The sequence below is a fragment of the Roseateles aquatilis genome (genome assembly GCF_002205645.1).
Lineage (GTDB): Bacteria > Pseudomonadota > Gammaproteobacteria > Burkholderiales > Burkholderiaceae_C > Roseateles > Roseateles aquatilis.
The window spans coordinates 1-113,508 of sequence record NZ_NIOF01000011.1 but is presented as its reverse complement, the minus strand read 5'-3'; the positions used below and the strand labels follow the sequence as shown (position 1 = coordinate 113,508).

Annotated in this window: 98 protein-coding genes and 1 tRNA gene (1 of these 99 only partly in view); 49 read left to right on the top strand and 50 right to left on the bottom strand. The window is 70.7% G+C overall.

All coding sequences use genetic code 11. The features are described 5' to 3' along the window. Positions 1-794, bottom strand: partial view of a DMT family transporter gene (locus CDN99_RS20675; protein ID WP_088386797.1) — the 5' portion only. The gene continues 67 nt to the left of window position 1, outside the view; only the first 794 of its 861 coding nucleotides appear in the window; it begins with the start codon at positions 792-794; its stop codon lies beyond the left edge, outside the window. A gap of 322 nt (positions 795-1,116) precedes the next feature. On the opposite strand from CDN99_RS20675, the gene CDN99_RS20670 reads away from it, so the two are divergent. Beyond that, positions 1,117-2,058 (top strand): hypothetical protein, encoded by a 942-nt coding sequence (locus CDN99_RS20670; RefSeq protein ID WP_141100896.1) that lies wholly within the window; start codon positions 1,117-1,119, stop codon positions 2,056-2,058. A gap of 114 nt (positions 2,059-2,172) precedes the next feature. On the opposite strand, the gene lplT is transcribed toward CDN99_RS20670, so the two are convergent. Further along, positions 2,173-3,450 (bottom strand): lysophospholipid transporter LplT, encoded by a 1,278-nt coding sequence (gene lplT / locus CDN99_RS20665; RefSeq protein ID WP_088386795.1) that lies wholly within the window; start codon positions 3,448-3,450, stop codon positions 2,173-2,175. Positions 3,451-3,702: 252 nt separating this feature from the next. Between lplT and alr the strand changes: the two genes are divergently transcribed. The 3 genes from alr (at position 3,703) to CDN99_RS20650 (ending at position 6,151) form a co-directional block, all read left to right on the top strand. After that, positions 3,703-4,815, top strand: a complete 1,113-nt coding sequence (alr, locus tag CDN99_RS20660) for an alanine racemase (RefSeq protein ID WP_088386794.1) — start codon at positions 3,703-3,705, stop codon at positions 4,813-4,815. A gap of 37 nt (positions 4,816-4,852) precedes the next feature. Further along, complete coding sequence (gene arfB / locus CDN99_RS20655; protein ID WP_088386793.1) at positions 4,853-5,260, top strand: alternative ribosome rescue aminoacyl-tRNA hydrolase ArfB; 408 nt, start codon at positions 4,853-4,855, stop codon at positions 5,258-5,260. A 123-nt stretch (positions 5,261-5,383) separates the two neighbouring features. After that, positions 5,384-6,151 (top strand): hypothetical protein, encoded by a 768-nt coding sequence (locus CDN99_RS20650; protein WP_088386792.1) that lies wholly within the window; start codon positions 5,384-5,386, stop codon positions 6,149-6,151. Between the two features lie 13 nt (positions 6,152-6,164). On the opposite strand, the gene CDN99_RS20645 is transcribed toward CDN99_RS20650, so the two are convergent. From CDN99_RS20645 to CDN99_RS20620, 6 genes are all read right to left on the bottom strand, one after another. Next, positions 6,165-6,413 (bottom strand): H-NS histone family protein, encoded by a 249-nt coding sequence (locus CDN99_RS20645; RefSeq protein WP_158218907.1) that lies wholly within the window; start codon positions 6,411-6,413, stop codon positions 6,165-6,167. A gap of 460 nt (positions 6,414-6,873) precedes the next feature. Continuing rightward, complete coding sequence (locus CDN99_RS20640; RefSeq protein WP_088386790.1) at positions 6,874-7,764, bottom strand: phytanoyl-CoA dioxygenase family protein; 891 nt, start codon at positions 7,762-7,764, stop codon at positions 6,874-6,876. Positions 7,765-7,868: 104 nt separating this feature from the next. Continuing rightward, a complete protein-coding gene (locus CDN99_RS20635; protein WP_088386789.1) occupies positions 7,869-9,089 on the bottom strand; it encodes a glycosyltransferase in 1,221 nt (406 codons plus the stop codon). Between the two features lie 20 nt (positions 9,090-9,109). Then, positions 9,110-10,192, bottom strand: a complete 1,083-nt coding sequence (locus CDN99_RS20630; protein WP_088386788.1) for a nucleoside-diphosphate kinase — start codon at positions 10,190-10,192, stop codon at positions 9,110-9,112. A 10-nt stretch (positions 10,193-10,202) separates the two neighbouring features. Next, positions 10,203-10,451, bottom strand: a complete 249-nt coding sequence (locus CDN99_RS20625; protein WP_088386787.1) for a DUF6137 domain-containing protein — start codon at positions 10,449-10,451, stop codon at positions 10,203-10,205. Positions 10,452-10,504: 53 nt separating this feature from the next. After that, entirely contained in the window at positions 10,505-12,109 is a 1,605-nt protein-coding gene (locus CDN99_RS20620; RefSeq protein WP_158218906.1) for a GMC oxidoreductase, read from the bottom strand. A gap of 550 nt (positions 12,110-12,659) precedes the next feature. On the opposite strand from CDN99_RS20620, the gene CDN99_RS20615 reads away from it, so the two are divergent. The 15 genes from CDN99_RS20615 to CDN99_RS20540 all read left to right on the top strand — a co-directional run bounded on the left by CDN99_RS20615 (position 12,660) and on the right by CDN99_RS20540 (position 33,501). Continuing rightward, complete coding sequence (locus tag CDN99_RS20615) at positions 12,660-13,343, top strand: hypothetical protein (RefSeq protein ID WP_088386785.1); 684 nt, start codon at positions 12,660-12,662, stop codon at positions 13,341-13,343. A 142-nt stretch (positions 13,344-13,485) separates the two neighbouring features. Then, positions 13,486-14,664, top strand: a complete 1,179-nt coding sequence (locus CDN99_RS20610; protein ID WP_088386784.1) for a nucleotidyltransferase family protein — start codon at positions 13,486-13,488, stop codon at positions 14,662-14,664. Between the two features lie 130 nt (positions 14,665-14,794). Further along, complete coding sequence (locus CDN99_RS20605) at positions 14,795-18,763, top strand: hypothetical protein (RefSeq protein WP_088386783.1); 3,969 nt, start codon at positions 14,795-14,797, stop codon at positions 18,761-18,763. A 17-nt stretch (positions 18,764-18,780) separates the two neighbouring features. Continuing rightward, entirely contained in the window at positions 18,781-19,935 is a 1,155-nt protein-coding gene (locus tag CDN99_RS20600; protein WP_158218905.1) for an iron-containing alcohol dehydrogenase, read from the top strand. Next, positions 19,923-20,801, top strand: coding sequence for a radical SAM family protein (locus CDN99_RS20595; protein WP_141100895.1), 879 nt, complete (start codon positions 19,923-19,925; stop codon positions 20,799-20,801). The genes CDN99_RS20600 and CDN99_RS20595 overlap by 13 nt, the downstream gene beginning before the upstream one ends. Before the next feature lie 13 nt (positions 20,802-20,814). Beyond that, a complete protein-coding gene (locus CDN99_RS20585; RefSeq protein ID WP_141100894.1) occupies positions 20,815-23,097 on the top strand; it encodes a hypothetical protein in 2,283 nt (760 codons plus the stop codon). Between the two features lie 10 nt (positions 23,098-23,107). Further along, entirely contained in the window at positions 23,108-24,355 is a 1,248-nt protein-coding gene (locus CDN99_RS20580) for an aminotransferase class III-fold pyridoxal phosphate-dependent enzyme (RefSeq protein WP_088386779.1), read from the top strand. A 2-nt stretch (positions 24,356-24,357) separates the two neighbouring features. Next, positions 24,358-25,239 (top strand): PIG-L deacetylase family protein, encoded by an 882-nt coding sequence (locus CDN99_RS20575; RefSeq protein ID WP_158218904.1) that lies wholly within the window; start codon positions 24,358-24,360, stop codon positions 25,237-25,239. Then, complete coding sequence (locus CDN99_RS20570) at positions 25,236-26,378, top strand: glycosyltransferase family protein (RefSeq protein WP_141100893.1); 1,143 nt, start codon at positions 25,236-25,238, stop codon at positions 26,376-26,378. Before CDN99_RS20575 ends, CDN99_RS20570 begins: the two co-directional genes overlap by 4 nt. 15 nt (positions 26,379-26,393) lie before the next feature. Continuing rightward, entirely contained in the window at positions 26,394-27,668 is a 1,275-nt protein-coding gene (locus CDN99_RS20565) for a DegT/DnrJ/EryC1/StrS aminotransferase family protein (RefSeq protein ID WP_088386776.1), read from the top strand. A gap of 18 nt (positions 27,669-27,686) precedes the next feature. Then, positions 27,687-28,406 carry a histidine phosphatase family protein gene (locus CDN99_RS20560; protein WP_238139639.1) on the top strand — a complete coding sequence of 240 codons (720 nt, stop codon included), beginning with the start codon at positions 27,687-27,689 and terminating at the stop codon, positions 28,404-28,406. Positions 28,407-28,554: 148 nt separating this feature from the next. Next, on the top strand, positions 28,555-29,541 hold the full coding sequence (locus CDN99_RS20555; RefSeq protein WP_088386774.1) for an ABC transporter ATP-binding protein: 987 nt from the start codon (positions 28,555-28,557) through the stop codon (positions 29,539-29,541). Beyond that, positions 29,538-30,308 carry an ABC transporter permease gene (locus CDN99_RS20550; RefSeq protein ID WP_088386773.1) on the top strand — a complete coding sequence of 257 codons (771 nt, stop codon included), beginning with the start codon at positions 29,538-29,540 and terminating at the stop codon, positions 30,306-30,308. The genes CDN99_RS20555 and CDN99_RS20550 overlap by 4 nt, the downstream gene beginning before the upstream one ends. 2 nt (positions 30,309-30,310) lie before the next feature. Then, positions 30,311-31,096, top strand: coding sequence for an ABC transporter permease (locus tag CDN99_RS20545; RefSeq protein WP_158218903.1), 786 nt, complete (start codon positions 30,311-30,313; stop codon positions 31,094-31,096). A gap of 68 nt (positions 31,097-31,164) precedes the next feature. Then, a complete protein-coding gene (locus CDN99_RS20540) occupies positions 31,165-33,501 on the top strand; it encodes a carbohydrate binding family 9 domain-containing protein (protein ID WP_088386771.1) in 2,337 nt (778 codons plus the stop codon). On the opposite strand, the gene CDN99_RS20535 is transcribed toward CDN99_RS20540, so the two are convergent. From CDN99_RS20535 to CDN99_RS20525, 3 genes are all read right to left on the bottom strand, one after another. Then, positions 33,498-33,674 (bottom strand): type II toxin-antitoxin system MqsA family antitoxin, encoded by a 177-nt coding sequence (locus tag CDN99_RS20535; protein ID WP_238139627.1) that lies wholly within the window; start codon positions 33,672-33,674, stop codon positions 33,498-33,500. The two genes, CDN99_RS20540 and CDN99_RS20535, sit on opposite strands and share 4 nt — an antisense overlap. Before the next feature lie 192 nt (positions 33,675-33,866). Then, positions 33,867-34,751: a DMT family transporter gene (locus CDN99_RS20530; RefSeq protein WP_141100892.1), complete on the bottom strand. Its 885-nt coding sequence runs from the start codon at positions 34,749-34,751 to the stop codon at positions 33,867-33,869. A gap of 138 nt (positions 34,752-34,889) precedes the next feature. Then, positions 34,890-35,522 carry a LysE family transporter gene (locus CDN99_RS20525; protein ID WP_088386768.1) on the bottom strand — a complete coding sequence of 211 codons (633 nt, stop codon included), beginning with the start codon at positions 35,520-35,522 and terminating at the stop codon, positions 34,890-34,892. 161 nt (positions 35,523-35,683) lie between these two features. On the opposite strand from CDN99_RS20525, the gene CDN99_RS20520 reads away from it, so the two are divergent. From CDN99_RS20520 to CDN99_RS20480, 9 genes are all read left to right on the top strand, one after another. Continuing rightward, positions 35,684-37,150 (top strand): sodium:solute symporter, encoded by a 1,467-nt coding sequence (locus CDN99_RS20520; protein ID WP_088386767.1) that lies wholly within the window; start codon positions 35,684-35,686, stop codon positions 37,148-37,150. A gap of 189 nt (positions 37,151-37,339) precedes the next feature. Next, the gene (radA, locus tag CDN99_RS20515) at positions 37,340-38,698 is read left to right on the top strand and encodes a DNA repair protein RadA (RefSeq protein WP_088386766.1); all 1,359 of its coding nucleotides are present in this window, start codon (positions 37,340-37,342) and stop codon (positions 38,696-38,698) included. A gap of 125 nt (positions 38,699-38,823) precedes the next feature. Beyond that, positions 38,824-39,246 (top strand): antibiotic biosynthesis monooxygenase family protein, encoded by a 423-nt coding sequence (locus CDN99_RS20510; protein ID WP_238139626.1) that lies wholly within the window; start codon positions 38,824-38,826, stop codon positions 39,244-39,246. Between the two features lie 77 nt (positions 39,247-39,323). Then, positions 39,324-39,731 carry a hypothetical protein gene (locus tag CDN99_RS20505; RefSeq protein ID WP_088386765.1) on the top strand — a complete coding sequence of 136 codons (408 nt, stop codon included), beginning with the start codon at positions 39,324-39,326 and terminating at the stop codon, positions 39,729-39,731. 61 nt (positions 39,732-39,792) lie between these two features. Next, entirely contained in the window at positions 39,793-40,716 is a 924-nt protein-coding gene (locus tag CDN99_RS20500; protein WP_088386764.1) for a branched-chain amino acid transaminase, read from the top strand. A 41-nt stretch (positions 40,717-40,757) separates the two neighbouring features. After that, positions 40,758-40,988 carry a zinc-finger domain-containing protein gene (locus CDN99_RS20495; protein ID WP_088386763.1) on the top strand — a complete coding sequence of 77 codons (231 nt, stop codon included), beginning with the start codon at positions 40,758-40,760 and terminating at the stop codon, positions 40,986-40,988. A 55-nt stretch (positions 40,989-41,043) separates the two neighbouring features. Next, positions 41,044-41,505, top strand: coding sequence for a YybH family protein (locus CDN99_RS28925; protein ID WP_088386762.1), 462 nt, complete (start codon positions 41,044-41,046; stop codon positions 41,503-41,505). A gap of 12 nt (positions 41,506-41,517) precedes the next feature. Then, a complete protein-coding gene (locus tag CDN99_RS20485; RefSeq protein WP_088386761.1) occupies positions 41,518-42,582 on the top strand; it encodes a YheT family hydrolase in 1,065 nt (354 codons plus the stop codon). A 52-nt stretch (positions 42,583-42,634) separates the two neighbouring features. Next, positions 42,635-43,183, top strand: a complete 549-nt coding sequence (locus CDN99_RS20480) for a DUF2946 family protein (RefSeq protein ID WP_088386760.1) — start codon at positions 42,635-42,637, stop codon at positions 43,181-43,183. Positions 43,184-43,409: 226 nt separating this feature from the next. On the opposite strand, the gene CDN99_RS20475 is transcribed toward CDN99_RS20480, so the two are convergent. Beyond that, positions 43,410-44,024: a c-type cytochrome gene (locus tag CDN99_RS20475; RefSeq protein WP_088386759.1), complete on the bottom strand. Its 615-nt coding sequence runs from the start codon at positions 44,022-44,024 to the stop codon at positions 43,410-43,412. 307 nt (positions 44,025-44,331) lie between these two features. Here CDN99_RS20475 and CDN99_RS20470 point away from each other — a divergent pair. Next, positions 44,332-44,406: transfer RNA gene (locus CDN99_RS20470), tRNA-Arg, on the top strand. 115 nt (positions 44,407-44,521) lie between these two features. Here the strand turns inward: CDN99_RS20470 and CDN99_RS20465 are convergent. Next, complete coding sequence (locus tag CDN99_RS20465; RefSeq protein ID WP_088386758.1) at positions 44,522-45,412, bottom strand: LysR family transcriptional regulator; 891 nt, start codon at positions 45,410-45,412, stop codon at positions 44,522-44,524. Positions 45,413-45,546: 134 nt separating this feature from the next. On the opposite strand from CDN99_RS20465, the gene CDN99_RS20460 reads away from it, so the two are divergent. The 4 genes from CDN99_RS20460 (at position 45,547) to CDN99_RS20445 (ending at position 49,885) form a co-directional block, all read left to right on the top strand. Then, positions 45,547-46,548, top strand: a complete 1,002-nt coding sequence (locus CDN99_RS20460) for a Bug family tripartite tricarboxylate transporter substrate binding protein (RefSeq protein ID WP_088386757.1) — start codon at positions 45,547-45,549, stop codon at positions 46,546-46,548. Between the two features lie 6 nt (positions 46,549-46,554). Further along, positions 46,555-48,336 carry an IlvD/Edd family dehydratase gene (locus tag CDN99_RS20455; RefSeq protein WP_088386756.1) on the top strand — a complete coding sequence of 594 codons (1,782 nt, stop codon included), beginning with the start codon at positions 46,555-46,557 and terminating at the stop codon, positions 48,334-48,336. A gap of 103 nt (positions 48,337-48,439) precedes the next feature. Further along, positions 48,440-49,417 carry an NAD-dependent epimerase/dehydratase family protein gene (locus tag CDN99_RS20450; RefSeq protein ID WP_088386755.1) on the top strand — a complete coding sequence of 326 codons (978 nt, stop codon included), beginning with the start codon at positions 48,440-48,442 and terminating at the stop codon, positions 49,415-49,417. Positions 49,418-49,513: 96 nt separating this feature from the next. Beyond that, complete coding sequence (locus CDN99_RS20445; RefSeq protein WP_088386754.1) at positions 49,514-49,885, top strand: hypothetical protein; 372 nt, start codon at positions 49,514-49,516, stop codon at positions 49,883-49,885. Positions 49,886-49,908: 23 nt separating this feature from the next. On the opposite strand, the gene CDN99_RS20440 is transcribed toward CDN99_RS20445, so the two are convergent. The 7 genes from CDN99_RS20440 to CDN99_RS20410 all read right to left on the bottom strand — a co-directional run bounded on the left by CDN99_RS20440 (position 49,909) and on the right by CDN99_RS20410 (position 58,931). Next, positions 49,909-51,462: a methyl-accepting chemotaxis protein gene (locus CDN99_RS20440; protein ID WP_088386753.1), complete on the bottom strand. Its 1,554-nt coding sequence runs from the start codon at positions 51,460-51,462 to the stop codon at positions 49,909-49,911. Positions 51,463-51,649: 187 nt separating this feature from the next. After that, entirely contained in the window at positions 51,650-53,830 is a 2,181-nt protein-coding gene (locus tag CDN99_RS20435; RefSeq protein ID WP_088386752.1) for a patatin-like phospholipase family protein, read from the bottom strand. 70 nt (positions 53,831-53,900) lie between these two features. Further along, positions 53,901-54,575, bottom strand: a complete 675-nt coding sequence (locus CDN99_RS20430) for an ABC transporter ATP-binding protein (RefSeq protein ID WP_088386751.1) — start codon at positions 54,573-54,575, stop codon at positions 53,901-53,903. Further along, the gene (modB, locus tag CDN99_RS20425) at positions 54,572-55,240 is read right to left on the bottom strand and encodes a molybdate ABC transporter permease subunit (RefSeq protein WP_088386750.1); all 669 of its coding nucleotides are present in this window, start codon (positions 55,238-55,240) and stop codon (positions 54,572-54,574) included. The genes CDN99_RS20430 and modB overlap by 4 nt, the downstream gene beginning before the upstream one ends. A gap of 37 nt (positions 55,241-55,277) precedes the next feature. Next, positions 55,278-56,030 carry a molybdate ABC transporter substrate-binding protein gene (gene modA, locus CDN99_RS20420; protein ID WP_088386749.1) on the bottom strand — a complete coding sequence of 251 codons (753 nt, stop codon included), beginning with the start codon at positions 56,028-56,030 and terminating at the stop codon, positions 55,278-55,280. A gap of 215 nt (positions 56,031-56,245) precedes the next feature. After that, positions 56,246-56,629 carry a winged helix-turn-helix domain-containing protein gene (locus CDN99_RS20415; RefSeq protein ID WP_238139625.1) on the bottom strand — a complete coding sequence of 128 codons (384 nt, stop codon included), beginning with the start codon at positions 56,627-56,629 and terminating at the stop codon, positions 56,246-56,248. 163 nt (positions 56,630-56,792) lie between these two features. After that, complete coding sequence (locus CDN99_RS20410) at positions 56,793-58,931, bottom strand: sensor domain-containing diguanylate cyclase (RefSeq protein ID WP_088386748.1); 2,139 nt, start codon at positions 58,929-58,931, stop codon at positions 56,793-56,795. A gap of 263 nt (positions 58,932-59,194) precedes the next feature. Here CDN99_RS20410 and CDN99_RS20405 point away from each other — a divergent pair, with 263 nt between their 5' ends. The 4 genes from CDN99_RS20405 to CDN99_RS20390 are packed head-to-tail and all read left to right on the top strand — an operon-like array spanning position 59,195 to position 63,219. Next, entirely contained in the window at positions 59,195-60,580 is a 1,386-nt protein-coding gene (locus tag CDN99_RS20405; RefSeq protein WP_202820305.1) for a circularly permuted type 2 ATP-grasp protein, read from the top strand. Positions 60,581-60,582: 2 nt separating this feature from the next. Continuing rightward, entirely contained in the window at positions 60,583-61,551 is a 969-nt protein-coding gene (locus CDN99_RS20400) for an alpha-E domain-containing protein (RefSeq protein WP_088386906.1), read from the top strand. Positions 61,552-61,563: 12 nt separating this feature from the next. After that, a complete protein-coding gene (locus tag CDN99_RS20395; protein WP_088386746.1) occupies positions 61,564-62,433 on the top strand; it encodes a transglutaminase family protein in 870 nt (289 codons plus the stop codon). A gap of 51 nt (positions 62,434-62,484) precedes the next feature. Next, the gene (locus CDN99_RS20390) at positions 62,485-63,219 is read left to right on the top strand and encodes a proteasome-type protease (protein ID WP_088386745.1); all 735 of its coding nucleotides are present in this window, start codon (positions 62,485-62,487) and stop codon (positions 63,217-63,219) included. A 16-nt stretch (positions 63,220-63,235) separates the two neighbouring features. Here CDN99_RS20390 and CDN99_RS20385 read toward each other — a convergent pair whose 3' ends face one another. The 11 genes from CDN99_RS20385 to CDN99_RS20330 all read right to left on the bottom strand — a co-directional run bounded on the left by CDN99_RS20385 (position 63,236) and on the right by CDN99_RS20330 (position 71,499). After that, positions 63,236-63,700 (bottom strand): YybH family protein, encoded by a 465-nt coding sequence (locus CDN99_RS20385; protein ID WP_238139624.1) that lies wholly within the window; start codon positions 63,698-63,700, stop codon positions 63,236-63,238. Between the two features lie 49 nt (positions 63,701-63,749). After that, the gene (locus tag CDN99_RS20380) at positions 63,750-64,160 is read right to left on the bottom strand and encodes a PIN-like domain-containing protein (protein WP_088386744.1); all 411 of its coding nucleotides are present in this window, start codon (positions 64,158-64,160) and stop codon (positions 63,750-63,752) included. Continuing rightward, positions 64,157-64,864, bottom strand: a complete 708-nt coding sequence (locus CDN99_RS20375) for a DUF433 domain-containing protein (protein WP_141100891.1) — start codon at positions 64,862-64,864, stop codon at positions 64,157-64,159. Before CDN99_RS20375 ends, CDN99_RS20380 begins: the two co-directional genes overlap by 4 nt. Before the next feature lie 202 nt (positions 64,865-65,066). Further along, on the bottom strand, positions 65,067-65,858 hold the full coding sequence (locus CDN99_RS20370; protein ID WP_088386742.1) for an amino acid ABC transporter ATP-binding protein: 792 nt from the start codon (positions 65,856-65,858) through the stop codon (positions 65,067-65,069). Further along, positions 65,842-66,495 (bottom strand): amino acid ABC transporter permease, encoded by a 654-nt coding sequence (locus CDN99_RS20365; RefSeq protein WP_088386741.1) that lies wholly within the window; start codon positions 66,493-66,495, stop codon positions 65,842-65,844. Before CDN99_RS20365 ends, CDN99_RS20370 begins: the two co-directional genes overlap by 17 nt. Then, positions 66,488-67,216 (bottom strand): amino acid ABC transporter permease, encoded by a 729-nt coding sequence (locus CDN99_RS20360; RefSeq protein WP_088386740.1) that lies wholly within the window; start codon positions 67,214-67,216, stop codon positions 66,488-66,490. The genes CDN99_RS20365 and CDN99_RS20360 overlap by 8 nt, the downstream gene beginning before the upstream one ends. A 98-nt stretch (positions 67,217-67,314) precedes the next feature. Beyond that, on the bottom strand, positions 67,315-68,124 hold the full coding sequence (locus CDN99_RS20355; RefSeq protein WP_088386739.1) for a transporter substrate-binding domain-containing protein: 810 nt from the start codon (positions 68,122-68,124) through the stop codon (positions 67,315-67,317). Further along, positions 68,121-68,894, bottom strand: coding sequence for a GntR family transcriptional regulator (locus tag CDN99_RS20350; protein ID WP_088386738.1), 774 nt, complete (start codon positions 68,892-68,894; stop codon positions 68,121-68,123). The genes CDN99_RS20355 and CDN99_RS20350 overlap by 4 nt, the downstream gene beginning before the upstream one ends. A gap of 161 nt (positions 68,895-69,055) precedes the next feature. Then, positions 69,056-69,820, bottom strand: a complete 765-nt coding sequence (locus CDN99_RS20345) for a hypothetical protein (protein WP_141100890.1) — start codon at positions 69,818-69,820, stop codon at positions 69,056-69,058. A 102-nt stretch (positions 69,821-69,922) separates the two neighbouring features. After that, positions 69,923-70,783, bottom strand: a complete 861-nt coding sequence (gene nadC, locus CDN99_RS20335) for a carboxylating nicotinate-nucleotide diphosphorylase (RefSeq protein ID WP_088386735.1) — start codon at positions 70,781-70,783, stop codon at positions 69,923-69,925. A 17-nt stretch (positions 70,784-70,800) separates the two neighbouring features. Beyond that, entirely contained in the window at positions 70,801-71,499 is a 699-nt protein-coding gene (locus CDN99_RS20330; RefSeq protein WP_088386734.1) for a fumarylacetoacetate hydrolase family protein, read from the bottom strand. Positions 71,500-71,742: 243 nt separating this feature from the next. On the opposite strand from CDN99_RS20330, the gene CDN99_RS20325 reads away from it, so the two are divergent. Continuing rightward, positions 71,743-73,077 carry a septal ring lytic transglycosylase RlpA family protein gene (locus tag CDN99_RS20325; RefSeq protein ID WP_088386733.1) on the top strand — a complete coding sequence of 445 codons (1,335 nt, stop codon included), beginning with the start codon at positions 71,743-71,745 and terminating at the stop codon, positions 73,075-73,077. Positions 73,078-73,150: 73 nt separating this feature from the next. Here the strand turns inward: CDN99_RS20325 and CDN99_RS20320 are convergent, their stop codons facing one another. Beyond that, complete coding sequence (locus CDN99_RS20320) at positions 73,151-74,062, bottom strand: SDR family oxidoreductase (protein WP_088386732.1); 912 nt, start codon at positions 74,060-74,062, stop codon at positions 73,151-73,153. Between the two features lie 44 nt (positions 74,063-74,106). Here CDN99_RS20320 and CDN99_RS20315 point away from each other — a divergent pair, with 44 nt between their 5' ends. The 3 genes from CDN99_RS20315 (at position 74,107) to CDN99_RS20305 (ending at position 77,182) form a co-directional block, all read left to right on the top strand. Further along, on the top strand, positions 74,107-75,258 hold the full coding sequence (locus CDN99_RS20315; RefSeq protein ID WP_158218902.1) for a GGDEF domain-containing protein: 1,152 nt from the start codon (positions 74,107-74,109) through the stop codon (positions 75,256-75,258). Next, the gene (locus tag CDN99_RS20310) at positions 75,255-76,442 is read left to right on the top strand and encodes a GGDEF domain-containing protein (RefSeq protein ID WP_088386730.1); all 1,188 of its coding nucleotides are present in this window, start codon (positions 75,255-75,257) and stop codon (positions 76,440-76,442) included. Before CDN99_RS20315 ends, CDN99_RS20310 begins: the two co-directional genes overlap by 4 nt. Before the next feature lie 122 nt (positions 76,443-76,564). Next, positions 76,565-77,182, top strand: coding sequence for a hypothetical protein (locus CDN99_RS20305; RefSeq protein WP_088386729.1), 618 nt, complete (start codon positions 76,565-76,567; stop codon positions 77,180-77,182). Between the two features lie 113 nt (positions 77,183-77,295). On the opposite strand, the gene CDN99_RS20300 is transcribed toward CDN99_RS20305, so the two are convergent. The 6 genes from CDN99_RS20300 to CDN99_RS20275 all read right to left on the bottom strand — a co-directional run bounded on the left by CDN99_RS20300 (position 77,296) and on the right by CDN99_RS20275 (position 85,524). Then, on the bottom strand, positions 77,296-77,622 hold the full coding sequence (locus CDN99_RS20300) for a DUF3325 domain-containing protein (RefSeq protein ID WP_238139637.1): 327 nt from the start codon (positions 77,620-77,622) through the stop codon (positions 77,296-77,298). A 17-nt stretch (positions 77,623-77,639) separates the two neighbouring features. Further along, the gene (locus CDN99_RS20295) at positions 77,640-79,286 is read right to left on the bottom strand and encodes a PepSY-associated TM helix domain-containing protein (RefSeq protein WP_088386727.1); all 1,647 of its coding nucleotides are present in this window, start codon (positions 79,284-79,286) and stop codon (positions 77,640-77,642) included. Beyond that, on the bottom strand, positions 79,277-79,600 hold the full coding sequence (locus CDN99_RS20290; protein ID WP_088386726.1) for a DUF3649 domain-containing protein: 324 nt from the start codon (positions 79,598-79,600) through the stop codon (positions 79,277-79,279). Before CDN99_RS20290 ends, CDN99_RS20295 begins: the two co-directional genes overlap by 10 nt. Positions 79,601-79,602: 2 nt before the next feature. Next, a complete protein-coding gene (locus CDN99_RS20285) occupies positions 79,603-81,843 on the bottom strand; it encodes a TonB-dependent siderophore receptor (RefSeq protein ID WP_088386725.1) in 2,241 nt (746 codons plus the stop codon). 439 nt (positions 81,844-82,282) lie between these two features. Continuing rightward, a complete protein-coding gene (locus CDN99_RS20280; RefSeq protein ID WP_088386724.1) occupies positions 82,283-83,953 on the bottom strand; it encodes a tetratricopeptide repeat-containing diguanylate cyclase in 1,671 nt (556 codons plus the stop codon). 32 nt (positions 83,954-83,985) lie between these two features. Further along, on the bottom strand, positions 83,986-85,524 hold the full coding sequence (locus tag CDN99_RS20275) for a CoA-acylating methylmalonate-semialdehyde dehydrogenase (protein WP_375134455.1): 1,539 nt from the start codon (positions 85,522-85,524) through the stop codon (positions 83,986-83,988). A 101-nt stretch (positions 85,525-85,625) separates the two neighbouring features. Here CDN99_RS20275 and CDN99_RS20270 point away from each other — a divergent pair, with 101 nt between their 5' ends. Next, positions 85,626-86,600, top strand: a complete 975-nt coding sequence (locus tag CDN99_RS20270; RefSeq protein WP_088386722.1) for a LysR family transcriptional regulator — start codon at positions 85,626-85,628, stop codon at positions 86,598-86,600. A 421-nt stretch (positions 86,601-87,021) separates the two neighbouring features. Then, on the top strand, positions 87,022-87,834 hold the full coding sequence (locus CDN99_RS20265) for a YecA/YgfB family protein (RefSeq protein WP_088386721.1): 813 nt from the start codon (positions 87,022-87,024) through the stop codon (positions 87,832-87,834). Between the two features lie 3 nt (positions 87,835-87,837). Here CDN99_RS20265 and CDN99_RS20260 read toward each other — a convergent pair whose 3' ends face one another. The 4 genes from CDN99_RS20260 to CDN99_RS20245 form a co-directional block, all read right to left on the bottom strand. Further along, positions 87,838-90,354 carry a prolyl oligopeptidase family serine peptidase gene (locus CDN99_RS20260; RefSeq protein WP_088386720.1) on the bottom strand — a complete coding sequence of 839 codons (2,517 nt, stop codon included), beginning with the start codon at positions 90,352-90,354 and terminating at the stop codon, positions 87,838-87,840. Positions 90,355-90,517: 163 nt separating this feature from the next. After that, positions 90,518-91,864, bottom strand: coding sequence for an Hsp70 family protein (locus CDN99_RS20255; RefSeq protein ID WP_088386719.1), 1,347 nt, complete (start codon positions 91,862-91,864; stop codon positions 90,518-90,520). Between the two features lie 122 nt (positions 91,865-91,986). After that, the gene (locus CDN99_RS20250) at positions 91,987-93,312 is read right to left on the bottom strand and encodes a D-amino acid dehydrogenase (RefSeq protein ID WP_088386718.1); all 1,326 of its coding nucleotides are present in this window, start codon (positions 93,310-93,312) and stop codon (positions 91,987-91,989) included. Positions 93,313-93,377: 65 nt separating this feature from the next. After that, positions 93,378-93,998 carry a LysE/ArgO family amino acid transporter gene (locus CDN99_RS20245; RefSeq protein ID WP_088386717.1) on the bottom strand — a complete coding sequence of 207 codons (621 nt, stop codon included), beginning with the start codon at positions 93,996-93,998 and terminating at the stop codon, positions 93,378-93,380. 141 nt (positions 93,999-94,139) lie between these two features. Between CDN99_RS20245 and CDN99_RS20240 the strand changes: the two genes are divergently transcribed. Beyond that, on the top strand, positions 94,140-95,078 hold the full coding sequence (locus CDN99_RS20240) for a LysR family transcriptional regulator ArgP (RefSeq protein WP_088386716.1): 939 nt from the start codon (positions 94,140-94,142) through the stop codon (positions 95,076-95,078). A gap of 102 nt (positions 95,079-95,180) precedes the next feature. Here the strand turns inward: CDN99_RS20240 and CDN99_RS20235 are convergent, their stop codons facing one another. Beyond that, positions 95,181-95,408 carry a hypothetical protein gene (locus CDN99_RS20235; protein WP_088386715.1) on the bottom strand — a complete coding sequence of 76 codons (228 nt, stop codon included), beginning with the start codon at positions 95,406-95,408 and terminating at the stop codon, positions 95,181-95,183. A 267-nt stretch (positions 95,409-95,675) separates the two neighbouring features. Here CDN99_RS20235 and CDN99_RS20230 point away from each other — a divergent pair, with 267 nt between their 5' ends. Beyond that, positions 95,676-95,897, top strand: coding sequence for a hypothetical protein (locus tag CDN99_RS20230; protein ID WP_088386714.1), 222 nt, complete (start codon positions 95,676-95,678; stop codon positions 95,895-95,897). Positions 95,898-95,990: 93 nt separating this feature from the next. Here the strand turns inward: CDN99_RS20230 and CDN99_RS20225 are convergent, their stop codons facing one another. After that, the gene (locus tag CDN99_RS20225) at positions 95,991-96,413 is read right to left on the bottom strand and encodes a universal stress protein (RefSeq protein ID WP_088386713.1); all 423 of its coding nucleotides are present in this window, start codon (positions 96,411-96,413) and stop codon (positions 95,991-95,993) included. 119 nt (positions 96,414-96,532) lie between these two features. After that, positions 96,533-97,552, bottom strand: a complete 1,020-nt coding sequence (locus CDN99_RS20220) for an acyltransferase family protein (RefSeq protein WP_088386712.1) — start codon at positions 97,550-97,552, stop codon at positions 96,533-96,535. A gap of 307 nt (positions 97,553-97,859) precedes the next feature. Between CDN99_RS20220 and CDN99_RS20215 the strand changes: the two genes are divergently transcribed. Next, positions 97,860-98,702, top strand: a complete 843-nt coding sequence (locus tag CDN99_RS20215) for a metallophosphoesterase (RefSeq protein WP_088386711.1) — start codon at positions 97,860-97,862, stop codon at positions 98,700-98,702. A 107-nt stretch (positions 98,703-98,809) separates the two neighbouring features. On the opposite strand, the gene CDN99_RS20210 is transcribed toward CDN99_RS20215, so the two are convergent. Next, positions 98,810-99,628 carry a UPF0149 family protein gene (locus tag CDN99_RS20210; RefSeq protein ID WP_088386710.1) on the bottom strand — a complete coding sequence of 273 codons (819 nt, stop codon included), beginning with the start codon at positions 99,626-99,628 and terminating at the stop codon, positions 98,810-98,812. Between the two features lie 50 nt (positions 99,629-99,678). Then, a complete protein-coding gene (locus CDN99_RS20205; protein ID WP_193531738.1) occupies positions 99,679-100,644 on the bottom strand; it encodes a LysR family transcriptional regulator in 966 nt (321 codons plus the stop codon). A 282-nt stretch (positions 100,645-100,926) separates the two neighbouring features. Between CDN99_RS20205 and CDN99_RS20200 the strand changes: the two genes are divergently transcribed. Beyond that, positions 100,927-101,169, top strand: coding sequence for a hypothetical protein (locus CDN99_RS20200; protein WP_088386708.1), 243 nt, complete (start codon positions 100,927-100,929; stop codon positions 101,167-101,169). 237 nt (positions 101,170-101,406) lie between these two features. Here the strand turns inward: CDN99_RS20200 and CDN99_RS20195 are convergent, their stop codons facing one another. From CDN99_RS20195 to CDN99_RS20185, 3 genes are all read right to left on the bottom strand, one after another. Continuing rightward, positions 101,407-103,278, bottom strand: a complete 1,872-nt coding sequence (locus CDN99_RS20195; RefSeq protein WP_088386707.1) for a phosphoenolpyruvate carboxykinase (GTP) — start codon at positions 103,276-103,278, stop codon at positions 101,407-101,409. A 220-nt stretch (positions 103,279-103,498) separates the two neighbouring features. Next, on the bottom strand, positions 103,499-105,910 hold the full coding sequence (locus CDN99_RS20190; protein ID WP_141100889.1) for a sensor histidine kinase: 2,412 nt from the start codon (positions 105,908-105,910) through the stop codon (positions 103,499-103,501). A gap of 104 nt (positions 105,911-106,014) precedes the next feature. Beyond that, a complete protein-coding gene (locus CDN99_RS20185) occupies positions 106,015-106,866 on the bottom strand; it encodes a response regulator transcription factor (RefSeq protein ID WP_158218900.1) in 852 nt (283 codons plus the stop codon). A 235-nt stretch (positions 106,867-107,101) separates the two neighbouring features. Here CDN99_RS20185 and CDN99_RS20180 point away from each other — a divergent pair, with 235 nt between their 5' ends. Together CDN99_RS20180 and CDN99_RS20175 are read left to right on the top strand one after the other, a co-directional pair. Then, positions 107,102-108,835, top strand: coding sequence for a ShlB/FhaC/HecB family hemolysin secretion/activation protein (locus CDN99_RS20180; protein ID WP_202820304.1), 1,734 nt, complete (start codon positions 107,102-107,104; stop codon positions 108,833-108,835). Positions 108,836-108,913: 78 nt separating this feature from the next. Then, a partial coding sequence (locus CDN99_RS20175) for a two-partner secretion domain-containing protein (RefSeq protein WP_088386704.1) occupies positions 108,914-113,508 on the top strand: 4,595 nt, incomplete at its 3' end.

Sequence of the window (113,508 nt, the reverse complement as noted above, 5' to 3'; positions counted from 1 at the left end):
GTGCGGCCGTCCAGCACGCCGCCGCCCAGCAGCAGCGCGGAGACGGCCGCGACCGGGACCTCGGTCAGCATCACCACCGCGGTGACATTGGCCGGCAGGCGCGCCGCCCCGTATTGAAGGGACAGGTTGGAGGCGAAGAACAGCAGCGCCATCCCCGCCAGCGGCAGCAGCCAGACGGCGCCCGGCAGCCAGGGCCACGGCGCCAGGCCGCCGCCGGCCATCGCCAGGGCCGACACGCCGGCCACGCCGACACCGCCGCTGAACATCGCCAGCGCCCGCGCGCCCGGGCTGCGGGCGGCCTCGCGCCGCAGCATGACGTTGTTGAAGGCGAAGGTGATGCCGCCCACCAGCCCGAGCACATCCGGCAGGCTGGACGGCAGCGGCCAGCCGCCGTCCGCCGGGGACAGCACCGCCAGCGCGCCGCCCAGCGCCAGCGCGATGCGCAGCCCGGCGATGGCCGTCAACGGCTCGCCCAGGATCAGCCGCGCCAGCAGCACCGCCCACAGCGGCATCAGATAGAACAGCAGCACGACGCGGACCACGTCCCCCGTCGCCACGCCCCAGTTGAACGCGGTGTTGGTCAGGCCCGCCGCCAGCATCACCAGCCACAGGCCGCGCGAGCGCAGCAGCTCCGCCGCCGCGCCGCGCTGGCTGACCAGCACCACCACCCACGACAGCGTGTACATGATCACCGTCGTCCACAACGGATGCATGCCGGCGGCCTCGAACTGCCTGAACGGCCACCAGGAGAGCCCCCAGATGGTGGCGTTGAACATCAGGGCGAGGATCGGCATGCGGGAGATCGGCGAACGCAAACGAAGGCGGCACGCCAGGCGTTCCGGCCAGGGGACATCGAAGGGAAATCGGGGGCAGGGTCGGGATGACACCGCGGCATTTCGCGCCCGGGTCCGCCGCCTGCCGCCCCAGGGGTGGGGCCAGCGCAACAGTCCTTGTCGCGGGGCTTGGATCCGGCCTGCGGACCAGCCAACAATGCCCAGGGTTTATAGCATGGCGCAAGGACTGACCCTGACCTCCAATCGGGGCGCCGTGCGCCTGTCATGCACGCGGCCTACCCTGTCGCGTGTGTCCGGTCCACCAAACTAGGGAGAGCTTCTCTTGGATCACTTGGCCTGTTTTGCCCCGGAAGATCTGCAGTCCGCCTCCGGGCCCGATCTGCAGAGCTATCACTGGCGCCTGTTGGCCCAGGGGGATTCCTGGTTCTCGACCGCTCAGGCCAAACTCAGCGCCCACGCCAACCTGCTGCAGGAGCTGGTGCTGTCCAAACCCGCCGCGGCGGTGAACTGCGCCGGCCAGCGCGAGAGCCTGGCCAAGGTCGTCGAGCTGGAAGCGGCGCCGGACTTCGTGCGCCTGCTCACCGCGGCCGACGCGCCGGTCTGGGACGGCATCCTGCTGTCCGTCGGCGGCAATGACCTGATCAAGGCCGCGCAGACGCCGGTCCACCTCGACGGCGCGGACATCCCGCTGCACCTGCGCCTGCTGCGCAACCAGACCGAGTGGGGCCCGCCGTCGGCCGGCGTCGGCCGCTATTTCTCGGAGCCCGGCTGGACCACCTACGCCGAGTACCTGCGCGCCAACCTGCGCCACCTGCTGACGCTGCGTGACCAGGGACCGTCGGCGGGCAAGCCGATCTTCATGCACTGCTACGCCGTGCCGATGCCGCGCCCGGCCGGCGCCGCGGACGCGGGCCACGGCCCCTGGCTGTATCCGGCGCTGAAGGCCTACGCGATCCCCGCGGCCGACTGGGCCGCCGTCAGCCGCCTGATGGTGATGCACCTGGCGCAGCTGCTGAAGACGCTGATGGCGGACAAGGAGCAGTTCCCGGGGCTGTTCGTGTTCGACTCGACCGCCGTGCCGCTCGCGGCGGCGACGCCCGGCGCCAGCGGCATCAGCGGCGACTGGCACAACGAGATCCACCTGAACCACAGCGGCTGCCTCAAGATCGGCCGCGCCTGGTCGGAGCACATCGAGCAGGTGCTGACCACCGGCGGCATCGCGGTCGCCGCGCCGCCCGGCGGCAGGGGCCGCGCGCGGCGCTGACCCCGGACCGGATCCGCTCTTCGCCGAGCGGTCCCCGAAACGACGACGGCTCCCTTAGGAGCCGTCCGTCATTGGGCCTTGCGGATCTGGCGGAGCTGCCAGGCGCCGGGCCGGTCAGTGCTTGTCGCTGCGCGCGATCGCCAGCAGGCGGTCGAGCTCCTCGGCATGCTCGCGCTTGTTGTGCGCGTGCCAGCGGCCCACGACCCACATGATGCCCGCCACCAGCAGGCCGAAGATCGTGATCGAGCCGAAGGCCGAGGTGCCGAAGCGCGTCAGCATCGTGTACAGCGCGCCCAGGCCCAGGATGCAGGCCTGCTCGTTGAAGTTCTGCACGGCGATCGAGCGGCCGGCGCCCATCAGGTTGTGGCCGCGGTGCTGCAGCAGCGCGTTCATCGGCACGACCAGGTAGCCGCCGATGCCGCCGAGCAGGATCAGGAAGGGGATCGCCAGCCAGAGCTGGTTGATGAAGTTCAGCACCAGCATCAGCAGGCCCATGCCGATGCCCAGCGGAATGACGCTGGTGGCCTTGTCCAGCCGCACGGCCATCGACGCCACCACCGCGCCGACGGCGGTGCCGATCGCCACCACGCCGGCCAGCGCCGACGCCTGCGTCGTGCCGTAGCCCAGCGCCGCGGCGGCCCAGGCGAAGACGATGTAGCGCATGTTGCCGGACACGCCCCAGAACAGCGTCGTCATGCCCAGCGAGATCTGGCCCAGCTTGTCCTGCCACAGCCGCGAGTTGCAGGCGGCGAACTCGCGCACCAGGTCCGTGGCGTTGTGCGAGATCGGCTGCAGCGGCGAGTCGGTGCGCGGGATGCGCAGGTTGAAGAGCGCGGCAATGCCGTACAGCACCACCATGAAGGCGATGGCCGCCTGCGGCGCGGTGTCGATGCCGGTGTCGATGAACGGCATGTCGAAGGACAGCAGCACCGACGAGGCCCGCTCCCCCAGCAGCTGGCCGCCGAAGACGGCGCCCAGGATGATCGAGGCGATGGTCAGGCCCTCGATCCAGCCATTGGCCTTGACCAGCTGGGACGGCGGCAGCAACTCGGTGAGGATGCCGTACTTGGCCGGCGAATACGCGGCCGCGCCCAGGCCCACGATCGCATAGGCGATCAACGGATGCACCCCCGCCAGCATGCTCAGGCATCCCACCACCTTGATGGTGTTGGAGATGAACATGACCTTGCCCTTGGGTACCGCGTCCGCGAAGGCCCCCACGAACGGCGCGAGCACGACATAGAACAGCGCGAACATCGGGACCAATGCGGCCCGCTGCCACTCGGGCGCACCGCTGGTGCGCAGGAGCTCCACGGCGGCGACGAACAGCGCGTTATCAGCCAGCGAGCTGAAGAACTGCGCTGACATGATGGTGTAGAAGCCTTTTTTCATCGACCCGGCATACCTGGAACTGCGGTGATCACGCTGGGTCCACCGGGGTGGGAAAGGCAGCGCTGCGGCGGGTTTATAGCACGCGCTTGTTTTCGTAACAGCGCTTCACGGTACACCGGCTCTGTGCTATTTCCCACCCATTTCGGAGGGATCCACGAAGCATTCCCGATGCCGCTCCCTCTGCCGCGGCGATGCCACGCCGCGCCCCGGGCCGGTGCGTGCCCCCGTTCATGCCACGGCACAATGCGGCCCATGCCCCGTCCGATCGAAGCCCTGATCCACCAGCCCGCGCTGGCCCACAACATCGCCCGCGCCCGGGCCAGCTCGCCGGACGCGCAGGTGCTGGCGATCGTCAAGGCCAACGCCTACGGCCACGGCATCGAGAACGTCTTCGATGCGCTGCGCGGCGCCGACGGCTTCGGGCTGCTCGACCTGGACGAGGCCCAGCGCCTGCGGGACCTGGGCTGGCGCGGCCCGATCCTGCTGCTGGAAGGCTGCTTCGAGACGCGCGACCTGGAGCTGTGCTCGCGGCTGAAGCTGTGGCACGCGGTGCACCACGAGCAGCAGATCGACTGGCTGGCGATGCACAAGACGCACGAGCCGCACCGCGTCTTCCTGAAGCTCAACAGCGGCATGAACCGGCTGGGCTTCACCCCGAACGCCTTCCGCGGCGCCTGGACGCGGCTGAACGCCCTGCCGCAGGTGGACGAGATCTCGCTGATGACGCATTTCTCTGACGCCGACGGCGCGCGCGGCATCGAGCACCAGACGGCGGTCTTCAAGGAAGCGACGGCCGACCTGCCGGGCGCGCGCTCGCTGAGCAACAGCGCGGCGATCCTGCGCCACAGCAAGGACCCGGCGGTGCGGGCGGACTGGGTCCGCGCGGGAATCATGACCTACGGCAGCGCGCCGGACTATCCGGAGCACGACATCGCCCACTGGGACCTGCGGCCCACGATGACGCTGCGGTCCAAGGTGCTGGCGGTCCAGCACCTGAAGGAAGGCGACAGCGTCGGCTACGGCAGCAGCTTCGTCGCGCAGCGCGCGATGCGCATCGGCACGGTGGCCTGCGGCTACGCGGACGGCTATCCGCGCCATGCCGGCCACGGCACGCCGGTGCTGGTCGCCGGGCAGCGCACGACGACGGTGGGCCGGGTCTCGATGGACATGCTGGCCGTCGACCTGACCGATCTGAAGCAGCTGCCGCTGGACGGCATCGGCGCCGAGGTCACGCTGTGGGGTCAGGGCCCGAAGGGCGCCGTGCTGCCGATCGACGAGGTCGCGCAGTCCGCCGGCACGATCGGCTACGAGCTGATGTGCGCGCTGGCCCGTCGGGTGCCGGTGCACGTCGAGACGCTGGGCTGAGCGCCGCCCCGGTCGGTTTCCCCACGCCCGCGGTGCCATGCATCTGGACTGGACGCCCGCCGATTGGGAACTGGACATGACCGGCATCCGCGCCAGCGGGCCGGGCGGGCAGAACGTCAACAAGGTCAGCAGCGCGGTGCATCTGCGCTTCGACATCCGGCGCTCCACGCTGCCGGCGATCATCAAGGAACGGCTGCTGGCGCTGTCCGACCAGCGCATCACCGCCGACGGCATCGTCGTGATCAAGGCGCAGGAGTCACGCAGCCAGGAGCAGAACCGCGCCGACGCGATCGCCCGCCTGGTGGCGCTGGCGCAGAGCGTGGCGCACACGCCCAAGGCGCGCCGGGCGACCAAGCCCACCCGCGCCTCGCAGAAGCGCCGCCTGGAGGCCAAGACCCAGCGCGGCGACATCAAGGCCGGACGCGGCAAGGTCCGCGGCGAGTGAAGCGACACGCGCGACCGCGGATGAAGCGCCAGGCGGAGCAGCAGGCGAAACGGCCATCACCGCCACGATCGACGCACCGGTCGAGGCGACCGGCCCGACCGGTCGCCACATGAGGGAGCTTGCATGTTCAAGGCGATCCGCATCCTGATCCTGCTCGGGATCCTCGTGACGGCGGCGGGCACGACGCTGATCGGTCGCTGGCAGGCGCAGTCCTGGAAGCGACCGCAGGTCGTGACGCTGTATCCGATCAACGCCGCCGGCGACGCGGCGACCGAGGCCTACCTGCAGCGCCTGGACGAGTCCGACTTCGCCCGCCTCGAGCCCTACTTCCAGGACCAGGCGCGGCGCCATGGCGTGGCCCTGTCCCAGCCGATCCGGATCGTGCTGGGTCGCCGGGTGAGCGCGCTGCCGCCAGCGCCGCCGCGCGACCGCGGCGTGCTTGCGGCGATTTCCTGGAGCCTGCGGATGCGCTGGTGGGCCTGGCGCGAGACACCGCCCAGCTCGCCGGTGCCGGACGTGAAGCTCTTCCTGATGTACCACCCGCCGGATTTCTCCGGCGCGCTGCCGCACTCCATCGGCCTGGAGAAGGGCCGGCTGGGCCTGGCCCATCTCTTCGCCGCGCGCGCGCAGCAGGGCGCCAACGAGGTCGTCATCGCGCACGAGACGCTGCACACCTTCAGCGCGACCGACAAGTACGACCCGGCGACGTTGATGCCGCTGCCGCCCGACGGCTACGCCGAACCGGACCGGGAACCGCTGCTGCCCCAGGCGCGGGCGGAATTGATGGCGGGGCGCATTCCCTTGCGCAACGGGGAGGCGCGGATCCCGGACGGACTCGCGCAGACGGTCATCGGGCCGGCGACGGCCAGGGAGATCGGCTGGGTGAAGTAGGCGTCGCCGGGCGTCAATTGGCGCGCCGACGCGCGGCGCGCTCCACCGTGGGCGTCACCGGGCCAGCCCGGTCCTTCGCCGTGCGGCGCCGCCGCGTGTTGGCGAGCGCCGGCCCGAACAGCTCCTGACGGGTCAGGCCGTAATGGTCGATGGCCTGCCGGATGCTGGCCACCACCTGGGAGACCTCCTTGGCGCGGAGTTGCTCGGCTTGCTTCTGAAGCTTGTCAATCTGCTGGAGCACTTGCTGAAGTGATTTGCTCATGGCGTCGTGGAAATGTGTGTCGGCCGTTGTGTGGGAGGAGGCGTCTTCGAGAACGACTGCCGGATCGCGGCGATCGCCCATTTGTTCGATTGACAGAATTTACATTCATGCAATGTTAACTATCCATGACCAATGGCACTGGGGTTTTTCAAGCCGACTTTCACAGGGTTTTCGACAGTATCTATCACGATCTGAAAACGATCAGAAAACCTCTCCCGCGGGGATTGCCCCCGAGATTCACGACTAGATAGATATTCGCGCACGCGCGAAATAGCATGATGTTTACGGCAGAACAACTGTAAGACCTTTCATATGCCCGGTGGCAGGCGTGCGCAAAGCCACGCCGGGCGCTGAAAGGCGCGCGGCGCGACGAAGCGGGCAGGAGGAACGGGGCCGCCCAAAGCGGCTGATGGCGGCTTTTGCGACGCATCCGCGACCGATCGGCGACCGGCCGTGAAACTCAGCCAAATTCAGCTTCGCGCAGAAAGGACTGCCGGTCCGGATTCATCCGGGAGCGCTGCATCAATTCAGCGCCGAGGATCTTGCCCGGCTCGCCGCGGCCCAATACGGTCAGCGGGTCCTCGAATCCATTGACATACCCCAGCGCGAAGGCGCCGCATTGATAGCCCATGAGGCGCAGCAAATCGTCGGGCAGGGTCCGCGCGATCTCCGGCGGACAGGACAGAAACTGGTTTTCCTCCTGCCGCACCCATCCCACCGCGTAGGTCAGGTTGATCGCCGAGCGGATCCGGTCGGACCGGTTTTCACCGCCGCCGTGATAGACCTTGCCGTCGTACAGCAGGACGGATCCCTTCTCCATCGCCGCCGGCAGGCTCTGGGCGATGTCGAACTCCACGCTGCGACCGGCCCGGTGGCTGCCCGGCACGACGCGGGTGGCGCCCATCTCCTCGGTGTAATCGGTCATCGCCCAGAGGGTGTTGCACTGCACGTGGTAATCCTCCGGGAAGGGGAACATGTCCCACGCCACCTCGTCCTGATGCAGCGTCTGCGCCTTCGCACCGGGGTGGATGGCGATCACCTGCGTGCAATGCACCTGGAAGGTGGTGGCATGGGCCAGGAAGCGGCCGGTGACCTCCAGGATGGTCGGGTGCATGACCAGCTCCCGGGCGGCCGGCGACCGCGCGATCAACGCGCCGGTGCGCTGGGTCCGCTTGCCCAGGATGCTGTCCGGTCCGAACGGGGTCGCGGCCATGTGCGGCGCGAGCTCCGTCGCGATCCGGTCCATGTGGGTGGGCGGCACCAGCCGGTCGATGATGGCGTAGCCGTGCTCGCGCAGGCAGGCGTGTATGTCCTGCGCGGGCGCCGTGTTGGGCAGGTGGATGAGCGACATGGTCGGAAGGTCCTGGCTGGGAAGTCCTGCTTGGGACGTCGTGGTTGAAATCGCCGCGCGGCTCCCGACGGAAACGGCGGCCGGAGATCGGGACGCGGCCGCGCTCAGGCGTGCCCCGCGATGGCGGATCGGTACAGATCCAGGGTCCGGGCACCCATCGCCGCGGGCGTGAAGCGCCCCTCGACATGGGCCCGCAGGCGGTCGGGCGCGGTGTGGTCCGCGTGCGCGCCGGCCAGCACGTCCTTGACGCGGCGGATCAGCGCGGCGGTGTCCTCGGGCGCGACCAGCAGCTCCGGCGTGATGCCGCCCAGCACCTCGCGCAGCCCGCCGACCGCGAAGGCGACCACCGGCGTGCCGGTGGCCAGCGCCTCGATGCTGGCGCCGCCGAACTCCTCGTAGAGCGACGGCATCACGATCAGCTCGCAGGCGGCCATCGCCGCCGGCACCTCGTCGTTGGGAATGAAGCCGGTCACGGTGACGCGGTCCCGCGCGCCGGCCGCCTCCAGCGCCTCCAGCAGCCGGCCGCGCTGCGGGCCGTCGCCGACGACCAGCAGCCGGACGTCCTCGTCCCGCAGCGCGCGCGCCAGCTCGACCAGGTGATGCCAGCCCTTCTCCTTGGCGATCCGGCCGACGAAACCCACGGTCCGCGGGCCGAGCCCATGGCGCGCGCGGAAGGCCGCCACCGCCTCGTCGGCCGGCGGCGCGAAGCGCGCGGTGTCGACGACGTCGGGCACCACCTCGACGCGCCGCGCGTCCTGCCCGAGCACGTCCGCCGTCCGATGCGTCAGCGCCATCACGGCCGACGACTGGGCCACGACCTTGCGCTCCAGCCAGCGGGCCAGGCGGTGCTGCTGCATGTCCAGCCAGGAGTGCGGGCTGTAGACCGCCAGCCGCGAGCAATGCACGGTGACCACCAGCGGCAGGCGCAGCAGGCGCCGCGCCCACCACGCGACCAGCAACGCCGGAATCTGCCCGTCGAAATGCGCGTGGATCAGATCGAAGTCGTGCGAGCGCGAGCGCCGCAGCAGCGCCCCCAGCGTGGCCAGCGCCCAGGACTGGGTCAGGCCGACGAGCCCGCTGAACTCCGAGCGGATGCGGGGCATCGGCACCATCATCCGCTCCACCCACAGCGACGCGTGCAGCGGCCGCAGCCGCGGCAGGCCGGGGAAACCGATGGTCATGACGTGCTGATGCACGCCGGCCTCGGCCAGCCAGACGGCCTGCCGCCAGGTCTGCACCTGCATGCCGCCGACCGAGTCGTAGTCCGCCGGCCAGACCTTGACATCGGGGTGGTGGAAGAACGGGGTCAGTTTCAGGACTTTCATGCGACGGCCACCGGCTGCGATCAGAAGGGAACGGAGGCCGGCGACCCGGCCCCGGCGCGATCCCCGCGCAGGGGCAGGCCGTCGACACCGGCGCGGGACACGCTGAAGCCGCCGCCGGGAACGCGGCCGGCGCTGCCCCCGGACAGGCGCAGCCCGGCCACGCGGCCGAGATCGGCCAGGAGCTCCGTCTCCAGCAGACGCTGCGCCGGCGCGAAGACGTTCAACCCGTCGACGCCCAGCGCGCGTTGCGCCGCCACGAGCGCCATGAGCGGATAGGCCGATACCGCGCGGTCGATGTCCACGTCCGGCGCGCGCAGGTCCCGCGCGTAGCGGGCCAGTTGATCCGCCGGCATCGGCAGCTCGGCCAGCGTGACGGGACGGCCACCGGTCAGCCCGGCGTCGTCTCCGGCGCCCGGCGCCAGCAGCGGCGCCAGGTCCTCGCCGGCATGCGCGTGCAGCAGCAGCGCGAATCGATGCGCACCGTCGCGGCGGCCATGACGCGCCGCGAAGCCGACCCGCAACCGCTCCCACCGCAAGCCCTGCAGCCCGAGCAGCCCCGCCTGGCCCGGCAGCAGCGTGACGGACACCCAATGCAAGTCGGACGATGCGTCGAGCCGCGCCAGCTCGGCCCGCGCCTGCGCCAGCGACGTGCCCGGCGCGAAGCGCAAGTCCAGGTCGGCCGGTCCGCAGTGCCGCTCCGGCGCCAGATCCGGGAAGAAGCGCGCCAGGAACAGGTGGTACTCGGTGCCCTCGTCGGTGCCATGGATCAGGTTGCGGATCTTCTCCGGCGTGCCGAAGCGACGCCGGATCGCCTGCTTGCAGTCGTACAGGCGCGGCGCGCCGCCGACGCCGCGCAGCAGATGCATCGACACCGGCCGCGACGTCAGATGCGCGACGTAGGCCGGCGTCGGATGCAGGAACAGGGCCTCCACATCCGCTGGCGTCAGGTGCACGTCACGGCGGGCCTGCTCGACGAAACCGTCGGCGCGCAGCCGGTCCAGGATGGCGCCGTCCAGTCCGCGCTCGAACGCGTCCGGCTTGAGCATCGCGATGGCCGGCTCCGTCGGCCCGATGGCCTCGGGCGGGGGGACGTCGATTCGCATCGTCTGGTCGTCAGGTCCCGGCGGCGCCGCTCAGGCGCGCATGCAGGTCGCGCGTCAGCTCGTCGATCTCGAAGCTGCGCCGCGGCCCGGCCAGCAGGCCCGAGTCGATGTCCAGCGTGGCCTCCAGCCGGCTGAAGACCTGCTCCCAGTCGCGCGTGTCGAGCGTGACCGTCTCGTGGGCGAGGATTTCCTCGGGCTCCTCGCCGGTGACGTTGCAGACGGTGTGGATGATCAGTTGGCGGAGTTGGTTCGGCGTCATGGTGGGGAGCGAAGGGAACAGGCGTCGCGTGTCGGGCGGTGAACGGATGGCGGTCAGGCGACGGCCGCGCGCGGCGCGCCGTCATCGGCCCGGGCGGTGTCGCCGCGCGCCAGCAGGCGCGAGATCCGCAGCGCGTTGGCCTGGATGGTCAGCGTCGGGTTGAGACCGCCGGGATAGGGCATGTAGCTGCCGTCGACCACGTGGACGTTGTCCAGCGCGTGGACACGGCCGTCGCGGTCCACGACCGAGGTGCGCGGATCGTCGCCGGCCCGGCAGGTACCGTGCAGGTGCGTGCTGCCGAGCGTGAAGTTGGACGCCTCGTGCCGGATCGTCCGCGCGCCCGAGGCCTCCAGCCAGCCCGCCGAGCGGGCCCGCATGTAGGCCAGCCGCGCCTCGTCGCGACGATCGGTGGTGTAGTCGATCATCACGCGCGGCAGTCCCCAGGCGTCGGTGCTGCTGGACAGCCGGATCCGGTTGCGCGGCGACGGGTGGTCGGCCAGGATGGTCTCCACCCGCAGCACCAGCCCCTCGCCCTGCAGCGCCCGCCAGTCGTCGTGCTTGGTCTCGTACATGAGCCCGCCGACGCCGACCGGACAGCGCTCGTCCAGGTAATGGTCCAGCACCGCCACCGTCGAGAACGGCCCGCGGTAGCCGATCGGGTGATCGGCGATGCGCTCCGGATACTCGTCCACCCGGCCCTCGGTGTACTCGCTGAGCTTCATGCACAGGCCTCGGCCGACGACGTCATGCTCGTTGCCCAGCCCGCGCGGCGCGTGGTGCGAGGTGGAGCGCAGCAGCAGCGCCGCCGTCTGGATCGCGTTGCACGCCAGCACCACCCGCCGCGCCCGAATCGAGCGCGTGCGGCCGGTGTCCATGTCCAGGCAGGTCACGGCGTCGACGGCATGGCGCCGCGTCTGCGTCAGCGCCACCGCGCGCACGCCGGTCAGCAGCGTCAGGTTGGGCGCGTCGGCCAGCGGCGCCAGCAGCGCCGTCACCACGTCCCGCTTCGCGCCGCGCGTGCATTGCGCTGAGATGCACAGCGAGCAGTTGTCGCAGAGGGAGCGGTCCACCGCCACCGGCGTCGGCCGGGGCGAGTAGCCCAGCCGCTCGGCGCCCGCCCACAGGTGCTCCGCCGGCAGGCTCAGCGTGCGCGGCACCTGCGTCGCGTCGACGAAGGCGGCGTGGTCGACGCACAGCCGGCGCTCCATCTCGCGGTAGTGCGGCGCCAGGTCCTCCGCCCCGATCGGCCACTTCACCGGCAGGCCGTCGACGTGGATGCGCGCGGACGGGTCGAAATCGAAATCGGTGTAGCGAAACGACGCACCGCCGTAGAACACGCTGCCGCCGCCCAGGTTGCGCGTGCTCCACGGCCAGCCGCGCCCGCTCCAGCCGCGTTCCTCGCTGCCGGCCAGCGCCATCGGCGACGCGGCATCCACGGCGGCGTTCTCCGCGTCGCGACGCAGGCGGGCGCCCTCCTCCAGCACCAGCGTGCGCAGCCCGGCACGCACGAAGGTCTCCGCCGCCACCGCGCCGCTGGCGCCGCTGCCCACCACGACCACGTCGAACGGATCGTCCAGCGCCGCGCCGGCCTCCAGGCCGTGGAGATGGGCGGCGCCCAAGGGCGCCGTCTCGATGAAGGACACAGTGGAAACGTTCATTGTCATTGCTCCGCGCTTTCCGCTCCTCGACACCGCCGTCGATTGAATGGATCCATTCAATCGAATCACGCCATCACTCATTCATTGACTCGCTCGATTGATCGTTGCCAATGAAGTCATTCATTCGCCCGCATTGGATCCTCGTTTCCCGCCCGCTTCATCGTGGGGCGTGGTTGGCGCGCGACGCGACCCCCGAGGTTTCCCCAATCCGGCGGAGCCATTTCGCGCTTGGCACGCCGATTGCCCTCTGGGCGCGCCCGATCGGACGCCTCCGGACGCGGCCCCTCCCCATCCCCCTCCTCGCCCCCCGCGCCGCCCTCTGGGGCGGCCTCTGGGGCGGCCTCTCGCGCCATTCATTCCGAGTGACTTCGATTGCGGAGATCATTCAATCAATTCATTGCGAGTGTCAATGGATTCATTCGACAAGCACTCACCTCCCCCAAGACGGGGGATGCTTGCAATTCGCTCGAAACTGATTAGATTGACCAGCCGCACTCTTGAAGGAGTGCGGATTTCATTGTCTTCAACCTTTGCTTGAGAGGAGAAAGGGATGTTCGATAAGAACTCTTCGCCCTGGTCCGATCCGCACGACGGGGGCACTGCCTTCGGGACCGCGGGGAACCTGGTGGATGTCGACACGGCGACCGAGGAGGCCGCCATCACGGCCGCTTCGTCCTTCCTGGTCGACGTGGACACCGCCACCGAAGCGGAAACGGTCTCGGCGGCCGAGTCGCGCCTGATCGACGTCGACACGGCGACCGAGGAGGCTGTCATCACGGCTGCCTCGGCCTTCCTGGTCGACGTGAGGACGGCCACCGAATCGGAGGCGATCGCCGCCGCGGCACCGCGTCTGATCGATGTCGACACCGCGACCGAGGAAGCCGTCATCACGACCGCCTCCGCGCTGCTGGTGGACGTCGACACCGCCACCGAGACGGAAGCGCTCTCGGCGGCCGCGTCGCGCCTGATCGACGTCGACACGGCCACCGAGGAGGCCGTCATCACGAGCGCCTCGTCGGCGCTGGTCGATGTGGACACCGCGACCGAGACGGAATCGCTGTCGGCCGCCACGGCGTCCGCGGTCGATGTCGCCACGGCCAACGAGGTGGAAATCGCCGCCTCGGCATCCGGTGCCTTCATCCGTGACAACGCCCTCTTCGAGGACGTGTCGCTGACGAACATGGTGCCGCTGCTGCGTCAGCTGTACCGCGACATTCCGACGGCTCGTCCCTGACGGGCGCACCCGGACGGCTTCGGTCGACCGGGTCCGGCGGCCCCGACCTGTGCAACGGTCGGGGCCGCCATTCAGACAGCGCGGCGGCCTGGCCGCTCTCCCGAAGGTGCCCGAAGGCGCCGCAGACAAAGGTTGAAGACGAATGGACACGACGCTGGAGAGGGACGCGAGCGCGGCGACGGAGCCCCGGCACCGCCTCGCGCGCTGGCATGCCGAGCTGTCGGAGACGGCGGCCGAGGCGCGCCCGTCGGACGCGCGCCTGGCCGCCGCGACGCTGGCGCGCACGCATGTGGCGCTGCTGTCGCTGGTGCCGGCGCTGCGCGAGGGCACCCACCTGGGCCCGCTCAAGCCGATGGCGGCCTGGATCCGCGCCGCGCTGATCGACACCAGCGTCGACAGCCTGCACCACCTCGCCGACGGCGACGGCACGCACCCCGCGCAGCGCACCTACCAGCGCATGGCCGAAGCGCAGGCGCGCTGCGCCGCCGAGGTCTCGACCGCGCTGCGCGACCAGGGCATCGTCCCCCTGCTCTTCAAGGGCGTGGAACTGCGGCCCCGCGCCTTCGGCGGTCGCGCCATCTCCAGCAGCACCGACGTCGACCTGCTGGTGCGCCCCGCCGACATCGAGCGCGCGCGCGGCATCCTGCAGGGCCTGGGTTTCGTCCACGCGCGTTATGACCCGGCCGCGGGCCGCCTGGTCGAGGTGCCGCGCGAGAAGACCGAGGCGCACGAGAAGACGCATCGCGAGCTCTACCCGCTGTGCCGCCTGGCGCCGGTCCACCTGGAGCCGGACGAGATCGAGTTCGTGCGCGCCTTCTCGCCGACGCCGCTGTTCGTGCACGACGGACAGGGCCTGCTGATGGAGGTCATCGACCTGCATCGCGGCCTGTTCGTGCGCATGGAGGTGGACTCGCTGTTCGAGCGCGCCGTGCCCAGCCTGCATGCCGGCGCGGTGACCCTGTCCCTGACCGATCACGTCTGGACCACGGCGCTGCGCTTCTACCTTGAGAGCAGCACCGTGCACAACGATCCCAAGCAGCGCGACCTGGCCTACCTGGCGGCGCTGCTGTCGCTGCCCGGCATCGACTGGCCCGCGCTGGTCAAGCTGGTGAGCGCCGCCGACCTGCGGCCGGCGCTGTTCTATTCGCTGCGCCTGCTGTCGCGGCTGCAGATCGCGGCGGTGCCCGCCTGGGTGCTGGACGAGCTGCATGTCAGGCGCGGATCCCATTACATGGACTTCGGCTGCCGCGCGACGCGCATGCTCGGCCTGGTGGAGGGCCTGCCGCCCGAGATCGACCCGCTGGTCCGCCAGTGGCCCTGAACGCCGAGACCTGATTGATGCGCGCGCCTCGGGCCGCGCCTTCCAGACCCGCCACCCGTTCGCCTTCACCCCGATCCTGCCCAGATCCCGTTTCGCGATGCCTTCCTCCGGACAGCCCGACAGAGTTCTCATGCCCTTGCCCCCCGCCTCCCGCCCCGGACCCAAGCTCGAACGGCTGCTGCGCCTGCGCGCCTTGCCGTCGCTGCGCGACCTGGTGCCGCCCGTGCATCCGGTGGACGCGCTCGCGCCCGACGTGGCGGACCTCGACGGCGCGCCGGACGCTGCCGTCGCGGCCTATGCCGCCGCGCTGCGGGCCGGGCAACCGGACCTGGCGCGGTCGGTCCAGGCGACCTGCGGCCCCGCACCATGGATCGTGCGCAGCGCCGGCATCGAGGACCTGGCCGAGCTGCTCAACGCCGGTGGCTACGACAGCCTGATCTGCCTCACGCCCGCGGACCTGCACGCCCGCGTCGCCGAGGTGGCCCTCAGCGGCCTGGGCGAACGGTCGACGCGGCAACGCGCGCTGGCCGGCGACGCCGCGCCCGCGCAGGCCATCCCCTGCTTCGTGCAGCCCTTGCTGCCGATCACCGTCGACGAGCGCGTGCACCGCCACCACGTGCCGCTGATCGACACCGCCGTGCTGGAACGCATGGAGTCGATCTGCACCGAGGTGATGGTGTTGTTCGGCTTCTCCGCGGTCGACTGCGAATGGGGGCTGGAGACCGACCGCGGCTTCGTGTCCGTCACCACGCTGATGCCGCGCGACGTGAGCTCGGCCCATGTGTCGCACACGCTCGGTTTCGGCTTCGCCAGCGCGCAGACGTCCGGCTCGCGGCCGACCGCGCTGGCGCTGCGGCCCGCGGGCACCCCGCTGCGGCTGTGGCGCGGCGAGCAGCTGCTCGCGACCGACGTGCGCCGGCTGCATCTGCTGCAGGCGCGGCCGACGCGGCTGGACCCGGCCCTGCGCACGCGCGAGGCGATCACCGGCGCGAGCCGCGCGCTGCTGACGCGCCAGTACGAGACCGTGCCCGGACGCCTGCTGACGCTGGGTGCGCGCATCCATGGCCGCGCCCTGATCGCGCCGGACCTCGCGACCGCCTGGCGCCATTTCCTGGGCCTGAGCGCCGACGCGCGCGTGGCCGTGGCCCTGGTGCTGGTCGACGAGGGCAATGCCGAGGAGCACGCCGGGTTGATGTTCCGCCAGGAGCGCGTGACCTGCGTCCGCACGGCCACCGCGCGCATCCCCGCCGGCACGGAGGTCGTGGCCTTCGACGGCGGCGTCTGTTTCCTCGGCGACGCGTCGATGGCGCGCGCCGTCGCCACCGAGGCCCGGCGCGAGCTCGTGCTGCCCGATGACTGCGCGCTGCTGTTTCCGCCCGCGGCGCTGTCGCCCGACGGTGCGCTGACGTCTACGGGCGCCGAAACCCTGCGCCAGTTGCAGGCCCTGCCCGTGGCCGCCGACATCGGCGCCCGGTTGCTGGCCCGCAGCACGCAGCCCGCGCGCGACCTGTGGCTCGAGGACGCGGACGGCGCGGTCGAGTCGCCGGCGCTGCTCGCGCGGCGTCTGCGCCGGGCCCGCGCGAGCGGTGCCGGCGGTGCGAACGACACGGGCGGCGCGCCCGATGCGCTGACGCGCTACGCGGCGTCCTATGTCCGCGCGGCCCAACTGGCGAGCGGTGACAAGGACATCGCGTCCATCCTGTCGAACGATGCAACGAGGGGCGCATCCCTGCACCTGTCGAGCCACGCCACGGACGCGCTCCGCGAGCTCGCCCGCCATCGCGACCTGCGCCTGCCGCTGGCGCTGCTGGATTGGCGTACCGCGGCGGCATGGCTGCCCCACGACGTGGCGCAGGGCTTGCTGCTGACCGCCGCCGCCCGCGCCAGCGAACGCGATCACGACACCGCCGCGCTGGTGCTGGGTCTGGCGACCCTGGTCGAGTCGGAGAACCGCCGGCTGCCGATGCACGATCCGGAGGAGGCCGTCGCGCTCGTGCGCGTGCTCGCCGCGGCCTTCGACGCGGGCTTGACCGCGGCCCATTTCGACGCGGTGCGCGCGCTGCGGCTGCCTCTTGACGCCGTGGCCGAACTGGCGACGAGCGTCCAGCGCGATCCCGCGTCGCTGGCGGCGGTGGGCGCCTTCCACGATGCCGTGGCGGCGTTCCGCGGCGTGGCCGGCGGCGGCGACACCGACGCGCTCGCGCAGGCGCTCGCCAGCACCTGGGGCGAGTTGCGCGAGACGCTCGACGGGCTCGGGCTGGCACATCTGGTCGAGCAGTTGCGCGGCACGTTGATCGAGACCTTCGACGCCTCGCTGAAGGCGATCCTGGGGCTCGCCATCGAAGAGGCCGCCGAGCGGCACGACGACGCGGCCTACCGACGCTACCTCGCGGTGATGCGGCACTGGATCGACTTCCTCCAACCGATCGCGGACAACGATCGCGACCGGCTCGTGCTGGACCGCTTCCGTGAGTGGTTGGCCCAGTGGAGCGCCGAGCCGGTGCCCGAGTCCTTCGAGATCGAGGATCGCAACTGGCGCGTCGAGTTCGAGGTCATCGCGGCGCCTCAAGTAGCAGCCGAGGAACACAACGACGAGGACCAGGACGATCCCGCCGAAGACGGCACCGCGGTCGAAGCGGCCGAGCGCTACGAGAACCCGCACGTCCTGCACAACCTGCTGCACCAGTGGTCGCTCGCGGGACTGCGCATGGACACGGCCCGGCTGCCGCGCCGCGTGCGCGCGCTGGAGCAGTTCTGCGCCACCTTCAGCAGCCGCTCGACGAAGGTGCTGCGCTTCGAGCGCGAGCTGCTCGAGATCCAGATCCCGATGGGCACGCACAAGGCGAGTTACGTCTTCGCGCCGCGCCAGATCACGGTCGAGTGGACGGAGCCGCCCGACTGCCCCGGCGACGAGATCGCGCGCATCCTCGCCTATGAGGTCATCCTGGCGCGTCTGCGCGACTGGATGTTCCCGACGCTGACGATCCGTCGCGAGCGCGTGCTGGGCACCTGGACGCTGTTCATCCGGCTGCGCGCCGACAACGCCGACGCGCGGGCCGGGGGCCTCGCGGACGCCGCCGAGGACGGCGGCGGCTGGCGCATCGAGGCGCTGCATCGGTTCGTGGCGGCGACGCGGCTGCTGTTCGATGCCTCCTACGACTTCTCGTATGTCGACAACGACGCCGTCGACGGACTCGCCCAGCGCCTGGACCAGCCGGGATGGCCGGCGATCTTCGAGCACCTGGTGCACTACCGCGCGGTGCTGGAGGACGCGGCGCAGTACGTCGCGCTGCACGCGCTGCCGCTGTCGTCCACCGTCAGCGCGATCGCGCAGAGCGGCGTCGTGCGCGGCATCTTCCGGCGCTGCCTGCGTGGCGGCGCCGCGCGCGGCCTGGCGCTGATCGACGGCCTCGCGCGCTCACTCGACCGGCTCGACGACACCGAGCGCTGGCGCCATCGCTACGAGCACCTGCGGCAAGCCTGCCTCGCGCTGAGCGCGATGTGGCCGCATGAAGCGCTGGCGGCGCTGGAGACCCTGGCGGCGCCCGGCACGCCGGAGACCTCGACTGCGCGAGGAGCCCCCGGGCCGCGTGATGACGCGGTCGCCGCCGATGCGAGCGCCGCGGCACCTCATGTCGGCCACGAGCTGCTGGCCGCCTGCCTGTTCTGCCGCGCCGACCTGCGCGACGAACTCCGGCGCGTCGCGACGGCGCAAGGCCCGGCGTTGTCCGGCCTGCCGGGCCTGATCGTGCGCCACGCGCCGGAGATCGCGCTGGCGGCCTGGGGCCCCGAGGCGCTGGCCGGGCTGCTCGCCGATACCGGCGCGCGCTGGCGGCGCGCCAAGCATTTCGTGCTGGCCCACGCGGCCGATCGCCTCGCGCCCGCCCGGCTCGACGGCCTGCTGCGCGACCTGGAGAGCGTGCCGCTGGGCCTGACGCCGGACGCCGACGCCGCCCTCGACGCGCGTCTGGCGACGCTTGGCCCCCGGCTCCGGTTCACGCTGGCGCGAGGCGTGGACTGGACGGCCCTGGCCGGCGCGGCGGGTGACCGCGATGGCGATCACGAGCAAGACGAGCACGACGACGACGGCGACATCTGACAGGGAGGACGACACCCGTGCGCAAACTGCAACTCCAATTCGAGGGCGACACCTATCCGGTCTGGATCGGTGCGCGCTGCCTGGACGACATCGCCTCCCGGATCGGGGAGCTGAAGGCGTCGAGCCTGCACATCGTCACCGACGAGACGGTCGGCCGGCTGCACGCGAGGACGCTGTTCGAGCGCCTGTCCGCCGATGCCACGGCGCGGCTGTGGACGGTGCGGGACGGCGAGTCCGCCAAGTCCCTGGCCAGCGTCGAGGGCCTGGCGCAGGACATGGTGCGCGCCGGCATCGACAGGCGCAGCGTGATCGTGGCGGTGGGCGGCGGCGTGGTCGGCAATCTGGCCGGGCTGATCGCGGCGCTGCTGTTCCGCGGCATCCGGCTGGTCCATGTGCCCACCACGCTGATCGCGGCGGCGGACTCCGTCGCCTCGCTCAAGCAGGCGGTCAACCTGCCGCAGGGCAAGAACCTGCTGGGCTGCTTCCACGCGCCGACCGCGGTGCTGATCGACTTGTGCCATCTGCAGACGCTGCCCGCCGCGCAGGTGCGATCGGGCATGGCCGAGATCATCAAGAACGCGCTGACCGTGGCGACCGAGAACCTGACGCTGCTGGAGGAAGCCCTGAGCCCCTCGGCCAGCTACTCGGACGCGGACTTCGCGCTGATCGTCGAGGCCGGCCTGCTGGCCAAGCAGAAGATCATGGCCTCCGACCGGCTCGAGCGCCGCCAGGCGGTCGTCTTCGAGTACGGCCACACCGTCGGGCACGCCATCGAGCTGGCCGCCGCGGGCCGGGTGCCGCATGGCGAGGCGGTGGGCCTGGGCATGCTGGTGGCGGCCGAGGTGTCCTTCCGCCTGGGCCGGCTCAACGCGGCCGGACGCGCGCTGCATCACCGCCTGCTGGACCGCAACGGCGCGGTCGCGCGCATGCCCGACGGCGTCACCGTGGACGCCGTCATGGCGCTGCTGCGCATGGACAACAAACGCGGCTACGTGGCGGCCCGGCCGGACCAGGTCGCCATGATCCTGCTCGACGCCCCGGGTGTGCCCGGCGGGCCGTCGGAGCAGCCGCTGACGCTCGTCGACGCCGCGCTGGTGCGGTCCTGCATCGAGGACTGCCTGGTCCGCGACGTCGCCCATCCGAAAGAGGAGGCCAAGCTGTGTCATCTGTGATCGTGCCGTTCTGGGCCTCGAAGCCCCGACCGATCCGGCGCTACCGGAACATCGTCATCAAGGCGCCCTGCAACCTGCGCTGCACCTACTGCGAGGTGAAGAAGGCGCGCATCGACGTCGAGAAAACCATCGCCTCGGTGGGTCGCATCATCGACCGCTTCCGGCCCGCCGACACGCTGCTGCGCGTCGAGGCCGACGGCGAGATCTCGCTCTACCCGCCCATCATCGACTACCTGGCCGAGCGGGCGGTGCGCGACGGCTACCGCATCGAGGTGCTGACCAACGGCACGCGGCTGCCGCAATGCCTGCGCGACGGCCTGCGGTGGGTGATCTCGGTGGACGGGCACACCGCCGCGATGAACAGCAAGCGCGGGCTCAAGCAGGCGCAGATCGACGTGATCCTGGAGCACGCCGCGCGCCTCTCGGCCGACCTGCAATGCGTCTATCACGGCCAGTCGGTCGAGGAGATGAACGGCTTCATCGAGGCGCTCGAGCGTCTGTCCTTCAAGGGCCGGCTGCACCTGCTGCCGCTGCTGGCGCTGGGCGGACGGCCGCTGGAGGTGCACCTGGACTACGCGCAGTTGCGCAAGGCGCCGTTCCTGGAGCGCAAGGAGTACTTCGACCGCTGGGACCACATCGTCAAGCACGGACGCCGCGGCGACTTCGTCTGCGACCAGATCGTCAACGGCTTCAACTACTACGTCTCGGACGACCACATCGAGATGGTCAAGTGCGACTGCTACGCGCCGCCGCCCGGCTACACGGTGAAGGGCCTGCACGACGAGCTGGAGTACGACAACTTCCCCTGCGGCACCTGCCTGTCGCATCAGGAGTTCAACAACCGGCGCCCCTCGATGGACCTGTGATCCGCGCGCGACCATGAGCGACCTCGCCGTCATCCGTCCCGTGTCCGAGCCCGCGCCCGCCGCCGTCCCGCCGACCCCGCCCGCGCCGGCCGCCCTGGTCTCCGGGGCGGCCGCATCCGCGCCGATGCCCGCGTCCACGTCCACGTCCACGTCCACGTCCACGTCCACGGCCGTTGGCGTTGGCGTTGGCGTGGTCCTGATTCATCCGCCGCGCGTGCTGGGTCGGTTGCAGGCTGTCGCGCGCCCGTCGGATGCCAGGGCGCGATACCTCGCCGCGTGCGCGGCGGTGCAATGCTGGGCGGATCTGCTCGACAGCGCGGCGGCGCCGGTGGACGTCGTGACGCCGCTGCTGCGCCGCGCCGAACACGAAGCGGACGAGGCCGCGCGCCTGCTGCTGCACGGCGCGCGACAGGCGCCGCCCCCCCTGGCGACGCGGTCTGGCGCTGGTGCTGGTGCCGACGCGGGCAAAGGCCCAGGTACTGATGCCCGGCCCGTCGGTGCCACGACCGCGGCCATGGCCGGCGTCGCGGCCACGTCGCCCTGGCCGGCGACGCTCACGCTGCACATCACCGACGCGGCGCAGGCCGCGCGCGTGGAGAAAGCCATCTCCGCCCCGATGCCGGAATGCTGCGGCTACGACATCGCCGACCTCGACCTGATCGCGGCCGACGCCGCGCGGCTGGTCGAAGCGATCGGCGCGGACCGGCCGGTGCTCCTGGTGGCGGTGCGGTCGGGCGGCGCCTATTTCGCGCCGCTGTGGCGGGCGGCGCTCGACGACCTCGGCGTGAGCCGGTCGCGCTGGTGCAGCGTGCGTCCGTGGCCGACCCTGTCGGAGAACGAGTCCTCGGCACCCGATGCGCTCCGTGCGCCCGACAGGTTCGGCGCGACCGGAGCGATCGAAACGACCCCAGCGACCGGACTGACCTGCATGCCGGGCATGCCCGACGCGGACGCCTGGCTGCACGGCCAGCCGCGCCCGGTCGTCGTGGTGTTGGACGACCAGCCCGACACCGGCGCGACGATGGCTCGCGTCGCGGCCGGGCTGCGCGCGCCGGACCGCGAGTTGTGGTTCGCGAGTGTCGGCAAGCTCTGGCGCGACGAGGCCGGGCAACGACGGCTGGCGCACGCGGCGCCGGCCTGGATCGGCGGCGGCACGCGGCGGCTGTGGGAGTGCCTGATGCCGCCAGACCATGGCCGTCTGCTGGAGCGCCTGTCGCGGCTGCCGGGCCTGGCCCGTCTGCCGTCAGACGCCGCGCCGCGCTGGCACTGCCCGCGCGACGAGGTGCGTTACGGCGACGCCCGGCCCTGGCTGCCCTGGAACCACCCGGTGGTGCTGACCGGCCGACGGCCGCTCGTGAATCCGCGCAAGACCCCGCTGGCCATCGCCGCCGCGGACCGTCGTCCGCTGCTGCACCTGCGCTTCATCGGCGAGGGCGTCTTCGGCGAGGCGGAGTTCCAGCGCGTCCAGGCCCTGCAACCCGGACGACGCGCGTGGTTCATCGACGGCTACGGCGTCACGGCGGACATCGGCCCGACCACGCCGCTGGCCGAGCGCCTGCGCACCTGCGACGGCGCCACGCGCGCGGCCTTGCTGGACCAGTGCGCCGACCTGCTGTCGGCGCTGATGCGCGACGCCATCGCGGAGACACCATCCGGCGAGCACGGCGCGAGCCACCCGGGCCGCATGAGCGGCGCAGACGGCATGAGCGGCACGAGGGCCGCGGTCCGCATGGCCGGCACCGGCGGCATGCGCGATGACATCGCCGACGCGCCGCCGATGTTCCGGACCGGCGAGGCCCCGCTCGGCATCGAGACCCGTTGGCCCGCCTTCGCCCGCCAGTTGGCGGACCGGGGCCTGAGCCTCCCGGAGACAGGCGAGGCGCTGCACGCCTTCCTCGCCCGGCCGGTGCGGCGCCTCGGCGAGACGGGACTGGCCCTGCGGACCTCGCTGCGGCACGCGTGCGGCGCCTGGCATTGGCAGATCGACGCGCAGGCCCGCGTCCACCGCTTCCAGCTCGAAGCCAACTGGGGCCGCATCAGCTGGCCCGAGCTGGAGGTCGCGGCTTGCCTGCTGGCGCTGCGCCTGAGCGCGGCGGACGGCCGCCGCCTGGCCGCGCGTTGCGGCCTCGCATGGCCCGCGGTGCGCGACACGCTGCCGCTGGCCGCGGCCACGCTGGGCGAAGCCATGCTCCGCGGCACACGCGCCTTCGGCGTGGGCGGCCGGGCGCGCTTCATGGACGACCTTCGCTCGCTGGTCGCGGCGACCGGCGAACTCGCGGAACTTGAAACCCCCTGAGGAGCATCACATGGACAGGCCAACTCACATCGTCACCGGCATCTACACCGCCCGCCCCCGCTTGCGGGCCGTCAGTTCCGAGGGCGCCAAGGTGACGCTCTCGGACGGCAAGTCGTACATCGACTTGATGAACGGCAAGGGCTGCGTCACGCTCGGCCATCACCACCCGGCGGTGGACGAGGCCATGATCCGCCACCTGCAAGGCCGCCACGCCAGCGCCACCTGCTGGAGCGACCGGCACGAGGAACTGGCCGACCGCATCGTCGCGGACCTGGGCCTGCCGGGCGCCCGACTGGCCTTCTTCAGCACTGGCACCGAGGCCTGCCGCGCCGCGGTGCAGGTCGCGCGCGCCGCCACCGGCCGGCGCCTGGTCGTCAGCGCCGGTTATCACGGCTGGGGCCACGATTGGGCCGGCTCCGGCGAGCTGCTGGTGGCCAATCCGGCCGGCGTGATCGATTTCTTCTTCGTGCCGGAACTGCTCGATCAAGTGCTGGAGCAGCATCGCGGCGAGGTCGCGCTGGTCATCCTGTCGCCGGACCACGTCCACCTGCGGCCCGAGACGCTGCAGCGCCTGACGGCGATCACGCGCCGGCACGGCGTGCTGCTGTGCTGCGACGACGTCAAGCAGGGCTACCGCGGCGAGGCGGCCTCGTACTTCCCCAAGGCCGCCGGCGCGCATGCCGACCTGTACACCTTCGCCAAGGGACTGGCCAACGGCCAGCGCCTGTCCTGCCTGGTCGGCCGCGCCGACGTGCTGGCGGCGGCCAAGGAGTTCACCTACACCGCCTACTTCGACACCCTGCCCATCGTGGCCGCGCTGGCGACGCTGGACCACATGACCCGGAACGACGGCTATCGCCGCTTGAGCGCTTGCGGCGCGGCGCTGGCCGCGGGCATGCGCGAGGTCGTCCGCCGCAGCGAGCTGCCGATCGAGATCTACGGCGACGGCCCCATGCTGCAGATCGTCGCCGCCACCGAGGCCATGGACCAGGTCATGTACGCCCATTGCGCCGCCGCCGGCCTGCTGCTGTACGAGGGCGACAACCAGTCGGTCTCGCTGGCGACCGCCGACGTGCTGGACGAGCTGCTGCAGCGTTTCGCGGACGGCCTGGCGGCCACGGCGCGGCAGCTCGGCCCGATCGCGCCCACGGCGGTGAGCCCGCATCGGCGCTTCCAGGCCGCGTTCTGCATGATGGACGGCGCGACCGATGTCGTGCCGGCCGCGGATGCGATCCGGTGGATCCAGGACGAGCTGTGAGCGTGTCCTTCCTGTCCTCGATCGCGAGCCGGCGCGTGCTGCTGCTGTCGCCGCACGCGGACGACGTGGCCTATTCGATCGGCGGCCTCGTGGCGCAGTTGACGCAGCGGGCTCGGCTGGCGCGTTCGGCCCAACGGTCGACGCACCCGGGCCTGATCGATCACACGGGTCAAGCCGAAGGGCCGCGGCCGGCGGGCCTCAGGGGGGACGGAAGCCACGCCGGCAATGCCGACCTGCGCCTGCTGACCGTCTTTGGCCGCAGCGGCTGGGCGCTGCCGCGGTCGCTGCGGCGTGCGGGCGCCGACGCGGTGTCGACGCAGCGCCGACAGGAGGACCAGGCCTATTGCGATCGGCACGGCATCGCCTTCGACCTGCTGCCGGTGCCCGACAGCGCCTTGAGCGGCTATGACGAGGTCCGCGAACTCACGGCCGCGCCCGAGGACGACGCGCGCGCGCCCGACGCCGCGACGCTGATCGGCGCCGTCATCGCCCGTACCGCGCCGCAGGTGGTGCTGGCGCCCTGCGCGCTCGGCGGCCATGTCGACCATCGCATCGTGCGGGACGCGGCATGCGCGCTGGAGGATTCGACCGCCGGCTTCGACCTGCTCTTCTACGAAGACGTTCCCTACAGCGCGACCCTCGGCCTGGCCGACATCGAGCGGCGGTTGATCGCCGACGGCCTGATGCCGGCGGCGACGGTGAGCATCGATGCGGTGCTGGACGCCAAGGTCGACGACATGTGGGCCTATCGCTCGCAGACCAGCGCGCCGACGGTCGCCCAGATGCTGTTGCACGCCGGACGCGTGGCCGGCGATACCGGCGGGTACGCCGAGCGACTGTGGCGCCGCGCGACGCCCGCGCCCGAGGCGGCGCGCACGCCATGACCCGGCGAGACCTGGACTCGAACGCCGGTGCCAGTCCCGGTACCGGCGCGGGCGCGGATGCGGATGCGGGCGAAGGCGCGCGACGCGTCGCGACGGTGCTGTTCGAGCGCTACTCGGACGACTTCGACCTGCGCCACGGCGGCGGCATCGAGCGCGCGCTGTATCAGCTGTCGACGGCGCTGGCCGCGCGCGGCGTCCGCGTGCACTGGTATCGCCGTCAGGACTGCCCCGATGCCCAGGCGCTGGCGCGGCGGGCCGCGGCGCTGTCGGCGGACGCGGTCTTCCCGCTGCCGGACAGCCCGCTGTTCTGGCGCCAGGCCCCATCGACGGACGCCGGCCTGCGGGCGCGTGTCGTGCGGATCTGGCATGACGTGGGCGCGCTCACCCATGGCCGCGGCGTGGTGCTGCCCTGCGACCGGCACCGTGCCGGCGGCGATCCCGCCGCGCCCTGCAGCGCGGCGCACGCGCATCCGGCGCTGTACGCCGCCGACGTCTGCTTCCGCGACGAGCCCTGGACCCGTTGCTTCCCGCGCCGCCAGGTCATCCCGTGGGCGGTCGATCACCTGCCCCGGCTGGACCATCGCGACCGCGACGGCCCCGTGCTGCTGCTGGCCGGCAAGGCGCGGCTGGAGATCGTCACCGCCGCCGTCGACGCCTGCCGCGCGCGCGGCGTGCCGGTGCGCGTGATCTTCAGCGGCTGGACGACGCTGGGCCGGCAGGCCAAGGCCCATTTCGACGATCCAGTGGCGCGCGCCGGCTGCGACGTGGTGCGGGACTACCGGCTCGACGAGGACCATGCGCGCGTCTTCGGCGGCATCAGCGCGGCCTTCGTGCTGAGCCAGTATCACGAGACCTTCAACTTCCTGGCGGCCGAGTGCGTCCACTTCGGCCTGCCCGTGGTGGGGCTGCGCGGCGCGGGCGCGACGGACGGCTTCGCCTCGCTGCTGGTGGACGACGCCGCCGCGCTGCGCGCCGTCATCGCGCAGGACCGCTTCCGCGCGCTGGCGCCCAAGCCGATGGCGCCCTGGGGCTGGGACGACGTCGCCGCCGCCTACCTGGACCTGATCGGTCGCGCGACCCGGGAGGACGGCGCGCCGTGCGACGCCGGGCCACGCGCCCACCCCGTTTCAACCCCCTGAATCCTGGAGGAACACATGGCCGACACCTTGGCGATCCACGGCGGCAACGCCGTCTTCGACGGACCGTGGCCCAACTGGCCGCAGAGCAACGAGGCCACGCGCCGCAACCTGGACGCGGTGCTGGCCAGCCACCGCTGGTCCATCAGCGGGCAGTACCGCGGCGAGGACTCGTGGGAGGAGCGTTTCGGCCGCGCCTTCGCGGCCTACACCGGCGCGCGCTGGTGCGTGCCGGCGTCCACCGGCACCGCCAGCCTGACCATGGCGCTGGAGGCCTGCGGCGTGGGCGCGCACGACGAGGTGATCGTGCCCGGCGTGAGCTGGGTGGCCTCGGCGTCGGCGGTGCTGGGCATCAACGCCATTCCGGTGCTGACCGACGTCGATCCGCGCACCGGCTGCCTCGATCCGGCCCAGGTCGAGCGCGCCCTGACGCCGCGCACGCGCGCCATCACGGTGGTGCACCTCGGATCCGCCGTGGCCGACCTGGACCGGCTGGTCGCCGTCGCGCGCAAACACGACATCCCGTTGATCGAAGACTGCGCCCAGGCCCACGGCGCGCGCTACGACGGCCGGCACGTCGGCCGCTTCGGCGCCGCCGGTGCCTTCTCGATGCAGCACAGCAAACTGCTGACCAGCGGCGAGGGCGGCGCCGTCATCACCGACGACGCCGCGCTGGCGCGCCGCCTGGCGCATCTGCGCGCCGACGGCCGCACCTTCTCCGAGCAACCGCCGGCGCTGGACGAGATGGCGCTGGTCGAGACCGCCGAGATCATGGGCAGCAACTACTGCCTGTCGGAGTTCCATGCCGCGATCCTGATGGGGCAGCTGGAGCCGCTGGACGACCAGTTGGCGCAACGCCGCCGCAATGCCGAGGTGCTGGACGGCCTGCTGTCCGGGCTGGGCTTCGCGCCGCAGCAGACCTCGGCGGGCACGACGGCGCGCGCGCACTACACCTACGTGGTGGGGCTGCCGGAAACACTCGCGCGGGAGGTCGGCGTCGAGCGCTTCGCGGCGGCGCTGGCGGCCGAATTGCATCTGCCCTGCAAGACGATGTACGCCGCGCTGAACCGGAACCGTCTGTATCAGCCGTTCTCGCGCACGCGTTTCGCGCTGGGCAAGGAGTTCACCGACGCGGTCGACCCATCGCGCTTCCACTTGCCGGCGGCCGACGCCTTCTCGCGCGCCAGCCTGGCGCTGCCGCATCGCATGCTGCTGGCGGATGCCGACGCGATGGCCCGCGTCGCGGCGGCCTTCGAGAAGGTCGCGCGGTCCGTCGACGCGCTGCGTGGCTGAAGGAGCAACGGATTGCCCGTGCATCGTTTCGTGCTCGTGCGCCACGCGCAGGCCGACTGCAATCTGCTGGACGACGGCGCGCCGCTGGACGCGTCGCAGGCCGACAGTCCGTTGACCGCGCTCGGCCAACGCCAGGCGGCGGCGCTGGCGGCCGGCCTGCCGGAGGGCTGGTGCGAGGGGCCCGTCTTCTGCAGCCCGATGCGGCGCGCGCTCGACACCGCGACGGCGCTGGCGCGGGCCCGCGGGCTCGCACTGGCCATCGATCCGAGGCTGGTCGAGGTGGCGCCGACGGCGGCCTCGCCGACCGGTCTCACGCAGGGCGATTGGGACGGCTTCCTGACGCGGCGCGTGGCCTTCCCCGATCGAGTCCTGATCCCGGGCGTCGAGTCGCTGACGGCGCAGTTCGAGCGCGTGCGGTCGTTCTTGAGCGAGCTCGGCGAGCGGCGGAGCCCGTCCGGCGGGGCCGATGCGACCAGCGAGGCCGTGCGCCCCGGTGCGACGCGTGCGGCGCACGAGGCTCCGAGCGCCGGCGCGCGCGCGACGACCTTGATCGTCTCTCACGCGACGACGGTGGAACTGGCGTTGCTGGCGCTGCTCGGCCTGGAGCTCGACGCGCTGCGGCGCTTCCGCTTCCGGCTCAGCAACACCGGCGTGCACGTGGTGGAGAGCGAGGGGCTGGGCGCGCCGGCCCGGCTGTTGATGGTGAATGGCCTGGCGCACCTGGGGCGCTGGATTTGACCGCGCCCGAGCGCGGCTCGTCGGGCGACGCGCGATGCCTCACGCGATGCGGGAGGCGCGGGCGGCGCGCAACACGACGACGCACGGAGAACCGAATGACGGAACAAGGAACGGCCGCCGTGTCGCGGCCGGATGGAGGAGCGGCACCATGATCGAGGTCGCCGGGCTGAGCAAGAGTTATTGGGTCCACCGCCGCGAGCAGCATTTCGGCGCGGTGGTCGCGTCGCTGTTCCGCCGCCGGACCGAGGAGGTCGTCGCGCTGCGCGACGTGCATTTCTCCATTCGCGACGGCGAGCGGGTGGGTTTCCTCGGCCCCAACGGCGCGGGCAAGACGACGCTGATGAAGGTGCTGTGCGGCCTGCTGCATCCCAGCGGGGGATCGGCGCGCGTCGACGGTTACGTGCCGTATGAGCGCGCCCCGGACTACCTGCGCCGCATGACCATGGTGATGGGCGGCAAGAGCCAGTTGATCTGGGACCTGCCGCCGGCGGACAGCTTCGAGATGATCCGGGCCGTCTACGGCATCCCGTCCGCGACCTTCCGCGTCACCCTGGGCGAGCTGGTGGACCTGCTGGCGCTGGGTCCGCTGATGCACAAGCCGACCCGGCAGCTGTCGCTGGGCGAGCGCATGCGCTGCGAATTCGCGGCCGCGCTGCTGCATCAGCCCAAGGTGCTGTTCCTGGACGAGCCGACGATCGGCCTGGACGCCGGCATGCAGGCGGCGGTGCGGGACTTCATCCTGGCCTACAACCGCGCCCACGGCGCGACGGTGCTGCTGACCTCGCACTACATGCAGGACGTGGCCGCCATCTGCCCGCGGGTGGTGGTGATCAACCACGGCACGCTGGTCTACGACGGCGACCTGCGGGACTTCGTGCGCACGGTCAAGCCGGAGAAGGTGGTGTCGTTCCGCTGGTCCGGATCGGTCCTGCCCGGACCGCTGCTGGCGGCCTGGGCGCTGCGCCCGACGCCGGACGGCCGGATCGAAGCGCGTGTCGGCAACGAGCGCGTGCCGGAGCTGGTGCGCGCGGTGATGGCCCTGCCCGAGATGGCCGACCTCATGATCGAGGACCCGTCGCTGGACGACGTCCTGCGCGAGGTCTACGGCCAGGCCGGCGTGGAGGCCGCGGCGTGATCCGGACCCTGGCGCGCATCCGCTTCGCGGAGGTCCTGGCGTGGCGCACCGAGTTCCTGCTGTGGCTGATGACGCTGACCATGCCGCTGATCATGCTGGCGCTGTGGCGCGCGGTGACGCGCGACGGCGCCTTCGGCGGCTACACCAGCAGCGATATCACCGCCTACTTCCTGGGCGTGCTGGCCGTCGTGCTGATCACCGAATGCAACCTGGTGTGGAACCTCAACGAGGACCTGCGCACCGGCGAGCTGTCGTTCTGGCTGCTCAAGCCGGCGCATCCGCTGATCAACTACCTGGCGATCACGCTCGCCGAGGTGCCGGCGCGGCTGCTGGTCGCGGCGCCGGTGGTGATCGCCGCGCTGCTGCAGAGCACCGGCGGCGCGCCCCTGGCGCAGCGCCTGCCGTCCTTCGCGCTGGCGCTGGTGCTGGCGCTGGGCATCAACCAGGCCATCCAGATCATCATCGGCTGCCTGGGCTTCTGGATCAGCCGGTCCATCATGGTCTTCAAGCTGTACGAGACGGTGGGCAGCGTGCTGTCCGGCTACCTGGTGCCGCTGAGCTTCCTGCCCGGCGCGATGGCGGACGTGGCCGCCTACCTGCCCTTCCGCTTCGTGCTGTCGTTGCCGGTGGAGATGCTGCTGGGCCGGCATGACGCGGCGACCGCCGCGTACTGGCTGGCGGTGCAGGCGCTGATGTTCGTGGTGCTCAACGCGCTGGCCCTGTGGACCTGGAAACTCGGAGTGCGCCGCTACGCGGCGTATGGATGACGATGCGCCACCTCCAGATCCTGCGCGCCATGGCGATCCTGGCGTTCAAGCGGGCCGGTCAGTACCGGTCGGACTTCTTCCTCGAAGGCGCCTCGACGCTGCTGGTCGTCGCGGTGCAGCTGATCCCGGTGGCCGTGCTGTACGGCGAGCGCGAGCAGGTGGCCGGCTGGCGCTACGGCGAGATGCTGGTGCTGCTGGGCTGGTTCCTCATGATGCGCTGCGTGCTGGACGGCGTCATCGCGCCCAGCCTGGCGCAGACCATCGGCGGCATCCGCACCGGCCACTTCGACTACGTGCTGATGAAGCCGGTGGACGCGATGTTCCTGTGCTCGCTCGGCCACATGCGGCCCTGGCAGGCGGTGCGCGGCGCCGCCGGCATCGCGCTGATGGGCATGGGGTTCGCGGCGCTGCGCACCAGCCCGTCGCTCGCCGCGGTGGCCCTGGCCACGGTGCTGTCGGGCGCGGCGCTGCTGACGCTCTACTCGATCTTCATCCTGTGCGTGGCGGGCTCCTTCCTGGTGGTGAGGGTGCAGAACCTCATGAACGTGCTGAGCGCGCTGATGGATTTCTCCCGCTGGCCGGTGCAGGTCTTCGAGGGGCTGTGGCGCCTGGTCTTCACCTTCGTGCTGCCGCTGGCGGTCATCACCTCCTTCCCGGCGATGGCGCTGCTGGACCGGATCTCGCCCCGGCACACGCTCACCAGCCTGGCGGTGGCCGGCGTCTTCTTCGCGCTGGCGCGCCACGTCTGGCTGCGGGCCCTGCGCGGCTATCGTTCCGCCTCGAGCTGATGGCGACGCGCCGTCGACTTCTTCCGTTCCGACCTTCCCTTCGCATGACACGTCGCGTTCCGACCCCGATGCTTGCCGTCGCCCTGATGCCGCTGCTGTTGATCGGCGTGCTCCTGGGCCTCCCCGTCCGCGCGCAGGGGCCGGCACATGCCGACGAGGCCGCCGCGCGCGTCCCGCCGCCCACGGCGCTGCAGGTGCTGCGCGTGAAGGGCGACGCCGAGGTGGTGCTGGACGGCACGCTGGACGAGGAAATCTGGTCCCGCGTGCCGACGCACGACCGCTTCGTCCAGTTGCAGCCGCGCGACCGGCAGGAGGCGCGCTGGCGCACGACGGTGCAGGTGATCATCGACCGCGGCGCGCTGATCGTCGGCATCCGCGCCTTCGACCCGGCGCCGGAGGCCATCCGCGCGCCGCTGGTGCGGCGGGACCGGGTGGCGCGCAGCCAGGACTACGTCGCCGTCTTCATCGATCCGGTCGGGCTGCGGCGCAGCGCGCAGTTCGTGCGGGTGAGCGCCAGCGGCATCGTCGCCGACGGCTTGTACAGCGCGCGCGATGCGGCGGAGAACCTGGCGCCCGACTTCGACGTGCAGGCCGCCGCGCGGCGCCTGCCGGACGGCTACAGCGTGGAGCTGCGCATCCCGTTCGCGGAGCTGCGATATCCGCTCGAGGGCGGCCAGCCGTGGCGGTTGATGGTGACGCGCAGCGTGCCGCGCGGCGAGAACGCGTTATGGGTGAGCGCGCCCCTGACGTCCGACGCCTTGCACCTGCTGGCGGAGATGCCGCCCATCGCCGCCGCCGACGACCTGGTCGACGAGTTGCGGGATCGCGGCTTCCTGCGCGTGCGGCCCGAGCTCACGTGGCGCCGCACGCAAGCCCGCGCCGCCGACGGCCGCACCACCAGCGACAACGAGGCCTTGCTGGGCGTGTCGGTCAAGTGGCGCCCACGCGCGGACTGGATCGTGGACGGCATGGTCAATCCCGATTTCTCGCAGGTGGAGCTCGACCAACCCCAACTCTCCGGCAACGTCCGCTACGCGTTGCGGCAGGCGGAGAAGCGGCCGTTCTTCCTCGAAAGCCTCGACGTCACCGGCCAGGGCCAGGGCAACGAGGACGGCTCGGCGCGCGGCCTGGCGGCCTTCTACTCGCGCGCGCTGGCCAATCCGCGCTGGGGGCTGCGCGCCACCTGGCGCGGCGCCGACGGCGACGCCACCGCGCTGGCCGTGCGCGACAAGGGCGGCGGCACGATGCTGCGCCCGTATGCCTACGGCACGATCGAGGCGCCGGTCCAGGCCCCCTCCAGCGCCGCCTTCCTGCGCCGCCGCTGGCAACTGGGCGACCTGGGCGTGGCGACGCTGCTGTCCAACCGCGATTACGGCGGCGGTCGCTACAACCGCGTCGGCGGCGCGAGCGTGGAAGGCGAGCTCGGCAGCGACTGGCAGTGGCGGGCGCAGGGGCTGCTGTCGTCCACGACGGCGGACCTGAACGACGACGACATGCTGGAGGCCACGCGGGCGCGGTCCGGTCATTACCTGTGGGTGGACCTGCAGCACCGCAGCGAGCGCTGGGCCTCCCGGCTGCACCTGGAGGAGATCAGTCCGCGCTTCGCCAACGACAACGGCTTCGTCAACCAGAGCGGCATCCGGCGGGTCTCCTACGAGCTGAACCGTCGGCTGGGGGTGATGCCGATGGGGTGGTTCGAGGCGGATGAATTCGAGTTGCAGCTCGCCTTGCAGGAGACACGGACGATGGCCGACGACCGCCACGGCGTGCCGTCCGGCGAGCGGGCGGACCGGTCGATATCGCCGGGCATCTGGTTCAGCGGACCGCGCATGCTGGATGCGTGGATGCATGCCAACGCGCGCTCGATCCGCAACGAGACCGGCGGTCGGCTGCATGAGGAACGCACGCTGGACTTCGGCATGACGATCAACCCGAGCGCCTGGTTCGCGACGCTGCGGCTGGAGTGGGAGAGCGGCCGCATGCTGGACGTGGACGCCGACCGGATCGTCAACGGCCGGACCGGCCGCACGGAGATGCTGCTGCGCGTGCCGCTGCCCGGCGGGACGGCGCTGGAGGCGGCGCCGCTGCTGAGCTGGTCGCGGCTGGATCGGCCCGGCGGCGGGCGCTCGCTCGACGAATGGGCGGGGCGACTGCTGACGGTGTTCCAGTGGAGCGCCGAGCACAGCGTGCGCCTGATCCTGCAGCGGCAACGCTCGACGCGGGAAGAGGAACCGAACCTGCTGAGCGCCACGCGCAGCACCGCCGACACGCGGTCGTTCATCTACCAGCACCGCCAGCCCCGCGGCACCGTGCTGGCCTTCGGCGTCACCGATACCCGCGCGGCGCCCAGCGGTCGCCGCAACACGGAGTGGTTCGCGAAGTACAGCGTGGATTTCTGGCGTTAGGCGGGGGCGTCGACCTGTTTGGAGAGCTCGTTCACCGCCTGGATGATTTTGTCGGTCTCGCGATGCTCTGTCAGGCATTCGTCGCAAGCAGGACAGTGGTCACCGGTCACGGCAGGAATCACGACCGTCCGCCCCTTATAGACATGCGCTGCATCCCGGGTGTCCAGGGCCATTTCAGCGAGTCCGCACACAGGGCATTTCATCTTGAGAGCTCCTCGGAAGAACTGATGAAGAGGGACGCCGACATGGCCCCCCCGTCGTCGAGGAGCGCAGCGTGCAAGTGGGTCAAATGCCCCCCCCTTGCGATAACGCAAGAACGGATGCCGGTTCCCTCCAGGGGAGGACACGGTCAGCGGCGCGTCAGTTCAGCGCCTCGGCCGCGTCGCCGCGTAGATGCTGCCCAGGCACAGCACCATGCCGGCGAGCGCCAGGGCCGTCGGCCGCCAGCCTTCGAAGATCGCGGAGATCCCCAGCGCGATGACCGGGATCACCACCCCGGTCAGCGCGGCCCGTGCCGTGCCCTGCCGCTGCGCGAGCTTGAAGTACAGGACGAAGGCCACCACCGACCCCAGCACCGCCAGGTACAGCAGGCTCAGCACGTACGACGGCGTCCACGCGAACGTCAGCCCCTGCCCCGTCACCAGCGACATGACCAGCAGGAACACCGACCCGTAGCCCATGCTCCACGCCAGCACCGGCACCAGCGCCAGGCCGCGGCGGGTGAGCGTCAGCGTCAGCACGTTGCCGACGCAGGCGGCCAGCACCGCCGCCAGGCCCAGCATCAGCCCGTAGGCCGCCGTCGGGCGCGCGCCGGTGGACGCGATCTCGGGCCAGAAGATCATCACCACGCCCAGCACCGCGCCGGCCGACGCGACCAGGAATCGCGCCGTCACCCGCTGGCCGAAGAACACCCGTCCCGACAACGCGTTGCCGAACACCATCAGGCAGAACAGCACCGCCACGAGTCCGGAGGGGATGTGGCGCTCCGCCTCGTAGACGGAGAAGTAATTGCCGCTGTATTGCACGATGCCCGTCGCCAGCATCAGCCCGTGCGCCGACAGCGGCAACTTCAGCGACAGCTTCTGCCAGCGCGCGAACGCCGCCAGCATCAACGCCGCCAGGCCGAAGCGCCAGCCCACCGAGTTCAGCACCGGCACGCCGGAGGCCAACTGGTACAGGATCACGTGCCAGGTGCTGGCCCAGATCAGCGTCGGGCCCCAGAACAACCAGCGGTCGGAAACGGTGGACATGAGCGGCGGCAATCGGGAGAACGAACGACCCCGGTCAGGGTCGATCCAAGCGGCCCGGTCGCGCGACGCGACCTTCGGCGGGCCGGGAAACGAGCAGGCCGCCTCGTGGGCGGCCTGCCGGGGAAGAGGCGCGAAGGTTCAGTCGGCGGCCTTCTTGAAGGTCGCGAGCAGCGCGCCGGCCGCCACGAACAACGAGCCGAACACCCGGTTCATCACCTTCAGGTGGCCCTCCGAGCGCAACGCCGACAGCACCCGCGCCGCCAGCACCGTGTAGCCGGCCATGACGACGGCGTCGGTGAAGGCCAGCGTCGCGCCGATCACCGCGTATTGCGGCGTCAGGCTGGTATGCAGGTTCAGGAACTGCGGCACCACGGCCAGCAGGAAGACGGTGCCCTTGGGGTTCACCGCGTTGATGCCCCAACCGCGCATCACCAGCTGGCGCCGCGTGACCCGCGTGCCCTCGGCCTGCTGCGCCACCAGCGGCCTGGCCGGCGCGCGCCACTGCTGGATGCCCAGGTAGACGAGGTAGGCCACGCCCACCCACTTGACCACCGCGAACGCCTGCTCGGACGCCGCGATCAGCGCCCCCAGGCCGGCACCGACGAACACGATCTGCGTCAGGATGCCCAGGATCAGCCCGATCGTCATGAAGTAGCCACGCTTGAAGCCGTGATTCAGTCCGGCGCTCATCGCCGCGATGGCACCGGCGCCCGGGGACAGGCTGATGGCCCACGAGGCCGCGAAAAACCCCAGCCAGACTGAAAACTCCATGATGCGACTCCTGCGAGGAGCCGAGGTTGTAGCACGGCACTTCGGAAATCTCGAAGGTCAGGGTTAACGCCGACCGCGCCCCGGGCGACCCAGCCCCCGGTTATGCCTGCCGCCGCGTTCGGAATGCGGCCAGCGCGCCCGCGCTTGAATAATCGCGCGCCATGTCAGCCTCCGTCCTGCTCATCGTCGTCGTCGCCTACTTCTCGCTGCTGCTGGCGGTCGCCTGGTGGACTTCACGCCGCGCCGACAACGACAGCTTCTTCATCGGCAACCGCAACAGCCACTGGGCGCTGGTGGCGTTCGGGATGATCGGCACGTCGCTCTCCGGCGTGACCTTCATCAGCGTGCCGGGCTCCGTCGGCGCCGGCGCGTTCAGCTACTTCCAGATCATGCTGGGCCAGATCGCCGGCTACGCGGTGGTCGCCTTCGTGCTGCTGCCGCTGTATTACCGGATGAACCTGAGCTCGATCTACCGCTACCTGGGGGATCGGCTCGGCATCGCGGCGCACCGCACCGGCGCCGGCTTCTTCATCCTGTCCCGCACCCTGGGCGCGACCGCCCGGCTCTACCTGGTCGTGCGCATCCTGCAGGACCTGGTGCTGGCGCAGTTCGGCATGCCGTTCTGGCTGAGCGCCCTGCTGGTGCTGGTCATGATCCTGCTCTACACGCTGGAGGGCGGCGTCAAGACCATCGTCTGGACCGACACGCTGCAGACCACCGGCATGCTGGGCGGGCTGGTCATCTGCGTGGTCTTCCTGCTGCACGCGATGGGGCTGGACGTGCTCGGCGGCTGGCAGGCGATGCGCTCGGCCGGCCTGGCGGAGGTCTTCGTCACCGATCCGATGAGCGCCTCCCACTGGGCCAAGCAGTTGCTGGCCGGCGCCGCGATCGCGGTGGCGATGACCGGGCTGGACCAGGAGATGATGCAGAAGAACATCTCGGTCAAGCGCCTCGCCGACGCGCAGAAGAACATGATGGTGATGGCGGCCATCATGACCGTCGTGGTGCTGCTCTTCCTGTTCCTGGGCGGGCTGCTGACGATGTACGCCCGGCAGCAGGGCATCGCCGCGCACGGCGACCGGCTGTTCCCCGCCGTCGTGATGGAGCACCTGCCGGCGTGGGTGCAGCTGATCTTCGTGGTGGCGCTGATCTCGGCGCTGTTCCCCAGCGCGGACGGCGCCATCACCGCGCTGACTTCCAGCACCTGCATCGACCTGATCGGCCTGCAGGAGCGTCGCGACTGGGACGAGGCCCGCAAGCGCCGCGTGCGCCGGATGGTGCACCTGGGCTACGCAGCGCTGTTCCTGCTGCTGACGCTGGGCTTCCGCTGGCTGGACGATGCCAGCATGGTCAACCTGATCCTGAAGCTGGCCGGCTACACCTATGGTCCGCTGCTGGGCCTGTTCGCCTTCGGCATCCTGACGCGGCGCACGCTGCGCGGCGGCGTGCTGCCGTGGATCGCGCTGGCGGCGCCGGCGCTGTGCTGGGTCGTCGACGCCCATCAGGCGACCTTCTTCGGCGACTACCGGATGGGGCTGGAGCTGCTGCTGGTCAACGCGGCGCTGACCTTCGGCGGCTTGTGGGCGGGCTCCCGCCCGGCCGGTTATCCACAGGCTTCCGTCGCCTGACGCCCGGCTCACCCACAGTCCGGCCCCAGCTCATCCCCAGCCCGCCCACAAGCCACCAACAGGCCGCCAACAGGCAATCAACAGGTTGCCCACAAGCCTTTCAACAGCCTTGCCCACAGGGCGCGGCGCCGATCGCGCGGGCCGGACTGCTGTCAGCCGGGCGCCGGCGGGCGGCGACAATCCCGCCCCATGGCCACCCCGAAAACCCAATACGTCTGCTCCGAATGCGGCGCCGCCAGCGCCAAGTGGCTGGGCCGCTGCCCGTCCTGCAACGCCTGGAACACGCTGGTGGAGACCGCCGCCGAGCCCACCGGCGCCAAGAACCGCTACCAGGCGCTGGCCCGCAGCCAGCCGGTGGCGACGCTGTCCGAGATCGAGGCGCGCGACTTCGACCGCACCCCCACCTCGCTGGAGGAGCTGGACCGCGTCCTGGGCGGCGGCATCGTCACCGGCGGGGTGGTGCTGATCGGCGGCGATCCGGGCATCGGCAAGTCCACGCTGCTGCTGCAGGCCGTGGATGCGTTGTCCCGGCAGATGAAGGCGCTCTACGTCACCGGCGAGGAATCCGGCGCCCAGGTCGCGATGCGCTCGCGCCGGTTGGGGCTGGACGGCTCGCAGGTGCGCGTGCTGGCCGAGATCGGCCTGGAGAAGATCCTCGCCACCATCGAGGTCGAGCAGCCCGACTTCTGCGTCATCGACTCGATCCAGACGCTGTACTCCGAGCAGCTCGCCTCCGCGCCCGGCTCGGTCGCGCAGGTGCGCGAGTGCGCGGCGCAACTCACCCGCACCGCCAAGGCCACCGGCTGCGCGATGGTGCTGGTGGGCCACGTGACCAAGGAAGGCGCGCTGGCCGGCCCGCGCGTGCTGGAGCACATCGTCGACACGGTCCTCTACTTCGAGGGCGACACGCACAGCAGCTACCGCCTGGTGCGCGCGATCAAGAACCGCTTCGGCGCGGTCAACGAGATCGGCGTCTTCGCGATGACCGAGAAGGGCCTGAAGGGCGTCACCAACCCGAGCGCGATCTTCCTGTCCACCCACGGCGAGCCGGTGCCCGGCTCCTGCGTGCTGGTGACGCTGGAGGGCACCCGGCCGCTGCTGGTGGAGCTGCAGGCGCTGGTCGACAGCGGCGGCCCGAGCCCGCGACGCCTGTCCGTGGGCCTGGAGCGCGACCGGCTGGCGATGCTGCTGGCCGTGCTGCACCGGCACGCGGGCGTGGCCACGATGGACCAGGACGTCTTCGTCAACGCCGTCGGCGGCGTGCGCATCAGCGAGCCGGCGGCCGACCTGGCGGTGCTGCTCGCGATCCAGAGCTCGCTGCGCGGCAAGCCGCTGCCCAAGGGCTTCTTCGCCTTCGGCGAGGTCGGCCTGGCGGGCGAGGTGCGCCCCGCGCCGCGCGGCCAGGAGCGGCTGAAGGAGGCCGCCAAGCTGGGGTTCTCCATCGCCGTGGTGCCGCAGGCCAACGCGCCGAAGAAGGCCATCCCCGGCCTGACCGTGCATGCGGTGGCCCGCATCGAGGACGCCATCGAGGTGCTGCGCGGCATGTGAGCGGCGGCGATTGCCCCGCGGCGCACGCTCGCGCCTGCGCAATCGCCACATTCGTCCGCGCGATGGGGCGACGACAATGCCGGCTGCACTCGACGCCCGCGCCGCCATCGCCACGGAGCCGCCCCATGACCACCGCCGACGCCATCGCCCGGTCCCTCGCCTCCCCCGGAGGGCGGACCGACTTCCCCTTCCAGCCGCCCTATTACGCGGTGATCTTCTGCAGCCAGCGCACCGACGCGCGCACCGACGACGGCTACGGCGAGACGGCCGACCGCATGGTCGCGCTGGCCGCCGCGCAGCCCGGCTACCTGGGCGTGGAGAGCGCCCGCGGCACCGACGGCCTGGGCATCACGGTGTCCTACTGGCGCAGCCTGGAGGACATTCGCGCCTGGCGCGCCGTCACCGAGCACGCGGCCGCCCGCGACCAGGGCCGCCGCGACTGGTACCGCCATTACGAGCTGCGCATCGCCAGGGTCGAGCGCCATTACGGCTGGGAGTCGGCCGACGGCGCCGCCGATCCGGCCGCGCCGGCCGCCGCTAGCGCCTAGAGCGCCAGGCCCGCCGCATCCCGGCCGCCTTTTTCCTCTTTCGCCCCTTTCACTGATTCTGTCCCGGAGCCCCTCGCATGAACCGACTCGTCGGCATCCTCCTCGCCATCGCCGCCATCGTGGCCGGCGGCGCCTTCTTCGGCTGGAAAGGCGCGATCCTGGGCCTGTCCTGCGTCGTCTTCTATCTGCTGCTCCAATTCACGCAGCTGATGAAGGTGATGCGCACCGCCAACGACGCGCCGATGGGCCACGTCTCCAGCGCGCTGATGCTGCAATCGCGGCTGCACCCCGGCATGAAGCTGATCGAGCTGATCAAGCTGTGCCGCTCGCTGGGCGTCAAGTCGGGCGAGAACACCTACCGCTGGACCGACGCCGGCGGCGACGCGGTGGACATCGTCATGGAACGCGGCGTGGTCGCGAGCTGGCAGCTGGTGCGCGCACCGGGCTCGCCGGAGGATGACGACGGACAGCCCCCGGCCGCATAAAATCCGCGACTTTGCAGCACGGACCGCTCGCGCGGCCCAAGAAAGCCTGGAAGGAAGACCCATGTCCCTGGACGACCGCGACGGCAAGATCTGGATGGACGGCGAGCTGGTGGACTGGCGCGACGCCAAGATCCACGTGCTGACCCACACGCTGCATTACGGCTGTGGTGCCTTCGAGGGCGTGCGCGCGTACCAGACCCCCGGCGGCACGGCCATCTTCCGGCTGCGCGAACACACCGAGCGGCTCTTCAACAGCGCCAAGATCCTGCGCATGAAGATCCCGTTCAGCGTCGAGCAGGTCGAGCAGGCGCAACGTGCCGTCGTGCGCGAGAACAACCTGGCCAGTTGCTACCTGCGTCCGCTGACCTGGATCGGCTCCGAGAAGCTGGGCGTCAGCCCCAAGGGCAACAAGGTCCACCTGATGGTCGCCGCCTGGGCCTGGGGCGCCTACCTGGGCGAGGAAGGCCTCAAGCGCGGCATCCGCGTCAAGACCAGCAGCTACACCCGCCACCACGTCAACATCACGATGACGCAGGCCAAGACGGTGTCCAACTACACCAACTCGATCCTGGCCAACATGGAAGCGACCGAGGACGGCTACGACGAGGCGTTGCTGCTGGACGCGTCCGGCTTCGTCTCCGAGGGCGCGGGCGAGAACCTGTTCATCATCAAGAACGGTGTCGTCTACACGCCGGACCTGTCGGCCGGCGCGCTCAACGGCATCACCCGCAACACCATCTTCGCGATCTGCCAGGACCTGGGCCTGAAGCTCGTGGAGAAGCGCATCACCCGCGACGAGGTCTACATCGCCGACGAGGCCTTCTTCACCGGCACCGCCGCGGAAGTGACGCCGATCCGCGAGCTCGACCGCCTGGAGATCGGCATCGGCAGCCGCGGCCCGATCACCGAGCAGATCCAGTCGGCCTTCTTCGACATCGTCGGCGGCCGCAATCCGAAGTACGCCCACTGGCTGACGCCGGTCTGAGCGACCAACGGCCACCGGCAGCAAGCCAAGAGAACAAGATCATGAGCGAAGCCAGCACCACCCCCGCCACCGCCCCGAAGGCGACCGTCGAAGTCACCGCCCAGGACCTGCAAGGTCCGGGCGTGGTCTTCTGCCCCAACCCCAAGATGCCGCTGTGGAGCAACCACCCGCGCGTCTTCATCGACCTGAGCCACACCGGCCAGGGCGCCTGCCCGTACTGCGGCACGCTCTACAAGCTCAAGGCCGGCGAGGTCCTGCCCGCCGGTCACTGACGCCCCGGCGTCGCCGCCCTCCGCCCCGTCCGACCTTCACCCAGGAACGAGACCCATGGTGCGCAAGCCTCAGACCGCCCTGCTGCTGGCCTCTCCCGAGGACACCGAAGCGCAGTTCTACGAGGCCCTGCAGGGTGGCGACCTGGAGCGGCTGATGGCCGTCTGGGGCGACGAGGACGAAGTCTGCTGCGTCCACCCGGGCGGACCGCGCATCGTCGGCGCGGGGGCGATCCGGGCCAGCTTCGAGGCGATCTTCGCCCGCGGCTCGGTGCCGGTGCATCCCGAGTGCCAGCGCAGGCTGGTGGTCGGCGACACGGCCATCCACCATGTGCTGGAGCGCGTCGAGATCACCGACGAGGACGGCGTCCAGAGCGCCTGGGTCGTCGCCACCAATGTCTACCTGAAGACGGCGCTGGGCTGGCGCATGGTCGCGCATCACGCGAGCCCGGGCACGTCGCAGGACGTGAAGCAGGAGATGTCGATCGCCGCCGTGGGCGCGCCGACGACGCTGCACTGAAAGAGATCCCGCATGCAGTACCAGGCGCCTCCCTGGTTGCCGGGAGGCCATGCCCAGACGATCTGGCCCGCGTTGTTCGCGCGCCGCTTCGACGGCCCGCCGCCCACCTTCCGCCGTGAGCGATGGGCGACGCCCGACGGGGACTTCCTCGACGTCGAGTTCCTGGTCGACGAGACCGGCACCCGGGGCTCCGCCGCGGGCACGTCGGCCAGGTCCGCCACCGGCGCGCCCGACACGGTCCACGCGCCCGGCCCGATCGCACCGGCCCCCGATGCCGCGGAGCGCCCGCTGCTCGTGGTCTTCCACGGCCTGGAGGGCGGCATCGACAGCCAGTACGTGCAGGCCTTCGCCGGCGTCGCGCGCCAGCGCGGCTGGGCGTTCGCGATGCCCTACTTCCGCGGCTGCTCGGGCGAGATCAACCTGGCGCCGCGCGCGTACCACTCGGGCGACTTCGAGGAAATCGGCTGGATCCTGGCCCGGCTGCGCGCCACGCATCGCGGCCCGATGATCGCGGCCGGCGTCTCGCTGGGCGGCAACGCGCTGCTGCGCTGGGCCCAGGAGGCCGGCGAGTCGGCGGCGGGCACGGTCCGGGCGGTGTGCTCGATCTGCTCGCCGCTGGACCTGACGGCGGCCGGCCATGCGATCGGCAAGGGCTTCAACGGGCTGGTCTACACGCCGATGTTCCTGCGCACGATGATGCCCAAGGCGCTGCTCAAGCTGCAGCAGCATCCGGGCCTGTTCGACGGCGACCGGCTGCGGCGCGTGCGCAATCTCTATGAGTTCGACAACATCTTCACCGGACCGCTGCACGGCTTCCGCGACGTCGACGATTACTGGCTGCGCGCCTCCGCGAAGCCGCACCTGGCGCGCATCCGCGTGCCGGCGCTGGTGCTGAACGCCCGCAACGACCCGTTCGTGCCGGCACGGAGCTTGCCGGCACAGGGGCAGGTCGGCGCGTTCGTGACGCTCTGGCAACCGCGCGACGGCGGGCACGTGGGCTTCCCGTCCGGCCGTCCGCCCGGCCACGTGCGCACGATGCCGGAGCGCGTGACCGACTGGTTCGCGGCACGGCTGTGAGCGCGTCCAGCCCGCCGCCGATCGGACCCATGACACGGAAGTGAGACCGCAGATGGACGCCATCGTCGAAGCCGCGCTGAAGAAATGGCCCAATGTGCCGCACTGCTACGGCTGGCTGGCGCTGGACGCGCGCGGCGACTGGTACATGCGCGACGAGCGCATCCAGGCGGCCGGCCCGTTCCCGCGGGTCAAGGGCAGCCGCATCGTGCATGACAAGCTGATCAGCTTCATCCACCGCAACTACGGCGCGGACGAGCACGGCGCCTGGTTCTTCCAGAACGGGCCGCAGCGCGTCTACCTGCAACTGGAGGCCGCGCCGTGGGTCTGGCGCCTGCAGCCGGACGGCCGCGTGCTCAGCCACACCGATCGCGAGGCGCGGGTCGCCGCGGCGGTGCTGGACGAGGCCGACCGGCTGTTCCTGGAGACCGACCTGGGGCTGGGCCTCGTCCACACGCAGGACATGGGGCCGGCCGCCGATGCGATCGAGGCGGGACGCTGGGCCCTGTCACACAGCACGCATGCGGCGTTGATCGCCAGGCACGGCGTGGTGCTCGATCCGGTCGAAGCGCCCCGGTCGATCGCTTCTCCAGGCAAGGCCTGACCCCCGGGCGCACTCCGCCGCGGGCCTCTTCCCCCTTCATCGGTGCGAGCGGATGCGCTCATGCTGTGACGGGGAGGCCCCATGAGGCCGTCGTGTCGCGTCGTGTCGTGTCGTGTCGTGGCGGGTGCGGTAGCGCCATGGCGTGGCGACCCGCGGCTCCCGCGTTCCAGAAACGACAAAGCCGGCGCGAGGCCGGCTTCGGGGATCGGCGCGCGCGCCGGGGGTGTTACTGCGAGGCGCCGGACGCCGCCGTGGCGGGCGCCGAGGCGCCGGCATCGGCCGCCGCGCCGGATGCGGCCGCGGCGGGCAGCTTGGGGTCGTCGAACTTGGCGCCGCCGTGATTGGCCATGTAGACCACGGCGCGGGAGATCTCGAAGTCGCTGAAGTCGCCGCCGCCTTGCGGGCCCATGTTGCCCTTGCCCTTCAGGGCCGAGTGCACCAGCGCGTCGACGCCGGTCTTCACGCGCGGGCCCCAGGCATCGGCGTCGCCGAACTTGGGCGCGCCGGCGACGCCGGCGGCGTGGCAGGCGGCGCACTGGGCCTGGAAGACCTGCTCGCCGGACTTCATGGCGGCGGGGTTGGAGAGGTCCTTGAGCTCGATGCTGCCGACCGGCTGGATGCGGGCGGCGACGGCCTGCTCGTCCAGGCCGGTGCTGCCGGCGGCGGGCTTGACCTCGCTGGAGACGTAGTTCGCGAGCATCACGATGATCACGATCGGGATCACGAACGCGAAGAAGACAGCGACGGCGAGCTGCTTGGGCGTCTTGATCGGGCCCTCGTGGGCGTCGTGTGCTTCAGCGTGCGTGTCCTGGGCGTGGGCGTGATCCTGGGTTCCGCTCATGAATTCCTCGTGGATGTCGGCAGTGAAATCGAATCGAAGACAGCAGATTCGGGTCCGCGTCGCGGCGCGTTTCGGGAGGTGTTTCCGGATGCGTTCCCGCAGTGGAAAACGGTCCTCCGACGCGGACCGGGGGCAGCAAATCGGCGCAGTATAGCCAGCGCCTCGCCGCCCCACCCTGGGGCTTTCGTCAGGGCCGCCGCCTGACGGCGCGGTGCAACGGCGAGGGTCGGAACGCGCAAGTCCGCGACGCGGTGTTGGCGGCTTCGGCCGGGAGGCCGCGGAACAAGGCTAGAATGCGCGCTTCGCCGCGACCGTGGTGAAGTGGATATCATTGGGCCCTCCGAAGGCTTAGTCGCAAGTTCGATTCTTGCCGGTCGCACCAGAATTCGCCGAGCTGGCCGTCCCGTTGGGACCGCGGCTCGCAACCAATCGGGACCCTCGCGGTCCCGATCTGCTTTCCGGACCGCGCGTCGCGCGCCGTCGTGCCGACGCCGCCCTCAGCGCGCCTTCCTCTTCGGCCGCGAGAACAGTGCCTCGGCCTGCTCCAGGAACATGCGCGCGATCGGCGCCCGCGGGCTGTGGGCGCTCCAAACGAAGCCGCTCTTGCGCATCGGCGCGGTGCCGGGCAACGGCACCTTCTGGATGGACAACCCGCTGGACCACAGCGCCGACCAGTCCGGCAGCAACGAGATCCCCAGCCCCTGATCCACCATCGCGGCGATCGACATCAACCCGTTGATCTCCAGCCGCCGATGAGGGGTCAGGCCGTGCTGGCGCAGATAGCGGTCCGCCAGCTGTCCGCCCAGCACCGATCGGTCGTACTGGATGAAGGGCTCGGTCCGCAGCAGGTCATGCGCGTCGCGTCGCGCCAGCTCCTTCGGCGCGACGACGACCAGCGGCTCCGTCATCAGCTCGCGCCACTCGCAGGTCTTGGGAATCGCGAACTGCGGCTCGACGACGACCGCGGCATCCAGGTCCCCGGCCGCCACCATGCGGACCAGCTCCGTGGACGCGTTCGAGACCACCGACACCGACAGGTTGGGATGGCTCGCGTATAGGCGCCGCAGCACCGGCGGCAGCACCGTCGTCAGCGCCGAGACGAACGCCCCGAGCCGCAGCTCGCCCAGTTGCACCTTCTCGTTGGCCAGCGCGCGCAGATCGCGCTCCTCGCGCAGCATGTTGCGCGCGCGGTCGAAGATGTTCAGCCCCGCCGCCGTCGGCTTGACGGCGCGTCCCGACCGGCGGACCAGCTGCGCGCCCAGGTCGTCCTCCAGCGCCTTCAGGCGCGCGGCGACCGCGGGCGCGGTCATGTCGAGCCGGCGCGCCGCCTCGGCGATCGACCCGCACTCCACCGTCGTGACGAAGCTCTGAACGTATCGCAGATCCATGCCGGCGCCCCCTCGACCCTGTTTTTCCTGGAAGGTCGAACATAAGGAATTTTTTGATCTGAAGCAATGGGAACCAAATTGCTCTCCGGTCCTCCTTGACCAACCATTGGCCCCCATAACGACCAGGAGACTCCATGCCCCGCACCACCGGCATCCATCGCCGCCAGATCCTCGCGACCGCCGTCGCCGCTTCCGCGCTCGCCTTCGCCGGCACCGCCCACGCCGCGCCCTATCCGGACAAGGTCATCACGATGATCGTGCCGTTCTCCCCGGGCGGCGCGACGGACATCATCGGCCGCATCCTCGCCGCGGAGCTCTCGACCGGCCTGGGCAAGCAGGTGATCGTCGAGAACCGCGCCGGCGCGGGGGGCAACCTGGGCGCGCAGGCCGTGGCCAAGGCAGCGCCCGACGGCTACACCATCCTGATGGGTGCGATGACGTCGCACTCGACGATCGCGACGCTGGAAAAGGGCAAGGTCCGCTACGACCTGGTCAAGGACTTCCAGACCGTGGCGGTGGTGGGCAGCGTGCCGCTGGTCTTCGTGGCCAACACCTCGGTGCCCGCCAAGTCGCTGAAGGAGCTGGTGGCCTACGTCAAGGCGAACCCCGGCAAGGTGTCCTTCGGCTCGTCGGGCGCCGGCGCGCCGCAGCGCATGGCCTCGGAGATGCTGAAGCTGCAGGGCAAGCTCGAGACCGAGAACATCCCCTATCGCGGCAGCGGCCCCGCCGTCACCGACCTGATCGCGGGCCAGCTCCAGTTCATGGCCGAGACCGTGCCGGCGGTGCTGCAGTTCATCAAGGGCGGCAAGCTCACGCCGCTGGCGGTCGCCGCGTCGACGCGCGACCCCAACCTGCCCGACGTGCCAACGACCGCCGAGGCGGGATTCCCCGCCCTCGAAGTGACCTCCACCTTCGGCGTCCTGGTGCCCGCGGGCACGCCGGCCGACGTCGTGCAGCGCCTGAACGGCGCCATCTACAAGGGCCTCAAGAAGCCCGAGGTCCAGGCGCAACTGGCCCAGCAGGGCGTCATCCCGCAGGCACCGCTGACCCCGGCCGCGGCCCAGGACCGGCTCAAGGGCGAGGTGGCGAAATGGGCCCGCGTCATCGCCGCGGCCAACATCAAGGCAGACGAGTGAACCATCGTGAGCAATGACGCCAACGACCCCCACGACCACGACGACAGCCATGGCGCCGACGCCGCCAAGGGCCCCGAGGGCCTCAGGAAGGGCCTGACCAACTACGGCGACCAGGGCTTCTCGCTGTTCCTGCGCAAGGCGTTCATCAAGGGCGCGGGCTATTCGGACGACGCGCTGGACCGCCCCGTCATCGGCATCACCAACACCGGCAGCAGCTACAACCCGTGCCACGGCAACATGCCGCAGCTGCTGGAGGCGGTCAAGCGCGGCATCATGCTCGCCGGCGGGCTGCCGATGGACTTCCCGACCATCTCGGTGCACGAGAGCTTCTCGGCGCCGACCAGCATGTACCTGCGCAACCTCATGTCCATGGACACCGAGGAGTTGGTGCGCGCGCAGCCGATGGACGCGGTGGTGCTGATCGGCGGTTGCGACAAGACGGTGCCGGCACAGTTGATGGGCGCGGCGTCGGCCGGCATTCCGGCGATCCAGCTGATCACCGGGTCGATGCTGACCGGCAGCCACCGCGGCGAGCGCGTCGGCGCCTGCACCGACTGCCGCCGCTACTGGGGCAAGTACCGCGCGGAGGAGATCGACGCGCAGGAGATCTCGGACGTCAACAACCAGTTGGTCGCCAGCGTCGGCACCTGCTCGGTGATGGGCACCGCCAGCACCATGGCCTGCGTGGCCGAGGCGCTGGGCATGACGGTGCCGGGCGGCGCCTCGCCCCCCGCCGTGACCGCGGACCGCATCCGCATCGCCGAGCAGACCGGCGCGCAAGCCGTCGCGCTGGCGCGCCAGGGGCTCACGATCGACAGGATCCTGACGCCGGCCGCCTTCGAGAACGCGCTGCGCGTGCTGCTGGCCATCGGCGGCTCGACCAACGGCATCGTGCACCTGACCGCCATCGCCGGGCGCATGGGCATCGACATCGATCTGGCCGGGCTGGACCGCATGGGCCGCGAGACGCCGGTGCTGCTGGACCTGAAGCCCTCGGGCCAGCATTACATGGAGGACTTCCACGCGGCGGGGGGCATGGCCACGCTGCTGCGCGAGCTCAAGCCGCTGCTGCGCCTGGAGGCCCTGACCGTCACCGGCCGGACCCTGGGCGAGGAGATCGAGCGCGCGGGCGACGGCTTCGCGCAGGACGTCGTGCGGCCCTTCGACCAGCCCATCTACCCGCAGGGCGGCCTGGCGGTGCTGCGCGGCAACCTGGCGCCCGGCGGCGCGATCATCAAGCAGTCCGCGGCCGACCCCAGGCTCATGGAGCACGAAGGCCGGGCCGTCGTCTTCGAGAACAGCGCGGACCTGGCCAATCGCATCGACAGCGACGACCTGGACGTCACGGCCGACGACATCCTGGTGCTGAAGAACATCGGGCCGAAGGGAGCCCCCGGCATGCCGGAGGCGGGCTACATCCCCATCCCCCGCAAGCTCGCGCGCGCCGGCGTGAAGGACATCGTGCGCGTCTCCGACGGCCGCATGAGCGGCACCGCCTTCGGCACCATCGTGCTGCACGTGACGCCGGAGGCGGCGGTCGGCGGCCCGCTGGCCCATGTGCGCAATGGCGACCGCATCCGCCTGAGCGTCAAGGCGCGCGAGATCGCGCTGCTGGTCTCCGATGAGGAACTCGCGAAACGGGCCGCGGAGAACCCGGTCGTCGAGCCGACCGCCGACCGCGGCTATCGGAAGCTGTTCCTGCAGACCGTCACCCAGGCGGACAAGGGCGTCGACTTCGACTTCCTGCGCGCCGCCAAGACGACGGGCAAGGCGCCGGAGCGGGATTGACGGACGCGGCGCCGGTCCCCCCGCGAGGGGCGGCCGGCGTCGTTGGTCCGGAGCCTCCGTGCCCTCCGGCATCCGGCGCGGCATCGGCCCACAATCGGCGCCCATGCGCCTCCTCATCCTCGGCGGGACCGTCTTCCTCGGCCGCCACGTCATCGATGCCGCGCTCGCGCGCGGTCACGCCGTCACCATGCTGAACCGCGGCCGCCATGGCCGCGGCCTGTTCCCCGAGGTCGAGCGGCTCATCGGCGATCGCGACGGCGACATGAGCGCGCTGCGCGGCCGGAGCTTCGACGCCGTCATCGATTGCAGCGCCTTCACGCCCGCCCAGATCGACCGCACGCTGGCGGCGCTGGACACGGGCGCGCCGCAGGTGGTGTTCGTGTCGTCGATCTCGGCCTACGGACGTTTCGAGCCCGGCAAGGTCTACGACGAGTCGACCGCCCTCGCCGCCGGCCATGAAGGCTACGGCGCGCTGAAAGCCCGCGCCGAGGAAGCGCTGGCGCGCGCCCTGCCCGATCGTCACGCCATCGTCCGGCCGGGCCTGATCGTCGGCCCGCACGATCCCACCGGGCGCTTCACCTACTGGCCGACGCGCGTCGCGCGCGGCGGCGAGATCCTCGCGCCGGGGCGACCGGAGCGACCGGTCCAGTTCATCGACGCCCGCGACCTCGCGTTGTTCTGCATCACGCTGGCGGAATCGCGTGCGACGGGCGCCTTCAACGCGATCGGTCATCGCCTGCCGATGCTCGAGCTGCTGGACACCTGCCTCGACGCCGCGCCGGCCAGCGACGCGCGCTTCACCTGGGTGCCGGACGAGACGCTGCTGGCGATGGACGTCGTGCCCTGGACCGGCCTGCCGCTGTGGCTGCCCGAGAGCGACCCGGCGTACGGCGGCATGCTGCTCGCGGACGCCAGGCGCGCCTACGCGGCGGGATTGACCACACGTCCCGTCCTGGCGTCGGTCACGGACACGCTGGCGTGGGCGACCGCGCCGCGCGACACGGACTGGGACGGCGCGAAGCTCGTCGCCGCGCTGACGCCGGAGCGCGAGGCCGAATGCCTTGCACGCGTGAAGGCCTGACGGGCGCGATCCCCGGCTCCCGCGGAGCCTTCCTGCCGCTGGCCAAAGCTGCTACAAAACGCGCCGTCACGACATCGCCAATCAGGGAGGAAGCTCATGCTCATCAAACCGTCTCGTGCCCTCGCGCTGCTGCTGGTTCTGCCAGTGCTCGCCAACGCCGCTAGCTACAACTGCTCCGGCAGCGTCGACCAGGTCACCGTCGACCCCAATGGGGAAGTGAACGCGTCGTTCACCTTCGACGGCGGCGGCATGTCCTGGCAGGCGGTCTGCTCTCTCAATGAGAACCCGGCCTTCAACGTGACGCCGGCCGCATGCAAGGGCATCCTGGCGACGCTGTTGCTGGCGAATCAAACCCGCAAGCATGTGCGGATGTGGTTCGACAACGACACCAACGGCAGTTGCTCGGCACCGCAGTGGCAGAAGCTGCGGCAGTCCGGGTGGTACTGGGGCCCCAGCCTTCAGGGCTGAGCGACGGCGGCCTCGGGCCGGCCTCAAGCCAGCCTGAACACCGCGATCGCCCCCGACAGCCGCTGCGACTGATCCTTCAGGCTCTCGGCCGCCGAGGCGGCTTCCTCGACCAGCGCGGCGTTCTGCTGCGTCATCTGGTCCAGGTGGCCGACGGCGGCGTTGACCTGGTTGATGCCGTCGCTCTGCTCCTGCGACGCGGCGCTGATCTCCGCGATGATGTCGGTGACCCGCTGCACGCTGGTCACGATGTCGTTCATCGTGCTGCCGGCGTCGCTGACCAGCCGCGAGCCCGATTCGACGCGCTCCACGCTGGTGGCGATCAGCGTCTTGATCTGCTTGGCCGCCTCGGCGCTGCGTTGCGCCAGCGAGCGCACCTCGCTCGCGACGACCGCGAAGCCTCGTCCCTGCTCGCCCGCGCGCGCCGCTTCCACCGCGGCGTTCAACGCCAGGATGTTGGTCTGGAAGGCGATGCCGTCGATCACGCCGATGATGTCGGCGATGCGGCGCGAGCTGTCGCTGATGTCGCCCATCGTCGTCACCACCTGCCCCATCACGGCGCCGCCGCGCTGCGCGGTGGACGAGGCGGAGCTGACCAGTTGATTCGCCGTCGTCGCCGCGTCCGCGGTCTGGCGCACGGTGCCGGTCAGCTCGGTCAGCGACGCGGCCGCCTCCTGCAGGTTGGAGGCCGTCTGCTCGGTCCGCGCTGACAGGTCCATGTTGCCGGAGGCGATCTGGGCGCTCGCGGTGCTGATGCTGTCCGTGGAGCCGCGCACCTCGCCGATCAACTTCAGCAGCGCGCGCTGCATCACGTCCAGCGAGCGCAGCAACTGGCCGGTCTCGTCGTTGCCGCCGGTCTCGATGCGGTGCGTCAGGTCGAAACGCGCGATGGCGTCGGCCACGTCCACCGCCTGGCCCAGCGGGCGCGTGATCGATCGCGACAGCCATGTCGCCAGCGCGCCGCCCACGACCAGCGCCACCAGCCCGAAGGCCACCAGCGCCCAGCGGGCGCGCTGGTTGGTCTCGCGCAGCGCCGCCAGCGCGGCGTCGAGCTGGTCGCGCTGCTGCTGGACCACGACGCGCAATCCGTCCAGGTAATCCTTCGCGGCGGCCTGGAACTGCTGCTCGAAGACCTGCTTCGCGCGCGCCATGTCGCCCTGCTTCTTCGCGTCGCTGATGATGTCGCGCGCGGCGATGTAGTTCTTGCGCAGCTGCACGACCTTCTCGAAGTTGGCGCGCTCCTCGGGGCTGGTCAGCAGCTTTTCCATCCGCTGCTGCAGCTCGGTGGAGGCCTTGGTCGACTCGGCCGCCTGCTGCGCGAAGTAGATCGCCAGGCCGGCGTCGGCGCTGGCGGCGATCGCGGTGGTGCGCGTCGCGCCGTTGAAGACGTTGCGGTACCAGTCGGCGGCGACACGCTCGGTGACGATCGAGTCCTCGTACATCGCGGCGGTCTGCGCCGCGACGCGGCTCAGACCCCAGTAGCCGAGCGCCGATCCGATCAGCGCGATGAACAGCACGACGGCCTGGACGAGGCCCAGGCGCTGACCGATGGACCTGTGCGAGGTCAGGGCGGAAGACATGGGCGGCTCCTTCGATACCGGCCCGGCGGGAGAGTCCGGGCCTCGGCGTGCGCGGATTATTGGCACGACGGCCCGTCCGCCGCCACCGCGCTGGCGCGTCCGTCACGGCCGCGTGGGAACGCCGCCACGCGATTCAGTGGAAATGCTCACGCGGACCGGCGGAAGGAGGTGTAGCGGGCCGGCGCCGTCAGATGCGCGGCACGATCCGGACCTGCGGGATGGGCTTGGGCGCGCCGATGTCCAGCAGGATCTTGTCGCCGCTCGGCCGCGCCTGGGCGCGATCGCCCAGATCGATGACGCCGAGGACGAATCGCTCCGCCTCGGCCTTCATCGCCGGGTCGTACTTGCTGGACTGGTCCAGCAGGTAGAGCCAGCCCGACGGTGGCGTGAGCGTCGTCGCCAGCGAGACGCAGCCCGGCTGCATGACCCCCAGGAAGGTGGCGAGGCGGTCGCGGCGATGCTGCTCCCAGCCCAGCGCGGGCGTCGATCCCAACGCGTGGAAGCGCTTCACCAGCCGCAGCGCGGCCATGCCGCCCGCCCCGGCCAGCGCGGCGATCGTCGGTGGCGGCATGTCAAGGTTGAGGCCGCCCTCGGACGGCTTCTGGCTGATCTGGATGATCCGGTCGCGGAAGCCGGGCACCGGGAACATGATCTCGTCGCGCCAGTTCTGCATGGTGTCGACGATGCTGAGCAGGAAACCCACCAGGCCGCCGCCCGGTGACTTGCGCGGGTTGCTCCCGCCGACGGTGTATTCGCGCTCCAGGTCCGGGTCCTGCCAATGGCGCAAGCGGCCGGCCGAGGGGTTCTCCGCCAGATAGACCCGGCCGCCGGCGTTGTCTGGAATCTCTGGCGTGACGATCGGATAGTCCGGGTGCTCCTTCTTGAGATTGACCGCGAAGGTGGGGTGCCGCGGCAGCAACGCGTCGAACATGTGCAGCGGCATGTTGCTGCCGATGCCGCCGTCGGAGAACCAGATCTTGGTCGCGCGCAGCGGCAGGCGCGCGCGCTCGGCCTCGGACGGGAGCTCGCGGATCTGCTTCTTCCGATCGTTGTTCTCCTTCAGCGACCAGTCGATCGAATACAGCGGCACCGCCGACAGCAGGACCGGGAAGCTCAGGCTCATGCGGATGGCCACCACCACCGGCAGATGCGCCCGCCCCGGCAGCCGGCGCAGCGGTCGGCCGTCCAGGTTGACCACGACCGTGCCGGGCTCGGGCTTGTCGCCGCTGTCGCCCTCGGGGTCGGCGACGATGGCGCGCTCCAGCGCGTCCATGACGGTCTTCGGGAACAGCCGCGCCCATTCCGTCGGGTCGTAGAAGAACGTCGGCGTGCCCGGCCGGAAGGGCACGCTGTAGACCATCTGCTGGCTGACCGCGCTGGTCATCACTTCCAGGTTGATCTCGCGCGGCTTGGCGGGGTCGTCGGTGCCCCACAGCTGGCCGAAACTCAGCGGCGGGTCCGTGGGCTTGAGCCCGGCCAGGTCGTTGAAGTAGCCGGTGAGCCAGTCGGTGAGCGCGCTCAGCCCGCCGTTGTCCGCCTGCGTGAGGCCGCCGCAGAAGCCGTAGCCGTTGCCCTTCAAGCCCTTGAGCAGGCCGCTGGTGAACAGCCACGCGACCGCCACCACCAGCACCGCCACGATCAACGCGGCGACCGCCAGCAGCCCGGCGGCGGCCCCGATCAGAAGCAGCGCCTCCTCGCGTCGGCACCAGATCGCGCCGACCGCCGCGATCACGACGGCGAGGATGACGAGCTTCAGCAACCATACGCCCTTCCCGCTCGCGGCCAGCTTCGCCAGCAGCAGGAGCAGCACGACGATCGCCGCCTGCGCCGCCACGCCCGCGACCAGCGTCCAGACGCCGCCCAGCGACGGCACCAGCAGATGCAGGAACGGCGCCAGCAACAGCCCGCCGACCAGCACGATCAACAGCGTCAGGCCGAGCTGCATCGCGACCATGCCGGTCAGCACCGAGGCCACGGCCGCCACCGGCTTCCTGTTGAGCGCGCCGACCAGCACGTCGAAGTGGCGCCGCAACGCCGGCACCGGCTGAAACAGCGTGAACAGGCGGGTGCGGCCGCCGGGCAAGGCTTCGCCCAGCATCTCGGGCAGCTTCGCCAGGGCCGCGAAGGCGCCGGCATTGCCGTGCTGCCGCCCATACTCCGCGGCCGCGCTGGCCCCGGCGGCGATTGCGCCGGCAGAGGTGCCGCCGATGTTCTTGAAGACGTATTGCGCCGAGAGGTCGGACACCAGCCGCGGATAGATCACGCCGCTGGTGATGCCGCCCTTCATCACCAGGTCGCAGTGGCTGACGCCGGGCGACAGCGGCGTGTTCAGCGGTGGTTGGACCTGCTGCTCTTGTTGTTCCGCCATGTGCGTGTTCCCCTTGTTATCGCCCTCGATTCTTGAGGGGACGGGGTCGTCACGCAATCCGCGTTGTCCTTCAGACAGAGGACGTGGTCACCTGCCCGTCGGTCAACCGGATCCGCCGGTCCCCGAAACGCTCCACGTCCTCGGGGTCGTGCGTGATCATGAGCATGGGGATGCCGATGCGGTCGAGCAGCGTGTCCAGCTCCGCCCGCATGCGCCCGCGCAGGTCCGGATCGAGGGCGGAGAAGGGCTCGTCCAGCAGCAGCGCGCGCGGCTCGTTGACCAGCGCGCGCGCCAGCGCCGTGCGCTGCCGTTGGCCGCCCGACAACTGGTGCGGCCGCTGCTGCGCGACGCGTTCCAGCTCGAAGGCCTGCAGCCAGCGGTCGACCGCGGCGCCGCCGTCGCGCCGCGACGGATTGAGCCAGCCGTGCGTCAGGCCGAAGGCGATGTTCTGCCGCACCGTCAGGTGCGGGAACAGCGCGTAGTCCTGGAACAGGTAGCCGAGCCGCCGCTCCCGCGCCGGCACGTCCACGCGCGACGCGCTGTCGAAGACCGGCTGGCCGTCGACCAGGATGGTGCCCTCGTCCGGCCGCAGCAGGCCGGCGATCGCCTGCAGCGTCAGGCTCTTGCCGGCCCCGGAGGGGCCGTGCACCACCGTGCGCCGGGCGTCGGTGCGGAACTCGACGACCAGATCGAAGCGGCGGCCGCCGCCTTCGACATGCTTGCGGATGCGGACGTCGAAGCTCATGTCGCGGGCCTCGATCCGGCCAGCCGGCCCGCCAGCAACAGCACCACGACGCAGGTCGCCGACGTGATCAACACCAGCAGGTTGGCGGTGTCGTCCTGGCCGGCCTGCACCGCCTCGTACACCGCGACCGACAGCGTCTGCGTCTTGCCCGGAATGCTGCCGGCGACCATCAGCGTGGCGCCGAATTCACCGAGCGCGCGGGCGAAGGCCAGCAGCACGCCGGCCAGCACGCCGCGCCAGGCCATCGGCAACGTGACGCGGAAGAACAGCGCCCACTCGCCCAGGCCGAGCACCCGGCCGGCCCGCTCCAGTTGCGGATCGACGCCCTCGAAGGCCGCGCGCGCCGACTTCATCACCAGCGGGAAGGCGACGATCGTCGCGGCGATCACCGCGCCCTGCCAGGTGAAGATCAGGTTGATGCCGAAGTGCTCCCACAACCAGGCGCCGAGCCAGCCGCGCCGGCCGATCACGACCAGCAGGTAGTAGCCCAGCACCGTCGGCGGCAGCACCATGGGCAGCGTCAGGATCGCGTCCAGCAGCTCCCGTCCCGGAAAGCGGAAACGCGCCAGCGCGAAGCCGGCGGCCACGCCCAGCACCAGATTGAGCGCCGTGGCCCAGCCCGCCACCTTCAACGACAGCGCCAGCGCGATCCAGGCTTGATCCACGTGGCGCGCCGTTTCCGTTCAGCCGTCGAGCCGACGCTCAGGGCTTCTGGAAGCCGTACTTCGCGAGCACGGCCTGGCCGGCCGGCGACGCGACGAAGGTCAGGAACGCCTTGCCGCCCTCGACGTTCGGGCCGACGTTGGTCACGGCGATGGGGTAGGAGATCGGCGTCTCTGTCGGCACGCTGAACAGGATGCGGACCTTGTCCTTCAGCACCAGGGCGTCGGTGGCGTAGACGAAGCCGGCCTCGACCTCGCCGCGCGACACGTAGTCCAGCGCCTGGCGCACGTTCTGCGCGTAGACGGCCTTGGGCTCGACGGCGGGCCAGAGCTTGGCCGCCTCCAGCGCGCCCTTGGCGTAACGACCGGCCGGCACGCCCTCGGGCTTGCCGATGGCGACGCGCTTGACGGCCGGCTGCTGCAGGTCCGCCAGCGCCTTCAGCGCCACGCCGCCCTCCAGCGGCGTGATCACCACCAGCGCATTGCTGACGAAGTTGCGGCGCGTGCCGTCGACCAGCAGCTTCTGCTGCTGCGCCTTGTCCATCGTTTCCTGGTCTGCCGACGCGAAGACGTCGACCGGCGCGCCCTTGGCGATCTGCGCCAGCAGCGCGTCCGACGCGGCGAAGTTGAATTGCAGCTTGGTGCCGGGATGGGCGGCCTCGAAGGCCGGCGCCAGCTCCTTGAACGCGTTGGTCAGGCTGGCCGCCGCGGAGACGGTGACGTCGGCCGCCTGCGCCAGGCCCGCGGCCATCAGGGCCAGGGTCAGCACGGCGGCGCGGCGGGCGGTATTCATCGAACGATTCCAACGCATGGATTGGCCCTCCGAGGCGGCTTGCAAAAGAGGTCCGCAATATATCCCAGGATATGGCGTGGCCTGGGGGAGGCAAGCCCTTGGCTTGCCCTGCCCTGCCCTGCCCTGCCCTGTCTCGGCGCGACGCAAGGCGGTGGCGGTGGCGGTGGCGGTGGCGGTGGCGGTGGCGGTGGCGGTGGCGAGCGATGGTGGCCCGCTCAGGGCGCCAGCAGCTTCATGAGTTGCCGGATCTCGGGCTTGCACGCCTGCAGCGCGGTCTGCTCGATCTGCCGGTACAACGCCACCAGCGCGTGGCCGCTGGCAGTCAGCGCGCTGCCGCCGCCCTTGGCGCCGCCGGCCGCGGTGGCCACCGCCGGCTCCTTCAGCGCGCGGTTGAGCTCGTCGATCAGCAGCCAGGCGCGTCGATAGGACATGTCCAGTGACTTGGCCGCCGCGGTGATGGAGCCGGTCTCGTCGAGCGCCTCCAGCAGCGCGATCTTGCCCGGCCCGACCGCGATCACGTCGCCGACGGTGACCCGCATGCGCAGCCGCAGCTCCGGCTTGCGGGCGGCGCTGGAAGAGGAAGAAGAGGAAGTCGCCATGCCGCGCATTACACCCGATCGTCGGCGGCCCGACGCGATATCGCGCTCGGCTCTTTGCTCTGGCCATGCGACTCGCAACTCTGGCTCATGGCTCATGGCTCATGGCTCATGGCTCATGGCTCATGGCTCGCAGCTCGCGACCTCCCGATCTTCCGATCTCCGCTCAGTCCGCCGACCGCCAGCAATCCCGCCCCGCGTCCTTGGCCGCGTAGAGCGCGTCGTCGGCACGGCCCAGCAACGCGACCTCGCTTTCGTCGCCGCCGTCATGGCAGGCCACGCCGATGCTGGTCGACAGGCGCAGCTCGGTACCGGACAGCGCCAGCGGGACCCGCACCGCCTCTACCACCTTCTGCGCCACGAGGGTGGCCTCGCGCGGCTCGGCCAGGTTCTCCAGGATGAGCACGAATTCGTCGCCGGCCAGCCGGCAGAGCTGGTCCGTCTCCCGGATCACCCCGCGCACGCGGTCGGCGAAGACCTTGAGCACCACGTCCCCGGCCGCGTGTCCGAGCGTGTCGTTGACCTGCTTGAAGTGGTCCAGGTCCAGGAACATCAGCCCCAGCGTGCGGCCGCCGCGCCGCGTCCGCGCCAGCGACTCCGACAGCCGCGACTCGAATTGGCGCCGGTTCGGCAGGCCGGTCAGCGGGTCGACGCGGCTGAGCCGGTCCAGCTCCCGCTCGACCTGCTTGAACGCGGTGATGTCGGTCGCGAGCGTGTAGACGCCGGCCACCGTGCCGTCGGGCCGGACGTCCGGCACGTACTCGGCCAGCAGGTCCCGGGCGACGCCGTTGGCTTCGGACCGCGTCTCGAAACGCTGCCGCACGCCCGCCAGCGCGCCCTTGAGGAAGTCGGCGCGCTGCTCGTGCAGCACCGGCCCGATCACCTCGGACAGGGTGCGGCCCAGCGCCTGCTCCGGCGCCATGCCCATCCAGCCGTGGAAGGTCGCGTTGAGGAAACGCACCCGCTGGTCGGCGTCGATGTAGGAGATCAGCACCGGCAGGTTGTCCGTGATCGTGCGCAGCCGGCGCTCGCTGGATTCCTGCCGCAGCAGCGCGTCGCGCAGTTCCTCGGTGCGCGCGACCACCCGCTGCTCCAGGGAGGCGTTGAGCTCCGCCAGCGATCGGTCCTGGGCCGCCTGGCGCCGGGACAACTCCTGCAGCGCGTTGGACAGCATCGCCGCCTCGCGGTAGCCGCCGACGCTCGGCAGCGCATCGTCACCCAGGTGGTGGCGCCGGGCGATGGCGCGGCTCAGCTCGTCCAGCGGGCGGCTCATGCGCCGCGCCAGCCACCAGCTGACCGGCACCGCCGCCGCCAGCAGCAACACGGCGCTCAGCACGATCTGGCGGCGCAGCTGGTAGTAGTCCTCCAGCGCGAGGGCCACCGGCTGCCGCACCAGCACCGTCCAGCCCAGGCCCGGATACGGCCCGTAGCCCTGGCTGGGCACGCTGACGGCGAAGTACTCGACGCCGTCGGCCTCGTGGTGACGCAGGCCGACGCCCTCCTCGGGCCGGATCGGCACGGTCTTGCCCTCCAGGTCCGACGGCCCCAGGATCACCGCCCCACCCTGGCCCAGCACCAGCGCGTCGGCCTGATGCGAGGCCATCGTGGCGTCGATCAGCTCGCTCTTGATCTGCCGCGCCCAGCTCCAGCTCAGGTGGACGCCGAACACGCCCTGCAGCTGCCCCCGGCCGTCCAGCAGCGGCACCGCGAAGTCGACGAAGCGCCAGGGCTCGCTCTGGCGCGGCAGCAGCTTCTCCAGCAGCAGCGCCGAATGGACGTCGCCGACGAACGGGGCGCCCTTGCGCGCGCCCTGCCACCACGGCCGCCGGGACACGTCCACGCCGTCCAGCAGGCCACCCGCCGCCGCGACCACCCGCCCCTGCGCATCGGTCACGCCCAGCCAGGCGAAGTGGTCGAAACCGATCTGCACCTGGTCGAGCGCGCGGCGCATCGCCTCCGGATCGTCGAAGCGCCGGAAGGGCTCCAGCTGCGCCAGCACCCTCACTTCCTTGAACTGCTGCGCCATGCCGCGGTCCAGCGCGTCGCGGAAGTCGACGGCGACCTGCCGCAGGGACTCCACCGCGCGGCGCTCGGCATGGGCGCGGGCGAAGTTCTCGATCAGCAGCGCCGAGCTGAGCAGCGCCACGGCCACCGCCGCCAGCACCATCGCGGTGAGCCAGCGGCCGAGCGACGCGCGCGAGCCCCGCGGCAACGCGGCGCCGAGCGGGTCGGACGAGGAGGTGGGCTCCGGCCGGCCGGACGGGGCGGAGCCGGGGGGCGGGAGCGCCTGGGAGTCGTTGTGCATCGCGGCATTTGTAGCGATTGCCCGGCCGACGCGCAACGCGGGATATTGCCCCTGCACCACGGCCGGGCGCGGCCGAGGCACAGGCACGGGGCGGGCTTTGCAACCGCACCAAAACCGGTCAAGCTGAGCCCCACGCCTGCGTCAGCGGTCCCCGACCCTGGGCACGCGCCTTGCAACGCCCCGTCCGGCCGCCCATGTCGCGGCTCGCCCCTGGAGACTTCATGCATGCGTTGACCCTGCCGGCCACCGGCCACTACGACGAGATGCTGCTGCAAAGCGGCGCGATCCGGACCAGCTACCAGGCCTTCGCCGACTGGCTGCACGCCCAGACGCCGGACGCCCTGGCCAAGAAGCGATCCGAAGCCGACCTGCTCTTCCACAAGGTCGGCATCACCTTCGCCGTCTACGGCGACGAGGCCGGGGCCGAGCGGCTCATCCCCTTCGACACCGTGCCGCGCATCGTGCCGGCCGACGACTGGCGGATGCTGGAGCGCGGCCTGCGCCAGCGCGTCACCGCGCTCAACCGCTTCCTGTGGGACATCTACCACGACCACGAGATCGTCAAGGCCGGCCTGATCCCCGCCGAGCAGGTCTTCGCCAACGCCCAGTACCAGCCCGCCATGCAGGGGCTGGACCTGCCCCTGGGCATCTACGCCCACATCACCGGCGTGGACCTGATCCGCCATTCCGACGGCGGCTATTACGTGCTGGAGGACAACTTGCGCGTGCCCTCCGGCGTCAGCTACATGCTGGAGAACCGCAAGATGATGATGCGGCTCTTCCCGGAGCTGTTCGCGACCTACTCGATCGCGCCGGTGGCGCATTACCCGGCGCTGCTGCTGGGCACGTTGCGCCAGGCCAGCCCGGCGGACAACCCGACCGTGGTGGTGCTGACGCCGGGTCCGTTCAACTCGGCCTACTTCGAGCACGCCTTCCTGGCCCAGCAGATGGGCGTGGAGCTGGTCGAGGGCCAGGATCTGTTCGTCAAGGACGGCTTCGTCTTCATGCGGACCACCGTCGGGCCCAAGCGCGTCGACGTGATCTACCGCCGCATCGACGACGCCTTCCTCGACCCGCTGGCCTTCCGGGCCGATTCGATGCTGGGGGTGCCGGGGCTGCTCTCGGTCTACAAGCAGGGCCACGTGGTGCTGGCCAACGCGATCGGCACCGGCGTCGCTGACGACAAGTCCATCTACCCGTATGTGCCGGACATGATCCGCTTCTACCTGGGCGAGGAGCCCATCCTGCACAACGTGCCGACCTGGCAGTGCCGCAAGCCGCAGGACCTGGACCACGTGCTGAACCACATGGCCGAGCTGGTGGTGAAGGAGGTGCACGGCGCCGGCGGCTACGGGATGCTGGTCGGCCCGGCGGCCAGCGCGGCGGAGGTGGCCGCCTTCAAGGAACGGGTCAAGGCCGACCCGTCCAACTACATCGCGCAGCCGACGCTGTGCCTGTCGAGCTGCCCGACCTTCGTCGAGCGCGGCATCGCGCCGCGCCACATCGACCTGCGGCCGTTCGTGCTGTCGGGCCGCGAGGTCAACATGGTGGCGGGCGGCCTGACGCGGGTGGCGTTGAAGGCGGGCTCGCTGGTCGTCAATTCGTCGCAGGGCGGCGGGACGAAAGACACCTGGATCCTGGAGAACTGATGATGCTCAGCCGCACCGCCGCCCAGCTCTACTGGATGAGCCGCTACCTGGAGCGCGCCGAGAACCTCGTGCGCATGCTCGACGTGACGCACTCGCTGTCGTTGCTGCCGCAATCGCGCGGCGCGGCGACGGAGCTCGCCGCCCCCCTGGCCATCACCGGCACGCTCGAGGCCTATCAGGCGCGCCACGCGCGGCTGAGCGCCGAGCAGCTGTTCCGCTTCATGGGCATCGACCTGGAGAACCCCGCCTCGGTGCTGTCCTGCTTCCGGCAGGCGCGGGAGAACGCGCACGCGGTGCGCGGCCAGATCACCGCCGAGATGTGGGAGGCCATCAACACCAGCTGGCTGGAGGCGCGCGAGCTGGCGCGGCGCGGCGTGGTCGATCCGTCGTCCTTCTTCGACTGGGTGAAGGAGCGCTCCCACCTGTTCCGCGGCGCGACCTACGGCACGCTGCAGCGCAACGACGCCTACAGCTTCATCCGGCTGGGCACCTTCATCGAGCGCGCGGACAACACCGCGCGGCTGCTGGACGTGAAGTCGCAGCTGATCGCGCCGGCCGTGGACACGCTGGCGCCGGTGGACGTGCCCAGCGACAGCGCGCCGGACTTCTACGCGTGGAACGCGCTGCTGCGCTCGCTGTCGGCCTTCGAGGCGTATCACGCGGTGTACCGGGACAGCCTGAACGGCCGGCTCGTGACGGAGCTGCTGATCCTGCGCCCGGACGTGCCGCGCTCGCTGCGCGCCTGCTGCGACGAGATCCGTGAGATCCTCCCGGAGATCGAGGCCCGCGGCGGCGATGCCGACGCGGGCCGACGCGTCAAGCAGCGCGCCGGCGAGCTGGCGCTGAAGCTGCAGTACGGCGCGGTGGACGAGATCCTGGAGACGGGCCTGCATCCGTGGCTGACCGGTTTCCTGGAGGACTCGGCCCGCCTGGGTCTGGACATCCAGCGCGCCTACTTCGAGGCCCAGTGACCGAGGCCCGCCATGCACCTGCACATTGCCCACGAGACCGTCTACCGCTACGACGCGCCGCTTGCCCGCAGCGTGCAGTACCTGCGCCTCACGCCGCGCCCCGCGCGGGGCGTGCAGGTGCTGCACTGGGGGCTGGCCCTGCCGGCGCCGGCGAACGTCTGCCGGGACGCCTTCGGCAACACCATGCACGTGCTGAGCCTGGACGGCCCGCGCCGGGAGATCCTGCTGCGGGCCATGGGCGAGGTCGTCACCGACGACGCGTTGCCGCGGCCCGACCCACGGGACGAATTGCCCGCGCCGCTGTTCCTGCGCGACAGCGCGCTGACGCGTGCCGACGAGCCGCTGCGCCGCTTCGCCGCCGCCTTCGCCGATGCGGCGCGCGATGATCCGCATGCCGCGCTGATGGCGCTGATGGCGGCGATCGGCGACCGCATGCCCTATCTGAAGGGCTACACCGACGCGGCGACGCCGGCGGCGGAGGCCTTCGAGACCGGCCGCGGCGTCTGTCAGGACCATGCGCAGGTCTTCGTCTGCTGCGCTCGGCTGCTGGGGCTGCCGGCGCGGTATGTCTCCGGCTACCTGGCGACGGACTTCGCGCATGTCGCCAGCCACGCCTGGGCCGAGGTGCGGCTGCCGGAGGCGTCGTCGGTCGCGGGCGACAGGGCCGGCGAGATGGCCGGCAAGGCGGCGGGCGGCATGGCGGGCGGCTGGCTGGGATACGACATCAGCAACCAATGCCTCGCGGATGGGCGGTACGTGAAGCTCGCGATCGGCGCGGATTACCTGGACGCGTGCCCGGTACGCGGGGTGCGCACGGGAGGCGGGCTGGAGACGATGCGGGCGGAAGTGCTCGTGAAGCCTGGCACGTCCGATCAGCAATGAGGGCGCACACCGCCGGTGCGGCACCGAAGTGATGCGCTAACCTTTCGCCCCATGACCTACTGTGTTGCCATGCGGCTGCGTGCCGGCCTGCTGTTCGCGTCGGACTCCCGGACCAACGCGGGCGTCGATCAGATCGCCACGTTCCGCAAGATGAATGTCTTCGAGCAGCCGGGCGAGCGCCTCGTCACGCTGCTCACCGCCGGCAACCTGGCGACCACGCAGAGCGTGATCAGCCTGCTGCGCCAGCGCGCGGGGAAGGAAGGAAGACATCTGATGAACCTGACATCGATGTACGACGTCGCGGAGCTGGTGGGCCGCACGCTGAAGGAGGTCGTCGCGCGCGACAGCGAGGGCAACGGCCAGTTGAACCAGGGCGTGGACTTCGGCGGCAACTTCATCGTCGGCGGCCAGATCAAGGGCGAGGTGCCGCGGATCTTCCACGTCTACCCGCAAGGCAACTTCATCGAGGCCACGGAAGACACGCCCTATCTGCAGATCGGTGAATCGAAGTACGGCAAGCCCATCATCGACCGCGTCATCGACTTCGACAGCTCGCTGGCCGAGGCGACCAAGTGCGCGCTGATCTCCTTCGACTCGACGATCCGCAGCAACCTGTCGGTGGGCCTGCCGATCGACATGCTGCTCTACCGCACCGACAGCTTCGCGCCGGCCGAGCCGCACCGCATCACCAAGGACGATCCCTACTTCACGACGATCAGTCAGGGCTGGGGCGGCGGCCTGAAGCGGGTGTTCGAGCAGTTGCCGGACGAGGATTGGTTCAAGTGAGCGCTGGGGTTCGGCGTCAGCCGGACTGCTTGCAATCGCACACGTCGCTGCCGTTGTCGAAGACCACGCGCCACCGCCCGTCGGCCTCACGCCGCCAGGTCGACGCGAAACGCGCGACCAGCTTGCCCTTCACGCGGACGGGCCCGGTGCTGTAGCCGAGCTTGCCATCGGGCAGCACCTCGACCAGATCAGGCGCCCATTCGAAGGGCGCCTCGGGGCCGTCGAAGAAGCGCTTCCATTCGGCAAGCACCGCGGTGCGTCCACGCAGGGGCTTGTTGCCGCTGATGAACACCGCGTCCTCGGCCACGAATTCACCGAAGGCCTTGAAGTCCCGCGTGGCCATCGTGGCGGCGAAGGCGAGCTCGGCATCGCGGACGGGGTTGCCGGTGGCGGCGGCCCGCGGCGCCATCGACGACGTCGCCGTCAGCGCGCCGGAGGACAGCGCAAGCGTGGATCGGAGGATGGCGCGGCGGGTGGGCATGGCGGGACTCCTGCGTGTTTGCGATTGGAGTCTAGCCAGGGGTCATGCCTCAGAAGGAAGTCAGTCGACGCGCGGATCCGGTCTTCCATGGCACCCGATAGAGACCCGCCCTCGCCGTCTTCACATGCTCAAGGATGATGGGCCACCAATCGACGAGTCGTTCCGCAATGGACCAGAACCCGTGATGCCCCCATTGGGGATCAAGTACATAGCCAATGAACTCACTGCGATTGATCAGCGCCCTCTCAGATCCTTGCTGTTTCTTCAGCTTGTCATTGGTGATGACAACCCAGTGAGCGCCGTGCTCCTTGAGCCGACCAATCCAGACGACATCGTCGGTGTTCTTCGGGAAGAGCTCTTCGACGTGCATGACACGTTCCACGACATGCTCTTTCCTGGACAACGCTCCGATCGCCTTGGCAAGGTCAGTCGAGAGGTTGGCGTCGAACATGAACTTCATGCCGCTATCCTTCTTTCGAACTCGACGGCGGCCATCACTTCACGTGGCGTCACATGCCAGATGCCTGCCACGAAGTCGGTCGCCCCCTTCTCCGCAAGGTAGGAGAAAAAGAGGGTGTCTGTCGCAACGTTGCACGACAACAGGATGGGCTGCCCACATCGTCGCGCTGGATCGAGCACGATCAGTCGCTTTTGCGGCACGGGGAACCACCGCACCGCATGGCCGTGTCGATCGAACTCGACGTCTTCGAACAGGGAGGGCCGAACGATGTCGTCGAACACGAACTGGCGGCCACGCACGTCGAGCAGTCGCGGACGTTGCCCCGTCCCGCCGACCGCTTCCATGAAGATCCGCTTTCCGTCGCTCAGGAAGCGCTTGGACTGCAAGGGGTAGTCGCCGAGTTGCTCACGCGCCACCTTGATGGTCGCCCGCACCGCCTGGAGCGACACGCCTTCCGCCACCAGACGCGCGACCATCCGCAGCTCCAGCAGATCCTTGAAGCCCAGCACATAGGCGTCTCCGAGCTCCTCGTCGTCGGCGTACTGCAGCGTCCACAGCGGCGGCGATGTCGACACGCCATTCCGTGTCCTGCAGGTGTACCCCTTGAGCCAGCGTCGCACGCGACGCACGTCGGCCCCCAAGATGCGGGCTGCCCGCGTGAGGGGATAGAGACCGGTGCCGATGAGGGAGTGTCGCTGCGTCATAGGGCAGTCACTCTAGCGACGCCGAGCGCCCTCGGATCCCGATTCCTACGGGCCTCTCACGAAATCAACTTGTCTTTGCATCAGGTCTGCAGCAATGCGTCATCCTCGCTGGGATTGAACGGCGTCATTCAATTTTCATTCGCAAACTTGCCGTTGCTACGACGATACGAGCCCCCGCAATGCCCCTGCGCGCATCCGGAAATCAATCCTGCAACGACGACAGGAACTGCCTCAACTCCGGCGTCCGCGGCGAGCCGAACAGATCGGCCGGCGGGCCGATCTCGTGCACGCGGCCCTGGTGCATGAAGATCACCCGATCCGCCACCTTGCGCGCGAAGCTCATCTCGTGCGTGACCATCAGCAGCGTCATGCCCTCCTGCGCCAGGGACTCGACGACGCGCAGCACCTCGCCGACCAGCTCGGGGTCGAGCGCCGACGTGATCTCGTCGCACAGCAGCACCTGCGGCTCCATCGCCAGCGCCCGCGCGATGGCGACGCGTTGCTGCTGACCGCCGGACAGCTGGTCCGGCATCGCATCGAATTTCTCCGCCAGGCCCACGCGGGCCAGCAGGGCCCGGGCCTGCTCCGCCGCCTCGCGCTCGCCGCGGCGCTTGACCAGCGTCGGCGCCAGCATCACGTTGCGGCCCACGCTCAGGTGTGGGAACAGGTTGAAGCTCTGGAAGATCATGCCGACCTGCTGCCGCAGCGCGCGCATCGCCATCGCGCTCTCGTGCAGCAGCGGCTTGTCGGCCACGCGCAGCGAGCCGTCCTGGAATTGCTCCAGCCCGTTGATGCAACGCAGCAGCGTGCTCTTGCCCGAGCCGCTCTTGCCGATCAGCGCGATCACCTCGCCGCGCATCACGTCCAGGTCGATGCCCTTGAGCACCTCGTTGCTGCCATAGGACTTGCGCAGCGCGGTGATGCGCACGATGGGCACACCCGGCACGGACAGGGGAACGGAGGACGGCGCGAGGGCTTCAGGCAAGGCGGCCATGCTGCTTCCTTTCGAGGTGTTGGGCGACCAGGCTCACGGGAAAGCACAGGACGAAATAGAACAGGGCCACGAAGCCGAAGACGAGGAAGGGCTTGAAGCTCGCGTTGGCGATCATCCCGCCCGCCTTGGTCAGCTCGACGAAGCCAATCACCGATGCCAGCGCGGTCCCCTTGATGACCTGCACCAGGAAGCCGACCGTCGGCGCGATCGCCAGGCGCAGCGCCTGCGGCAGGATCACGTGGCGCAGTTGTTCGCCGAAGCTCATGGCCAGGCTGCGCGCCGCCTCCCACTGGCCGCGCGGCACCGCCTCGACGCAGCCGCGCCAGATCTCGACCAGGTAGGCGCTGGTGTAGAGCGTCAGCGCCAGCGACGCCGCCGTCCAGGCGGAGACCTCGATGCCCAGCAGCGCCAGCCCGAAGTAGGCGAGGAACAGCTGCATCAGCAGCGGCGTGCCCTGGAAGAGCTGCACGTAGGCGCCGATCGCCCACCGCGTGCGCGGTCCCAGGCCGAGCCGCAGGCATAGCAGCGCCGCGCCGACCAGCCCGCCGCCGACAAACGCGATCAGCGACAGCGCGACCGTCCAGCGCATCGCGAGCGCCAGGTTGCGCAGGATGTCCCAGAGGGTGAACTCAACCATGGCGATCTCCCGTCGTGGCGCCGGCCAGACGCCGCCACAGCGCGGGCCGCGACGCCGTCGCGCCCGCGCCGAAGAACCATCGCGGCCCCGCCCACCGCAGCACGCGCCGCGTCAGCATGGCCAGCGCGAGGTAGATCAGCGTCGCGATGATGAAAGCCTCGAAGGCGCGGAAGTTGCGGCTCTGGATCAGGTTGGCGGCGTAGCTGAGCTCCTCGGTGGAGATCTGCCCGCAGACCGCCGAGCCCAGCATCACGATGATGATCTGGCTGGTCATCGCCGGCCACACGCGCTTGAACGCGGGCGGCAGGATCACGCGGAGGAAGGCTTGCGCGGGGCTCAGCGCCAGGCTGCGCGCGGCCTCCCACTGGCCGCGCGGCGCGGCCTGGATGCCGGCGCGCAGGATCTCGGTGCCGTAGGCGCCGAGGTTGAGCGTCATCGCGATCAGCGACGCCGTCTGCGGCGACAGCTTCACGCCCAGGGACGGCAGCCCGAAGAAGACGAAGAACAGCTGGACAATGAACGGCGTGTTGCGCAGCAACTCCACGTACACGCCGACCAGCCGTCGCAGCCAGGTCGCGCCGCACGCCCGCGCCCAGGCGCCCAGCGTCGCGATCACCAGCCCCAACGGCACGGCCACCAGCGTCAGCCCGACCGTCCACGCCAGGCCGCGCAACAGCAATGGCCATTCGGCGAGGACGGCGCCGAAGTCGAACTCGATCATGGGCGGCTCCCGGTGGACGAGTGTTCAGTCATCGCCATGGCAGGGCGAAAGGGCATCACGGGTGAAGCGGCGAGGCATCCGGACGGGCGGCGCTTCGCTCAGAGCGGCAGGTCGCCCGCGCCGCGGCCCAGCCACTTCCTGGAGAGCGCTTCCAGCTCGCCGGCCTGCTTGGCCGCCGCGATGATCGCGTTGACCTTGGTCAACAGCGCGTCCTCGCCCTTGGCGACCCCGACGAAGCAGGGGCTGTCCTTGAGCAGCAGCTTGTATTCGATGTTCAGGCCGGGTTGGCGCTGCATCAGGTTGCCGGCCACGGCGGCGCTGGTCGCCAGCACCTGCGTCTGGCCGGCGGCGAACGCGGCGATCGTCGCGTTGTTGTCCTCGAAGCGCTTGAACTCGAGCGATGTCGGCGCGACCTTCGCCAGCTCCTGGTCCTCCATCGCGCCGCGGGTCACCGCGACCGACTTGCCGGCCAGATCGGCGAAGCTCTTGATCGCCAGGCTCTTGGACGCGAAGACCGCCTGGTAGAACGGCGCATAGGCCGAGCTGAAGCTGATCACCTTCTCGCGCTCCGGGTTCTTGCCCAACGTGGAGATAACCAGGTCCGCCTTCTTCGTCTGCAGGTAGGGGATGCGGTTGGCGCTGGTGACCGGCACCAGCTCGACCTTCACGCCCAGCTTGGCCGCGATCAGCTCGGCCATCGCGACGTCCAGGCCTTGCGGCTTCATGTCCGGACCGACGAAGCCATAGGGCGGGTAGTCGGTCGGGACCGCGATCTTGATGGTCTTGGCCTTGGTGATCGTGTCCAGCGCGGTCTGCGCCTGCGCGCCGAGCGCGAGGAGACCGAGGGCGCCGGCCAGCAGCAGGCGGCGCGACAAGGCATGGACGGACTGACGGACGGCGTGGCTCATAACAAGGCTCCTAGGTAGGCGGCGGGGGGAGGGTCGGCCTCGGCGCCGTCGCGGCGCGAGGCCCGCGCGCGGCGCGCGGTCGAGGAAGGGGTCGGCGGGGTGAGCGGCGTCAGCGCCTGCCGCAACTGATGCAGCGGGTCGTCGGCCTGTGCTTCCAGTTGCAGCGCGGATTGCACGCTGGCCAGGTGCTCGGCCATCAGCGCCTCGGCCCGCCCGGCGTCGCCCTGCTCCAGCGCGGCGACGATGGCGACGTGCTCCTGGCAGGATTGCGCCGCGTCGTGGGACGACTGGTAGAGCATCGCGATCAGCGTGGTGCGGGCGGTGTAGTCGCGCAGCGTGTCGGCGAGCAGGCTGTTGCCCAGGCATTCGGCCAGGCAGACGTGGAAGTCGCCGAGCAGGAAGCTGCGCGCACCGACATCGTCGCCACGCACCGCGGCCTTCTCCTGCGCGAGGTGCTTCTTCAGGCGCGTGAGCGCGGATTTGTCGAGCGGGCGGCGGTCGCGGAGCAGGCCCAGCTCGATGACCCGGCGCGCCTCGAAGGCCTCGCGGGCTTCTTCGCGGGAGGGCGCGATCAGATACCAGCCGCGCCGTGCGCTGACCGTCACGATGCCGCGCGCGGCGAGCCGGGTCAGCGCCTCGCGGACGACGGTGCGGCTGCAGTCGAAGAGCAACGCCAGTTGCTGCTCCCCCAGCCGCGTGCCGGGGGCCAGCTTCTGCGCCAGGACCGCATCGATGATGCGCTGGCTGATGTCGGTGGCGGTGGTGCCCATGCACGAGGCTTTGCAGCTTCCGTGCCAGCGCGGCCGGACCACCGCCTCATGGGTACATCGATCTTGTATGCAAGGCAGAAGGACCAGGACGCACCAGGTCTGCGCACAAGATTGGTGTGGCGGGCACTGTCCCAGTGCCCGCGCCGGCCCTGTTCATCGGCTCAGGCCGCTTCGAGGCTCGCGCGCGCGGCCGTCACGGACTCCGGCCGCCGAGGGTTCTCCGGTGCCATGTCCGTCAGAAACGGCGCGTTCTTGACCTCCCGATAGAGATTCAGCAGCCGTGACTGGGCTCGGGCCAGGATGGTGTCGTAGAGCATCGGGCGAATCTTCACCTTGTCGGTGTAGGAAGTGACGCGATCCTCGCCGCGCGCGATTTGGTCGCCAAAGATGTAGCCATCAACTCGCGTACTGGGCTTGATGTAGCCAATCGCGATGAGTTCTTCGATGTAGCTCCAAACCTGCTCGCGATCATCGCGACAGAGCCGTCGGCCGGTGGTCTTCAACTCGATGACCACGACACATTCGGAGCCATCCACTTCGTGTCCGTCATTGAACGAGGGACAGGAATAGAGCCCGACACTGCTGTCGGTCAGCACGACAAAATCCGGCCGACGACGGGATGCCACGCCGAGAGGGTTCTTGAACAGGCGCTGGACCACACGCGTCATGCCCAGATTGGCCGTGAACTCGGCGGACTCGAACTGCGGTCCAAGCATCCAGAGCCCTCGCTTGAAAAGCGGTTGAAGCTCATGGACCTCGTCGGCCCCCACCTTGTCCAGTTTTCCCCGCAACTCGGCCAGGAGCCGAAGGCGGCTTTCTACTTCGTTCAAGACGAGACAGGCTTTGGTGACTGTCCATCGATCCAGGATCTCGCGAAGCGTTCCCACGTTCGCGTCTGGGACCGTTCCATCATTGCTCGCTTCCATACTTGCTGACTCCTGCAATTGAGAAGACAGCCAGTGTCAGAAAAAGGTTCGGCGCCAGATATGGCGCCGATTTGCCGAGACGACGGGGGTCACCGACTTAGATCAGCCTTCGACCCTCATCGAGTAGTCCACCGCCTTCGCGTCCTTGGTCAGCCGCCCGACGGAGATCCTGTCCACGCCCGTCGCCGCGATCCAGCGGAGCTGGTCGATGGCGACGCCGCCGGAGACCTCCAGCAGCGCGCGACCGGCCGTGACGGCCACGGCCTCGCGCATCATGGCCTCGGTGAAGTTGTCCAGCAGCACGCTGACCGCGCCCGCGGCGAATGCCTCGCGGAGTTGGTCGAGCGTCTCGACCTCCACCTGGACGGTGACGCCGGCATTCAGCGCATGCGCCTGCTTCAGCGCCTGCGTGACGCCACCAGCCGCGGCGATGTGGTTTTCCTTGATCAGGATGCCGTCGTACAACGCCAGGCGCTGATTCGCGCCGCCGCCCACGCGCACCGCGTACTTCTGCGCCAGGCGCAGGCCGGGCAGCGTCTTGCGCGTGTCCAGCACCGCGCAGCCGTTCGGGTTGGGACTGGCGCCCTCGATCGCGCGCGCATGGGCCCGCGTGACGGACGCCGTGCCCGACAGCAGTTGCAGGAAGTTCAGCGCCGGCCGCTCGGCCGACAGCAGCGCGCGGCCGTCGGCCTCGATGCGGCAGACAACGGTATCGGCCGCCATGTCGGCGCCCTCGTCGTACAGCCACTCGATCGCCGACGACGCATCGAGCGCCTTGAACACGCCCTCGAACCAGTCGCGGCCGCACAGCACCGCCGCCTCGCGCACACGGACCGACGCCTTCACGCGCCGGTCCGCGGGCACCAGCCGCGCGGTCCAGTCGCTGACGCCGATGTCCTCGAACAGCGCGTCGCGGATGTTGCGCGCGCGAGCCTCGTCCAGGGTCTCGTTGTGATCGAACATCGCCGACGCCGTCCTGCTTACTCGGCGTCGCCGATCGTGAGGGTCAGCTCGCCGAAGCCCTCGATCACGCCGACGATCTTGTCGCCCGGCTTGACCGGACCGACGCCTTCCGGCGTGCCGGTATAGATCAGGTCGCCCGGCTCCAGGTGATAGAACTGGGACAGGTTGGCCACCAGCTCGGGGATGCTCCAGATCATGTCGGACAGGTCGCCGCGCTGCTTCTCGACGCCGTTGACCGACAGCGTGATCGCGCCCTTGGACAGCTCGCCCAGCTCGGCGCGCGACACCAGCGCGGTGATCACGGCCGAATGCTCGAAGCCCTTGCCCAGGTCCCACGGGCGGCCGATGGCCTTGGCCTCGTTCTGCAGGTCGCGGCGGGTCATGTCGAGCCCGGCGGCGTAACCCCACACGGCGTCGGCGGCCTGCTCGGGCGTGGCCTTGAAGACCGGCTTGCCGATGGCCACCACCAGCTCCATCTCGTAATGCAGGTTCTTCGTGCCGGGCGCGTAGGGGATGGTGCCGCCCGACGGGGCCAGCGCGCTGGCCGGCTTGGTGAAGTAGAACGGCGGTTCGCGGTCGGGGTCGCTGCCCATCTCGCGCGCATGGGCGGCGTAGTTGCGGCCGACGCAGAAGATCCGGCTGACGGCGTACTGCGCGTCGGTGCCGCGCACGGCCACGGCGGCCTGGGGCGCTGGGGGGAAGATGTAGGTGCTCATGGCGGTGCGGTCGATACGACGGAAAAACGAGCGTGGAGCATACCCTTGGGAAGGTCTGCATGGCGCCCCACAGCCGCCGCAGCCCCGCTTCGGGCGCTCTGCGGCACGGCAGCTCCTCGCCATGGCGTCGGATGGCTGCGGTCGGCGCCTTGCAGCGCATCCCGGATCGGGGCCGCGTCAGCCGCGAGGCGCCGTGCAGACCTTCCCTTGGCAAAACCGCGCCGCGTTGCTAGGGTTGCGCCCATGTTTGAAGCCCGCCCCGCCGGCCAGCGCCTGGCCGTCCTGACGTGTGCCCTGATCCTGGCCGCCTGCGCCAGTCGAGGTCCCGCCCCCAGCCGTCCCGTTCCCGGCGGTCCCAAGGTCTCCTCCTGGCCCGACCGGGACGGCCCCGAGGCCACCATCCCGCCCGATCTGCAGCGCGTCCCCGACGCCATGCCCAGGCTGGAGTCGATCCGCAAGGGCGGCCCCAACAAGCCCTATGAAGTCCTGGGCCAGCGCTACGAGCCCGTGGTCGACGACAAGGCGATCGTCGAGAAGGGCCTGGCCTCCTGGTACGGCCGCAAGTTCCACGGCAAACCGACCTCCAGCGGCGAGGTCTACAACATGTACGCGATGACGGCCGCCCACGCGACCATGCCGATCCCGAGCTACGCGCGCGTGCGCAACCCGAAGAACGGCCGCGAGATCATCGTCCGCATCAACGATCGCGGCCCGTTCCACAAGGGCCGGATCATCGACCTGAGCTACACCGCCGCCCTCAAGCTGGACGTGCTGCACGGCGTCAGCCCGGTCGAGATCGAGCGCATCACCTACGAGGACATCCGCACCGGCGCCTGGACGCGCGACCGCGACACGCTGTCCCCGGATCCAAAGGTTCCGCCCGACACGCCGGTCTACGCGGCCGCCTCGCCCAGCGGCGCGCCAGACCTGACCACGACGGCGCAGCTGCGGCCGCCGATCACCCCGGTCGTGCCGGTGCCGGTGCCGGTGCCGGTGCCCGCCCGCACCGCGCGGGCCACGACGCCGCCGGCCGCATCGCCCATCCCGCCGTCGGCGGCCTCCCCCACGTTCACCGCTTCGCCGGCCTCGGCGGCGCCCCCGATCGCATCGACATCGACATCGACATCGACATCGACGGCAGCGACATCGCCGTCGTCATCGACGCCCTCCGCGGCGGTCGCCTCCTCCGGCCTGGTCCCGATCCCCGTCACCGCGCTGCCGCCCGGCAGCGACCTGCCGCCGGCCGGTCAATCGCGCGCCGACGCCGTCGCCACGGCGACCGCCGGCGCGATCGCTGCCACGGACCCGCGCGCGCCGGTGCCCCCGATGAAGATCGCCGCCGCATCCGGCTACTGGCTGCAGTTCGGCGCGTTCTCGCGACTGGAGGGCGCGGAGTCGCTGCGCGAGCAGTTCATGCGCAGCATGGAATCGCTGGCGCCGATGCTGACCATCTTCAAGGACAAGAACCTGCACCGCCTGCAGGCCGGTCCGTTCAGCAGCCGCGAGGACGCCCGCGCCGCCGCCGAACGCGTGCGTACCGCGATGGCGCTGACGCCGGTGCTGGTCGAGCGGCGCTGAGCACCGCGACCCACCGCCCGGCGCGGCGCCTCATCCCGCGCTTGGTCCCGCGCCAGTCGCCCCGCGGCTCGCCTCAGCGCCCGCCGCCCACGTCCAGCGTCGCGCCGACGGTATAGCTGGCGGCGTCAGACATCAGCCAGGCGATCGCCTCCGCGATCTCCTCGGCGCGGCCCAGCCGGCCGATGGGAATGCCCTTTGCCGCCTCGCCCAGACGCGCCCGCAGCTGATCTGCCGGCACGCTGTCGGCGTGGATGTCGGTCTCGATGATGCCGGGCCGCACGCCGTTGACCCGGATCCCCAGCCCGATCAGCTCATGCCCCAGGCTCAGCGTCAGCGTGTCCACCGCGCCCTTGCTGGCGGCGTAGTCCGAATACACGTTCGGCGATCCGCGCCGCGCCGCCCGCGACGACAGGTTCACGATCGCCCCGCCGCGACCGCCGCTGGCGGTGCTCATGCGCGCGGCGGCCTGCTGCGTGCAGTAGATCAGGCCGAAGACGTTGACGTCGAAGACACGCCGGATCCGGTCCGGCGACAGGTCGGCCAGCGAGGCCGACGGCGCGACGACGCCCGCGTTGTTCACCAATCCCGTGACCCGACCCAGCCCCTCGTCGACGGCGACGAACATCGCCGCGACCTGCTCGGGGTCGGCGACATCGGCGCGGACCGTCATCGCGCGCCGTCCCATGGCCCGGACACTGGCCGCGATCGCCTCGGCGGCGCCCGCGTCCTGCCGGTAGTTGAGCGCCACGTCGTGCCCGCGCTCCGCGAGCAGCAACGCCGTCGCGGCACCGATGCCGCGCCCCGCGCCGGTGATCAGCGTGACCGGGGACAGCGGCGCGAGCCCCCGCACCGCGCGCAGCGTCTCGTCGCCGTCGACCAGCCCGGCGGGAGCGCCGGAGGCACGATCGGCGGCCCTTTCGACGGACGACTGGGCGGACGGCGCGGCGGCACGCGCCGCCTGCGAAGCGGGGACATCGGCGGTCATGCGCGCGATTGTGCGCTCGCGGGCCCTTTGCGATGATGGTCCGCATGCCGTCCCTCGACGCCGCCACCCTGCTGATGGTGATCGCCGTGTTCGATGCCGTCGCCTGCGTGGTCTGGCTGCTGCTGGGTCAGGTGCTGCGGATCGCGCCGCGCGCGTCGCGTCGGATCTCGGCGTATCACGGCCTGCTGGCGCTGGCGTGGTGGCCGCTGATCCCGCCCGCGATGGAGGGGCCGATGGCGTTGCCGCTGACGATCGTGGCCGCCGGCCTGTTGACCGCCGGGGTGCGCGGCCTGATGCGCGTGCGGTACGCCGCGTGGGACCTGGTGGCGATCGTGCTGGTCGCGCTCGCGGCCACCGCCGTCGTCCTGCCGGACCTGAACGGCGCGCGCGTCGTCGCCAACGCCTGCGGTGCGCTGCTGGCCCTGATGGCCGCGTGGGACATCGCCCTCGGCGCCGGCTTCCGGATCGGGCTCACCGGCGTGGTCGTGCTGCCCTATCTCGTGCTGGCCGCCGGCTGCCTGTGGCGAGCGGGTGGGCTGCTCGGATGGTTGCCGCCGAGCCTCGGACTGAAGGGCCTCGCCAACAACGCGCCGCTGGTGCTGTTGCGGCTGGCGGTGGATCTGGCGATCGCCACCGGCCTGGTGGCCCTCGTCATGCAGCGGCTGATCGCCCGCGTGCGCCATCTGACGCGCCGCGACGCGCTGACCGGTCTGTTGAATCGTCGCGCTGTCGAGGAGCTCCTGTCCCGCCTGCAGGCGCAGGTCGATCGCGGACGGCGCCACGCGGTGCTGGTGCTGGACGTCGATCACTTCAAGCGCATCAACGACGAGCTCGGCCACGCCGGCGGCGACGCCGCGCTGCAGCACCTGGCCCGCGTGCTGGGCGAGACGCTGCGCGACACGGACGGCTTCGGCCGGCTCGGCGGCGAGGAGTTCGCCTTACTGCTGCCCGACACCCCCCTGGACGGCGCCATGCTGGTCGCGGAGCGGCTGCGGCGCTTGTTGCAGGACCAGCCGCTGGACTGGGGCGACAAGGTGTGGCCGATCAGCGCCAGCTTCGGCGTGACGTTGATGCGGCGCGACGATCCCCACGGCCGCGCGGCGCTGGCCCGCGCCGATGCCGCGATGTACGCGGCCAAGGCACGGGGGCGCAATCGCGTGCTGCGCAGCGCCGAGGACGTGGAGCCGCACGCATGATCGACGCCACCGACCCCGTCTCGATGATCGCGGCGCTGGTGACGGTGTTCACCAGCGCCGCGGTGGTCTGGCTCATGATCGCCGCCGGGCTGCGGGAGTCCCCCTGGGCCTGCGCCTGCCTGGCCGGCGCGAACGCGTTGCTCGCCGCGTCCTTCCTGCTGCACGGCGCGCTCGGGCTGACATTGCCCGGGCACTACTGGTGGTCCGACGTGCTGTCGCTGGCGGCGATCGGGCTGATCCGGCTGGCGGTACCGCTGATCGGCGAGCGGCCGGCACCGTGGGTGGTCGTGTTGAGCGCGGTGATCGGCATCGGCGCGGCGACGACGCTGCTCGCCTCCGGCCAGCAATCGCTGCTGCACAAGACGCTGCTGTACGGCGCGATGGGCGCGATGGCCTTGTATGCCGCGCTGGACGCAGGGCGCCTGCTGTGCGTGCGCGGCCTGCGGTCGCGCACCTCGCTGGCGCTGGCGTCGCCGCTGATCGTGGTCGGGCTGCTGATCCTGGCGCGACCGGTGGAAGCGCTGCTGGCGCCGGGCCGCACAGCGGACATCGATGTCGACAGCACCTTCAACATCGCGTGGCTGTGGGCCTCGCTGGTGCTGGCGCTGCTGATCAACGGCTGGATAGCCTTCCTGCTGCTGATGAAGTTGATCCTGGAGATCCGCCGCCTCACCGAGCGCGATCCGCTCACCGACGCGTTCAACCGCCGCGCGCTGGCCGAGGCGATGGACCTGGAGCACGCGCGCCAGATGCGCGGCCACGGCTACGCGCTGGTGCTGCTGGACATGGACCGTTTCAAGCAACTCAACGACACGCTGGGCCACGCGGCCGGTGACGCGGCGTTGAAGACGCTGGTGATGGTCGCGCAGCCTTGCCTGCGCGAGACGGATCGGCTGGGACGCCTGGGCGGGGAGGAATTCTGCGTGCTGCTGCCCCACACCGGCATCGCGGGCGCGGCGCTGGTCGCGGAGCGGATCCGGGCGCTGCTGGAGGCGCATCGCTTCGAATGGAACGGGCAGGACTGGGCGTTGACGGCGAGCTTCGGAATCGCGGAGTCATCGGCGCGCGACATCAGCGCCGCGGAGGTGCTCAAGCGCGCGGATCAGGCGCTCTACCGGGCGAAGGCGCAAGGGAGGAATGTGGTGCAGGCGGTGGAGGTGGAGGAGGCGGCTGGGCGGACCTGAGGCGGCACAGACCCGCCGCACGACACTTCTGTCCACGATGCGTTTTTTCACATCCATTGAATAAGATCCGGCGCTTTCTATCCAGCACGAATCCAGCAACACCGAGCGAGGGAGAACCAAACATGATTGAAAAACGCCGCGTGATCGTCGGTCTGATGATGACGTTCGCCGCGACGGCGGGCGCGCAGAACGCTGGCGAAGAGCGACTCGGAAGCGCCTCGCTGGGCGTCTCCATCGTCAAACCGAAGGATTGGCACATTCGCTCCTCCAACGAGACGCTTGCTCTTGCCAAGATGCTCAAGCCGAGCGACCCTGAGGCGGAAAGGCGCTGGCGCGATGCCATGCGCGCACCGCTGGTAGTGGTGGCCAAGTACCCGGCCGCTCATCAGGGTCTCAATCCGGCATTCCGAGTCGACGTGAAGCCGTATGGCTCGGTGCCGAGCAACGCCTCGGGTGCGGCGATCGTCGAAGCGATGGCAAACATGCTGAAGGCCAACTTCAAGGACATGCAAGTCGAGAAGGGCCCGCTCGACCTGTCGCTCAAGGGGCAGAAGGCGGGCTATATCAAGCTCAACTACGTCAATGTGTCCACGACAGGATTCCGATTCCCGACGACCGCGGAGTTTTGGGCGATTCCGCGAAAGGACCACTACGTGGTGCTTGGAGGCAGCTACGGCACCGGCGACGCGGCCGTGGAGGCGGACATGGCCGCGATCGTGAAGACCGTGTCCTTCGACTGAACCGAGGCGCGGCGCAATGCCGAGCGACGCGCGCGGCCACCGCCCCCGGTCGGCGGCGTGCGTCGGATCCACGACAGCGCAACGCCCGCTCGTCACATTGCTTCTTGTAGGCCTCACCGCCCGCCGATGCCGGTGAGCGGCAACAGCATCACCCCCGCCGCCCCGACCGCGATCGCCGCCGCGGGCAAGCGCCTCGGCCACCACGTCGCCAACGCCACCACGGCAGTCGCTCCGGCGGTGAGCTGCACGGTCCACATCACCCACGCGATCCCGACATCCGTCCGCGGGATCACCGTCCACCACGACGCGATGAACGCCACGACCGCGACGGTCCTCAATCGCCGCACGCGCCGCGCGCTGGGCGCCTCGTCGAGCGCGTCCTCGTGATGACGCTCCATCGCCAGACACAGCGCGGCGAAGGCCGCGAACGAGCACAGCATCGGATGCAACAAGTCCATCACGCCCCCTTCCCCGACACGACGGCCGCGGGCCCAGGCACCTTGGCGGCAAACGCAGGCGGCTGGCGCCGCCGACCGCATTTCCACGCCAGCACCGCCAGCAGCGCGGCGATGCCGATGAAGCCGGCATTGACCGCCTGTACCGTCTCCATCGCCCGCCAGAACGGCCATCCGCCGACCACGTCCATCACCGGCAGCATCGCCCACGCGATCGCGCCCGCCACGAACAGATGCCGCCAGCGCGCGCCCAGCGCCGCCGCCAGGAAGCCCAGCGCGAGCACGCCGTAGAAGACCTTGATCTCCGCATCCTGCCGCTGCGCCATGTCCAGCGGCAGCCAGCGCGTGGCGTGGCAGAACGCCGCCATCGCGATCGGCAGGCCCGCGATCGCGCCGATGTTCAGCGCGTCGACCAGCTTGTGTCCCGCGCCGACCGCGACCTTGCGGCGCTCGGCATCGGCGCGCCGCTTGACGCTCCACAGCACCAGGCCGGTGGCGATCATCGCGGTGCCCAGCAGGCCCAGGCCCGCCAGGATGAAGCGCATCGGCAGGTCCGCAAAACGCGCCACGTGCAGGCCGTAGAGCACGCCGTAGGTTTTTGCGGCCGGCCGATCGGTGTCGGACTTGCGGATCAGCGTCAGCGTCAGCGTCTGCGCGTCGTAGACCAGGCGCGGTCCGCGGTACTGCAAGCGGTCGCCGTCGTGCGGGCCGATCTCCACCACCGCGCGCTCGCCTTCGCGCTGCAGGCCGATGCCTTCCACGCGACCATTCGGCAGGCGCCGGTGGAAGTCCCTCAACAGCGACGCCCAGCCGGCGGCGCCGATGGTGGGCAGCGGCGGGGCCGCCGCTGCCTCGCCGCCACGTTGGCGGGCGCGAGGCGTGGGGTCCCCGCTCAGCTCGCCGAAGTAGGCGGACGACTGGTCCCCATAGGCCGCGGCGATGCCGCCTGGCAGGTACAGGCTGTGCATCGTCATCAGGCCGCTGAAGGTCACGACCAGGTAGAACGGCAGCGCCAGCACGCCGCACAGGTTGTGCGCGTCCAGCCAGGCGCGCTGCGCGGCCTTGGCCTTCGGGCGGAAGGTGAAGAAGTCCTTGAAGATGCGCCGGTGCGTAACGATGCCGCTCAGCAGCGCGACCAGCATCAGCAGCGTCGCCAGGCCGACGGCCCAGCGTCCTTCCAGGATCCACTGGCTCTGCTGGGCCGAGCGCAGCTCGAAGTGGAAGCGATAGAAGTACTCGCCCGCGCCGAAGGTGGTGCGCGCCTTCACCGCCTCGCCGGAGACGGGATCCAGCCAACGCTGCTCGAAGCGCGCGCGCTGGCCTTTCTTCGCGGGGGCGTCGCGGTAGAAGACCGACGCCAGCGGACGGCGCTCGTCCTGCGCGGTGAAGTGCCAACTGGCCGCGCCCGGCGCGAGTGTCCGCATCGTCGTCTCGACGCGCGCGAGCTGCTCCGCCGTCAGCGGCCCGGCCGCCGGCAATGCGTGCAGCTCGGGCCGGCTCCACAGGTTGAGCTCCTGCTTGAAGAAGGCCAGTGTGCCGGCCAGGAAGATCGCGAACAGCACCCAGCCCAGCACCAGCCCGGTCCAGGTGTGGAGCCAGGCCATCGCCTGGCGCAGGCCTTCGCGCGCGCCGTCGGTCCTCATGTCCATCCCCCCTTCATCACGCTGGCGCCGAGCAGCAGCGCCGGCCCGAGCACCCAGGCCCACGCGCGCCACGCGCTGCGCGCGGCGAAGGCGGTCATGAACGCGACGGCGTAGGCGACGAAGCCCAGCATCGCGCCGGCGATCGCGCCTTCCGAGCGGCTGCCCGACAGCAACGGCTGCCCGTGCACCGCGATCGCCGCGGCCACCGCCGACGCCAGCGCGTAGCCGCCACCCAGCGCCGCGATCACGCGCGACGCCACGGCCGCGCGATATCGCCACGGCAGTGCCGCGGCGGTCTTGGATGCACCGGTCGCCGCCATGCTCAGAAGCGGCCGCGCAGGCTCACCATCACGCTGCGCGGGTCGCCGTAGTTGGGGTAGTCCAGGTTGGCCCAGTAGGTCTTGTCCAGCGCGTTGCGCACCGACACGCCCAGGCTGAAGTGATCGTTCAGCTGGTAGTTGGCGTGCAGGTTCACCAGCACGTAGGCCCCCTGATCGACCGTCACCGTGCCCAGCGTCGGATGGGCGATGCCGTAGCCGGTCACCTTGCTCTGCCAGTTCAGGCCCCCGCCCACCGTCAGCCGCTCCCAGGCGCCGCCCATGCGGTAGCTGGTGTTGAGCTGCAGCGTGTGGCGCGGCAGGTTGGCATAGATCAGGTCGGACGGATGGCGGGTGATGCGCGTGTTGGCGTAACCCGCGTTCAAGGTCCATCCCGGCGCGATCTGGCCGGCCGCATCGAACTCGAAGCCCTTGGTCTTCGTGCCGTTGACGCCGATGTAGGCGGAGCTGCCGTCCGGCAGCGAGCCCTCGAGCTGCGACGAGTCGCGCACCGCGTAGTTGTCCTGCTTGGCCTCGAAGACGGCGAAGGACAGCGCCAGGCGCTTGTCGAAGAGGTCGCCCTTCAGGCCGACTTCGGTGTTGCTGCCGCGGATCGGGGCGAGCAGGTTGTTGTCCTTGTCCTTGTTGTTCTGCGGCTTGAACAAATCGGTGTAGCTCGCGTAGAGCGACACCGACTCCGCCAGGTCGTAGACGAAGCCGACGTAGGGCGAGACCTCGTCGGTGACCTTGTACGCACCCGTCGTGGCGGTGAAGTTGCCGGCGGTGTTGTACGCGTCGGTGCCCGTCTTCCAGTTGCTGACGCGCGCGCCGGTGATCACCGACAGCGGCTCCGTGACGCGCCAGCGCGCGGTGGCGAAGACGCCGCTCTGCTCGGTGGTGGCGATGCGCTTGGCGCCGGTGGGGCTGAAGGTCGGCGCGGGGGCGGAGCCGTCCCACGTGCGGATGTCCGGGATGGTGTAGCTCCAGCCGCTGATGGCGCTCAGCGTCGGCGTCGTGGTGCGCGTCTTCACGCCGTTGGCGCCGATCACCAGGTCATGCGCCCGACCAAACAGCGACACCGTGCCCGAGGCGTAGACATCGAGGCTGTCGCGGCGTTCCCAGCTTTTGCCGACCGCCGCCAGCAGCTTCAGGCCCGCGCCGGTGGTGGGATTGGCGTAGCCGCTGGCGTAGGTGCGCAGGCTGAAGGAGTCGCCCTCGCTGTGATTGGCGATGACCTTCAGCGACCAGTCCTCGCCGAGCTTGTGATCCAGCGACGCGTAGGCCGTGCCGCTCTGGCGCGACCAACGCGTCCAGGACGGCGAGAAGCTCGTCGAGCGCGGCAGGTTGGCCAGCGAGCCATCCGACGCGAAGCGCGGAATCGTGCCCCAGATCGGGCTCTTGGGCACGTTGTTCTGGTCCTGGTAACCCAGGGTCACGGTGGTGCCCGGCAGCAGGTCGGCCTCGACGGTGCCCATGAAGGCGGTCTTGGTCTCGCTGTGGCGGTCGCGGAAGAAGTCGCGCTCCTGCGCCGCGGCGATGAAGCGCGCGCGCACGCGGCCGTCGCGGGTCAGCGGCGTGTTGACGTCGACCTCCACGCGGTGGTGGTCCCAGGAGCCCATGATCAAGCCGCCGTAGGCCTGGAAGGTCTTCTCCGGACGCTTGCGTGTCATGTTGACCGTCGCGGACGGAATGCCGGCGCCCGTCGTCAGGCCGTTGGCGCCACGCACGACGTCGATGCGGGAATAGAAGACGGTGTCGTACTCCTGGTTCGTGCCGCCGCTGTAGGTCGGGATGCCGTCGACCTGGAAGTCGGTGATCTGGAAGCCGCGCGCGAAATACAGCGGGCGCTGCGTGTCGTAGAAGGACACGTTCACGCCGGTGATGTTCTGCATCACGTCGTTGATGCTGATCAGCGTCTCGTTCTCAAGCCGCTCGCTGTCGATGCTGCTGACCGATTGCGGCGTCTCGCGGGCCGTCAGCGGCAGGCGCGTGCTCGCGCCTTCCAGCTTCTTGCGCGCGGCGCTGATGGTGACGCGGTCCAGCGCGCGCCGACGATCGGCGGCCGAGGCCTTGCCGGCGTCGCCAGAGTCCGCGGCATCGGTGGCATCGCCGGCATCGGCGACGGCCGCGTCGGCGCGAGCGGCCGCGGCGCCCGGCGCGGAAGAAGCCTGGGCGTGGACGGAGCCGGACAGCAGCAACGCGACGGCGGCCGCGACGGGGAGGACGGAGAGGTGGTTGCGAGACATGGAGGGATCGCGTACCGGCGCGCGCAGGCGCACCGCGCCCCAAGGGGCTGGTGAAGGAGAAGGGCTTGCGGCGTCCTGCCCGGGGTCCGCGTGACGCTCGCGGCGACGAATCGCCGTGGGACGCGGTGGGGCTGGAAATCAGGCTGGCACGGGGAGGCCGGCGCCCGCGCGCGGATCTCGCAGCAGGCAGTCAGGACCGAGACCCATCGGAGGATTTACCTTCCAGATGAGAACTGTTCTCATTGTAGAAACAGCCGGCACCGCGCCGCAGGCAAAACCTGGCCCCTCGTAAGGGCAACGGGCGAAGGGCGGATCAGGTGTGGTGCCCGCGCCCCGACGGGAGCACGTCGCTCGCTCCGTCACGGGCTCTCGTGGTGTTTCTCGCGGTATCCCGTCGTTGCACGGCGATGGCGCCGCGCCGTGTCGACGCGGCGCCGCTTCAGGCCAGCGCGACGCGGTTGCGGCCCAGGTGCTTGGCGCGCTCGACGGCGGCGTTGGCTCGCGAGATCAGTTGGTCCGTCGAGTACGGCGGCGCGCTGGCCAGGCCCATGCTCAGCGTCACGTCCAGGCCCGGCGCGAGCTCGCTCCACGGATGCACCGACACGCTGGCGCGGATGCGCTCGCAGACCTCGAAGGCGCGATCGGCCACGGTGTCGGGAAACACGACGAGGAACTCCTCGCCGCTCCAGCGCAGCAGCAGGTCGCTGGTGCGGGTGTTCTCGCGCAGCAGCTGCGCCAGCTCCTGCAGCACGCGGTCGCCGATGTCGTTGCCATGGCGCTCGTTGATGTTGCGCAGGCCGTCGGCGTCGATCAGCGCGACGGTGAGCGGGCGCGCTTCCTGCTCGGCGGCGCGCAGCAGCGGCGGCAGGCGGGCTTCGAGGCAGCGGCGATTGCCCAGGCCGGTCAGCGGGTCCTTGAAGGCGGCGGCATCGCGGTCGGCGACCATCCCGGCGTCGGCGGCGAATTCGGCCTCCATCCGCGAGACGAAGTACTGCGACTGCGCCATCAGCTGGGACACCGCCCGGCGCCGCTCCAGCCCCCGGGCCTGCTCCAGGTGGAACAGCGCCGGCCCGAGCAGCGCCAGCGCCTTGGCCGCGCGGAAGCAGGTCTGGTGCAGACGCAGGCGGATGAACAGCGGCACCTGGTCGGCGAGCACCCCTGGCGCCGCCTGTCCCGGTCCGTCGAGGCGGTCGATCTGCTCGCGCAGCGCCTCCAGCGCCTGCCACGCGGCGGACGCCTGCCCGCGCGCGAGCTGCAGCTCCGCCAGCATGCAGCGCAGGCGCCAGTCGAGCAGGCGGAAGCCGGCCCGCTCGCATTCGTCGAGGGCTTCGCGCAGCAGCGGCTCGGCCTCGTCCAGGCGCCCCATCTGCAGCAGCACTTCGCCGAAGTTGGACGCGGTCAGCGCGATGCCGTAGCGGTCGCCGAGCTGCAGGGAATGGGGCCGCGCCTCGCGCGCCAGTTCCAGCGCGCGCTCCAGCGTGCGCGGCGCCTGTTCCGGCGCGGCGCCGTCGCGCTGCAAGTGAAAGGCGCCGATCGCGACGGTGCAGAGGTTGGTCAGGGTCACCACGCGCTCATACGCCGTGGGCTCGGTGCGCAGCAGTCCGGCGGACTCGCTCATCAGGCGCTCGGCCTGCCAGGGATCGCCCATGCGTTCGAAGCAGGCGCCCAGGCCGTTCAGCGCGATCGCGTGCAGTCGGGGGTCGGCCAGCTCGCCGGCCAGCTTGAGCGCCTCGTGCGCGCAGGCCAGGCCTTGCTCGTACTCGCCGAGCTCGCAGGCGGCCAGGCTCATCCAGCGCAGCACCTCGCACATCGCCGGGCTGGGCCCGAGTGGACGCATCAGCCGCAGCGTGCGCTCGCCCGCCTCCAGCATGCCGCGCAGGTCGCCCTTGCGCAGGCGGAAGAAGCTGCGCAGCTTGCCGGCTTCGGCCTGCTCGTTGATGAAGCCCTCGGCCTCGGCCCGCCGCCAGACCGCATCGGCCAGCGCGAGCCCATCGTCGAGCCACGCCTGGCCTTGCGCCACGCGCGCGCGCTCCAGCAGCTCGCTCAACGGCAGGCCGTCGAGCGTCGCGGGCGAGTCGGATTCAGGGGAGGACGTACCGCTTGGAAACATCCGGCAAGCGTAGCCGAACCTGAGCGCGCCGCTCAGCGGCTGGTCGGCATCACGAATTCGGCGCCCTTGGCGATGCTCGCGGGCCAGCGCTGCATGACGCTCTTCTGCTTGGTGTAGAAACGCACGCCCTCCTCGCCGTAGGCGTGCATGTCGCCGAACAGGCTCTTCTTCCAGCCGCCGAAACCGTGCCACGCCATCGGCACCGGAATCGGCACGTTGATGCCGACCATGCCGACCTGCACGCGCCGCGCGAACTCGCGGGCCACGTTGCCGTCGCTGGTGAAGCAGGCGACGCCGTTGCCGAATTCATGCGCGTTGACCAGCGCCAGCGCCTCGGCGAAATCCTTGACCCGCACGCAGACCAGCACCGGGCCGAAGATCTCTTCCCTGTAGATGCGCATGGTGGGCTGGACGTGATCGAACAAGGTGCCGCCGGTGAAGAAGCCGTCGGCATGCCCGTCGACCGCGTGGCCGCGGCCGTCGGCGACGAGCGTCGCGCCCTCCTCGACGCCCAGGCCGATGTAGCCCTCGATGCGGTCGCGCGCCTCGCGCGTGACGATGGGGCCCATCTCGGCGTCCAGCCGCATGCCGTCGCCGATCTTCAGCGTCCTGGCGCGCTCGGCCAACCGGGGCACGATCTGGTCGGCCACGTCGCCGACCAGCACCGCCACCGAGATCGCCATGCAGCGCTCGCCCGCCGAGCCGTAGGCCGCGCCGATGAGCGCGTCGACGGACTGCTCGATGTCCGCGTCGGGCATCACGACCATGTGGTTCTTCGCCCCGCCCAGCGCCTGCACGCGCTTGCCGTTGCGGGCGCCGGTCTCGTAGATGTACTGCGCGATCGGCGTCGAGCCGACGAAGCTCAGCGCCCGCACGTCGGGGTGGTGCAGCAGCGCGTCGACGACCTGCTTGTCGCCCTGCACGACGCTGAAGATGCCGTCGGGCAGGCCGGCCTGCTTGAAGAGCTCGGCCACCAGCAGGCTGGGCGACGGGTCGCGCTCGCTCGGCTTGAGGATGAAGGCGTTGCCGGTGGCGATGGCCAGCGGCGCCATCCACATCGGGACCATGAAGGGGAAGTTGAACGGCGTGATGCCGACCACGACACCCAGCGCCTGCCGCGTGGTCCAGTTGTCGATGCCGGTGGAGACCTGCTCGGTGTAGTCGCCCTTGAGCAACTGCGGCACGCCGCAGGCGAACTCGACGATGTCGATGCCGCGGGTCACCTCGCCCTGCGCGTCGGTGAAGACCTTGCCGTGCTCGGCGGTGATCATCGCGGCGATGCGGTCGCGGTGCTGGTTCAGCAGCTCCAGGAACTTGAACATCACCCGCGCGCGCCGCAGCGGCGACGCATCGGCCCACGCGGGGAACGCGGCCTGCGCGGCCGCGACGGCGCTGTCCACGTCCTCGACGTTGCCCAGCTGCACCTGCCGCGCCACCTGCCCGGTGGCGGGATTGAAGACCGACTGGCTGCGCCCCGACGTCGCCGCGCGGCGCTCGCCGCCGATGAAGTGCGTGACGTCCGCGCCGTCGGTGAAGGCGGGGGTCGAAGGCAGGTTGCTCGAGGGGCTCACGGCAGTCTCCGGAATCTCTTGGGATCCAGCGAGTCTAGGCATCGCCTCCCCACCTGCCTAGGCCAGATCGCTGACCAGATTGTTCGATAGACTGAACAATCATGGACACCGACTCGATCTCCCCACCCCGCGCCGAGGCGCGCGATGAGCTGCTCTGGCCGCAATTGCAGGCGCTGATCGCGGTCGCGCGGCTGGGCAGCTTCACGAAGGCGGCGCAGCGGCTGGGGCTGTCCAAGGCGGCGGTCAGCCAGCGCATCTCGGATCTGGAGCGCCATCTGGACCAGCAACTGGTGCAGCGCACGACGCGTTCGGTCCGGCTCAGCGAGGCCGGCCTGCGGCTGGTCGAGCAGGCGGAGCCCGGCCTGGCCCTGCTGACCCGCAGCCTGAGCGAAGCGCGCGAGGCGGCCGGCGCGCCGCGCGGGCTGCTGCGCGTGACGGCGCCGGTGGCGCTGGGCAGGCAGCACGTGGCGCCGGCGCTGCCGGCCTTCTTCGAGCGATATCCGGAGCTGCGCATCGAGCTGGACCTGTCCGACCGCCTGGTGCCGCTGGCGCAGGAGGGTTTCGACCTCGCCATCCGCCACACCAGCGCACCGCCGGAGACGCATGTGGCGTTCAAGCTCTGCGGCTCACGCGCGCTGCTGACGGCGAGCCCGGCCTACCTCGATCGCGCGGGCATGCCCCAGCATCCGGCGGAACTGGCGCGGCACCGCTGCCTGCCGTATCTGCGTCCAGGCCCGGCGCAGTGGTTCTTCGAGCGCCGCGCCGACGAGTCCGCCCGCCCCGCCGCGCAGGAGCCGCAGCGGATACGCGTGCCGGTGCAGGGGCTTCTTCGCGCCAGCAACAGCGAGGTGCTGCGCGACGGCGCGCTGTCGGGGCTGGGGGTGGCGCTGCTGCCGGACTTCAGCGTCGGCGACGCGGTGCGCGAGGGCCGGCTGGTGGAGGTGCTGCCGGGGTGGCGCGCGGTCGGCTTCTTCGGCGACGCGATCTATGCAATCCATCCGTGGAGCGGCCACACCCCGCAGGGGGTGCGGCTGTTGGTCGACCACCTGAAGGGGGCGATGGGCGGGGGATTTTGAGCCCCCCGCAGCGGGCTGCCTTGTGTCGCCGGATGCGATCGCTCAATACACGACCCACAAAAAAGGACGCCCGACCAGCGAGCTGACCGGGCGTTGCAAGTCCTAGAAAGGACGTCGTTGGGATCGGTGCATTCCGTCGAAGGGATTCGTTGGGAACGCGTGATGTGGACTCTAGGGCGAACCCTGAGGGTCTGACATCCCCAGGAGGTGGGATACCCCTGATAAATGGTCAGCAGGTGTAAACAGCGCTCCGCATTGCGGAAATGAAATCGGAAATCCGCCTGCGGACCGCTCCTTGCGTGCGGTACCGAACAGAGCCTGTCCTGCCCACCGTGCCTTTCGGCATGCCTGGGCACGGCATGCGTCGCCGGTTGTCATGACAGTACGACCATCGGAAGCGCGACCCGGATAATCGCGCCCCATGACCGCGCCCAAAAAGCCTCCCTCGAAGTCCGCCCCCCGTCCTCCGGCCAAGCCCGGCACCGGACGCGGCGCGGGCCCCGCCCATGGCCATCGCGCGCCCACGCATGGGCCGCAGCATCGGGCGCCGGGGCATGCCGCGGCAGCCGCGCAGCCCGCCGCGTCGGCACCGCCCGAGGCGTGGGCCGACGAGGACCTCGATCGGCTGCAGGCCCTGCTGGACGACGTGCCCGCGCCGCTGGAGCCGCTCGACGCGTCGATGCTGGACGGCTTCCTGGTCGCGGTGATCCTGCAGCCCAAGCCGGTGCCGCTGGCGGACTGGTGGCGCTGGGTGCTCGACAGCGAGGAGGGCCGCGCGCCGCCCGCGCGCTTCGACGCCGCGCCGCTGCTGCAACTGGTCCAGCGCCGCGAGCGCGAGCTCAAGCAGGCGATCGCCGACCGGCAGTGGTTCGACCCCTGGGTGTTCGAGCTCGACGAGGACGCGTCGCCGTCCGAGACCGTGCTGCCCTGGGTCGCCGGCTTCGCGCTGGCCGCGGACATCTTCCCCGGCCTGATGGGGCTGGACGAACTGCAGCTTACCGAGCCGCTGGCGCAGCTCTACATGCACCTGGATCCGGACGACCTGGAGGACGCGGACGCGCTGCTCGAGGAAATCGAGAGCCTGGAGCCGGCCGCCGATCTGGAGGAGGCCGTCGAGAGCCTCGTGCGCGCCAGCCTGCTGCTGGCCGACGTGTCGCGCCCGCTGCCGGCGGCCAGGCCGCAGCGGCCGGGCGGCCCGCGCCGCGGACCGGCCCCGTCGCGCCGCCCCCGCTGAGCGTCAGCGCGCGGCCGGCGCCTTGGCGTCGGCGGCGCCCGCCACCGGGGCGCCCGGACCGACCTGGCGCTTCATCCACTCGCTCATCTCCCACAGTGTGTGGCCGAGCGACTCGCGCGCCGAGTAGCCGTGCGACTCGAACGGCAGCGAGACGTAGCGCACCGTGCCGCCCGTGCCCGCCAGCGCCTGGTACAGGCGCGCGCTCTGGATCGGGAAGGTGCCGGAGTTGTTGTCCGCCTCGCCGTGGATCAGCAGCAGCGGCTCCTTCAGCTTGTCGGCGTAGTTGAACGGCGAGAGCTTCTGGTAAACGTCCTGCGCCTCCCAGTAGGTGCGGCGCTCGCTCTGGAAGCCGAACGGCGTCAGGCTGCGGTTGTAGGCGCCGCTGCGCGCGATGCCGGCCTTGAACAGGTCGGTGTGGGCCAGCAGGTTGGCCGTCATGAACGCGCCGTAGCTGTGGCCGCCCACGACCATCTTCTCGCGGTCGCTGACGCCCAGGTCCACCGCCTTGTCGATGATGGCCTGCGCGTTGGCGGTGATCTGCGCGATGAAGCTGTCGTTGACCGTCTTGGGGTCGCCCACCACCGGCATCGTCGCGTCCATCAGCACCACGTAGCCGTCCAGCAGCAGCATCAGCGGGCTCATGCCGGCGAAGGTGTTGAAGCGGTTGCCCGAGCCGCTGACCTGGCCCGCCGTGGACGCGTCGGTGTACTCCAGCGGGTACGCCCAGACGAAGGTCGGGCGGCGCTCGCCGGCCTTGTGGCCCGGCGGCAGGTACATCCAGAACGACAGCTCGACGCCGTCGGCGCGCTTGAAGCGGACAAACTCGCGCTTGATGTCGCGCAGTTGCGGCGTCGGGTCCTTCACGTCGGTGACCGGCTTCATGTCGGCCAGCGCGGCGCCGCCGCGCAGCATCACGTTGCCCGGCTCGTTGGCGCTCTCGCGCACCGTCAGCACCTGCGCGCCGGCGGCGTCGAGCACGGCCAGCGGGCGCTCGTAGTGCACTGCATCGCCGTTGCGGCCGGACTGGAACAGGCGCGTCGTCTTGTTGTCCGCCAGGCTCAGGCGGTCGATGAAAGGCTTGTCGCCCTCGGGCGTCGCGCCGGTGCCGAAGTACCAGATCGATCCGCCGTCGACGCGCACCACGCGGCGCCCGTTCGACTGCATGCGCGTCAGCGGCGTGCCGGGGTCGCGGTAGCGATCGCGCATCGAGCGCTCGACCAGCCGCCTGGCCGGCGCGCTGCCGTCCATGGTGACCAGCTCGGTCGAGGTGCGCAGCTTGGCCACCTCGAAGTCCTGCACCAGCGCCTGCCGGCCGCCTTCCAGGAACGCCAGGCCCGACAGGCGCTGCGTCAGGCGATGCACCTCGCGCGGCGTGCCGGTGTACGGCGCGTCCAGACGCATGAGGCGGTCGCGGAACTGCGCCGGCGCGCGCGTGTCGCCGCCGTCCAGCGCCTCGACCCAATAGACCGCGGCGTCCGCGCCGGACGAGGCGAAGAAGCGACGCGGGCCGGTGATCACGCCCTCGGCGGGCACGCCTTCCTTCAGCTTGACGCGGCCGACGGGCAGCACCTTGCCGGTGGCGTCGCGCACCTCGGCCTGCGCCGCGAATTCGTCCCAGCCGACCTGGTAGCTGAACGGCTGCAGCAGGCGCATCGTCAGCCACTGGCCCGACGTGCCGAGCGGCTCCACGCGGGTGAACAGGCCGGGCTCGCCGACCGTGCGGACGGCGCCGCCGTTGAGGTCGACGCGCACCAGTTGCGAGGTCGCGTGATAGGCGAAGACCTCGGACTCCTGCGGGTTGGTCAGCAGGTCCTGCTGCGTGCGCTCCGGCGAGACGCGGGCCACCGATTCCTGGATCGACGGGCCCAGCGGCGCGCTGAAGACCGGCGCCGGGCCGCGTTTGGCGGGCACCGCGAGGGTGACGATCTCATGGTCGTTCAGCCACACGAAGTCGTTCTCGAGCATCGTGTGCAGCTTGAGCTTGGGCACGGCCTTGAGCTGGCCGGTGGCGACGTCGCCGACCCACAGCTCGATCGCCGTGTCGGTGCGGCGGTTCAGCAGGAAGCGCTTGCCGTCCGGCGAGAAGCGCAGTTGATGGAAGGCCCCGCCCGCGGGCAGCGCGATGCGGCGCTCGGCGCCGTCGGGCAGCGCGCGCAGCGACAGCGATTCGATGAAGTTGATCAGTTGCGGGCTGTCGGTGGCCGGGTCGTAGCGCAGGCCCGCCTGGCGCAGCACCGGGCGCGCCAGCTCGGCGATGGCGCGGTACTTGCGGTTCTCGACGATCGCCAGCGTGCGCTGGTCCGGCGAGACCTGGTAGGTCGGCAGGCCCTTGGCATCGAGCACCGCGCGGATCGCCGCCGAGGGCTGCTGGTAGACCTGCGCCAGCGCGTCGGCCGCCGGCCTGGCGCCCGTCGCGGTCGTCGCATCGGCGGGGCTGCCCGCGCCGGCCGCCATCGCGGAAAAGCCGCCGAAGGCGGCGGCCAGGGAGAGGATCAGCGACAGGGGACGGGGCATCTGCATGGTGGGTGTCCGTGGGGTCCGGAGAGAGATCCCGGCCAGGCCGGGGAGCACCGTCCACGCGCCCCGGTCAGGGCGCCTCAGGGCGGTGATGCAAAACCGCGCAATCTAGCAGCGCCCTTCCCCGTCGTCCCACCTCGGCCCTCGGGGTCATCCCGAGGTTGAATCACGATGCGAACAGTCGCGCCGCGTGCAGCCCCAAACCGGTCGCGACGGACGCGAAGCGGTCCCCGCGCACCTGGCGCGCCGCCGGGTAGTCGGCGGCGATGCGGTCGGCCAGCAGGCGCAGGCCGGTCGAGCCGCCGGTGAAATACAGCGCGTCCACGTCCGCCGGCTTCAGCCCCGCCTGCGCGACCGTCTCGCGGCCGGCCTGCGCGATGCGCTCGATGTCGCCGGCGAGCGCGCCGACGGCGGCGTCCTCGGACAGGTCGACCGCCAGGCCGGATTCGATCAGGCCCAGGTCGATGCGGCAGCCGCCGCCGCCCGAGACCTCGATCTTGGCGTCCTCGGCGCGGTTGGCCAGCTCATGGCCGAGGCGCTCCTCCAGCACCGTCATGAGCCGCTGGTGATGGCGCGGATCGCCATAGAAGCTCTTCATGTTGCGCAGCTCCATGACGCGCTGCGGGCTGTAGCAGGTGTTGATCAGGTGCCAGGTGGCGAGGTCGAAGTAGACGCCGCTGGGCACCTCGCGCGGCGGCTGGCCCGGACGCGCGGGGCCGGCGGCGCGATAGCCGAATTCGCGCAGGATGCCGGTCAGCTCGATGTGGCGGTCGAAGTCGGTACCGGCGATGTGCACGCCGTGGCTGGCCAGGATGTCGTCGCGACGGTCCAGGCGCCGCGCGCGCTCCGGCCCGACGCGCACCAGCGAGAAGTCGGACGTGCCGCCGCCGATGTCGGCCACCAGCACGACCTGCTCGCGATCGGCCTGCTGCTCGAAGTCGAAGGCCGCGGCGATCGGCTCGAACTGGAAGTGCACGTCCTCGAAACCCACGGTCCGCGCGGCCGCCGCCAGCGAGGCCTGCGCCGCGGCGTCGCGCTCCGGCTCGCCGTCGACGAAGTAGACCGGCCGGCCCAGCACGACGCGGCGCGGCTCCGCGCCGCCCAGCGCGGCCTGGCGGCGCAGCCGCTTCAGGTAGCCGGCCAGCATGTCGGCGTACTTCACGCCGCGGCCGCCGCCGACATCGGTCACCTGGTCGATCAGGCTGGAGCCGAGGATGCTCTTCATCGAGCGCATCAGCCGCCCATCGACACCCTCGACATAGGCGGCCAGCGCGGCGCGCCCGAAGGCGCGCGGCGGGCCGTCGGCGTCATGGCGGCCTTCGGCGAAGTAGAAGATGGCCGTGGGCATCGTCGGGTGGTCGCCTTCCAGCGGCACCAGGCGCATCGCGCCGGCGCGCGCCGCGTCCGGACGCAGGTCGGGAACGGCCACCGCCGAGTTGGAGGTGCCGAAGTCGATCGCGCAGAAATCGCGCGACGGGTCGGAAGGGGAAGAGGCGGAGGAGGCCGATGCCATGGTGCGTGCGGGCCCGGTGCGCGGACGCCAGCCAGGAAATGAAGAGGGGCGCGGATTCTAGCCGCGCCCCTTTTTCGCGGGGATGACCCGGTGAGGCCGCCCCGGCGGACCAGGCCGGCGGATCAGGCCGTCTGCAGGTGCTTCACCGCCTGGGCCGGCAGCGCGTCGCCGTAGAAGGCGAGGTCCAGGTCGGGGCGCTTGCCGCTCATCAGCTCCGCCAGCGCGCGGCCGGAGCCGGCGCCGTGGGTCCAGCCCAGCGTGCCGTGGCCAGCGTTGATCCACAGGTTGGATGCCTTCTGGCTGCGGCCGATGTAGGGCACGTTGGTCGGCGTGCTCGGGCGCAGGCCGGTCCAGAAATTCGGCTCCGACAGGTCGGCCACGCCGGGGAAGAGCTCCTCGTAGCGACGCACCAGCGATTCGCATCGCACCTTGGAGGTGGGGCTGTCCAGGCTGGTGTCCAGGCCCGCCAGCTCGGCCGTGCCGGCGATGCGGACGAAGTCGCCCAGGCGCGAGATCGCGATCTTGCGCGCGTCGTCCAGCAGGCTGACGGTGCTGGCCTGCTCCGGCTTCTTCAGCCGCAGCGTGGCCGAGTAGCCCTTGGCCGGATAGATGTTGAGGTGCTCGCCCAGCGGCTTGGTCAGGCCCGGCGCGTACGAGGCCAGCGCGACCACGTAGGCGTCGCCCTTGAGCCACTGCGTCTGCCCGGTCTCGCGGGATTTGATCTGCACGCCGCCGATCTCGGTGCCCTGCGCGCCGCCTTGCGGCTGCAGCGTGGCGATGTCGTGGTTCCAGAGGAACTGCGCGCCGCGCCTGGCCGCCAGGCGGGCCAGCGCCTGCGTGAAGACGCGCGCGTCGCCGGACTCGTCGCTCGGCGTGTAGGTGCCGCCGAAGACCGCATGGCCGGCGGAGCGCAGCGCGGGCTCGACCGCCAGCACTTCGTCGCGGCTCAGGATGCGGCGGTCGACGCCATGGCGGCGCATGATCTCGGCGCCCTGCGCGCCGGCCTCGAAGTCGGCCTCGCTGCCGAAGAAATGCAGGATGCCGCGCTCCACGCGGTTGTATTCGATGCCGGTCTCATCGACGAGCGCGCGCAGCGACTCGTGGCTGTAGCGGCCCAGGCGCACCAGCTGCTCGACGTTGCGCTCGAACGCGGCGGTCGTGCACTGGCCCAGGAAGGACAGGCCCCAGCGCCACTGCGCCGGATCCAGCCGCGGGCGGAACAGCAGCGGCGCGTCGTCGCGCAGCAGCCATTTCGCGACCTTGAACGGCGCGCCGGCGTTGGCCCAGGGCTCGCAGAAGCAGACCGAGATCTGCGCGCCGTTGGCGAAGCTGGTCTCCAGCGCCGCGTCGGGCTGGCGGTCCACGACGACGACGTCATGGCCCTGGTCCAGCAGGTACCAGGCGGTGTGGATGCCGATGATGCCGGCGCCCAGGACGATGACTTTCATGAGGAGCTCCTAGAGAACTTGTGGTTCTGCGGCAGGTCGTGGGGGCTGGCCATGGCGGCTCGCCGTCAGGCCAGGGGCCGCAGGATCAGCTGCAGCCCCAGCACGACCATGACGAGGGCGATCAAGGCGTCGATGCTGCGCCAGACCGCCGGGCGGCGCAACGGGCCGGCCACCGCCGCCGCGCCGAAACCCAGCAGCGAGAACCACATCCACGACGACACCGACGCGCCGATCGCGAACGGCAACTGCAGCCCGGCCGGCTGCTGCGCGCCGACGGTGCCCAGCAGCACGACCGTGTCCAGATAGACATGGGGATTGAGGTAGGTCATCGCCAGCGTGCTGCCCATCACCGCGCCCAGCGAGGCGGTGCCCGCCTGCGCCTGCAGGCCGGCCTTGGGCGACAACGCGCGCAGCCCCGCCTTGACGGCATAGGCCAGCAGGAAGGCCGCGCCGCCCCAGCGGAACACCTCCATCAACAGCGGGCTGGCGGCGATCAAGCGGCCCAGGCCGAAGACGCCCAGCCAGATCAGCAGCATGTCCGACAGCGCGCACACCGCCACCACCGGCGCCACGTGCTGGCGCATCAGGCCCTGCCGCAGCACCAGCGCGTTCTGCGCGCCGATGGCGACGATCAAGCCGGCTCCGGTGAGCCAGCCTTGCATCAGGGCGGTGCTGGGGGTGCTCATGGCGATGGGGAGCCGGCGGACCCGGCAGGGCGAGGACATCCCACCCGCGCCGCAACGGCGCGGGAAACCGGCGGATTGTCATGAGGGCCCGACATTCCATGAAGCGGGATTAATATCTCAGCAGGGACATTAGGAACGCTTATGAAAGACCTGGACGCCGCCGGGCTCGACTGCCTTGCCGCGCTGGCCGACGAGCGCAGCTTCGAGCGCGCCGCCGAGACGCTCGCCGTGACGCAGAGCGCCGTGTCGCAACGGCTGCGCAGCCTGGAGGCGCAGGTGGGGCAGCTGCTGGTGGTGCGCTCCCGCCCGCTGCGGCTGACGGAGCCGGGCAAGCGGCTGCTGCGTTATGCGCGGCAGCTCGCCGCGCTGCGGTCGGACGTGGTGCGGGAGCTGGGCGTGCAGGCCGCCAACGTGGAGCGGCTGCCGATCGCCGTCAACGCGGACAGCCTGGCGACCTGGGTGCTGCCGGCGCTGGACCCGCTGGTGCAGCGCGGGCTGCGGGAAGGCTTCGGGCTGGAGCTGGTCGTCGACGACCAGGACTTCACCCACGACTGGCTGCGCCAGGGCGAGGTGCTGGGCTGCGTGACGACGGTGCCGCAGGCGCTGCGCGGCTGCATCGCGCAGCCGCTCGGGGTGATGCGCTACATCGCCGTGGCCAGCCCGGCCTTCGCCGCGCGCGCGCTGCCGAAGGGCCTGGGCGCGGCCAACTTCGCGCAGGTGCCGTTCCTGGTCTTCAACCGCAAGGACGACACGCAGCAGCAGTGGATCAGGCAGGCGATGGGACTGCGCTCGGCGCGGCTGAACGCGCGTTACGTGCCGTCCAGCGAGGCCTACGTGAACGCGGTCCGGATGGGCTGGGGCATCGGCGTGGCGCCGGAACTGCAGGTGCGGCCGCTGGTGGCCGCCGGCGATCTGGTGGTGCTGCGGCCGGAGGTGCAGGTGGAGGTCGCCCTCTACTGGCACCAGTGGAAGCTGGGCGGCGAGTCGGCGGTGACGCCGGACAGCGGGGCGCCGCCCGCGCTGCTCGATCAGATCGGCGAGGCGCTCGCGCTCGGCGCGCGGGAGGCGCTGCGCGGCTGAAGCGGCCGATGCCGTCGCGGGGGGATGCCAAACGACGCCGGAACACGCCGAAAAGAACGAAGCCGGCACGCGGGCCGGCTTTCGGAGAGGGGGAATGGGGTGTCAGCGCTTGGCGGACGCCAGCTGGACCTTGGCCTGCGCCTGAGGCGTCAGATGCACCGGCGTCATGACGTCGGAGCCGGAGGCCGGAGCGGCGCTCTGCTGCGCCATGCGCAGGCGGAAGCTGCCGCGGTCGTGCTTGTCTTGCACATTGCTGGCCAACCAGGCAGCCGCCAGGACGACGGCACCGACGATGGCCCAGGTGGTGGACTTGTGAAGCAGCGGGGACATGAAAACGTACTTCTTTTGGCGATTTGCTGAGGGCGTGAGGATAGTCACCCCTCATCAAGGGGGGGATCCTACCTAAGTGGGAGACGTGGTTATTCCGCCGAAACTGTGGCGGGCCTACCTCAATCTGTGTGGATTTGTGAACGCGATTTCCACCTACCCGCGATCTGGGGATTTGCCTGAAGACAGGATGGCGCAAACTGTGGCACAGCACGCGGCGCAGCATCGGTGCCGTGTCAGACAAACCCCGTGCTTTCGACGAGGTCCCCCATGCGATTCGCCTCAGCCCTGCGCATCTTCCGTCGCAACAGTCCCGGCGCCCACGAGCCGGAGCCCGCCGACATGGGCACCGCCTTCGGCATGGAGGCGAGCTTCGGCGACGCCAGTGAGTACGAGGACTTCCGCCGCAGCGATTACGGGCTGGAGTCCGAATCGACCGCGCAGGCGGCGATCGAATCGCCGCTGTCCTGGATGAGCTCTCGGCGCAGTTGAACGCGCCAGATCGGGCGCCCGACGCCCGAACCCGCCCTTGACTTCTTCCGCCCGGCCTGCCATGCACGCCGGGCGATGCGTTTCCTCAAGCACTCAACGGATCAGCAGCACCGGCACGTCGCAGTTGGCCATGACCTTCGTGGCGACCGATCCCAACACCAGCTTGCCCAGCGCGGTGTGGCCGTGCGAGCCCATCATGAGCAGGTCGAAACGCCCCTTGGTGGCGACGGCGGTGATCGCCTCGGACGCGTGGCCGGTCTTGACGAGGTACTGCGCCTTGATGCCGCGCTTGTCCATGAACGTGCGGATCGACTTGAGCACCTTCTCGGCCTCGTCCTGGTAGTACTCGGCCAGCACGGCCTTGTCGATGACCGCGGCCGCGCGCGGCGGCACGCCCGGCACGACGTGCACCACCGTGTAATCGTGCGCCCCGCCCAGCCATTCGTCATGCGCGGAGAGATAAGCCAGCATCCGCTTGGAATAGGTGCTGCCATCGACGGCGACCAGAATCTTCATCGGGTTCTCCTCCTCTGACGGCCGACGACCGGCCTCGATCAGTTTGGCACAGCCACGCCGCCCGGAAAGCCGCGCCGGCGTCGCAGGCTCAACGGCGTTGATCCCGGGAGGAATCGGGCTCAGGCAGGGCCGGAGCGCGCCGGGTCGCCGGCCCGGCCCGAGGCGGTCCTGGATGTTCGCGCCCGCTCGCCCAGGGCCCAGTGCCCGAGGGGCAACCGACGCAGCGAGGCGGTCAGCGCGATGGACCCCGACAGCCCCGCCGCCATGCCCGCGACGAACAGCGTGGTGACGTCGTCGAGTCCGGCGGCCTTCAGCCCCATGCGGGCCGCCGCCGTGAACACGGGATGGAACAGGTAGATGCCGAAGGACCAGGCGCCGATCCACGCCAGCCCGCGAGACTCCAGCCGCAGACGCGACAACAGCAGGCAGGCGCACAGGCCGACCAGGAGCCGATCGGCGCCGGGTGCGTCGGCCGGCGGCATGGCGGTGGCGGCCCAGGCCGACAGGATGCCCACGGGCAGGATGGTGATCACGCCGAGCATCCAGTTGCTGGACATCGGCGCCGGGAAACGTCGCGCGGCGACGCCCATCAGGAAGAAGGGCCACAGGAAGGTCGCGCCCGCCAGTCCGAGGTACATCGGCAGCGGCGCCCAGACATGCAGCAACGCGGCGGCCACGCCGACGGCGAGGAAGGCGCGCGGCGTGGCGAGCCAACCGCCGCGCTCCAGCAGCGCGGTGGCCAGGAAGATGAGGAACAGCGCCTCCAGGAACCAGTAATGCGCGACCGGCACGATGTGCAGCGTCGCCCAGTCGTAGTCGCCGCCGTTGGTTCCGGAGGTGACGGTCTGCAGCAGCGCGAAGGCGGTGCCCACGATCAGCATCGGCGCCAGCAGGCGCCGCGTCTTGCCGACCGCGAAGGGCGTCAGCGGGCCGGTCGCGGGCCGCAGCGCGTAGACCATGCCGGACAGGAACGAGAACAGCGGCATTCGAATCAGCGACAGGCATTGATTCGCCTGACTGGCCAGATGTTCCGGCTCGAGTCTCAGGCCCGCCTCGCTGTCGTCGCCGATCACGTGGTAGCCGACGAGCAGCAGACAGGCCAGGCCGCGCAAGGTGTTGATGGACAGACCACTGGACAACGGCTTCTCCCTGGTCGTGGTGGGTCACGGCGGACGATGGCGCGAGCCGATGGCATGGGCCGGCCATTCGCCGAGAGCGAGCGATCCAGCTTAGGCGCGGGTCCGAGGGGGACGACCGTCTCGCGCGACGCGGCAGGCGGTCTGCGCACGTACACCGTCATGGCCGTGCGGCGCCGCACGAAGCATCTGTGCGGCTCCGCACGTTGCGCCTGTGCGGTGCCGAACGGACATGGGCGCATCAACTCCGCGGCGGCGTCCGACGGGCGTGATACATATCGGGCGCATCCCTGCTCCCACTTCTGCTTCCGTGCGCCTGCAACTGCTTTCCGATCTCCATCTGGAGCGCCAGACCGATCTCCAGACCATCGCCGTGCCCGGCGCCGACTTGCTGGTGCTGGCGGGCGACGTCGGCTCGTACCAGGCGGGCTCGCGTCTGGTGACGGACGACTTCGGCCTGGGCCGCTTCTCGCCCAGGCGCGACGGCGCGCCCTGGCCGCGCGTGCTCTACGTCCCGGGCAATCACGAGTACGACGGCATCGAGTACGACATCGCCCACGGCCGGCTGCGCGCCACCTGCGAGGAGCTCGGCATCGAATGGCTGGACCGGGCGCAGATCGTCATCGGCGACGTGCGTTTCCTCGGCACGACGTTGTGGAGCGACTTCGACGGCCTCGCGGCCGGCGAGGCGACGCCGACCAAACAGCTCGCCGCCCGTGAGAAGGCCTTCCGCGCCGCCAACTTCTATCTGCGCCGGTATTCGACGCTGATCGACGGACAGCACATGCTCGCCGAGCGGCAACGCGACCTGGCGCTCGATTGCCAGGCCTGGCTGCGCGAGGCCCTGGCCCAGCCCTTCGACGGCAGGACGGTCGTCGTCACCCATTACGCGCCCAGCCTGCGCAGCGCCGATCCACGCTACGGGCTGACGCCGGGCACGGCGGGCTTCTGCAATTCGCTCGACGAGCTGCTGCCCTTCGCCGACTTCTGGCTGCACGGCCACCTGCACTGCATGAACGATTACGTCGTCGAGTCCGCCACCGGCCCGCACGGCGATGTCCCGCATCGCTGCCGCGTCGTCTCCAACCCGCTGGGCTACGCCCACAAGGGCGAGCAGGCCGACTTCCGGCCGGACCTGATCATCGAGGTCTGACGCCGCCGCCATGGCTGCGCCGTGGCGCTGCCCATGACGAGGCGCTCCATGAAAAAGGCCGGCACGCCTTCCAGCGCGCCGGCCTTCTCATTGCTGACGACGCGAGCTCAGGCGGCGCCGTGGCAGTTCTTGAACTTCTTGCCCGAGCCGCAATGGCACGGATCGTTGCGGCCCAGCTTGGGCGTGTCGCGCCGCACCTGCTCGACGTGGAAGCGCTCCGCCTCGGTCGCGGCCTGGAGGTCGACCACGGTGAGGATCAGGTCCTCGATCGCCTCGTCGATGTTCTTGAGCGGGTGCTCGCGATTCAGCGTCTCGACGATCTCACGCTCTTCCGGCGTCTCGGCCGGCAGATGGCGATACAGGCGGGCCAGCAGCGTGTTGATCTCGTCATCGGCCTGCTCGTGCAGGTCGGGGAAGGTCACCGCGGCGTACTCGAAGCCGCCCACCCACGGCAGCAGCGCGCGGGTGATCGGATCGTCGGGCAGCTCGACGGCATCGCCATCGGCAGCCTCCGCGGCCGGGGCGTCGGCCGCCTGGGGCGCCGCATCGGCTTGCGCGGCCGGCTCGGCGCCGTCGGTGTCATCGTCCGCGTCGGCGTCGGCGTCGGCGTCCAGGTCCAGCACGACCGGATAGAACCAGCCCTGCTCCAGCATGCTCTGGTTCAGCGAGGCGTGGCGACGCTCCGCCAGCGAGCGGATCCGCGCCAGCCAGGCCGGATCGACGTCGTCGGGCAACGGGCGGCCGTCGTAATCGAAGACCGGCGGCAACCACTCCTCGATCGGGATCAGGCGCGGCTGCACCAGCACGCCGGCGAGGTAGCCGTCCAGCATGGAGGCGTCCAGCGGCTCCAGCGGCGCGGGGGTTGCGGCGAGAAGGTCGTCGAGTTCGTCGAACTCGGCATCGGAAAGGTCGTGGGCAATGCTCATGGGGCGCGATTGTCGCCGCTCGCGCCGGCACCGCCCATGCCTCGGGCGGCTCAGGCCGCGGGGGACGACGGCGCGGGAGGGCTGGCGTGAGGCGCTGCGCCGGCCTCGATCAGGCGCTCGCGCATCCAGCGCTGTGCGCTGCGGTCCTCGTTGCGCAAGTGCCAGAGCACGTCCACATGCACCGGAGACAACTGCATCGGCAGCGGGCGGTAGATCAGGGACTCCTGATAGCCGGTCGCGGTGATGAAGGACTGCGGCAACACCGTCAGCAGATCGCTGTGCGCGACGACGCGGCCGGCGGTGAAGAACTGGTTGACCGTCAGCGCGATCCGGCGGCTGCGCTTGAGCGCCGCCAGCGCCTCGTCGACAAAGCCGTAGGGCCGGCCCGAGAAGCTCACCAGCAGGTGATGGGCCTGGCAGAAGGCGTCGAGCGTCAGCTCCTGGTGCGCCAGCGGGTGGCCGCGGCGCATCACGCAGACGTAGTACGAGTCGTACAGCCGCTGCTGCCGGATCGCCGCCATCTCCCCCTGCCCCTTCAGCGCCGCGACGGCCGTCGGGAAGTAGCCCAGCGCGAAATCGGCCTCGCCCTGCTCCAGCAGGCCGCGGGGATCCCGCGTCGTCAGCGGCAGGACGTGGACGTTGGCCAGCGCCCGCATGCGCTCCAGCTGCTGCATCAGCGGCGGCAGGATCAGCGCCGCGGTGGCGTCGGCCATCGCCAGGCGGAAGGTGTATTCCTCGGACGTCGGCTGGTAGTCGCCCGGGTCCAGCGCCACGCGCAGGCGCGTCAGCGACGAGCGGACCTCCGGCCACAGCCCCTCGGCCCGCGACGTGGGCCGCATCCCGAAGGCCTGCCTGACGAACAGATCCTCACCGAGCGCCTCCCGCAGCCGCTTCAGCGCATGGCTGACCGCCGGCTGCGTCATGGACAGACGCTCTGCGGCGCGGGTCAGGTTGCGCTCGGCCATCACGGCGTCGAACACCTTCAGCAGGTTCAGATCGAGGTTGCGGAAGCTCATGGCTGGCACTTTTTCACGGCGAACACGCGGTTTTCGGGCTGGATTCGGGCATCCGGGCGCCTTCAGGCGGGCTCTTTCGAGCCACTTCTTGCGCCATTTCGGGCCTTCGGGCGGTCGAACCGTGACCGCCATCACGAACCTGCCGCACAGCGCCCCATGTTATGCACGTTGCTTATACATCTGATTCCTTCTTTTCATTGGCGGCATGTCTAGGGTTAACCCTAAACTTCGTTCCGTCGGTTCTACAGAGCCGCCGCAACAAGCCAAACAAAGGAAATCGCCATGAGCGTCGCTACCCAAACCTTCGGTCTTCCCCTGAGCCGCACGGTGCGTCGTGGCGGCACGTTCGCCACCATCGGCGCCCGCGTCTGGGCCCGCACGATCCACAACGTGAAGGCTCGCCTGGAAGCCGCCAAGATGGCCCGCGCCGAACGCGAGCTGCTGGCCCTGGCCGCCCAGTACGAAGAGAGCATGCCCTCCTTCGCCGCCGAGCTCCGCGCCGCGAACGCCCGCCGCAACGGCTGAAAGCCGCCGATCCGTCGAGCGCCCCAACGGCTCGACGAGGTGACCCCGGTTCCGCGAAGGTGAGCGCAGGCTTTCAAAAGAAGCCGCACCAGATCGTCATCAATCGGCCGTCACCAAAACAAAAGCCCGCTTCGAGCGGGCTTTGTCTCTTGTGCCGACGGGACCTGGGCGGTCCGTCGCCGGCGGCCTCGTCGACCGAGGTCCCGCGCGAGGCGGGCACCCGGTCGGCGGCGCCGATCAGGCCTGGCTCGCCAGCCGGCCTTCGATCTTCGCCTTGGTGGCGGGCAACTCGGCGGGCAGGTTGTGGGCCAGCTGGATGAACAGCTCGTCGTGCAGTTTCAGCTCCGTCGCCCAGTCCTCGTTGGAGATGTGGGTGACGGTCTTGTACTGCTCCGGCGTGAAGGCCAGACCCTGCCAGTTCAGGTCCTCGTAGCGCGGGCTGGTGCCGAAGGCATGTTCAACGCCCTGCCCCTGGCCCTCGACGCGCTCCAGCATCCACTTGAGCACGCGCATGTTCTCGCCGTAGCCGGGCCAGACGAACTTGCCGTCGGCGCCCTTGCGGAACCAGTTGACGCAGAAGATCTTGGGCAGCGTCGCGCCAGCGCCTTGCAGCTTGGCGCCAAGGGCCAGCCAGTGCTGGAAGTAGTCCGCCATGTTGTAGCCCATGAAGGGCAGCATCGCGAACGGGTCGCGGCGCACCACGCCCTGCTGGCCGGCGGCCGCGGCGGTGGTCTCGGAGCCCATCGTGGCGGCCATGTAGACGCCCTCCACCCAATCGCGCGCCTCGGTCACCAGCGGCACGGTCGTCGAGCGACGGCCGCCGAAGATGAAGGCGTCGATGGCCACGCCGGCGGGGTTGTCCCAGTCGACGTCCAGCGCGGGGTTGTTGGTCGCGGCGACGGTGAAGCGGGCGTTCGGATGGGCGGCCTTGGCACCGGTTTCCTTGGCGATCGCGGGCGTCCAGTCCTTGCCCTGCCAGTCGATCAGGTGGGCCGGCGGGGTGTCGGTCATGCCTTCCCACCAGACGTCGCCATCGTCGGTCAGCGCGACGTTGGTGAAGATGACGTCCTTGTTCAGGCTGGCCATGCAGTTCGGGTTGGTCTGCGCGTTCGTGCCCGGGGCGACGCCGAAGTAACCGGCTTCCGGGTTGATCGCGTACAGGCGGCCGTCCTTGCCGGGCTTGATCCAGGCGATGTCGTCGCCGATGGTGGTGACCTTCCAGCCCTCGAAGCCGGCCGGCGGGATCAGCATCGCGAAGTTGGTCTTGCCGCAGGCGCTCGGGAAGGCGGCGGCGACGTGATGCTTCTTGCCTTCCGGCGAGGTGACGCCCAGCACCAGCATGTGTTCGGCCAGCCAACCCTGGTCACGCCCCATGGTCGAGGCGATGCGCAGCGCGAAGCACTTCTTGCCCAGCAGCGCGTTGCCGCCGTAGCCGGAGCCGTAGGACCAGATCTCGCGGGTCTCGGGGTAATGGACGATGTACTTCGTCGAATTGCAAGGCCACTTGACGTCGGCCTGGCCCGCCGCCAGCGGCGCGCCGACGGTGTGGACGCAGGGCACGAACTCGCCGTCGTCGCCCAGCACGTCCAGGACCGCGCGACCCATGCGGGTCATGATGCGCATGTTCACGGCGACATACGGGCTGTCGGACAGCTCGACACCGATGTGGGCGATCGGGGAGCCGATCGGCCCCATCGAGAACGGCACCACGTACAGCGTGCGGCCGCGCATCGCGCCCTTGAACAGCGCCTTGTCGCCGGTCTGCAGCAGGGCGCGCATCTCGGCGGGGTTCATCCAGTTGTTGGTCGGGCCGGCGTCGGCCTTGTCCTTCGTGCAGATGAAGGTGCGGTCCTCGACGCGGGCGACGTCGCTGGGATCGCTGCAGGCCAGGTAGCTGCCGGGGCGCAGCGCCGGGTTCAGCTTCTTGAAGGTGCCGGCGTCGACGAGCTGCTGGCAGAGCCGGTCGTACTCGGCCTGGCTGCCGTCGCACCAGTACACGTCGCGCGCTTCGGTGAGCGCGGCGATCTCGGCGACCCAGGCGACCAGGCGCTGGTTCTTGACGTAGGCAGGCACGTTCAGGCGCAAGCCTTCCATTACGGGCTGGTTCATGGCGGTTCCCAATCTAAGGATATGAAAAGCGGAATTGGGTCAGCTCCGACCCGGTGTCCCCGCCTCCATTCCACAGAGGAGAGACCCCGAAGCTGACCCAATGCCGCGTGCCATGGCAGGTGCCCGTCTCCATTGTGCTCTCGATGTAATCACCCCGTAACTCGCCAAGGTCAGGGGGTTATGCGTTTCTGGAATGGGTTGATGCAGGGAGCGCGAGGCCTCACGACCCCGCATCCACCCCCAGGCACAACATCCTCAGCGCCGGCACCCACAGCTCCTGCGGTGCCGGCTTGGGCAGCATCGCCAGCCCGGGCTCCGACGGCCATTCGCGATTCGACGTCGCGGCGCACAGCAGCGTCCGCATCCCCGGCCAGCGCGCGCGCCAGCGCCGCCAGTCGTCGATCGATGGCAGCGACTCCGGTGACGCCACCAGCAGCAGCCCCGCGCCGGTCGCGGCCGCGTCGTCCAACGCCCGCGGCAGATCCTCGATCCGCTCCACCGCGCCGGCCTCGAAACCGCACTGCAACAACCGCTCCAGCAGCGCCTCGCGCACCGTGTCGCAGCGGTCCCACACCACCGCCGCCCAGCCCTCGCCGATCGATTCCAGCCCGGGTTGCGGCAGCAGCGCCGGCCATTGCACCTGCCCCTCGTCCGCCGCGACCAGCGGCAGCTCCGCGGTGAAACGGCTGCCCACGCCGTGCACGCTGTACGCGCCCAGCTCGCCGCCCATCGCCCGGACCGTCTGCCGCGCGATCGCCAGCCCCAGGCCCAGGCCGGGCACGCCGCGCCCTGCCTCGCCGCGCATGAAGGGGTCGAAGACCCGCGCCAGCTCCTCCGGCGCCATGCCCGGCCCCTGGTCGATGACCGACAGCACCAGGCGGCCTTCGATCGCGCGCGCGGTCAGCAGGATCTCGCCGGGACGGCTGTACTTCGCCGCGTTGGACAGCAGGTTCAGCAGCACCTGCCGCAGCCGGCGCGCATCCAGCTCGACGACGGGCGGCAGCGTCGGCTCCACCGTCACCACCAGCCGGTTGGTGCTCGCCAGCATCAGCGCCTGCGACTGCAAGGCCAGCTCGTTGAGCAGCCCGTAAAGGTAGACCGGCGCGGCCAGCACCTCCAGGTCGGCCTCCGCGTCGGGCTGGCGCGCGAAGCGCTGCAGCTCGTCGATCGTGTCCAGCAGCATCACGCCGCCGTGCTCCAGCGCCTGACGCGTGGACTCGAACTCCGCGCCCGGCGCGAGGCGCCGCGTGAGCTGCACCATCGACGCCAGCGGCGCCCGCAGGTCGTGGCCCAGATGCCCCAGCAGCCGGCCCTTGGCCGCGTCGCTGGCCTGGGCATGCGCGCTGGCGCGCGCCAGCTCCGCGGTGCGCTCCAGCACCGCCGCCTCCAGGGCCTGGGCGCGTTGCACGCGCTCGCGCTGCAGCAGCAACAGCATCGCCACCAACACGGCCGCCGCGCCCGCCGTGCCCACCGCCGACGGGGCCAGCTCCACCCAGTCCGCATACGGCAGCACGCCCATCAGGCTGAAGTAACGCGGCGCCATGCCCAGCATCACGCCCACGATCGCGCACAGCCACACGCCGCCGACGGGGTCGCCGCGACGCACCGCGCGCACGCTCGCGATCAGGCCGATCAGGCTCAGCCCCAGGTTGGTCGGCCCCGCCAGGCGGGTGCCGATCTGGTAGTCGGCCCAGATGCAGGCCGCCACCGCCGCGAAGCTCAGGCCCACCACGACCATCAGCACCCGGTTCAGGCGCGGTTGCGTCACGCGCAGGCGCAGCACCGTCGCCAGCGCCAGCAGCTGGAACACCGTGGTCAACGCGCCCGTCGTGCCCAGCGCCCGTTGCGCCCAGTCGGTCGCGTTCGGCCAGAAGCGCGCGAAGGCGGTGCCGCGCATCGCCATCTCGTAAAGCATCGCGCTCGACAGGAAGGCCGCGATCCAGCCGTAGCCGCGATCACGCAGGGCCACGCCCAGCCCCGCCGCCAGGACCGCCAGCGTCAGCCCCACCGCGGACAGCATGCCGTCGCGCCACACGCGCCATTGCTGCTCGCCGACCAGGGCCTCCTCCGTCCACAACGACGGCTCGATCGCCAACGAGCTGCGACTGGCCACGCGCAGTTGCAGCTCCCACACCTCGCCGGGTTCGAGCCGCACCGGGAAGGCGCTTTCGCGCAGCGGCACCTGGCGCGCGGCGAAGGGCAGATCGGTGCCGGCGCGCGCCATCGTCCACGGCGTCGCGTTGCCGTCCGGCAGCAGCCGGCGCCGGAACAGCGCGATCGATTCGATCCGCGCCGGGTCGACCATCAGCACGTAGCGCATCGGCGTCGCGCCGTCCTGGCGCAGGATCCAGCGCAGCCAGTAGGTATCGCGGGTGTAGCCCGGCGTCAGCGCCGCGCGATCGACCGGCCGCCAACGGGCGGGACCGTCGCGCGGCGGCTTCTCCGCGCGCTCGATCCACAACTGGCCCTGGTCGACCAGCGAGAGCCGGCCGGTCTCGGCGCCGTGCAACGCGATCACCGGCCGCGGCGCGTCCGACGGCGCGGCCGGCACTTGCGCGGCCACCGGCGCGTCCGACGGCGCGGCCGGCACTTGCGCGGCCACCGGCGCGACCGCCGCCATCAAGGCCAGCACCAGTGCCGCCGCCAGCGCCCGGAGCCAACCCCCGGCCCGTGCTCCGGTCCATCCACCAGCCCGCTCGTTGGCCCGATCTCCGGCCCGTCGGCCCCAGGGCCGCATCAGGACGCTTCGCCCTCGGGGCCGCCCGGCCCCTGATCCACGCCCGGCGCCCCGTCGGCGCGCTCCCGCGCCCGCAACGCCACGCGATACGCCTGCGGGCTGAGCCCGTGACGCTCGCGGAACGCGGTCGCGAAGTTGCCGGCGTTGGAGTACCCGGCGTGAAACGCCACGTCCTGCACGCTCATGTCGGTGTCGGCCAGCAGGCGCTGGCCGGTGCGCACGCGCTCGTCGCTGATGTAGCCGGACACCGTCTGGCCCAGCTCCTCGCGGAACAGCGCCAGCAGCCGGCGCCCGGTCAACCCCACCTGGCGGCCGATCTGGTTGACCGTCAGCGCCTCGCCCAGGTGCTCGGCGATGTACTGGCGCGCGGCGGCCAGCAGCCGCTGGTCCGGCGTGCCGGCCTCTTCCGCGCCGGACTGGACGACGGCTTCGGCCACGGCCTCCGCGCGCGGCGACGCCAGCCGCAGGTGCACTCGCACGCGCGCGAGCACCTCCTCGGGGTGGAAGGGCTTGCTGATGAAGTCGACGGCGCCGTGGGACAGCCCCTCGATGCGGCTGCCGACGTCGTTGTGGGCGCTCAGGAACAGCAGCGGCATGCCGCGTGTCGCCGGGTCGCCCTTGAGCAGCCGGCACAGCGCGAAGCCGTCCATGTCCGGCAGGCCCACGTCCAGCAAGGCCAGGTCCGGGGTCAGGCCTTGCGCCTTCTGCAACGCCACGCGGCCGCTCTCGGCGAAGGCCAGGCGGTAGTGCGGATGCAGCAGCGCGGTCAGCCAGCGCAGGTCCTCGGGCTGGTCGTCCACCAGCAGCAGCAGAGGGCGGTGATTCGCTGGGGCGAGCGCGGGACGGGACATGCGCGGCATTGTCCGCGCGGGGCCTCCGTACACCGTCCGCGCAGGCCGGACGATTGGGCGCGTTGCGCTCAAACCGCCCATCCGAGGGGGAGGAAAAGTACCGGAAAACATCAACTCGGCCGCGCCGTCCGGGGCCGTTAACGAATCGTCAAACACCGGCGGCGATTTGCCAGAACTCCGGACCGTCCGCTCACGGGATAACCGCGCCCTTGCTACACACAACCGGAGATTGGGAATGAAGTACAGCACGCGGCTCGGCGCGGCCGGCCTGGGTCTGAGTCTGAGTCTGATGAGCCTGTCGGTGAACCTCGCCTGGGCGGCGGCACCGGACGCGGGGCAGCTGCTCAACGAGCAACGCCGCCTCAACCCTGCCACGCAACGCGGCGACACGCCGGCGGCGCCCACCGTGAACGCCCCGCTGGGCGACGACGGCCAGGCCGGCCTGCGCGCCCGCATCGACCGCATCCGCTTCACCGGCGCGGACGACCTGCTGCCCGAAACCGAGCTGCAGGCCCTGGTGGCCGACGCCAAGGGCCGGCAGTTGTCCCACAGCCAGCTGCAATCGCTCGCGGCCCGCGTCACCGCGGCGCTGCAGAAGCGCGGCTTCGTGCTGGCCCGCGCCTACCTGCCCCGGCAAGACCTGACCCAGGGCGAGCTGGAGATCGCCGTGCTGTCCGGCCGCCTGCAGTCCGGCGCGAACCGCGTGCAGGTGATGGGCGCCGACGACAGGCTCGCGCCGCGCCTGGGCGCCATCGCCGACAGCGCGCTGGCACAGGGTCCCGTGCGCTACGAGCAACTGGAACGCGCGCTGCTGCTGATCAACGACGTGCCCGGCGTGCAGGCCCGCGCGACGCTGGAACGCGGCGACGAGCCCGGCACCAGCCGCCTGGCCGTGCGCACCGAGACCGGCCGCGCCTGGGCGCTGGACGCCTCGGTCGACGACTTCAACAACCGCTACACCGGACAGTGGCGCGCCAGCGCCGCCGCCACGCTGTACCGCCCGCTCAACCGCGAGGACCTGCTGCAGGCCACCGTGTCGCGCACCGACGGCAGCCGCCAGGCCGCCCTGGCCTACGGCTTCTCGGTGCACCCGTCGGGCCTGCGCGCGCAGCTCGCGACGACCTGGATGGACTACCGCGTCGGCGAGGACCTCAAGCCGCTGGACCTGCGCGGCACCGCCCGCACCGTGTCCGCCGGCCTGAGCTATCCGCTGCTGCGCGGCCGCGAGCGCAACCTGTGGGTCTCCGCCGACGCCGAGCAGCGCACGCTGGTCGACGACGCGCTGGGCCAGACGCTGCGCGACCGCCGCCTCAACCGGCTCTCGGTCAATGTCTACGGCAACGCGTGGGACGGCCTGCTGGGCGGCGCGCAGAACGATTTCGGCCTGGGCGTCACCACCGGCACCGTCACGCTGCGCAACGCCGCCGACCAGTTCGCCGACGCCGTGACCGCCCGCACCGCCGGCAGCTACGACAAGGCCACCTGGCGCGTCTCGCGCCTGCAGACCGCGCAGGCCCTGCCGGGCTGGGGCGTGTACGTCGGCGCCTACGGTCAGTTGAGCGCGCGCAACCTCGATTCGTCGGAGAAGTTCTTGCTCGGCGGTCCGTCGGGCGTGCGTGCCTATCCGGTCGGCGAGGCCAGCGGCGACAACGGCTGGGTCGGCACCGCCGAACTGCGCCGCGAGCTGCGCATCGGCAGCGGCATCGCCGCGCAGCTGATCGGCTTCGTCGACTACGGCCGCGTCGAGCAGCACGAGCGCCTGTGGGCGGGCGCGCTGGGCGGCCAGCCCAACTCGTACGCGCTGGGCGGCGCCGGCGTCGGCGCCAACCTGGCCGGCGAGCGCTGGGCCGTGCGCGCCAGCTGGGCCCACGCGGTCGGCCACAACGCCGGCCGCAGCGCGGCGGGCCGTGACGCCGACGGCCGCGCCGACCGCCAGCGCTTCTGGCTGCAGGCCTCCTTCCACTATTGATCGCCGCCGCGACCGGATGCGCGGCGCGTGGCGCCGAGCCCGGTCCCACCGACCAAGCACAAGCAAAGAGAACACATCATGGGATCGTTGAACCACAGCTATCGACTCGTCTGGAACGAGCTCTGCGGCGCCTTCGTGGCGGTGCCTGAATTCGCCCGCGGCCGCGGCAAGCGCACCGGCGGCACCGTCCGCCGCGCGATGGCGGCCGCCATCGTCGGCGCCGCCGCGGCGGCGCTGGCCGGCCCGGCCTTCGCGCTGGACCCCGGCGCCCTGCCCACCGGCGCCCAGGTGACCGCCGGCCAGGCTTCGATGTCGCAGCAAGGCTCGCAGCTGCGCATCGACCAGGCCACCAACAAGCTGATCGTCAACTGGAACACCTTCGACATCGGCAGCGGCGCCTCGGTGCGCTTCAACCAGTCCGGCGCCGATGCCATCGCGCTGAACCGCGTCACCGGCGGCGCGGCCAGCCAGATCTTCGGCGACCTGTCCGCCAACGGCCAGGTCTGGCTGGTCAACAACAGCGGCGTGGTCTTCGGCAAGGGCGCCACGGTCAACGTCGGCGGCCTGGTGGCCAGCACGCTCAACGTCAGCGACGCCGACTTCCTGGCCGGCCGCGCGCGCTTCGCCGGCACCAGCACCGCGCAAGTCCGCAATGACGGCAGCATCCACGCCGACGGCGTGGTCGCGCTGCTGGGCGCCTCCGTCGTCAACACCGGCACCATCAGCGCCGGCCAGGTCGCGATGGCGGCGGGCCAGTCGGTCGCGCTGGACTTCGCCGGCGACGGCCTGCTGCAGGTCCAGGTCGACCAGGCGGCGCTCGATGCCGAGCTCTCCCAGCAAGGCCTGGTGCAAGGCGGCAAGGTCGTGTTGAGCGCCCCCAGCGCCAGCGCGCTGCGCGCCAGCGTCATCAACATGGACGGCGTGATCGAGGCCAAGGGCCTGTCCGCGCAAGGCGGCCGCATCGTCCTGGACGGCGGCGAGCAAGGCCAGGTGAACGTCACCGGCCGGCTGGACGCCACATCCGCGCAGGGCCAGGGCGGCGACATCCGCGTCACCGGCGGCGACATCGCGCTGCGCGGCGCGACGCTGGACGCCAGCGGCACCACCGGCGGCGGCCAGGTCCACGTCGGCGGCGGCTGGCAGGGCAACGACGCCAGCCTCGTCAACGCGAAGAGCGTCAGCGTCGACGCGTCCTCGCGGCTGAGCGCCAACGCCACGATCGACGGCAACGGCGGCGAGGTGGTGGCCTGGTCGGACGGCCACACCCAGTTCGCCGGCCGCGTCGAGGCGCGCGGAGGGGCCCAGGGCGGCAACGGCGGCCGCATGGAGGTCTCGGGCAAGGAGCAACTGAACTACAGCGGCGTGGCCGACGGCCGCGCGGCCAAGGGCAACACCGGCGACCTGCTGCTGGACCCCGCCACGCTGGAAGTCCGCGGCGGCGGCTCCGGCACCGGCGCCATCAACGGCTCGACGGTCTATGAGAAGGACCTGGAAGCCCAGCTGGCCAACATCATCCTGGAGGCCACCACCAACGTCACCTTCAAGGACCTGAAGGCCACCGGCAGCACCGACGGCATCCTGGACCTGCAGGACGGCGTCAGCCTCACCGTGGTGGCCGGCCGCGGCGGCCAGCGCGGCTCGGACCCGCGCGACAAGATCGGCGTGATCCGCTTCGAGCAGAAGGACGACACCATCCGCGTCAACGGCAATGCCGGCATCCTGCTGATCGCCTCCAACTGGAGCTCCGGCACGTCGGACACCATCAACGGGGGGTCCGCCTCCGTCATCAACGTGCCCCACCTGGTGGCCACCGGCACGGGCAGCAACCCGTCCGGCGCCCTGCCCACCTACGACCTCACCACCGCCACGCCGGGCGCGGTGCAGCGCGGCACCATCACCGTCTTCGGCGCCAACGGCATCACCATCGGCGGCAGCGTGGCCACCCAGGGCGGCTACGTGCGGCTGTGGGCGGACGCGGACTCCGGCACCGGCGGCTCCTTCACGCTGAACGCGCCCATCACGTCCAACGGCGGCAACGTCTACCTGGCGTCCGGCACCGGCGGCATCACGATGAACGGCGCCATCAACGTGGGCGCCGGCCGGCTGTTCTTCGACCAGGAGACCGGCACCTACCCCGGCGGCACGGGCCCCATCGGTCCCAAGACCCTGGCCGGCCAGATCAACGCCACCGGCAACATCGACATCAACACCGCCTTCACGATGAAGGGCGGCGCCAGCATCTTCACCGACGGCACCATCCGCTTCGGCGCGGTCAACGTCACCATGGACACCGGCACCGGCGTGCTCACGCTGCGCGCCGACAAGGTGGACTGGGGCAGCGCCACGCTGCAGAACCTGAGCACCGCCTCGCTGCGCCTGGAGCCCGCCGATCCCGCGACCAACATGGTGCTGGGCGACGCCAACGGCTTCGCGTCGGCGGCGACGCTGGCCAAGCTGCCCGGCATCAAGAACCTGACGATCGGCCGCGCCGACGGCACCGGCACGATCAGCGTGCCGAGCAACTTCAGCTTCAACGCGTCGGGCAGCTTCGAGATGGTCGACCGCAACATCGACATCACCGCCGGCACGCTGACCAACACCACCGGCAACATCATCCTGACCGGCGACAACGTCAACCTGTCCAAGGCGGTCACGGCCAACGGCGGCGCCGGCAAGGTCACGATCCGCCAGATGACGGCGGCCAACGAGCTGCACCTGGGCGGCGGCCTGAGCAACGCGTCGATCGGCCAGGTCAACGCGGCGACGCTGGAGATCGGCCGCGCCGACGGCGGCAACCTGGTCTTCGACAGCGACATCAGCACCAATGCCTCGACCGTCAGCCTCAAGAGCGGCGGGCAGGTCCTGGGCGTGAGCGGAGGCGTCTCCGCGGCCAACGTGGCCGTGACCGCCGGCCAGGGCGCGACGCTGACCGACGACACCTTCGACTTCAGCAAGCTGGCGTTGAGCGTGGGCGGCGGCAACACCGTCATCCGTCCGTCGAGCGCGTCGGGCTACACCATCGGCACGGTGGACGGCATCAACGGCCTGAACCTGAGCAACGGCGCGACGGCCACCGTGGACGCAGGCCCCGGCGTGCTGACGCTGGACGGCCGCGTGAACTTCAACGGCGGCGCGTCGACGCTGACGCTGCAGGCGCCGTCGTGGGCCAGCACCGCCAACCTGGTCGTGAGCAACGGCGCGCTGGCGACGACGGTGTTCGACTTCAACGACTCGGCCTCGACGTCCAACGTCGGCGGCGTGGGCTCGGCGCTGACGCAGAACACGATGGCCGCCTTCAACGGCATCAACACGCTGCGCGTGGACGCCTCGGATCGCCAACTGATCACGAACGTCCTGGCGCTGACGCTGGGTGGCCGCCTGGAGCTGCTCGCCGACACCTGGGAGCAGCGCGACACCGTGACCGTCAACACCGGCGGCGTGCTGGTGCGCACGCAGCATGGCGGCGTGCAGGTCGCCCAGGCGATCAACGCGGCGCGCAACGTCTCGCTGGACGACCGCGGCGGCGTGGGTATCACCAGCACCGGCAAGATCACCGCCGGCTCGCTGGCGCTGCGCGGCGCCGGCGACGCCGACCTCAGCGGCACGGTCCACCAGGTGGGCACCGTGGCGGCCGATGTCGGCTCGCTGACGCTGGTCAACGGCGGCTCGCTGGCCGTGGGCACCGCCGACGGCCTGAACGGCGTGCATGCGGCGCGCACCGCGCAGATCACCGCGCGCGGCGCAACGGCCGACCTGACGCTGCAGCAGGCCGTCGTGGCGGACAACGCGGCGAACGCCGCGACGCCGCTGGTGCTGGCCGCCGGTCGCAACTTCGTCAACACGGCGGGTGCGAACGCTCTGCAGACGGGCGCCGGCAACTGGCTGGTGTACTCCACCTCGCCGCTGAACGACACGCGTGGCGGCCTGACGGCCGACTTCAAGCAGTACGACGCCACCACCGCCAGCACCGTGCTGGGCACCGGCAACGGCTTCCTGTACACGGTCGCGCCGACGCTGACGGTGTCCCTGGGCGGCAGCGTGTCCAAGGTCTATGACGGCGACACGACCGCCAACGTCTCCGGCGGCCAGTTGACCGCCAGCGGCGCGATCGACGGCGACGTGGTGAACGTGGGCATCGGCAGCGGCGGCTCGGCCCATTACGACACGAAGAACGTCGGCAACGGCAAGACGGTCACCGTCGACGGCCTGGTCGTCACCGACGGGTCCAACGGCGCCACCGCCGTCTACGGCTACAAGCTGGCCTCGACCAGCGTCGGCGCCGCGATCGGCCAGGTCACGCCCAAGACGGTGACCGTGGCCAACGGCGCGGTGCAGGACAAGGTCTATGACGGCACCACCACGGCGCAGGTCTCCGCCGGCGGCGTGTCGGGCCTGGTGCTGGGCGACGACGCGTTGCTCGGCGGCTCGGTCAGCTTCGTCGACAAGAACGCGGGCGTGGGCAAGGCGGTGAACGTGTCGGGCCTGGCCCTGACCGGCGCCGACGCGGGCAACTACGTGCTGGACACCAGCGGCAGCGGCGGCCTCACGGCCACGATCACGCAGCGCGTCATCGACGTGGCCGGCGTCGGCGTGACCACCAAGGTCTACGACGGCACCCGCACCGCGCAGGTGACGACGCAAGGTCCGACCAACGCCATCGCCGGCGACGCGTT

Excerpts from the sequence above, each read along its gene's own strand:
- CDN99_RS20435 (WP_088386752.1), bottom strand. The coding sequence starts at position 53,830 with ATGGCGGAACAACAAGAGCAGCAGGTCCAACCACCGCTGAACACGCCG.
- CDN99_RS20320 (WP_088386732.1), bottom strand. The coding sequence starts at position 74,062 with ATGACCGCCGATGTCCCCGCTTCGCAGGCGGCGCGTGCCGCCGCGCCG.
- CDN99_RS20465 (WP_088386758.1), bottom strand. The coding sequence starts at position 45,412 with ATGGATCTGCGATACGTTCAGAGCTTCGTCACGACGGTGGAGTGCGGG.
- CDN99_RS20640 (WP_088386790.1), bottom strand. The coding sequence starts at position 7,764 with ATGTCGCTCATCCACCTGCCCAACACGGCGCCCGCGCAGGACATACAC.
- CDN99_RS20180 (WP_202820304.1), top strand. The coding sequence starts at position 107,102 with ATGAAGTACAGCACGCGGCTCGGCGCGGCCGGCCTGGGTCTGAGTCTG.
- CDN99_RS20255 (WP_088386719.1), bottom strand. The coding sequence starts at position 91,864 with ATGGCATCGGCCTCCTCCGCCTCTTCCCCTTCCGACCCGTCGCGCGAT.
- CDN99_RS20475 (WP_088386759.1), bottom strand. The coding sequence starts at position 44,024 with ATGAGCGGAACCCAGGATCACGCCCACGCCCAGGACACGCACGCTGAA.
- CDN99_RS20615 (WP_088386785.1), top strand. The coding sequence starts at position 12,660 with ATGTTCGATAAGAACTCTTCGCCCTGGTCCGATCCGCACGACGGGGGC.
- CDN99_RS20285 (WP_088386725.1), bottom strand. The coding sequence starts at position 81,843 with ATGTCTCGCAACCACCTCTCCGTCCTCCCCGTCGCGGCCGCCGTCGCG.
- CDN99_RS20545 (WP_158218903.1), top strand. The coding sequence starts at position 30,311 with ATGCGCCACCTCCAGATCCTGCGCGCCATGGCGATCCTGGCGTTCAAG.
- CDN99_RS20635 (WP_088386789.1), bottom strand. The coding sequence starts at position 9,089 with ATGAAAGTCCTGAAACTGACCCCGTTCTTCCACCACCCCGATGTCAAG.
- CDN99_RS20580 (WP_088386779.1), top strand. The coding sequence starts at position 23,108 with ATGGACAGGCCAACTCACATCGTCACCGGCATCTACACCGCCCGCCCC.
- CDN99_RS20280 (WP_088386724.1), bottom strand. The coding sequence starts at position 83,953 with ATGTTTCCAAGCGGTACGTCCTCCCCTGAATCCGACTCGCCCGCGACG.
- CDN99_RS20605 (WP_088386783.1), top strand. The coding sequence starts at position 14,795 with ATGCCCTTGCCCCCCGCCTCCCGCCCCGGACCCAAGCTCGAACGGCTG.
- lplT (WP_088386795.1), bottom strand. The coding sequence starts at position 3,450 with ATGAAAAAAGGCTTCTACACCATCATGTCAGCGCAGTTCTTCAGCTCG.
- CDN99_RS20520 (WP_088386767.1), top strand. The coding sequence starts at position 35,684 with ATGTCAGCCTCCGTCCTGCTCATCGTCGTCGTCGCCTACTTCTCGCTG.
- CDN99_RS20625 (WP_088386787.1), bottom strand. The coding sequence starts at position 10,451 with ATGACGCCGAACCAACTCCGCCAACTGATCATCCACACCGTCTGCAAC.
- radA (WP_088386766.1), top strand. The coding sequence starts at position 37,340 with ATGGCCACCCCGAAAACCCAATACGTCTGCTCCGAATGCGGCGCCGCC.
- CDN99_RS20295 (WP_088386727.1), bottom strand. The coding sequence starts at position 79,286 with ATGGACATGAGGACCGACGGCGCGCGCGAAGGCCTGCGCCAGGCGATG.
- CDN99_RS20310 (WP_088386730.1), top strand. The coding sequence starts at position 75,255 with ATGATCGACGCCACCGACCCCGTCTCGATGATCGCGGCGCTGGTGACG.
- CDN99_RS20260 (WP_088386720.1), bottom strand. The coding sequence starts at position 90,354 with ATGCAGATGCCCCGTCCCCTGTCGCTGATCCTCTCCCTGGCCGCCGCC.
- CDN99_RS20430 (WP_088386751.1), bottom strand. The coding sequence starts at position 54,575 with ATGAGCTTCGACGTCCGCATCCGCAAGCATGTCGAAGGCGGCGGCCGC.
- CDN99_RS20365 (WP_088386741.1), bottom strand. The coding sequence starts at position 66,495 with ATGGTTGAGTTCACCCTCTGGGACATCCTGCGCAACCTGGCGCTCGCG.
- CDN99_RS20440 (WP_088386753.1), bottom strand. The coding sequence starts at position 51,462 with ATGTCTTCCGCCCTGACCTCGCACAGGTCCATCGGTCAGCGCCTGGGC.
- CDN99_RS20485 (WP_088386761.1), top strand. The coding sequence starts at position 41,518 with ATGCAGTACCAGGCGCCTCCCTGGTTGCCGGGAGGCCATGCCCAGACG.
- CDN99_RS20620 (WP_158218906.1), bottom strand. The coding sequence starts at position 12,109 with ATGAACGTTTCCACTGTGTCCTTCATCGAGACGGCGCCCTTGGGCGCC.
- CDN99_RS20210 (WP_088386710.1), bottom strand. The coding sequence starts at position 99,628 with ATGAGCATTGCCCACGACCTTTCCGATGCCGAGTTCGACGAACTCGAC.
- CDN99_RS20350 (WP_088386738.1), bottom strand. The coding sequence starts at position 68,894 with ATGGGCACCACCGCCACCGACATCAGCCAGCGCATCATCGATGCGGTC.
- CDN99_RS20240 (WP_088386716.1), top strand. The coding sequence starts at position 94,140 with ATGAAAGACCTGGACGCCGCCGGGCTCGACTGCCTTGCCGCGCTGGCC.
- CDN99_RS20315 (WP_158218902.1), top strand. The coding sequence starts at position 74,107 with ATGCCGTCCCTCGACGCCGCCACCCTGCTGATGGTGATCGCCGTGTTC.
- CDN99_RS20555 (WP_088386774.1), top strand. The coding sequence starts at position 28,555 with ATGATCGAGGTCGCCGGGCTGAGCAAGAGTTATTGGGTCCACCGCCGC.
- CDN99_RS20540 (WP_088386771.1), top strand. The coding sequence starts at position 31,165 with ATGCTTGCCGTCGCCCTGATGCCGCTGCTGTTGATCGGCGTGCTCCTG.
- CDN99_RS20535 (WP_238139627.1), bottom strand. The coding sequence starts at position 33,674 with ATGGCCCTGGACACCCGGGATGCAGCGCATGTCTATAAGGGGCGGACG.
- CDN99_RS20630 (WP_088386788.1), bottom strand. The coding sequence starts at position 10,192 with ATGCGAATCGACGTCCCCCCGCCCGAGGCCATCGGGCCGACGGAGCCG.
- CDN99_RS20345 (WP_141100890.1), bottom strand. The coding sequence starts at position 69,820 with ATGGAAGCGAGCAATGATGGAACGGTCCCAGACGCGAACGTGGGAACG.
- CDN99_RS20325 (WP_088386733.1), top strand. The coding sequence starts at position 71,743 with ATGTTTGAAGCCCGCCCCGCCGGCCAGCGCCTGGCCGTCCTGACGTGT.
- alr (WP_088386794.1), top strand. The coding sequence starts at position 3,703 with ATGCCCCGTCCGATCGAAGCCCTGATCCACCAGCCCGCGCTGGCCCAC.
- CDN99_RS20250 (WP_088386718.1), bottom strand. The coding sequence starts at position 93,312 with ATGAAAGTCATCGTCCTGGGCGCCGGCATCATCGGCATCCACACCGCC.
- CDN99_RS20525 (WP_088386768.1), bottom strand. The coding sequence starts at position 35,522 with ATGGAGTTTTCAGTCTGGCTGGGGTTTTTCGCGGCCTCGTGGGCCATC.
- CDN99_RS20495 (WP_088386763.1), top strand. The coding sequence starts at position 40,758 with ATGAGCGAAGCCAGCACCACCCCCGCCACCGCCCCGAAGGCGACCGTC.
- CDN99_RS20450 (WP_088386755.1), top strand. The coding sequence starts at position 48,440 with ATGCGCCTCCTCATCCTCGGCGGGACCGTCTTCCTCGGCCGCCACGTC.
- CDN99_RS20405 (WP_202820305.1), top strand. The coding sequence starts at position 59,195 with ATGCTGCTGCAAAGCGGCGCGATCCGGACCAGCTACCAGGCCTTCGCC.
- CDN99_RS20500 (WP_088386764.1), top strand. The coding sequence starts at position 39,793 with ATGTCCCTGGACGACCGCGACGGCAAGATCTGGATGGACGGCGAGCTG.
- CDN99_RS20380 (WP_088386744.1), bottom strand. The coding sequence starts at position 64,160 with ATGAAGTTCATGTTCGACGCCAACCTCTCGACTGACCTTGCCAAGGCG.
- CDN99_RS20565 (WP_088386776.1), top strand. The coding sequence starts at position 26,394 with ATGGCCGACACCTTGGCGATCCACGGCGGCAACGCCGTCTTCGACGGA.
- arfB (WP_088386793.1), top strand. The coding sequence starts at position 4,853 with ATGCATCTGGACTGGACGCCCGCCGATTGGGAACTGGACATGACCGGC.
- CDN99_RS20400 (WP_088386906.1), top strand. The coding sequence starts at position 60,583 with ATGCTCAGCCGCACCGCCGCCCAGCTCTACTGGATGAGCCGCTACCTG.
- nadC (WP_088386735.1), bottom strand. The coding sequence starts at position 70,783 with ATGTTCGATCACAACGAGACCCTGGACGAGGCTCGCGCGCGCAACATC.
- CDN99_RS20200 (WP_088386708.1), top strand. The coding sequence starts at position 100,927 with ATGAGCGTCGCTACCCAAACCTTCGGTCTTCCCCTGAGCCGCACGGTG.
- CDN99_RS20265 (WP_088386721.1), top strand. The coding sequence starts at position 87,022 with ATGACCGCGCCCAAAAAGCCTCCCTCGAAGTCCGCCCCCCGTCCTCCG.
- CDN99_RS20570 (WP_141100893.1), top strand. The coding sequence starts at position 25,236 with ATGACCCGGCGAGACCTGGACTCGAACGCCGGTGCCAGTCCCGGTACC.
- CDN99_RS20530 (WP_141100892.1), bottom strand. The coding sequence starts at position 34,751 with ATGTCCACCGTTTCCGACCGCTGGTTGTTCTGGGGCCCGACGCTGATC.
- CDN99_RS20385 (WP_238139624.1), bottom strand. The coding sequence starts at position 63,700 with ATGCCCACCCGCCGCGCCATCCTCCGATCCACGCTTGCGCTGTCCTCC.
- CDN99_RS20645 (WP_158218907.1), bottom strand. The coding sequence starts at position 6,413 with ATGAGCAAATCACTTCAGCAAGTGCTCCAGCAGATTGACAAGCTTCAG.
- CDN99_RS20195 (WP_088386707.1), bottom strand. The coding sequence starts at position 103,278 with ATGAACCAGCCCGTAATGGAAGGCTTGCGCCTGAACGTGCCTGCCTAC.
- CDN99_RS20245 (WP_088386717.1), bottom strand. The coding sequence starts at position 93,998 with ATGAGCACCCCCAGCACCGCCCTGATGCAAGGCTGGCTCACCGGAGCC.
- CDN99_RS20375 (WP_141100891.1), bottom strand. The coding sequence starts at position 64,864 with ATGACGCAGCGACACTCCCTCATCGGCACCGGTCTCTATCCCCTCACG.
- CDN99_RS20205 (WP_193531738.1), bottom strand. The coding sequence starts at position 100,644 with ATGAGCTTCCGCAACCTCGATCTGAACCTGCTGAAGGTGTTCGACGCC.
- CDN99_RS20300 (WP_238139637.1), bottom strand. The coding sequence starts at position 77,622 with ATGCTGTGCTCGTTCGCGGCCTTCGCCGCGCTGTGTCTGGCGATGGAG.
- CDN99_RS20460 (WP_088386757.1), top strand. The coding sequence starts at position 45,547 with ATGCCCCGCACCACCGGCATCCATCGCCGCCAGATCCTCGCGACCGCC.
- CDN99_RS20330 (WP_088386734.1), bottom strand. The coding sequence starts at position 71,499 with ATGAGCACCTACATCTTCCCCCCAGCGCCCCAGGCCGCCGTGGCCGTG.
- CDN99_RS20270 (WP_088386722.1), top strand. The coding sequence starts at position 85,626 with ATGGACACCGACTCGATCTCCCCACCCCGCGCCGAGGCGCGCGATGAG.
- CDN99_RS20185 (WP_158218900.1), bottom strand. The coding sequence starts at position 106,866 with ATGTCCCGTCCCGCGCTCGCCCCAGCGAATCACCGCCCTCTGCTGCTG.
- CDN99_RS20360 (WP_088386740.1), bottom strand. The coding sequence starts at position 67,216 with ATGATCGAGTTCGACTTCGGCGCCGTCCTCGCCGAATGGCCATTGCTG.
- CDN99_RS20305 (WP_088386729.1), top strand. The coding sequence starts at position 76,565 with ATGATTGAAAAACGCCGCGTGATCGTCGGTCTGATGATGACGTTCGCC.
- CDN99_RS20395 (WP_088386746.1), top strand. The coding sequence starts at position 61,564 with ATGCACCTGCACATTGCCCACGAGACCGTCTACCGCTACGACGCGCCG.
- CDN99_RS20370 (WP_088386742.1), bottom strand. The coding sequence starts at position 65,858 with ATGGCCGCCTTGCCTGAAGCCCTCGCGCCGTCCTCCGTTCCCCTGTCC.
- CDN99_RS20510 (WP_238139626.1), top strand. The coding sequence starts at position 38,824 with ATGACCACCGCCGACGCCATCGCCCGGTCCCTCGCCTCCCCCGGAGGG.
- CDN99_RS20415 (WP_238139625.1), bottom strand. The coding sequence starts at position 56,629 with ATGGCGACTTCCTCTTCTTCCTCTTCCAGCGCCGCCCGCAAGCCGGAG.
- CDN99_RS28925 (WP_088386762.1), top strand. The coding sequence starts at position 41,044 with ATGGTGCGCAAGCCTCAGACCGCCCTGCTGCTGGCCTCTCCCGAGGAC.
- CDN99_RS20230 (WP_088386714.1), top strand. The coding sequence starts at position 95,676 with ATGCGATTCGCCTCAGCCCTGCGCATCTTCCGTCGCAACAGTCCCGGC.
- CDN99_RS20650 (WP_088386792.1), top strand. The coding sequence starts at position 5,384 with ATGTTCAAGGCGATCCGCATCCTGATCCTGCTCGGGATCCTCGTGACG.
- CDN99_RS20410 (WP_088386748.1), bottom strand. The coding sequence starts at position 58,931 with ATGCACAACGACTCCCAGGCGCTCCCGCCCCCCGGCTCCGCCCCGTCC.
- CDN99_RS20445 (WP_088386754.1), top strand. The coding sequence starts at position 49,514 with ATGCTCATCAAACCGTCTCGTGCCCTCGCGCTGCTGCTGGTTCTGCCA.
- CDN99_RS20480 (WP_088386760.1), top strand. The coding sequence starts at position 42,635 with ATGGACGCCATCGTCGAAGCCGCGCTGAAGAAATGGCCCAATGTGCCG.
- CDN99_RS20355 (WP_088386739.1), bottom strand. The coding sequence starts at position 68,124 with ATGAGCCACGCCGTCCGTCAGTCCGTCCATGCCTTGTCGCGCCGCCTG.
- CDN99_RS20390 (WP_088386745.1), top strand. The coding sequence starts at position 62,485 with ATGACCTACTGTGTTGCCATGCGGCTGCGTGCCGGCCTGCTGTTCGCG.
- CDN99_RS20235 (WP_088386715.1), bottom strand. The coding sequence starts at position 95,408 with ATGTCCCCGCTGCTTCACAAGTCCACCACCTGGGCCATCGTCGGTGCC.
- CDN99_RS20290 (WP_088386726.1), bottom strand. The coding sequence starts at position 79,600 with ATGGCGGCGACCGGTGCATCCAAGACCGCCGCGGCACTGCCGTGGCGA.
- CDN99_RS20610 (WP_088386784.1), top strand. The coding sequence starts at position 13,486 with ATGGACACGACGCTGGAGAGGGACGCGAGCGCGGCGACGGAGCCCCGG.
- CDN99_RS20585 (WP_141100894.1), top strand. The coding sequence starts at position 20,815 with ATGAGCGACCTCGCCGTCATCCGTCCCGTGTCCGAGCCCGCGCCCGCC.
- modA (WP_088386749.1), bottom strand. The coding sequence starts at position 56,030 with ATGAATACCGCCCGCCGCGCCGCCGTGCTGACCCTGGCCCTGATGGCC.
- CDN99_RS20505 (WP_088386765.1), top strand. The coding sequence starts at position 39,324 with ATGAACCGACTCGTCGGCATCCTCCTCGCCATCGCCGCCATCGTGGCC.
- CDN99_RS20225 (WP_088386713.1), bottom strand. The coding sequence starts at position 96,413 with ATGAAGATTCTGGTCGCCGTCGATGGCAGCACCTATTCCAAGCGGATG.